The sequence below is a fragment of the Corynebacterium hylobatis genome (assembly GCF_003955685.1).
Classification (GTDB): Bacteria; Actinomycetota; Actinomycetes; order Mycobacteriales; family Mycobacteriaceae; genus Corynebacterium; species Corynebacterium hylobatis.
Map to the genome: position 1 here is coordinate 1 of NZ_RXHJ01000005.1, position 111,461 is coordinate 111,461.

At 67.0% G+C, this 111,461-nt stretch carries 119 protein-coding genes and 1 pseudogene (1 of these 120 running past the window's edge); 32 read left to right on the plus strand and 88 right to left on the minus strand.

Going from position 1 to position 111,461, the window contains the following annotated elements; all coding sequences use genetic code 11:
• Positions 1-277, plus strand: a pseudogene (locus EAH68_RS14705) (hypothetical protein); the annotation flags it as partial.
• Positions 278-353: 76 nt separating this feature from the next.
• Here EAH68_RS14705 and trpS read toward each other — a convergent pair.
• From trpS to EAH68_RS04095, 5 genes are all read right to left on the minus strand, one after another.
• Positions 354-1,385, minus strand: coding sequence for a tryptophan--tRNA ligase (gene trpS / locus EAH68_RS04075; protein ID WP_126120063.1), 1,032 nt, complete (start codon positions 1,383-1,385; stop codon positions 354-356).
• 89 nt (positions 1,386-1,474) lie between these two features.
• Complete coding sequence (locus EAH68_RS04080; RefSeq protein ID WP_126120064.1) at positions 1,475-1,663, minus strand: hypothetical protein; 189 nt, start codon at positions 1,661-1,663, stop codon at positions 1,475-1,477.
• 71 nt (positions 1,664-1,734) lie between these two features.
• Entirely contained in the window at positions 1,735-2,604 is an 870-nt protein-coding gene (locus tag EAH68_RS04085) for a trimeric intracellular cation channel family protein (protein WP_126120065.1), read from the minus strand.
• Positions 2,605-2,607: 3 nt separating this feature from the next.
• On the minus strand, positions 2,608-3,507 hold the full coding sequence (locus EAH68_RS04090; protein ID WP_126120066.1) for an exodeoxyribonuclease III: 900 nt from the start codon (positions 3,505-3,507) through the stop codon (positions 2,608-2,610).
• Positions 3,508-3,512: 5 nt separating this feature from the next.
• Positions 3,513-4,655 (minus strand): MFS transporter, encoded by a 1,143-nt coding sequence (locus tag EAH68_RS04095; RefSeq protein WP_126120348.1) that lies wholly within the window; start codon positions 4,653-4,655, stop codon positions 3,513-3,515.
• 284 nt (positions 4,656-4,939) lie between these two features.
• On the opposite strand from EAH68_RS04095, the gene EAH68_RS04100 reads away from it, so the two are divergent.
• Positions 4,940-7,153: an NADP-dependent isocitrate dehydrogenase gene (locus tag EAH68_RS04100; RefSeq protein WP_126120067.1), complete on the plus strand. Its 2,214-nt coding sequence runs from the start codon at positions 4,940-4,942 to the stop codon at positions 7,151-7,153.
• A gap of 23 nt (positions 7,154-7,176) precedes the next feature.
• On the opposite strand, the gene EAH68_RS04105 is transcribed toward EAH68_RS04100, so the two are convergent.
• On the minus strand, positions 7,177-8,424 hold the full coding sequence (locus EAH68_RS04105; RefSeq protein WP_126120068.1) for a hypothetical protein: 1,248 nt from the start codon (positions 8,422-8,424) through the stop codon (positions 7,177-7,179).
• Positions 8,425-8,588: 164 nt separating this feature from the next.
• On the opposite strand from EAH68_RS04105, the gene EAH68_RS04110 reads away from it, so the two are divergent.
• Positions 8,589-9,920 carry an O-acetylhomoserine/O-acetylserine sulfhydrylase gene (locus EAH68_RS04110; protein WP_126120069.1) on the plus strand — a complete coding sequence of 444 codons (1,332 nt, stop codon included), beginning with the start codon at positions 8,589-8,591 and terminating at the stop codon, positions 9,918-9,920.
• Between the two features lie 22 nt (positions 9,921-9,942).
• A complete protein-coding gene (gene metX / locus EAH68_RS04115; RefSeq protein ID WP_126120070.1) occupies positions 9,943-11,076 on the plus strand; it encodes a homoserine O-acetyltransferase MetX in 1,134 nt (377 codons plus the stop codon).
• Positions 11,077-11,641: 565 nt separating this feature from the next.
• On the opposite strand, the gene EAH68_RS04120 is transcribed toward metX, so the two are convergent.
• Entirely contained in the window at positions 11,642-11,962 is a 321-nt protein-coding gene (locus EAH68_RS04120; protein ID WP_439647607.1) for a DUF3017 domain-containing protein, read from the minus strand.
• Positions 11,955-12,809, minus strand: a complete 855-nt coding sequence (locus EAH68_RS04125; RefSeq protein ID WP_126120071.1) for a bifunctional methylenetetrahydrofolate dehydrogenase/methenyltetrahydrofolate cyclohydrolase — start codon at positions 12,807-12,809, stop codon at positions 11,955-11,957. The genes EAH68_RS04120 and EAH68_RS04125 overlap by 8 nt, the downstream gene beginning before the upstream one ends.
• 24 nt (positions 12,810-12,833) lie before the next feature.
• Here EAH68_RS04125 and EAH68_RS04130 point away from each other — a divergent pair, with 24 nt between their 5' ends.
• The 4 genes from EAH68_RS04130 to EAH68_RS04145 all read left to right on the plus strand — a co-directional run bounded on the left by EAH68_RS04130 (position 12,834) and on the right by EAH68_RS04145 (position 17,316).
• Positions 12,834-13,304, plus strand: coding sequence for a tRNA (cytidine(34)-2'-O)-methyltransferase (locus EAH68_RS04130; protein WP_126120072.1), 471 nt, complete (start codon positions 12,834-12,836; stop codon positions 13,302-13,304).
• Between the two features lie 92 nt (positions 13,305-13,396).
• Positions 13,397-16,075 carry a cation-translocating P-type ATPase gene (locus tag EAH68_RS04135; protein ID WP_126120073.1) on the plus strand — a complete coding sequence of 893 codons (2,679 nt, stop codon included), beginning with the start codon at positions 13,397-13,399 and terminating at the stop codon, positions 16,073-16,075.
• Positions 16,076-16,136: 61 nt separating this feature from the next.
• Entirely contained in the window at positions 16,137-16,418 is a 282-nt protein-coding gene (locus EAH68_RS04140; protein ID WP_126120074.1) for a cupin domain-containing protein, read from the plus strand.
• A gap of 121 nt (positions 16,419-16,539) precedes the next feature.
• The gene (locus EAH68_RS04145) at positions 16,540-17,316 is read left to right on the plus strand and encodes a metal-dependent hydrolase (RefSeq protein ID WP_206436353.1); all 777 of its coding nucleotides are present in this window, start codon (positions 16,540-16,542) and stop codon (positions 17,314-17,316) included.
• 1 nt (position 17,317) lies between these two features.
• Here EAH68_RS04145 and EAH68_RS04150 read toward each other — a convergent pair whose 3' ends face one another.
• Both EAH68_RS04150 and EAH68_RS04155 read right to left on the minus strand, forming a co-directional pair.
• Positions 17,318-18,640 carry a PH domain-containing protein gene (locus tag EAH68_RS04150; protein ID WP_126120076.1) on the minus strand — a complete coding sequence of 441 codons (1,323 nt, stop codon included), beginning with the start codon at positions 18,638-18,640 and terminating at the stop codon, positions 17,318-17,320.
• Positions 18,637-19,086 carry a PH domain-containing protein gene (locus tag EAH68_RS04155; RefSeq protein WP_126120077.1) on the minus strand — a complete coding sequence of 150 codons (450 nt, stop codon included), beginning with the start codon at positions 19,084-19,086 and terminating at the stop codon, positions 18,637-18,639. The genes EAH68_RS04150 and EAH68_RS04155 overlap by 4 nt, the downstream gene beginning before the upstream one ends.
• A gap of 189 nt (positions 19,087-19,275) precedes the next feature.
• Here EAH68_RS04155 and EAH68_RS04160 point away from each other — a divergent pair, with 189 nt between their 5' ends.
• Positions 19,276-19,479, plus strand: a complete 204-nt coding sequence (locus EAH68_RS04160) for a hypothetical protein (RefSeq protein ID WP_126120078.1) — start codon at positions 19,276-19,278, stop codon at positions 19,477-19,479.
• Between the two features lie 12 nt (positions 19,480-19,491).
• Here the strand turns inward: EAH68_RS04160 and EAH68_RS04165 are convergent, their stop codons facing one another.
• Genes EAH68_RS04165 through EAH68_RS04180 form a run of 4 tightly spaced genes read right to left on the minus strand, consistent with a single transcriptional unit; the run spans position 19,492 to position 24,195 of the window.
• Entirely contained in the window at positions 19,492-20,349 is an 858-nt protein-coding gene (locus EAH68_RS04165) for a quinate/shikimate dehydrogenase (NAD+) (protein WP_126120079.1), read from the minus strand.
• An 8-nt stretch (positions 20,350-20,357) separates the two neighbouring features.
• Positions 20,358-20,789 carry a type II 3-dehydroquinate dehydratase gene (aroQ, locus tag EAH68_RS04170; protein ID WP_439647612.1) on the minus strand — a complete coding sequence of 144 codons (432 nt, stop codon included), beginning with the start codon at positions 20,787-20,789 and terminating at the stop codon, positions 20,358-20,360.
• 56 nt (positions 20,790-20,845) lie between these two features.
• Positions 20,846-22,702 carry a bifunctional sugar phosphate isomerase/epimerase/4-hydroxyphenylpyruvate dioxygenase family protein gene (locus EAH68_RS04175; protein ID WP_126120081.1) on the minus strand — a complete coding sequence of 619 codons (1,857 nt, stop codon included), beginning with the start codon at positions 22,700-22,702 and terminating at the stop codon, positions 20,846-20,848.
• Positions 22,702-24,195, minus strand: coding sequence for an MFS transporter (locus EAH68_RS04180; protein ID WP_126120082.1), 1,494 nt, complete (start codon positions 24,193-24,195; stop codon positions 22,702-22,704). Before EAH68_RS04180 ends, EAH68_RS04175 begins: the two co-directional genes overlap by 1 nt.
• 334 nt (positions 24,196-24,529) lie before the next feature.
• Here EAH68_RS04180 and EAH68_RS04185 point away from each other — a divergent pair, with 334 nt between their 5' ends.
• The 4 genes from EAH68_RS04185 (at position 24,530) to EAH68_RS04200 (ending at position 28,445) form a co-directional block, all read left to right on the plus strand.
• Entirely contained in the window at positions 24,530-25,420 is an 891-nt protein-coding gene (locus EAH68_RS04185; RefSeq protein ID WP_126120083.1) for a LysR family transcriptional regulator, read from the plus strand.
• Positions 25,421-25,736: 316 nt separating this feature from the next.
• A complete protein-coding gene (locus EAH68_RS04190) occupies positions 25,737-26,618 on the plus strand; it encodes a MetQ/NlpA family ABC transporter substrate-binding protein (protein ID WP_126120084.1) in 882 nt (293 codons plus the stop codon).
• 91 nt (positions 26,619-26,709) lie between these two features.
• Positions 26,710-27,771, plus strand: coding sequence for a methionine ABC transporter ATP-binding protein (locus EAH68_RS04195; RefSeq protein WP_126120085.1), 1,062 nt, complete (start codon positions 26,710-26,712; stop codon positions 27,769-27,771).
• Entirely contained in the window at positions 27,768-28,445 is a 678-nt protein-coding gene (locus tag EAH68_RS04200; RefSeq protein ID WP_126120086.1) for a methionine ABC transporter permease, read from the plus strand. Before EAH68_RS04195 ends, EAH68_RS04200 begins: the two co-directional genes overlap by 4 nt.
• Here the strand turns inward: EAH68_RS04200 and EAH68_RS04205 are convergent.
• Complete coding sequence (locus EAH68_RS04205) at positions 28,442-29,098, minus strand: response regulator (RefSeq protein WP_126120087.1); 657 nt, start codon at positions 29,096-29,098, stop codon at positions 28,442-28,444. The two genes, EAH68_RS04200 and EAH68_RS04205, sit on opposite strands and share 4 nt — an antisense overlap.
• A gap of 88 nt (positions 29,099-29,186) precedes the next feature.
• Positions 29,187-29,498: an IS200/IS605 family transposase gene (gene tnpA, locus EAH68_RS04210; protein ID WP_126120350.1), complete on the minus strand. Its 312-nt coding sequence runs from the start codon at positions 29,496-29,498 to the stop codon at positions 29,187-29,189.
• A gap of 47 nt (positions 29,499-29,545) precedes the next feature.
• Between tnpA and EAH68_RS04215 the strand changes: the two genes are divergently transcribed.
• Positions 29,546-30,694: an RNA-guided endonuclease InsQ/TnpB family protein gene (locus tag EAH68_RS04215; protein WP_206436354.1), complete on the plus strand. Its 1,149-nt coding sequence runs from the start codon at positions 29,546-29,548 to the stop codon at positions 30,692-30,694.
• A gap of 1 nt (position 30,695) precedes the next feature.
• On the opposite strand, the gene EAH68_RS04220 is transcribed toward EAH68_RS04215, so the two are convergent.
• The gene (locus EAH68_RS04220; protein ID WP_126120089.1) at positions 30,696-32,369 is read right to left on the minus strand and encodes a sensor histidine kinase; all 1,674 of its coding nucleotides are present in this window, start codon (positions 32,367-32,369) and stop codon (positions 30,696-30,698) included.
• Between the two features lie 247 nt (positions 32,370-32,616).
• On the opposite strand from EAH68_RS04220, the gene citH reads away from it, so the two are divergent.
• Positions 32,617-34,158 carry a citrate transporter CitH gene (gene citH / locus EAH68_RS04225; RefSeq protein WP_164546397.1) on the plus strand — a complete coding sequence of 514 codons (1,542 nt, stop codon included), beginning with the start codon at positions 32,617-32,619 and terminating at the stop codon, positions 34,156-34,158.
• Positions 34,159-34,239: 81 nt separating this feature from the next.
• Here the strand turns inward: citH and EAH68_RS04230 are convergent, their stop codons facing one another.
• Positions 34,240-35,739 (minus strand): SulP family inorganic anion transporter, encoded by a 1,500-nt coding sequence (locus tag EAH68_RS04230; RefSeq protein ID WP_241228288.1) that lies wholly within the window; start codon positions 35,737-35,739, stop codon positions 34,240-34,242.
• Between the two features lie 120 nt (positions 35,740-35,859).
• On the opposite strand from EAH68_RS04230, the gene EAH68_RS04235 reads away from it, so the two are divergent.
• A complete protein-coding gene (locus tag EAH68_RS04235) occupies positions 35,860-36,201 on the plus strand; it encodes a MerR family transcriptional regulator (RefSeq protein ID WP_241228289.1) in 342 nt (113 codons plus the stop codon).
• A 4-nt stretch (positions 36,202-36,205) separates the two neighbouring features.
• Here EAH68_RS04235 and EAH68_RS04240 read toward each other — a convergent pair whose 3' ends face one another.
• The gene (locus tag EAH68_RS04240) at positions 36,206-37,114 is read right to left on the minus strand and encodes a ferredoxin family protein (RefSeq protein WP_126120090.1); all 909 of its coding nucleotides are present in this window, start codon (positions 37,112-37,114) and stop codon (positions 36,206-36,208) included.
• A 205-nt stretch (positions 37,115-37,319) separates the two neighbouring features.
• On the opposite strand from EAH68_RS04240, the gene EAH68_RS04245 reads away from it, so the two are divergent.
• Positions 37,320-37,943, plus strand: a complete 624-nt coding sequence (locus EAH68_RS04245; protein ID WP_126120091.1) for an AMIN-like domain-containing (lipo)protein — start codon at positions 37,320-37,322, stop codon at positions 37,941-37,943.
• 48 nt (positions 37,944-37,991) lie between these two features.
• A complete protein-coding gene (locus EAH68_RS04250; RefSeq protein WP_126120092.1) occupies positions 37,992-38,405 on the plus strand; it encodes a hypothetical protein in 414 nt (137 codons plus the stop codon).
• A gap of 101 nt (positions 38,406-38,506) precedes the next feature.
• Here EAH68_RS04250 and EAH68_RS04255 read toward each other — a convergent pair whose 3' ends face one another.
• Genes EAH68_RS04255 through EAH68_RS04265 form a run of 3 tightly spaced genes read right to left on the minus strand, consistent with a single transcriptional unit; the run spans position 38,507 to position 40,578 of the window.
• Positions 38,507-38,725: a hypothetical protein gene (locus tag EAH68_RS04255; RefSeq protein ID WP_126120093.1), complete on the minus strand. Its 219-nt coding sequence runs from the start codon at positions 38,723-38,725 to the stop codon at positions 38,507-38,509.
• Positions 38,726-39,376 (minus strand): LuxR C-terminal-related transcriptional regulator, encoded by a 651-nt coding sequence (locus EAH68_RS04260; protein WP_126120094.1) that lies wholly within the window; start codon positions 39,374-39,376, stop codon positions 38,726-38,728. It abuts the gene before it with no gap.
• Positions 39,377-39,381: 5 nt separating this feature from the next.
• Positions 39,382-40,578: an ATP-binding protein gene (locus tag EAH68_RS04265; protein WP_126120095.1), complete on the minus strand. Its 1,197-nt coding sequence runs from the start codon at positions 40,576-40,578 to the stop codon at positions 39,382-39,384.
• Between the two features lie 113 nt (positions 40,579-40,691).
• Between EAH68_RS04265 and EAH68_RS04270 the strand changes: the two genes are divergently transcribed.
• Positions 40,692-41,771 (plus strand): PspC domain-containing protein, encoded by a 1,080-nt coding sequence (locus EAH68_RS04270; RefSeq protein ID WP_126120096.1) that lies wholly within the window; start codon positions 40,692-40,694, stop codon positions 41,769-41,771.
• Positions 41,772-41,814: 43 nt separating this feature from the next.
• A complete protein-coding gene (locus EAH68_RS04275) occupies positions 41,815-43,122 on the plus strand; it encodes a DUF2252 domain-containing protein (RefSeq protein WP_126120097.1) in 1,308 nt (435 codons plus the stop codon).
• On the opposite strand, the gene EAH68_RS04280 is transcribed toward EAH68_RS04275, so the two are convergent.
• From EAH68_RS04280 to EAH68_RS04300, 5 genes are all read right to left on the minus strand, one after another.
• Positions 43,082-43,564, minus strand: a complete 483-nt coding sequence (locus EAH68_RS04280) for a hypothetical protein (protein WP_241228290.1) — start codon at positions 43,562-43,564, stop codon at positions 43,082-43,084. The genes EAH68_RS04275 and EAH68_RS04280 overlap by 41 nt on opposite strands.
• A 62-nt stretch (positions 43,565-43,626) precedes the next feature.
• Positions 43,627-44,505: a polysaccharide deacetylase family protein gene (locus EAH68_RS04285; RefSeq protein ID WP_126120099.1), complete on the minus strand. Its 879-nt coding sequence runs from the start codon at positions 44,503-44,505 to the stop codon at positions 43,627-43,629.
• A 230-nt stretch (positions 44,506-44,735) separates the two neighbouring features.
• Positions 44,736-46,298 (minus strand): glutamine-hydrolyzing GMP synthase, encoded by a 1,563-nt coding sequence (guaA, locus tag EAH68_RS04290; RefSeq protein ID WP_126120100.1) that lies wholly within the window; start codon positions 46,296-46,298, stop codon positions 44,736-44,738.
• Between the two features lie 74 nt (positions 46,299-46,372).
• On the minus strand, positions 46,373-47,155 hold the full coding sequence (locus EAH68_RS04295) for an ABC transporter permease (RefSeq protein ID WP_126120101.1): 783 nt from the start codon (positions 47,153-47,155) through the stop codon (positions 46,373-46,375).
• The gene (locus EAH68_RS04300) at positions 47,152-48,081 is read right to left on the minus strand and encodes an ATP-binding cassette domain-containing protein (RefSeq protein ID WP_126120102.1); all 930 of its coding nucleotides are present in this window, start codon (positions 48,079-48,081) and stop codon (positions 47,152-47,154) included. Before EAH68_RS04300 ends, EAH68_RS04295 begins: the two co-directional genes overlap by 4 nt.
• Before the next feature lie 74 nt (positions 48,082-48,155).
• Between EAH68_RS04300 and EAH68_RS04305 the strand changes: the two genes are divergently transcribed.
• A complete protein-coding gene (locus tag EAH68_RS04305; protein WP_126120103.1) occupies positions 48,156-48,920 on the plus strand; it encodes a TetR/AcrR family transcriptional regulator in 765 nt (254 codons plus the stop codon).
• Here EAH68_RS04305 and EAH68_RS04310 read toward each other — a convergent pair.
• On the minus strand, positions 48,917-50,056 hold the full coding sequence (locus EAH68_RS04310; protein ID WP_126120104.1) for a GuaB3 family IMP dehydrogenase-related protein: 1,140 nt from the start codon (positions 50,054-50,056) through the stop codon (positions 48,917-48,919). The genes EAH68_RS04305 and EAH68_RS04310 overlap by 4 nt on opposite strands.
• 114 nt (positions 50,057-50,170) lie before the next feature.
• The gene (guaB, locus tag EAH68_RS04315) at positions 50,171-51,691 is read right to left on the minus strand and encodes an IMP dehydrogenase (protein ID WP_126120105.1); all 1,521 of its coding nucleotides are present in this window, start codon (positions 51,689-51,691) and stop codon (positions 50,171-50,173) included.
• A 123-nt stretch (positions 51,692-51,814) separates the two neighbouring features.
• On the opposite strand from guaB, the gene EAH68_RS04320 reads away from it, so the two are divergent.
• Positions 51,815-52,186, plus strand: a complete 372-nt coding sequence (locus tag EAH68_RS04320; RefSeq protein ID WP_164546398.1) for a DUF5319 domain-containing protein — start codon at positions 51,815-51,817, stop codon at positions 52,184-52,186.
• A gap of 81 nt (positions 52,187-52,267) precedes the next feature.
• Here EAH68_RS04320 and EAH68_RS04325 read toward each other — a convergent pair whose 3' ends face one another.
• Complete coding sequence (locus EAH68_RS04325; protein WP_126120107.1) at positions 52,268-53,080, minus strand: hypothetical protein; 813 nt, start codon at positions 53,078-53,080, stop codon at positions 52,268-52,270.
• Positions 53,080-53,673: a sigma-70 family RNA polymerase sigma factor gene (locus tag EAH68_RS04330; protein ID WP_126120108.1), complete on the minus strand. Its 594-nt coding sequence runs from the start codon at positions 53,671-53,673 to the stop codon at positions 53,080-53,082. Before EAH68_RS04330 ends, EAH68_RS04325 begins: the two co-directional genes overlap by 1 nt.
• Before the next feature lie 325 nt (positions 53,674-53,998).
• Between EAH68_RS04330 and EAH68_RS04335 the strand changes: the two genes are divergently transcribed.
• Positions 53,999-54,328 (plus strand): WhiB family transcriptional regulator, encoded by a 330-nt coding sequence (locus EAH68_RS04335; RefSeq protein WP_126120109.1) that lies wholly within the window; start codon positions 53,999-54,001, stop codon positions 54,326-54,328.
• A gap of 74 nt (positions 54,329-54,402) precedes the next feature.
• Here the strand turns inward: EAH68_RS04335 and groL are convergent, their stop codons facing one another.
• The 8 genes from groL to EAH68_RS04375 form a co-directional block, all read right to left on the minus strand.
• Positions 54,403-56,019 carry a chaperonin GroEL gene (groL, locus tag EAH68_RS04340; RefSeq protein ID WP_126120110.1) on the minus strand — a complete coding sequence of 539 codons (1,617 nt, stop codon included), beginning with the start codon at positions 56,017-56,019 and terminating at the stop codon, positions 54,403-54,405.
• Positions 56,020-56,038: 19 nt separating this feature from the next.
• Positions 56,039-56,338, minus strand: a complete 300-nt coding sequence (groES, locus tag EAH68_RS04345) for a co-chaperone GroES (protein WP_126120111.1) — start codon at positions 56,336-56,338, stop codon at positions 56,039-56,041.
• A 152-nt stretch (positions 56,339-56,490) separates the two neighbouring features.
• Positions 56,491-56,922: a hypothetical protein gene (locus EAH68_RS04350; protein WP_126120112.1), complete on the minus strand. Its 432-nt coding sequence runs from the start codon at positions 56,920-56,922 to the stop codon at positions 56,491-56,493.
• Between the two features lie 88 nt (positions 56,923-57,010).
• Positions 57,011-58,048 (minus strand): tRNA (adenosine(37)-N6)-threonylcarbamoyltransferase complex transferase subunit TsaD, encoded by a 1,038-nt coding sequence (gene tsaD / locus EAH68_RS04355; protein WP_126120113.1) that lies wholly within the window; start codon positions 58,046-58,048, stop codon positions 57,011-57,013.
• The gene (rimI, locus tag EAH68_RS04360) at positions 58,045-58,506 is read right to left on the minus strand and encodes a ribosomal protein S18-alanine N-acetyltransferase (protein ID WP_126120114.1); all 462 of its coding nucleotides are present in this window, start codon (positions 58,504-58,506) and stop codon (positions 58,045-58,047) included. Before rimI ends, tsaD begins: the two co-directional genes overlap by 4 nt.
• Complete coding sequence (gene tsaB, locus EAH68_RS04365) at positions 58,507-59,169, minus strand: tRNA (adenosine(37)-N6)-threonylcarbamoyltransferase complex dimerization subunit type 1 TsaB (protein WP_126120115.1); 663 nt, start codon at positions 59,167-59,169, stop codon at positions 58,507-58,509.
• An 18-nt stretch (positions 59,170-59,187) separates the two neighbouring features.
• Positions 59,188-59,673 (minus strand): hypothetical protein, encoded by a 486-nt coding sequence (locus EAH68_RS04370; RefSeq protein WP_126120116.1) that lies wholly within the window; start codon positions 59,671-59,673, stop codon positions 59,188-59,190.
• A gap of 71 nt (positions 59,674-59,744) precedes the next feature.
• Positions 59,745-61,358, minus strand: a complete 1,614-nt coding sequence (locus tag EAH68_RS04375) for an aspartate:alanine exchanger family transporter (protein ID WP_126120354.1) — start codon at positions 61,356-61,358, stop codon at positions 59,745-59,747.
• A 198-nt stretch (positions 61,359-61,556) separates the two neighbouring features.
• Here EAH68_RS04375 and EAH68_RS04380 point away from each other — a divergent pair, with 198 nt between their 5' ends.
• Complete coding sequence (locus EAH68_RS04380) at positions 61,557-62,063, plus strand: hypothetical protein (protein WP_126120117.1); 507 nt, start codon at positions 61,557-61,559, stop codon at positions 62,061-62,063.
• Positions 62,064-62,069: 6 nt separating this feature from the next.
• Here the strand turns inward: EAH68_RS04380 and nadB are convergent, their stop codons facing one another.
• A complete protein-coding gene (nadB, locus tag EAH68_RS04385) occupies positions 62,070-63,743 on the minus strand; it encodes an L-aspartate oxidase (RefSeq protein WP_126120118.1) in 1,674 nt (557 codons plus the stop codon).
• 61 nt (positions 63,744-63,804) lie between these two features.
• On the opposite strand from nadB, the gene EAH68_RS04390 reads away from it, so the two are divergent.
• Complete coding sequence (locus tag EAH68_RS04390; RefSeq protein WP_126120119.1) at positions 63,805-64,530, plus strand: NUDIX hydrolase; 726 nt, start codon at positions 63,805-63,807, stop codon at positions 64,528-64,530.
• A gap of 331 nt (positions 64,531-64,861) precedes the next feature.
• A complete protein-coding gene (locus tag EAH68_RS04395) occupies positions 64,862-65,572 on the plus strand; it encodes a hypothetical protein (RefSeq protein ID WP_126120120.1) in 711 nt (236 codons plus the stop codon).
• A 103-nt stretch (positions 65,573-65,675) separates the two neighbouring features.
• On the opposite strand, the gene tsaE is transcribed toward EAH68_RS04395, so the two are convergent.
• The 4 genes from tsaE to EAH68_RS04415 all read right to left on the minus strand — a co-directional run bounded on the left by tsaE (position 65,676) and on the right by EAH68_RS04415 (position 69,562).
• Positions 65,676-66,167 (minus strand): tRNA (adenosine(37)-N6)-threonylcarbamoyltransferase complex ATPase subunit type 1 TsaE, encoded by a 492-nt coding sequence (gene tsaE, locus EAH68_RS04400; RefSeq protein ID WP_126120121.1) that lies wholly within the window; start codon positions 66,165-66,167, stop codon positions 65,676-65,678.
• Entirely contained in the window at positions 66,164-67,261 is a 1,098-nt protein-coding gene (gene alr, locus EAH68_RS04405; RefSeq protein ID WP_126120122.1) for an alanine racemase, read from the minus strand. The genes tsaE and alr overlap by 4 nt, the downstream gene beginning before the upstream one ends.
• A gap of 58 nt (positions 67,262-67,319) precedes the next feature.
• Positions 67,320-68,525, minus strand: a complete 1,206-nt coding sequence (locus EAH68_RS04410; protein ID WP_126120123.1) for a cytochrome P450 — start codon at positions 68,523-68,525, stop codon at positions 67,320-67,322.
• A gap of 89 nt (positions 68,526-68,614) precedes the next feature.
• Positions 68,615-69,562 (minus strand): LysR family transcriptional regulator, encoded by a 948-nt coding sequence (locus tag EAH68_RS04415; RefSeq protein ID WP_126120124.1) that lies wholly within the window; start codon positions 69,560-69,562, stop codon positions 68,615-68,617.
• 104 nt (positions 69,563-69,666) lie between these two features.
• On the opposite strand from EAH68_RS04415, the gene EAH68_RS04420 reads away from it, so the two are divergent.
• The gene (locus EAH68_RS04420) at positions 69,667-69,867 is read left to right on the plus strand and encodes a ferredoxin (RefSeq protein ID WP_206436355.1); all 201 of its coding nucleotides are present in this window, start codon (positions 69,667-69,669) and stop codon (positions 69,865-69,867) included.
• 2 nt (positions 69,868-69,869) lie between these two features.
• A complete protein-coding gene (locus EAH68_RS04425; protein ID WP_126120125.1) occupies positions 69,870-70,997 on the plus strand; it encodes an NAD(P)/FAD-dependent oxidoreductase in 1,128 nt (375 codons plus the stop codon).
• Positions 70,998-71,009: 12 nt separating this feature from the next.
• Here EAH68_RS04425 and glmS read toward each other — a convergent pair whose 3' ends face one another.
• On the minus strand, positions 71,010-72,872 hold the full coding sequence (gene glmS, locus EAH68_RS04430; RefSeq protein ID WP_126120126.1) for a glutamine--fructose-6-phosphate transaminase (isomerizing): 1,863 nt from the start codon (positions 72,870-72,872) through the stop codon (positions 71,010-71,012).
• Between the two features lie 154 nt (positions 72,873-73,026).
• On the opposite strand from glmS, the gene EAH68_RS04435 reads away from it, so the two are divergent.
• Positions 73,027-73,872, plus strand: a complete 846-nt coding sequence (locus EAH68_RS04435; protein WP_126120127.1) for a poly(ethylene terephthalate) hydrolase family protein — start codon at positions 73,027-73,029, stop codon at positions 73,870-73,872.
• Here EAH68_RS04435 and EAH68_RS04440 read toward each other — a convergent pair.
• From EAH68_RS04440 to eccCa, 10 genes are all read right to left on the minus strand, one after another.
• Positions 73,869-74,075, minus strand: a complete 207-nt coding sequence (locus EAH68_RS04440; RefSeq protein ID WP_241228291.1) for a hypothetical protein — start codon at positions 74,073-74,075, stop codon at positions 73,869-73,871. The genes EAH68_RS04435 and EAH68_RS04440 overlap by 4 nt on opposite strands.
• Entirely contained in the window at positions 74,069-75,331 is a 1,263-nt protein-coding gene (locus EAH68_RS04445; protein WP_126120128.1) for a hypothetical protein, read from the minus strand. The genes EAH68_RS04440 and EAH68_RS04445 overlap by 7 nt, the downstream gene beginning before the upstream one ends.
• The gene (locus EAH68_RS04450) at positions 75,331-75,630 is read right to left on the minus strand and encodes a hypothetical protein (RefSeq protein WP_126120129.1); all 300 of its coding nucleotides are present in this window, start codon (positions 75,628-75,630) and stop codon (positions 75,331-75,333) included. The genes EAH68_RS04445 and EAH68_RS04450 overlap by 1 nt, the downstream gene beginning before the upstream one ends.
• An 83-nt stretch (positions 75,631-75,713) precedes the next feature.
• Complete coding sequence (gene glmM, locus EAH68_RS04455) at positions 75,714-77,057, minus strand: phosphoglucosamine mutase (protein ID WP_126120130.1); 1,344 nt, start codon at positions 77,055-77,057, stop codon at positions 75,714-75,716.
• Positions 77,058-77,171: 114 nt separating this feature from the next.
• On the minus strand, positions 77,172-77,717 hold the full coding sequence (rpsI, locus tag EAH68_RS04460; protein WP_126120131.1) for a 30S ribosomal protein S9: 546 nt from the start codon (positions 77,715-77,717) through the stop codon (positions 77,172-77,174).
• Positions 77,714-78,157, minus strand: a complete 444-nt coding sequence (gene rplM / locus EAH68_RS04465; RefSeq protein ID WP_126120132.1) for a 50S ribosomal protein L13 — start codon at positions 78,155-78,157, stop codon at positions 77,714-77,716. The genes rpsI and rplM overlap by 4 nt, the downstream gene beginning before the upstream one ends.
• 323 nt (positions 78,158-78,480) lie before the next feature.
• Entirely contained in the window at positions 78,481-78,768 is a 288-nt protein-coding gene (locus EAH68_RS04470) for a WXG100 family type VII secretion target (RefSeq protein ID WP_126120133.1), read from the minus strand.
• 38 nt (positions 78,769-78,806) lie between these two features.
• Positions 78,807-79,124: a WXG100 family type VII secretion target gene (locus EAH68_RS04475; RefSeq protein ID WP_126120134.1), complete on the minus strand. Its 318-nt coding sequence runs from the start codon at positions 79,122-79,124 to the stop codon at positions 78,807-78,809.
• Positions 79,125-79,297: 173 nt separating this feature from the next.
• Positions 79,298-80,272, minus strand: coding sequence for a type VII secretion-associated protein (locus EAH68_RS04480; protein WP_126120135.1), 975 nt, complete (start codon positions 80,270-80,272; stop codon positions 79,298-79,300).
• Positions 80,269-83,901, minus strand: coding sequence for a type VII secretion protein EccCa (gene eccCa / locus EAH68_RS04485; protein ID WP_126120136.1), 3,633 nt, complete (start codon positions 83,899-83,901; stop codon positions 80,269-80,271). The genes EAH68_RS04480 and eccCa overlap by 4 nt, the downstream gene beginning before the upstream one ends.
• A 218-nt stretch (positions 83,902-84,119) precedes the next feature.
• On the opposite strand from eccCa, the gene eccD reads away from it, so the two are divergent.
• Positions 84,120-85,448: a type VII secretion integral membrane protein EccD gene (eccD, locus tag EAH68_RS04490; protein ID WP_164546400.1), complete on the plus strand. Its 1,329-nt coding sequence runs from the start codon at positions 84,120-84,122 to the stop codon at positions 85,446-85,448.
• Positions 85,449-85,453: 5 nt separating this feature from the next.
• On the plus strand, positions 85,454-86,575 hold the full coding sequence (locus tag EAH68_RS04495) for a S8 family serine peptidase (protein WP_164546401.1): 1,122 nt from the start codon (positions 85,454-85,456) through the stop codon (positions 86,573-86,575).
• On the opposite strand, the gene EAH68_RS04500 is transcribed toward EAH68_RS04495, so the two are convergent.
• The 20 genes from EAH68_RS04500 to rpsH all read right to left on the minus strand — a co-directional run bounded on the left by EAH68_RS04500 (position 86,538) and on the right by rpsH (position 102,176).
• Positions 86,538-86,966, minus strand: coding sequence for a TIGR02611 family protein (locus EAH68_RS04500; protein WP_126120139.1), 429 nt, complete (start codon positions 86,964-86,966; stop codon positions 86,538-86,540). The two genes, EAH68_RS04495 and EAH68_RS04500, sit on opposite strands and share 38 nt — an antisense overlap.
• 61 nt (positions 86,967-87,027) lie before the next feature.
• Positions 87,028-88,266 carry a type VII secretion protein EccB gene (gene eccB, locus EAH68_RS04505; protein ID WP_126120140.1) on the minus strand — a complete coding sequence of 413 codons (1,239 nt, stop codon included), beginning with the start codon at positions 88,264-88,266 and terminating at the stop codon, positions 87,028-87,030.
• Between the two features lie 58 nt (positions 88,267-88,324).
• Entirely contained in the window at positions 88,325-90,643 is a 2,319-nt protein-coding gene (locus tag EAH68_RS04510) for a DUF6541 family protein (RefSeq protein ID WP_241228308.1), read from the minus strand.
• A 134-nt stretch (positions 90,644-90,777) separates the two neighbouring features.
• A complete protein-coding gene (gene truA / locus EAH68_RS04515) occupies positions 90,778-91,638 on the minus strand; it encodes a tRNA pseudouridine(38-40) synthase TruA (RefSeq protein ID WP_126120142.1) in 861 nt (286 codons plus the stop codon).
• Positions 91,639-91,744: 106 nt separating this feature from the next.
• Positions 91,745-92,332, minus strand: a complete 588-nt coding sequence (gene rplQ, locus EAH68_RS04520) for a 50S ribosomal protein L17 (protein ID WP_126120143.1) — start codon at positions 92,330-92,332, stop codon at positions 91,745-91,747.
• A 74-nt stretch (positions 92,333-92,406) separates the two neighbouring features.
• Entirely contained in the window at positions 92,407-93,432 is a 1,026-nt protein-coding gene (locus tag EAH68_RS04525) for a DNA-directed RNA polymerase subunit alpha (RefSeq protein WP_126120144.1), read from the minus strand.
• A gap of 107 nt (positions 93,433-93,539) precedes the next feature.
• Positions 93,540-94,145 (minus strand): 30S ribosomal protein S4, encoded by a 606-nt coding sequence (rpsD, locus tag EAH68_RS04530; protein WP_126120145.1) that lies wholly within the window; start codon positions 94,143-94,145, stop codon positions 93,540-93,542.
• A 21-nt stretch (positions 94,146-94,166) separates the two neighbouring features.
• Positions 94,167-94,571, minus strand: a complete 405-nt coding sequence (rpsK, locus tag EAH68_RS04535; protein WP_126120146.1) for a 30S ribosomal protein S11 — start codon at positions 94,569-94,571, stop codon at positions 94,167-94,169.
• A 3-nt stretch (positions 94,572-94,574) separates the two neighbouring features.
• Positions 94,575-94,943 (minus strand): 30S ribosomal protein S13, encoded by a 369-nt coding sequence (rpsM, locus tag EAH68_RS04540; RefSeq protein ID WP_126120147.1) that lies wholly within the window; start codon positions 94,941-94,943, stop codon positions 94,575-94,577.
• Positions 94,944-95,145: 202 nt separating this feature from the next.
• Positions 95,146-95,364, minus strand: a complete 219-nt coding sequence (infA, locus tag EAH68_RS04545) for a translation initiation factor IF-1 (RefSeq protein ID WP_003854422.1) — start codon at positions 95,362-95,364, stop codon at positions 95,146-95,148.
• A 266-nt stretch (positions 95,365-95,630) separates the two neighbouring features.
• Positions 95,631-96,335, minus strand: a complete 705-nt coding sequence (locus EAH68_RS04550) for a L,D-transpeptidase (protein ID WP_126120148.1) — start codon at positions 96,333-96,335, stop codon at positions 95,631-95,633.
• A 62-nt stretch (positions 96,336-96,397) separates the two neighbouring features.
• Positions 96,398-97,192, minus strand: coding sequence for a type I methionyl aminopeptidase (map, locus tag EAH68_RS04555; RefSeq protein ID WP_126120149.1), 795 nt, complete (start codon positions 97,190-97,192; stop codon positions 96,398-96,400).
• Positions 97,193-97,279: 87 nt separating this feature from the next.
• Complete coding sequence (locus EAH68_RS04560) at positions 97,280-97,825, minus strand: adenylate kinase (protein ID WP_126120150.1); 546 nt, start codon at positions 97,823-97,825, stop codon at positions 97,280-97,282.
• The gene (secY, locus tag EAH68_RS04565) at positions 97,822-99,144 is read right to left on the minus strand and encodes a preprotein translocase subunit SecY (protein ID WP_126120151.1); all 1,323 of its coding nucleotides are present in this window, start codon (positions 99,142-99,144) and stop codon (positions 97,822-97,824) included. Before secY ends, EAH68_RS04560 begins: the two co-directional genes overlap by 4 nt.
• A gap of 355 nt (positions 99,145-99,499) precedes the next feature.
• Positions 99,500-99,949, minus strand: coding sequence for a 50S ribosomal protein L15 (gene rplO, locus EAH68_RS04570; protein ID WP_126120152.1), 450 nt, complete (start codon positions 99,947-99,949; stop codon positions 99,500-99,502).
• 6 nt (positions 99,950-99,955) lie between these two features.
• Complete coding sequence (rpmD, locus tag EAH68_RS04575) at positions 99,956-100,141, minus strand: 50S ribosomal protein L30 (RefSeq protein ID WP_126120153.1); 186 nt, start codon at positions 100,139-100,141, stop codon at positions 99,956-99,958.
• 3 nt (positions 100,142-100,144) lie between these two features.
• On the minus strand, positions 100,145-100,777 hold the full coding sequence (gene rpsE / locus EAH68_RS04580) for a 30S ribosomal protein S5 (RefSeq protein WP_126120154.1): 633 nt from the start codon (positions 100,775-100,777) through the stop codon (positions 100,145-100,147).
• A 40-nt stretch (positions 100,778-100,817) separates the two neighbouring features.
• Positions 100,818-101,222, minus strand: coding sequence for a 50S ribosomal protein L18 (gene rplR, locus EAH68_RS04585; RefSeq protein ID WP_126120155.1), 405 nt, complete (start codon positions 101,220-101,222; stop codon positions 100,818-100,820).
• Between the two features lie 2 nt (positions 101,223-101,224).
• On the minus strand, positions 101,225-101,761 hold the full coding sequence (gene rplF / locus EAH68_RS04590) for a 50S ribosomal protein L6 (protein WP_126120156.1): 537 nt from the start codon (positions 101,759-101,761) through the stop codon (positions 101,225-101,227).
• Positions 101,762-101,777: 16 nt separating this feature from the next.
• Positions 101,778-102,176 carry a 30S ribosomal protein S8 gene (rpsH, locus tag EAH68_RS04595; protein WP_126120157.1) on the minus strand — a complete coding sequence of 133 codons (399 nt, stop codon included), beginning with the start codon at positions 102,174-102,176 and terminating at the stop codon, positions 101,778-101,780.
• A gap of 527 nt (positions 102,177-102,703) precedes the next feature.
• On the opposite strand from rpsH, the gene betT reads away from it, so the two are divergent.
• On the plus strand, positions 102,704-104,944 hold the full coding sequence (gene betT / locus EAH68_RS04600; RefSeq protein WP_126120158.1) for a choline BCCT transporter BetT: 2,241 nt from the start codon (positions 102,704-102,706) through the stop codon (positions 104,942-104,944).
• Between the two features lie 149 nt (positions 104,945-105,093).
• Here the strand turns inward: betT and EAH68_RS04605 are convergent, their stop codons facing one another.
• The 13 genes from EAH68_RS04605 to rplB form a co-directional block, all read right to left on the minus strand.
• Positions 105,094-105,420: a hypothetical protein gene (locus EAH68_RS04605; protein ID WP_126120159.1), complete on the minus strand. Its 327-nt coding sequence runs from the start codon at positions 105,418-105,420 to the stop codon at positions 105,094-105,096.
• A 68-nt stretch (positions 105,421-105,488) separates the two neighbouring features.
• Positions 105,489-106,043: a 50S ribosomal protein L5 gene (gene rplE, locus EAH68_RS04610; RefSeq protein ID WP_126120160.1), complete on the minus strand. Its 555-nt coding sequence runs from the start codon at positions 106,041-106,043 to the stop codon at positions 105,489-105,491.
• Positions 106,044-106,045: 2 nt separating this feature from the next.
• A complete protein-coding gene (rplX, locus tag EAH68_RS04615; protein WP_126120161.1) occupies positions 106,046-106,360 on the minus strand; it encodes a 50S ribosomal protein L24 in 315 nt (104 codons plus the stop codon).
• On the minus strand, positions 106,361-106,729 hold the full coding sequence (gene rplN, locus EAH68_RS04620) for a 50S ribosomal protein L14 (protein WP_126120162.1): 369 nt from the start codon (positions 106,727-106,729) through the stop codon (positions 106,361-106,363).
• A 229-nt stretch (positions 106,730-106,958) separates the two neighbouring features.
• Positions 106,959-107,882, minus strand: a complete 924-nt coding sequence (locus EAH68_RS04625) for a hypothetical protein (protein ID WP_126120163.1) — start codon at positions 107,880-107,882, stop codon at positions 106,959-106,961.
• A 152-nt stretch (positions 107,883-108,034) separates the two neighbouring features.
• Entirely contained in the window at positions 108,035-109,024 is a 990-nt protein-coding gene (locus EAH68_RS04630) for a hypothetical protein (protein WP_126120164.1), read from the minus strand.
• Positions 109,025-109,118: 94 nt separating this feature from the next.
• On the minus strand, positions 109,119-109,397 hold the full coding sequence (rpsQ, locus tag EAH68_RS04635; protein ID WP_126120165.1) for a 30S ribosomal protein S17: 279 nt from the start codon (positions 109,395-109,397) through the stop codon (positions 109,119-109,121).
• Between the two features lie 2 nt (positions 109,398-109,399).
• Positions 109,400-109,630 (minus strand): 50S ribosomal protein L29, encoded by a 231-nt coding sequence (gene rpmC / locus EAH68_RS04640; protein WP_126120166.1) that lies wholly within the window; start codon positions 109,628-109,630, stop codon positions 109,400-109,402.
• A complete protein-coding gene (rplP, locus tag EAH68_RS04645) occupies positions 109,630-110,046 on the minus strand; it encodes a 50S ribosomal protein L16 (protein WP_126120167.1) in 417 nt (138 codons plus the stop codon). Before rplP ends, rpmC begins: the two co-directional genes overlap by 1 nt.
• Before the next feature lie 2 nt (positions 110,047-110,048).
• Complete coding sequence (rpsC, locus tag EAH68_RS04650) at positions 110,049-110,798, minus strand: 30S ribosomal protein S3 (RefSeq protein ID WP_126120168.1); 750 nt, start codon at positions 110,796-110,798, stop codon at positions 110,049-110,051.
• Positions 110,799-111,161 (minus strand): 50S ribosomal protein L22, encoded by a 363-nt coding sequence (gene rplV, locus EAH68_RS04655; RefSeq protein WP_126120169.1) that lies wholly within the window; start codon positions 111,159-111,161, stop codon positions 110,799-110,801.
• A gap of 2 nt (positions 111,162-111,163) precedes the next feature.
• Positions 111,164-111,442 carry a 30S ribosomal protein S19 gene (gene rpsS / locus EAH68_RS04660; RefSeq protein ID WP_126120170.1) on the minus strand — a complete coding sequence of 93 codons (279 nt, stop codon included), beginning with the start codon at positions 111,440-111,442 and terminating at the stop codon, positions 111,164-111,166.
• 16 nt (positions 111,443-111,458) lie between these two features.
• Positions 111,459-111,461, minus strand: the 3' end of a protein-coding gene (gene rplB, locus EAH68_RS04665) for a 50S ribosomal protein L2 (protein ID WP_126120171.1). It continues 834 nt past the right edge of the window; only the last 3 of its 837 coding nucleotides appear in the window; the start codon falls outside the window, past its right edge; its stop codon occupies positions 111,459-111,461.

Consider the following 111,461-nt stretch of genomic DNA (forward strand, 5'->3'; position numbering starts at 1 on the left):
GCTCGATCCCATCACGGGGGATGTGTTCTGGCTGTTCGCGGACGGTACGTGGGCGGTGGATCATGCGGAGGGTCCGTTGGCGCCGGTGGAGAAACGCTGGGTGCAGACCTACACACAACGCCGCCAACGTCGAAGTGAGCGGGCAGCAGCGAGGGCAGCGGCCCAGGAATTCGAGGACTACCAGCACGGGGCGGAAGCGCGTGCCCGGGCGCAGGAGGAATTCGAGGAGGCCATCGCCGAGGCCGATACCGACCCCGGTCGGGCCCCACCCGACTAACAACCGACCCCGGGCACCTGGATGGTGACCCGGGGCGGGAGGAGCGTCGATAAGCAGAATCAGGTCCGCTGAGGGACTACTTCAGGCGGCGCAGGAAACCAACCTTGTCGTAAACCTCCTGGACGACGGCCTCGGCGTACTCGCCGGCCCGCTCGGCGCCCTTCGCCAGGATGCGCTCAAGCTCGCCGCGGTCAGCCATCAGCTCGTCATAGCGGGCACGCAGCGGGGTGGTGAAGGCCTCCAGCGCATCGGCGGTGTCCACCTTGAGGGCACCGTAACCCTGGCCTTCGTAACCGGCGACCAGGTCGTCGATGCCGGTGCCGGTCAGCGCGGACTGGATGGCCAGCAGGTTGGACACGCCCGGCTTGTTCTCCCGGTCATAGGCGATGACGCCGTCGTTGTCGGTGACCGCGGAGCGGATGCGCTTGGTGGAGGTCTTCGGGTCGTCGAGAAGGTTGATCAGGCCCTTGGGGTTCTCACCGGACTTGGACATCTTGGCGGTGGGTTCCTGCAGGTCCTGGATCTTTGCGGAGCCCTCCGGGATGAAGCCCTCTGGTACGACGAAGGTCTCGCCGTAGCGGGAGTTGAAGCGCTCGGCCAGGGTGCGGGTCAGCTCCAGGTGCTGGCGCTGGTCCTCGCCGACGGGGACAAGCTGCGGGCGGTAGAGGAGAATATCCGCGGCCATGAGGACGGGGTAGGTGAACAGTCCGACGGTGGCCCGGTCGGCACCCTGCCTCTGGGATTTGTCCTTGAACTGGGTCATGCGCGAGGCCTCACCGAAACCGGTCAGGCAGCCCAGGACCCAGGTCAGCTCTGCATGCTGCGGCAGATGCGACTGCACGAAGAGGGTGGACTTGTCCGGGTCGATGCCCAGGGCGATGAGCTGGGCGGTGCCGGCGATGGTGCGCTTGCGTAGCTCCGCCGGGTCCTGCTCGACGGTGATGGCGTGCAGGTCAGGGATGAAGTAGAAGGCGTCGTAGTTGTCCTGCAGCTCGATCCACTGCTTCAGGGCGCCGAGGTAATTGCCCAGGTGGTAGGAGTCCGCGGTGGGCTGGATACCGGAGAGGACTCGCTGGAGGGCTGCGGGCGACGGATTCTGCTCATTCATAACGGTCGAGTCTAGCCCGCATGTCTCCGGGAACGACGAAGGCGACGCCGATGCCTGCTTCTCGACGCCGCCTCGCTCCCCACGGAAGCTCAGAGCTTGCGGGAGGTGGGGCTGTGCTTGTCCAGACCGATCGCGATCGCGGAGACGATCAGGGCGCCACCGACGGCCATGGTCAGGGCGCAGACGATGGCCATCACGGAGAAGCCGACGGCACCGTACCAGAAGAAGCCGCCCACCAGCAGGGCGACACCGAGGATCAGGAGAATGAATGCGCGCATGTGTGATTCCACTTCTGTAGTTGGTCAGGACAAAGAGGATGTCAGTCGTTGAAACATTCTAGCAGCGGGGGCTACGAGCGGGGGCTGGGGCTGGCCGCCCCGTCCCCCGGATCCGGCATCTCGTCGGGGTCCTCCCCGGTGGCGTCCTCCGGCAGGGCCCAACGCTGTTTCCTCCCCTTACCCTTCTTGTTGTGGCTCCTGCCCAGCAGGGTGTAGCGGGAGGTGTCGAAGGTGACGCGGCGACGTGACAGACGCAGGTGGCGGCGCATCGACTGGTAGGACAGGGAGGCCCGCGGGTCGATGGGCTGGTCCGCCCCGCGGTAATCGAAGACGGGGAGGCTGAGCCCGAAGTACATGGCGATGACGCGGATGGTGAAGGTCGCGACCAGCGTGATCACGATGGTCCAGTTCTCGCTGAGTCCGACGGCCAGGAGTCCCATGTATATGGCGGTGGCCATCATGGCGACGGAGGCGTAGAGCTCCTTGGAGAACACCAGGGGCACGCGGTCGCTCATCAGGTCACGCAGCACACCGCCGGAGACGCCGTTGACCACCGCCGCCACGGCGGCGATGACGAAGCCGTAGCCCAGGTCCAGGGCGATCTGGGTGCCAATGACTGAGAAGGTGGCCAGGCCGACGGCGTCGGCAAGCAGGAACACCTTCCGGAAATAGTGCATGAGGAAAGACAGGGACACCGTCACCAGGGCGGCAACCACCACGATGACCAGATAGATGGGGTTCTCCACCCAGGTCAGGGGGTAGGTGTCCAGGATCATGTCACGGATGGTGCCGCCGCCGAGGCCGGTGAGGGCGGCCAGGGCGACGACGCCGAACAGGTCCATCTTCTGTTTGCCCGCCGCCAGCGCAGCGGTGATGGCCTCGGCTGTGATGCCGATGACGAAGGTGATGACCAGCAGCTGGCCGGTATCGATGGCGTCCATGATCTATGCGTATGTCACATTCAGTGGGGAGTGATCGGACCAGCGGGTCTCCACGGTGGGTGCGCGGTCAACCCAGCTGTGCTCGGCACGGTCGAGCATGCTTCTGGTGGCGGCCTGGTAGTCGATCCGCCAGCCGGCATTGTTGTTGAACGCCTGGCCGCGGTAGGTCCACCAGGTGTACGGCCCTTCCCCCTCCGGCTGGAGGCGGCGGGCCACGTCGAACCACTTCGGTTCAGTGGCTGCACCCCGGATCGTACGCCCGTCGTAGTCGACCACTCCGTGATACTCCCCCAGTCCAGGCTTCTCCTGCGGCATTTCCTCGGGGAAGTGCCCGAACACGGAGTCCATGAAGGCCCGTTCGTCGGCGAGGAAACCGGAGTTCTTCAGGTTCCCCTTCCAGTTCTTCAGGTCCTCCCGCCGGTGACAGATGTTCCAGTCCCCACCGATGATCATGTCGGGGAACTCCCCGGCACGCTGCTCCAGGAAGGGTTCAAACTCGTCGAGGAAACGGTACTTCTCGTCCTGCTTCCCGGAGCCGACGGAACCGGAGGGCAGGTACAGCGAGGCCACACGCACCCCGTCGAAGGTGCCCTCGATCCAGCGGCCGGAGTCGACGAAGGAACCGAGGCCGACGCGGACGTCGTCAAGCGGGGCGCGGGAGAGGATGCCCACCCCCGCGCGGCCCCGGGCAACGGCGGGTGCGCCGACGTAGTGCCAGCCTGCGTCGAGGGCGGGCTGCAGGGCCTTGACCGTCTCGTCGATGGTGGCCCGCACCTCCTGCAGGAGCACGACGTCGGAGGCGGATTCCGCCAGCCAGGCCAGCATCCCCGGGTTGTCTTCGTTGCGCTGCTTCACAGCGGCCCGGATGCCGTTGACATTGATGGAGGTGATGGTCAGAGTCATGGCCGTCACCTTATCGTCGCCCGGCGTCGCAGCCACACTGTGGGGAACCAGATGAGGATCGCCGCCACCGCCAGGCCCGCGCCGGCGAGCGCGGGGGCCGAGTATCCCAGGCCGGCGGCGATGACCACGCCACCCAACGCCGCGCCACCTGCGTTCGCCAGGTTGAGGGCCGAGTGGTTGAGTGCTGCGGCCAGCGTCTGGGCGTCCCCGGCGACATCCATGAGCCGGATCTGCAGGGAGGGCACGAGGGAGGAGCCGAAGAAACCGATGAGGGCGAAGTTGAAGGTTCCGGGCACCGGGCTGACAGAACTGAAGTAGAAACCGGTGAGCACCACCGCGATCATGACCAGCGCGAACAGGATGCCGTACTCGAGATTGCGGTCCGCGACACGTCCGCCGAACCAGTTGCCCAGGACGGAGCCCACGCCATAGGCCATGAGAACCAGCCACATCCACTCCAGATCCAGCCCGGCGTGTTCGGTCATGGTCCAGGAGATGTAGGTGTAGACGGCGAACATGCCGCCGAAACCGACGGTGCCGATGGCCAGGGTCAGCCAGACCTGGGAGCGGGCGAGGGCACCGAGTTCCGTGAGCGCGGAGGTGGGCGCCATCTGCGTCATGTGCGGCATGAGGAACCACAGGGCAGTGAAGGTGGCCAGGCCGAGGATGGCGACCAGGGCATAGGCCGCCGCCCAGCCGTAGGCCTGGCCGAGGGCCTGGGCGGCCGGGACGCCGGCGACGGTGGCCACGGACAGGCCCATGCCCACGAAGGCGACGGCCCGGCCGCGCTGCCCGGGTGGGGCCATCGAGGCGGCGGAGAGTCCCGCCACCGAGAAATACGCGCCGTGTGGCAGGCCCGCGAGGAAGCGGGCGGCCAGCAGCAGCGGATAGTTGTCCGCGAGCGCGGCGACGAGGTGGCCGAGGGTGAAGGCGAGCATGAGCAGCAGGAGCAGACGGCGCCGGGGCACCAGCCCGGTCAGGGCCGTGATCACCGGGGCACCGACGACCACGCCGAGGGCGTAGGCGGAGATGATGTGGCCGGCCTGGTCCTCGGTGACGGTGAAGTCCTCGGCGATGAGTGGCAGCAGGCCCATGGAGACGAATTCGGTGGTGCCGATGGCGAAACCACCCAGGGCGAGGGCCAGCATGACGATCAGCCGACGTCGTTCGGTGATCTCGGTCTGGCGGGGCCGGGGGCGCCGGGCCGGGACAACGGTGCGGACTGAACGGAGGCGGTCTTTCACGGATGGGCATACTACGCCACTACGCTGCCCACCACCGGTTCCGTATATTCTCCCTGGTTGAGGGGGAGGGAAAAGATGCCACCGCAAGCGGTTCCCGGTGGCTCCCGGCCCCCTACCACCGACCGTATCCCAGGGGAAAGGGTAGGCTGGATAACCGACTATTGACCCGTATACCACGAGGGAGTTACATGGCTAAGATCATCTGGACCCGCACCGACGAGGCACCGCTTCTCGCGACCTACTCGTTCAAGCCGGTCGTCGAGGCGTTCGTCGGCACTGCAGGCATCGATGTGGAGACCCGCGATATTTCCCTCGCCGGCCGCATCCTCGCCCAGTTCCCGGACCGTCTCACCGATGAGCAGCGCGTCGATGACGCCCTCACCGAGCTGGGCGAGCTTGCGAAGACCCCGGAAGCCAACATCATCAAGCTTCCGAACATCTCCGCCTCCGTGCCGCAGCTGAAGGCCGCCATCACGGAGCTCCAGGCCCAGGGCTACGACATCCCCGACTTCGTCGACTCCCCGCAGACCGAGGATGAGAAGGAGGCCCGCAAGCGTTACAGCGTAGTAATGGGTTCCGCCGTGAACCCCGTACTCCGTGAGGGCAACTCCGACCGTCGTGCGCCGGAGGCCGTGAAGAACTTCGTCAAGAAAAACCCGCACCGCATGGGCGAGTGGTCCGCAGACTCCAGGACCAACGTCGCCACCATGGCTGCCGATGACTTCCGCCACAACGAGCAGTCCGTCATCCTGCCGGAGGCCGACACCCTCTCCTTCGTCCACGTGGCCGCCGACGGCACCGAGACCAAGCTGCGCGAGGACCTGCCGGTGCTCAAGGGCGAGGTCGTCGACGGCACCGTCCTGCGCGCCGCCGCCCTGAAAAAGTTCCTCGCCGAGCAGGTCAAGCGCGCCAAGGAGGAGGGCATCCTCTTCTCCGTGCACATGAAGGCCACCATGATGAAGGTCTCCGACCCGATCATCTTCGGCTACGTCGTCCGCGCCTTCTTCGCCGACGTCTTCGACAAGTACGGCGAGCAGCTCGAGGCCGCCGGCCTCAACGGTGAGAACGGCCTCGGTGCCATCCTCGACGGCCTGGGCAAGCTGGACAACGGCGCCGAGATCCGTGCGGCCTTCGACGAGGCCCTGGCCAACGGCCCGGACCTGGCCATGGTCAACTCCGCGAAGGGCATCACCAACCTGCACGTGCCCTCCGACGTCATCGTCGACGCCTCCATGCCGGCCATGATCCGCACCTCCGGCCAGATGTGGAACAAGGATGACCAGACCCAGGACACCCTGGCTGTCATCCCGGATTCCTCCTACGCCGGCGTATTCCAGACGGTCATCGAGGACTGCAAGGCCAACGGCGCCTTCGACCCGACCACCATGGGCACCGTCCCCAACGTCGGCCTGATGGCTCAGAAGGCCGAGGAGTACGGCTCCCACGACAAGACCTTCCGCATCGAGTCCGACGGCAAGGTCGAGGTCCGCAACTCCGCCGGCGAGGCCCTCCTCGCCCACGACGTCTCCGAGGGCGATATCTGGCGTGCCTGCCAGACCAAGGACGCCCCGATCCAGGACTGGGTCAAGCTCGCCGTCGACCGCGCACGTATCTCCGGCATGCCGGCCGTGTTCTGGCTCGACCCGGAGCGCGCCCACGACCGCAACCTGACCGCACTGGTGGAGAAGTACCTGGCCGACCACGACACCGAGGGCCTGGACATCAGGATCCTCTCCCCGGTCGAGGCGACCCAGCTGTCCGTGGACCGCATCCGCCGCGGTGAGGACACCATCTCCGTGACCGGCAACGTCCTGCGTGACTACAACACCGACCTCTTCCCGATCCTCGAGCTGGGCACTTCCGCCAAGATGCTCTCCGTCGTGCCGCTGATGGCCGGCGGCGGCCTCTTCGAGACCGGTGCCGGTGGCTCCGCCCCGAAGCACGTCGAGCAGGTCACCTCGGAGAACCACCTGCGCTGGGATTCCCTCGGCGAGTTCCTCGCCCTGGCCGAGTCCCTGCGCCACGTCTCCCGTACCCAGGACAACGCCCAGGCCGCCGTCCTGGCCGATGCCCTGGACCAGTCCACCGAGAAGCTGCTGGCCGAGGGCAAGTCCCCGTCCCGCAAGGTCGGCGAGATCGACAACCGCGGCTCCCACTTCTACCTCGCCGCCTACTGGGCCGAGGCACTGGCCGCTCAGTCCGATGACGCTGCACTGGCCGAGAAGTTCGCCCCGGTCGCCGCAGCCCTGGCGGAGAACGCCGCGGCCATCGACAAGGAGCTCATCGACAACCAGGGTGTCTCCGTCGAGCTGGGCGGATACTACGCCCCGTCCGAGGAGAAGACCTCCGAGGTCATGCGCCCGTCCGCGAAGTTCAACGAGATCATTGACGGTCTGAAGTAGAACCTCGCTTCTCGACGCCCCGTTCACCCTCCGGTGAGCGGGGCGTTCTCGTCCTCCAGGATCTCCGCCGAGCGGCGGATGGCCTCGTAGCGGTGGACGATGAAGTACTTCGGCGGGTTAAGGAAGAACTCCCAGGTGGTGGGGTCTTTCTGGTCGAGTACGTCACTGCCACGCCAGTAGAGGAAGACCCAGAGCGCAAGATAAGCGGACATGGCCACCCCCAGACCGATCACCCAGCTGGCTCCCTCCGCCGAGACGACGTAGAACACGGCGAGGAAAACGAGCACCAGCATGGTCACCGAGAGCACACTGCTGCGCCCGTGGAGGTGGAAGATCCGCAGCATGACCGCCCCCACCCCGCTGGAGAGCATCATGGCGATGAACCCGAAGAGGAAGAACAAGGGGAACTGGCCGGCGGTGAAGATGCCGTTGAATCCGACCTCCCCGGCAAACAGCGCCAGCGACAGGTTCAGTGCCAGGGCGAAGCCCGTCAGGTACAGGAGGTAACCGGCCAGGGCAGCGGTCCTCGCCCCGGCGGTGGGCCGGATGGCGTCGACATTGCTCAGGTCGTGCTCGGCGGCGATCAGGGCCAACCGCGCACGGGCTTCCCAGGCGTTGTCCTCCACCTGACGCCGGAACAGGCCGGTGTTCTTCCACTCGGGCAGGGAGGCGTAGGTGGTCAGGAAGAGCAGGAAGCTGACCACGTACATGAAGAAGATCCGCGGATGGACCAGGCCCGGTGCGACCTCGACGAAACCGACCCAACCGACGCCGTGGCGGTCAACATCGCCTGCGGCGGCGCTGCCGGCGATCTCGGCGAAGCCGAACAGGAGGGTCATGAGCAGCACCGCGAAGGCAGCACCGAAGCTGACAAGCATGGACATCTCAGCCTGATTGGCGTAGGTCTGCAGGTCCCGCTGCTGGGCGCGGGCCTCCGCAGCGCTGGCGGGGCGATTGTCGGCGATGCTGTCCGCCGCGGAGACAGTGGAGTTCAGCTGAACCGTGGCGGCCAGCAGGATGGCCACGAAAAGTGCGGCATAAGCGACAATATCGGAGATCGCCAGGTTGAGCCGCAGGAAAGGTTCCAGCCCCAGGGGCAGCCGCACCCAGCCGATCAGTCCGGCGCCCCCGCCGTAGGCGTAGGCGATGGCGATGAGCGCCGCGCAGATGGTCATCAGGGTGAAGAGCCCGAGGACCCCGGCCATCACCCCGATGATTCCCTGGGGAGCGTGTTTCTCGGGGGTCGGAACGTTGGCCGTATTCGATTCCATGCACGCCTCACTTGGTTCACAGGGCTCAGACAGGCTCAAGCAGAATCATAGGTGGTGTCCGGGCTGAATTCATTCTCCCGCCTGATTGCCCTAGACCGAGCTGTCCATTATGGTGTTGACAATAACATCGCTCCAACCCCCGAAGAATCGGAAGAGGATCCACCATGGCCAAATACGACAACAGCAACGCCGGCGACTGGGCATTCGAGACCCGCTCCATCCACGCAGGCGGTGGCCTGGACGGCGACACCGGATCCCGTAACCAGCCGATCCACATGACCACCTCCTACGTCTTCGACTCGGCCGAGAACGCGGCCAACCGCTTCAGCCTCGCCGAGGGCGGTTTCATCTACACCCGCCTGAACAACCCGACGGTGAACACCCTCGAGGAGCGCATCGCCTCCCTGGAAGGCGGCGTTGCCGCCCTGGCCTTCGCCTCCGGTCAGGCCGCCCAGACCGCCGCGATCCTCAACCTCGCCGGTTCCGGCGACCACATCGTCACCTCCCCGCGCCTCTACGGTGGCACGGAGACCCTCTTCCAGGTCACCCTCAAGCGTCTGGGCATCGAGTTCACCTTCGTGGAGAACCCGGATGATCCCGAGTCCTGGCAGGCAGCCGTACGCCCGAACACCCGCGCCTTCTACGCGGAAACCTTCGGCAATCCTGTCGCCGACATCCTCGACATCCCCGTCATCGCCGAGGTCGCCCACCACAACAGCGTCCCGCTGATCGTGGACAACACCGTGGCCACCGCCGCCCTGGTCCGCCCGCTGGAACTCGGTGCGGACATCGTCGTCGCCTCGCTGACCAAGTTCTACACGGGCAACGGCTCCTCCATCGGTGGGACCCTCGTCGACGGTGGCAAGTTCGACTGGACCGTCGAGCGTGACGGCCAGCCCGTCTTCGGGCAGTTCGTCACCCCGGACCCGGCCTACCACGGTCTGAAGTACGCCGACCTGGGTGCACCGGCATACGCCCTCAAGGCCCGCGTCGGCCACCTGCGCGATACCGGTGCCGCCATCTCCCCCTTCAATGCCTGGGTGGTCCTGCAGGGCCTGGACACTCTCGCCCTGCGCATCGAGCGCCACAACGAGAACGCCATCAGGGTGGCCGAGTTCCTCGCCGCCCACCCGCAGGTCGAGTCCGTCAACTTCGCCGGCCTGGAGTCCTCCCCGTGGTACCAGGTCAAGGAGAAGCTGGGTCTGAGGTACACCGGCTCGGTCCTCGCCTTCACCCTCAAGGGCGAGCAGGACGACCGCGCCGGGGCCTGGAAGTTCATCGACTCCCTCAGGCTGCACTCCAACGTGGCCAACCTCGGCGATGTGCGCTCGCTGGTCGTTCACCCGGCCTCCACCACCCACTCCCAGTCGGATGCAGAGGGGCTGCGCCGTGCAGGCATCTCCCAGGCGACGATCCGCCTCTCCGTCGGCATCGAGAACATCGAGGACATCATCGCAGATCTCGAGCTCGGCTTCGCCGCCGTTTCCGACGCCTAACTGACACAGAAGCAGGTAACCCATGGTTCAACTCGCCCCTGAAGGGACACTCACCCCACTGCGCATCGGTGACTTCACCACCGAAGCCGGCGTGATGATCCCCGACGTCACCATCGCCTACCAGCGTTGGGGTGAATTCAGAGGCGAGCCTGACGGGCACAATAACATCCTGCTCGTCCAGCACGCCCTGACCGGTGACACCGACGTGGCCGACTGGTGGTGCGACCTCCTCGGCCCCGGCAAGGCACTCGACACCGACCGCTGGTGCGTCATCTGCACCAACGTCATCGGCGGGTGCAAAGGCTCCACCGGGCCGTCCTCGGAACATCCCGACGGCGAGGTATGGGGTTCCCGCTTCCCGGCGATCTCCATCCGTGACCAGGTCTCCGTGGAACGCCAGTTCCTGCACGCCCTGGGCATCACCCACCTCCACGCCGTCCTCGGCGGGTCAATGGGCGGGGCGAGGGCACTCGAGTGGACGCTGATGCACCCGGGGGAGGTCGCCTCCGCGTGTGTCATCGCGGTCTCGGCCCGCGCCAGCGCGTGGCAGATCGGCATCCAGGCCGCACAGATCAGCGCCATCGAGCGCGATCCCGACTGGCAGGGCGGGGACTTCCACGGGACGGGCCGCTCCCCGGACGCCGGCCTGGCGGCCGCCCGCCGCATCGCACATCTGACCTACCGTGGCGAGCAGGAGATGGACGAGCGTTTCGGCACTACGCCGCAGACCGGCGAGAATCCCCTGGGCCCCCACCGGTCCCCCAGCCAGCGCTTCGCGGTCGAGAGCTACCTCGACCATCAGGGGGTCAAGCTCGTCGAGCGTTTCGACGCCGGCAGCTACGTCACCCTCACCGATTCGCTCAACCGCCACGACATCGGCCGCGGCCGGGGCGGCCTGAACAAGGCGCTTGCCTCCACGCAGGTACCCACGATGATCGTCGGGGTGGACACCGATATCCTCTACCCCTACCACCAGCAGGAACACCTGTCGCGCAACGTAGGCAACCTGCTGGGGATGGCGAAGATCGTCTCTCCCGTGGGCCACGACGCCTTCCTGACCGAGTTCCGGCAGATGGACCGTATCCTGCGCCGCTTCCTCGACCTGTCCACCGCCGAGGTGGCCGCGGGTGAGGGTCGCGGGGGTTATTCGATCTAGGGCACTGCCCCGGGCAGAAGAGAGGCGCGGTACAGGATCTGTGATCCTGTACCGCGCCTGACCTGTTTCCCGTTGTTTCCCTGCCGCACATCCGGAGTTCGGCCCTGGAGCGAGGGCCATGTCCCCGTGACAGCGACGTCCATCCCATTGGACGCGGCCGTCAAGATGACCGGTTCTCATGTGCAGCGGGAACGCTGCCCGGACCTGACCTGGTCGCTGGGCGGCATGCAGAGCATCTTCACGGAGTGGAGAATTCCACCCCCTCCCCTACCCAGAACTGGGGGGCCAGTTCAGCCCCGCCGAGCTCCGGACCAGAGTGGACGCGGGTCCGCGGCGAACCGGCCCCAGAGGCGCCTTCTGAGGGGTCAGACACTGTCATCTGCGTTCTCCTCGTTCCTGCGTGGGGTTGTCGGTTCAAGCGGACTGCGTCTCAACCTACCCAACACTTTCCCATAAGGCTAGGCTTGCCTTGGTTGAATTTTGGTCGCCACCCCCGTCGACCCCCCGACAGTTATGCACCATGGAGATTTCACATCGGACACCCCAGTAAAACCACGTTCGGACCTCATGATCCGAGGGCGTCGACGGAGGCGGCCAGTAAGGCCATGAGACCGCCGATGATGACGCAGAAGATGGCGTCGAAACGCTTCGAGCGGACCGCGAACACCCCCACGATGCGCGAATCACAGGTCAGCCGGACCACCGCCAGCCACAGCAGGGACGCCCCCAGCATGAAGGTCGCCCGCCGCCAGTGCTCGGTGACGGCGAAACCACTGGCCACCACCCCACCGAGCAGGAAAACCGCCATGCCCGTCCACTGCGCCCAGCGGGGCAGACGGGAAGGCGGTTCCTCCAGGTCGTGGGGGTTGTCCAGCGGTTTACTCACCTGCGAGCAGTTCCGCCCTCTCGACGACGTTGCGCACCAGGAAGGCGCGGGTCAGCGGACCGACACCACCCGGGTTCGGGGAGACATGGCCCGCAACCTCCCAGACATCGGGGTGGACGTCGCCGGCCAGCTTGCCGTCGAGACGCGAGACACCGACGTCGAGCACCGCGGCGCCGGGCTTGATCATGTCGGCGGTGAGCATGTGGGGAACACCCGCGGCAGCGACGATGACGTCAGCGGCGCGCGTCTCGGCGGCCAGGTCCTTCGTGCCCGTGTGGCAGAGGGTGACGGTGGAGTTCTCGGAACGACGGGTGAGCATGAGGCCGATCGGGCGGCCGACGGTCACGCCGCGACCGATGACGACGACCTTCGCGCCGTTGAGTTCCACGCCGAAACGGCGGAGCAGGTGGATCGCGCCGTTCGGGGTGCACGGCAGCGGGGCGGGCTCGTTGAGCACGAGCTTGCCCAGGTTGACCGGGTGCAGGCCGTCGGCGTCCTTCTCCGGGTCGATCGCGGCCAGCACGGCGTTCTCGTCGAGGTGCTTCGGCAGCGGGAGCTGCACGATGTAGCCGGTGCAGGCCGGGTCGTTGTTGAGCTCCTCGATGACGGCCAGCAGCTCCTCCTGGGAGATGTCGGCCGGCAGGTCCTTCCGGATGGAGTTGACGCCGATCTGCTCGCAGTCGCGGTGCTTCATCTTCACGTAGGAGTGGGAGGCCGGGTCATCACCCACAAGCACGGTGGCCAGGCCGGGCACGATGCCCTTCTCACGGAGGGCGGCGGTCCGTACCGCCAGGTCCTCGAAGATCTCGTCTCGGTAGAGCTGTCCGTCAAGTTTGATCGCAGTCACGCCCCTCATCCTAGACTCTTGGGAATGGCCAGACTGCACGTCATCTTCGATAATCCGGTTATTCCGCCGAACACGGGTAACGCCATCCGCATGTGCGCCGGTACGGGCGCACATCTGCACCTGGTGGAGCCACTGGGTTTCGACCTCACGGAGAAGCATCTGCGGCGCGCCGGCCTGGACTACCACGACCTGGCCGACGTCACCGTGCACCCGGATCTCGACGAATGCTTCTCGACGCTCCCCTCCTCCCGCATCTTCGCCTTCACCACCCGCGCCCCCGTGTGGCACACCCAGGTCCAGTGGCGCGAGGGCGACGCCCTGCTCTTCGGCACCGAACCGACCGGCATCCCGGAGGAGCACCTGGCGCATCCGCGCATCGAGCACGAGGTGCGCATCCCCATGATCCCCGGGCGCCGTTCCATGAACCTCTCCAACTCAGCCGCGGTGGCCACCTACGAGGCCTGGCGTCAACTGGGATTTCCGGGAGCGCTGTAGACAGATCTCCCCCTCGTCGTATGCCGTCGGTGGAAGTCAGCCCGCCAGGTTCCTACTGTGGAAAGTAAAACGCTGTCTCTGATCCGAGGTGCATGGTGCTCCAGCCCACTACGAGTCCGCAACAATGGCACGCACTGGGACAGTCCGAGGTCCGTGCTCTTCTGCGCACCACTGACCAAGGGCTCAGCGTTGAGGAGGCCCGTACCCGGCTGCTGGATCTGGGGCCCAACGAGATCCAGGAACGACCGCCGGACCGCTGGTACCAGGTACTGCTGCGCCAGTTCCGGTCCCCCATGATCCTCTTTCTCCTCGCCGCCGCAGTGATCACGCTGTTCCTGCACGAGTGGTTCGACTCCTTCGTGATCCTGCTGACCCTGCTGCTCAACGCCTCCCTCGGGTTCTGGCAGGAGCGCAAGGCCGAACACGATGTGAAGGCCCTCAGACAGCTGACGGTCGCCGAGGCCACGGTGGTGCGCTCCGGTACCGCCGAGCGCATCGCTGCGCGTGAACTGGTGGCCGGCGATCTCGTCCGGCTCGAATCCGGTGACAAGGTGCCGGCTGACCTCCGCCTGACGGACGTACATGACCTGCAGATCAATGAGTCAATGCTCACGGGCGAAGTGCTGCCTGTGCTGAAGTCGACCGGTCCGCATCCCGAGGACACCGACCTCAGTGACAGGCTCAACATGGCATACTCCGGCACGCTCGTGGCCTCAGGGCGCGCGAGCGGCACCGTCGTCGCCACCGCTCTGGATACCGAACTGGGCGCCATCGCCCAATCTGTCCAGGTCAAAGCCCAGAAGACACCGCTGCAGAAGCTCACCGACCGCCTTGAGAAATACATCGCCGTAGTCGTCATCGCGGTCGCCGCGTTGATTTCCGTGGTCTCTGTCCCGCTGGGCACCACTGCCTCCGAGGCCTTCCGCAACGCAGTCGCACTCATCGTGTCCGCGCTGCCGGAGGCCCTCCCGATCGTCTTCACCGTCACGCTCGGCGTGGGCGTGTCCCGGATGGCGAAACACAGAGCCGTCATCCGCAACCTCCCTTCCGTCGAGACGCTCGGCTCCACCGACATCATCGGTTCAGACAAGACCGGAACTCTCACCATCAACCGGATGACCGTGGAGAAGCTCTGGACCCCCGACGGTCAGGAACTCGATGTCACCCGACTCCCCGGGGACGGCAGCGCACTCAGCGCCACCCAACGCCGATCACTGCGCACCGGTGCGCTCAGCAACGAAGCCGAGCCCCGCGCGGGCACCGACCAGGAGTTCGGCCTGGTCGGCGACGCCGTCGACGTCGCCATGGCTGCCGCCGGTCTACGCACCGGTGCAGTCTCCGCCGGGGAACGCGAAACCGGGCCGGTGGCGGCCAACGCTTACGAACCCGAGAAGAAGTACTCCCAGGCGATGTTCCGCACGGCCGACGGGCACGTCCTGCATGTGAAAGGGGCCCCGGAAACCATCCTTGATTTCTGTTCGTCCATGGACACCCCGGAGGGCCCCGTGCCGCTGGACGGGGAGATGATACAGCAGGCGAGCCAGGAACTGGGCGGACGTGGACTGCGGGTCATCGCCACCGCCTCAGTGGAGGTACCCGCGGCAGAGTACGGGGAGTCGCTCGATGAACCACGCGGGCTGACCTTCACCGGGCTCCAGGGGATGATGGACCCTCCCCGGGAGGGAGTGAAACAGGCGATCGCCGACTGCCAAAGCGCCGGAATCCGGGTCATGATGATCACCGGCGACCATCCCGGCACGGCCGAGGCAATTGGGCGACGGCTGGGACTGAGGAGCAGGCTCGGCCCGCTGACCGGCGCCGAGATGGCCAGGCTCGACGACTCCGAGCTCCGCGGGCGACTCCGGGACACCTCAATAGCGGCGCGGATGAGCCCCCAGGACAAGCTGCGCATCGTCCAGGTGCTGCAGGAAGCTGAGAACATCGTCGCCATCACCGGGGACGGTGTGAACGATGCCCCCGCCCTCAGAGCGGCCGCTGTCGGGATCGCCATGGGAAAATCCGGCACTGATGTCGCCCGGGAGTCCGCGGACCTCGTGCTCGCTGACGACAACTTCGTCACCATCGTGGAAGCGGTCCGCCAGGGCCGGGTGACCTTCGCCTCCATCCGGAAGGCCACCCACTTCCTGCTCGCCAACGGTCTGGCCGCGATGCTCGCGGTTGCCCTGAACACATTCAGCGATCTGCCGCTGATCTTCCTGCCCGCGATGCTGATCTTCATGAACGTGATCACCAACGGTATCCAGGACATCGCGCTCGGCTTCGAACGCGGCGAAGGAGATGAGCTCAGACAACCGCCCAGGTCCCAGTCCGAGGGCATTCTCGGGCGCACCATGCTCATCCGCACATTGGTGACGGGCACCTGGATGGGGCTGGGTACCCTCCTCGTGTACAACCTGGCACAGGACGCCGGGTTCGCCCTCGACCATGCCCGAACCCTGGCCCTGATCACGATGGTGATGTTCAACTTCTTCAACGTGTTCAACTCCCGTGCGGAGCGGGTGTCACTTTTCCGGCTCAACCCCTTCGGCAACCCGCTGCTGTTGATCTCCTCTTTCGCCGCACTGCTCCTGCAGTGGGGTGCGATGAGTTGGGAGGTATCCGCTGAGCTCATCGGACTGGCCCCGTTGAGTGCAGCGGAGTGGTTGTTCTGCACCGCGGTCGGCGCAACCGTGATGGTGCTGGTGGAGGTCGAGAAACTGATCCGGCAGATCGTCGCCCGCCGTTCACCGACCGACTCGGAAAAAGGTTGAACCGCCCGTAACCCCAGGTACAGTCAGGGCGACCGGACAGCGGCCAGCAGAGGAGCAGTTGATGAGGAAGACCACTTCACTCAAGGACGGTACCGTCCTCAGCACCAAACGGATGGAGGGCGTCGACGGCGCTGGATTCCCACCGCACACAGCCTCCCACGAATCTGCACTGGTCATCCTCGAGGGCACCTGCACCATCACCTTCGGGGAGGTGTCCCATGAGCTGCACGCCGGGGACACCTTCATCATCCCCGCCGATGAGGTACATCAGGTTGTCGGTCTCCCGGATTTCACCGCAATCCACGTCATGCCCAGGGACATCCGCTTCAACTTCAAGGTGTAGGACCGCACCCTCGCCGTCCCGGCACCACCACCCCTAAACCCACCCCGCGAACAATCGTTCGAACTTGTGTCGTATTGTCGATGTCGACATACGGACACCGAGGGAGTGATGGACAGTGGTGATGGGACCGACCCACGCGATGAGTGGGGCTGCCGTGGGGCTGGCCGTCGCGCAGATGCTGCCCGCCGAGTGGGGTGGGGTCACCACCGCGCAGGAGGCCTTCGTCTACGCCGGCCTGGCCGCCGGGGCTGCCCTGTTGCCGGACCTGGATTCCCCGCAGGCCACGGTCGCGCGTTCCTTCGGCCCCCTGTCCCAGGTGGTTTCGCGCGGGGTGGAGAATTTCTCGCAGGGTGTGGTCAACCTGACCCGTGGCCGCAGGGACCCCCGCTGCAACAACGGCCACCGCACCCTGACGCACACCGTGTGGTTCGCCCTGGCGGCCGGCGCCGGGGCGACGGCACTGATCGGGGCCTACGAGAAGCCGGCGGTGATCGGACTGCTGTTCTTCCTGCTCAGTCTGGCCATCCGCGGCCTGCTGCCCGAATGGTCGAAGAAACATGACTGGATTGTCGTCACCGGTGCCGCAGCGGCGTTGGCCTACGGGGCGTGGACCTTCGTCCCTGCCGCTTCCCTGGGACTGGTAATGGGTTCGGCGGTGACGGTCGGTGTGGTCACCCACCTGCTCGGGGACATGGCCACCAAGGCGGGTATCCCCGCCTTCGCCCCGGTGCTGCCCCTGCGTGGACGACGCTGGTGGAAGCTGCGGCTGCCCGGTTTCCTCAGCATCAAGGCCTCAGGCCCGGGCGACAAAGCCCTGCTCAGCATCTTCTCGGTGCTCGTTGTTATCCAGATCGGCTTCGTGGCCTCCCCACCGCTGATCGCCGCACTGGGTCTGTGAGCTAGAGCCGGAGTTCCCGGCTACGCAGGGCGTCGAGAAGCGCCCGACCATCCTCCGGGCTGAGGTCCTCCCCGGCCATGGTCACCGGGCCGGGCACGAGATCGAAACGCACGGTGCACAGACCGAAGAGCTGTTGCAGGGGGCCACGCGTGAGCGACAACTCCTGGATATGCGAGGGGTGGATGATCTTGACACGGCGGGCGAGTCGGCCACGGTGGACCACGACGGCGTCATCAAGCAGGGTCACCGCCTGCTGGTGCAGATCCACCGGGGAGACCCATTTCGCCACCGGTGGCGACGTGAAGGTCGGGGTGGTCGCCCCCTCCGGGCGTGCGACGGCGTCGATGGTGGCCGCATCAAGCGGTCCGACCAGCTCCAGCAGCTGCAGAGCCTGCTCGCGGGAACCGACAGGCAGCACGCGGGTGGTGCCGGTGCCCTTGGTGTCCACCGCGCCATAGCCGGCAACGGAGACCTGGACGTACCACCAGCCGGGGATGCGCCACAGTATCGGTTGGTGGACCTTCACCCCGTGGATGCGGTGCAGCGGGATCGACTGCCTGCGCCGGTCCGCCAGCCCGTAGGAGAGGTGGAGGGTGTCATCGGCCAGGTGGGCGGTGAACTGCCAGCTGCTGTCGATCTGATTCCAGATCACCGGCACGATTCCGATGGCGATGGGCACCGCCGCTGCCCACGTCAGGGGCGTGAGAATGAGCCCGAGGATGATGAGCAGCGCGCTGATGGACAGCCCCTGCAGGGCTGCCCCGGCCAGGGAACGGGTGATGGGGATCTGCGGCACCACGACCCGGCCGGCGGGTTCCGGGGCAGTCTCCGGCGCTGGTGTGGTCCCGCGGGAACGCCCGAGGACCTCCGCCCGCAGCTGCTCGGCCACATCCCGGGGCAGGTAGGCGATCTCGATGACGGAGTCACCGCCGCCGGCGGTCTCCACCCGCACTGCGGCGAGCCGGAAGATGCGCGCGATGACCGATTCCACAACGTCGACGGCCTGGATCCGGTCGTAGCGGGCGGTGCGCAGCTGAGTGTTCAGCACGCCGCGTTTCAGGGAGACCTCCTCGGCGGTGAGCCGGTAACCGGTCGCCCGCCACCAGATGCGGGAGATCAGCCAGACCAGCCCGCAGGCCGCGAGGAATACGACGATCCCGAGGAGGACCGGCAGGATGCTGCCGCTCCCCAACCAGGCGAGAGCTGCCCCGATGGCGGCCAGGTCGAGGTTGACGATGAGCACCGCGATGAGCGCCAGGATGAGCGTCCAGAAACGCAGGAGCGGGGTCAGCGGGTGGACGCGGCGGTAGTCTTCGCCGTTCACAGTCCGCTCATCCTCTCCCGGGCCCGGACCGCCAGGCGGTCCCGCAGGGCGTCGGCGGTCTCCGCAGGCAGCCCCTGGACAGCCGCGTCCGAGGTCGCGGAGGCGGTGTGCAGCTGCAGGGTCTTCATCCCCAGCCCGCGTTCGATGGGACCGGCGGTGACATCAACGTACTGGATGCGGCCGTAGGGGATGACCGTGAAGGTGTGCCACAGTCGCCCCTTGGTGATCAACAGCTCATCCTCCGTCTCCTGCCAACCCAGCAACTTCACCTGCGCCGGTATCAGCCACACCTGCCACAGCAGCAGGACCAGGGCGGCGGCGGTGCCGATATGGAACCACGCGCTGAACACCACCCCCAGGACAGCGAAGACGACGAGGACGACCACGATCCAGGGCAGCCGTCCCAGATAGCGGGCAGTGGTGAGCTTCGGGGAGACGGGATTCACGCCATCCAGCCTAGCCAGAGTCTGGTCGCACCCGGATTGCCCCCAGGGAACTCTCCGCGAGCTGGCCTACCAGCTCGACGCCGCCACCTCCGCCGCGAGGTTCGTCCTCCACGGCCTACTCTTCGCCGTGGTCCTGCTGGGTGTCCGGTGGCGGCAGCACACACAGGCGGAAGGGATAGGCTGAAGAGCATGTCCGGCCTCGAATACCTCATCGCCAAGCTGCCCACCGGTGCCACCATCGCGGTGATCATCGCGTTCATCTCTACCCTGGTCACCCGCGAATGGCCGCTGGGTCTGCCGGACGTCCTCTTCTTCCTCGGGGTGTGGCTGGCCACCACGGTCATCGCCGCCGTCATCCTCATGGCCATCGAGATGTTCCGGGACCGGATGTGACCTGGGGATGACTCAGCTCAGGGAGAGAAAGGTCGTGCGCATTCTCTCCGCATCCGGCTCCAAACCCGTGAAGAGGCGGAAGGCGTCAACGGCCTGGTGGATGGCCATCCCTGTGCCGTCGAGCGTGCGGCAGCCGACCGCACGGGCCTCTGCCAGGAGCCGGGTCTCCAGCGGCATGTAGACCACATCCCCCACCCAGTGCCGGGGCATCAGGCAACTGGTGTCGAAGGCTGTGCCGGGGTGGGCGGGCATGCCCATCGGGGTCGCGTTGACCACGCCGTCGGCCCGGGAGATGATCTCCTCGATCCCCACGGCATCCACCCCTCTCACGGCTTCCCTGCCGACGGCCGCATTGATCTCCTCTGCCAGGGAGTGTGCACGCCCCGGATCAAGATCAGCCACATACAGGCGTTCCACCCCGTGCGTCACCAGTGAGTATGCGACAGCGTTACCCACTCCCCCGGCACCGACCTGGACGACCTCGGTCATGGTGGCGTCCGCGAGTCCCTCCTCCAGTCCACGTGCGAAACCGGTGACATCGGTGTTGTACCCCGTCGTCCTGCCCTCGGCGGAGATGACCACAGTGTTGACCGATCCGAGCTGGGCCGCCTGTTCCGAGACATGGTCGAGGAGCGGGAGGACAGTCTGCTTGTACGGGTGGGTGATGTTTAGTCCGTTGTAACCGGTGGCCCGCGCCGCTTCAAGGAGTTCAGCCAGGGTTTTTTCCCTGAGACGTTCAGTGCGGGTGTCCAGACGGCGGTACACCGTGGCGGCCCCGTGGGCCAGTCCCTCGGCTTCATGCATGGCCGGGGTGCGTGACAGGGAGATGTCCTCGCCGATCAGGCCGAGAAGAATGCTCTCGCGGTTCATGGTCTGCTTCAGTGTCCTTCGTTGTGGTGGGCCGCGAGGATATCCACGGCGAATCCGTATCCGGCGATGCCCGCGCCGGCGATGACGGCCTTCGCCGCCCCGGAGATGTAGGAGTGGTGGCGGAATGCCTCCCGGGCATGGGGATTGCTGATGTGCACCTCCACGGTGGGTAACTCCGAGGCTCTGACGGCGTCGAGCAGCGCCACGGAGGTATGGGTCAGCCCGCCGGGATTGATCACACAACCAACGTGAGTTCCCCGCGCTCGGTGCAGTGCATCGATCAGGCCGCCCTCGTGGTTGCTCTGCAGGGCATCGACCTCGAGGCCATGGCCGGCGGCACGGTCCCGGACCAGTGCGACCACATCCTCGAGTGTCGAGTGACCGTAGATGTCAGGTTCCCGCTGCCCCAGCATGTTCAGGTTGGGGCCGTTCAACAGCATGATCCGTGTGTTCACGGTTGAGTCCTTTCTCAGATTGATGGCGGCAGGGACAGGGGTTACTGCGGGACCCCACGTTCGAGGTCCCGTATCCTGCGGTACTGGGCCGCCAGCCGGACCGGGGCATTGTTCTCGCCCCATCCCCGGAAACCACCCCTGCGCTCGATCACCTCAAAAAACATGGTCCCCAGGGTGCCTGTGTAGAAATGGAGGAACTCGCCATGGGCGTCCCGGTCATAGAGCAGATCATTCTCCCGCAACTCGGCGAGGAAAACGGGGTCCAGTTCAAATCTCGCCTGCAGGTCGTCGTAGTAGTTCTCCGGGACCGGCAGGAATGCCAGCCCCCGCTGCCGCGCCCGACGCGCCACCGCAAGGATGTCCTCCGTGGTGAAGGCGATGTGCTCCGGGTAAGCGGCCGCCAGGAAGTCCCCCTGTTCCCCGTCCTCAGGGGCGACGCTGAGCAGCAGCCGTACCCTGTCGTTGGCCGAACGCATGATCTGGTTGCGGATCAACCCGATGGGGCTGGGGAACTCCTCCTGCCCCTGGGCCTCCAGAGCCATGAGGGAGGTGTAGAACAGCACAGTTTCGTCGTAGTACTGCCAGGGCTGGGCCAGATTGACATGGTCGACACCAGTGATCAGGGACCGGTCCCCCAGGTCATCTTCCGCCATCCCGAACTCCGCCAGCCACTCCGGAACGGAGCCGGCAGCGGGGCCGGTGAACAACACCTCGGTGCCGTCCGGGGCGCAGACCCCGGCCGCCCTCTCCCCGGGGACGGGTTTCGCCTGCAACCCGTGGGCACGGGCTTCTGCGGCGGCAGGGTCGGGCGTCGAGAAGCAGAGGGAGGTGATTGCCGTGGGGGCGCCGGTGGGACCACGGTCCCCGATGACGATCCGGACCGTTCCCTGGATCCACACCTGGTACTCGGGCCGGCTCCGGTGATGGCCCCCCAGCCGGAAACCGAGCTGGTGCAGTACCCTCATGGTCTCCCCGAGGCGACCGGTGGCGATCCCGACAAAATCCAACCCCTCCGTCTCTGCCACATCGGGCAGGGGGACAAGGTCGAGCGCCTGCCCCGCCTCCGCCTCGCCGGCATCCGACAACGCATGCCAGGTCCGGTCCTCCAGCCAACGGAGGGAACGGCGTCCATCGACAGCGGTACGGGCGACATCCGCCTTCCGGAAGGAGTCGTTGAAGATCTCCAACGACACCGGCCCGTCATAGCCGCTCCGGGCCAGATGCCGCATGAACTTAACCAGGTCGAAATCCCCCTCACCAGGGAAGACACGGTGATGCCGGGACCAGGAGAGGACGTCCATGCTCAGCCTGGGAGCGTCCGCCAACTGAACGAAGAAGATCCTGTCAGCGGGGATGGACTCCACTGCGTCGGTGCTCCACCCCCGGGAGAGGATGTGGAAGGTGTCGAGGCAGGTGCCCACCCGCGGGTGGTCCGCCAACTCAACCACCCGGTGGGCATGCTCAAAATCATTGACGAAACGTCCCCAGGCCAGGGCCTCATAGGCGATGCGGACATCGTGGCGTTCCGCCAGCTCACCGGCCCGACGGAGCTGGGTGGCGAATAATTCGTCATCGTCGATGATCGCAGTACCAACATTCGAGCACAGCAGAATGGTGTCGATCCCCAGCCGGTTCATCAATGCGAACTTGGCCTCGAGGCGGCGCAGATTCGCCTGGAACTGCTCCTCCTCCACTCCCTCCAAATCCCGGAAAGGCTGGAAAAGATCAAGACTGAGTCCGAGGTCGGCAGCGCGCTGCCGGATCTGTTCCGGGGAGTGCGGGGAAACGGTGAGGTCCTGCTCGAAGATCTCGACGCCGTCGAAACCCGCGTCGGCAGCGGCACGAAGCTTCTCGGCGAGTGTGCCGGACAGGCAGACCGTGGCAATAGAGGTGCGCATCAGAGTCGGCTCTCCTGCTGCTGATGATTGTTCTTCTCCGGGTCCCGGGAGTGGGACCCGTCCGGAGCAACCACGACGGTGGTGCTGCGCACCCCGGACAGTGCCAGATCAGCTGCCTCTCCGCGGGCGGTGTGCAGAGCATCGATCTCGTCGAGGTTAAGCTCCCTGGTCTCCTTCGCCGTGAGGGCGGCAACTGCGGCGATGACGGCGGCGGCGCCCACGAAGGTGCCGACGCGCAGCCAGTTGTCACCCTCAGCGCCGGCCAGGGCCGAGGCCACCACGGGTGCGAAGCCACCGGAGACGGCGAACCCGATCTGGGTGCCCAACGCCAGGCCGGTGACGCGGACGGAGGTGGGGAACATCTCTGCGTAGAAGGCCGGCCAGACGGCGTTCGACATGGAGTAGAGGAGGCCGGACATCACCACACCCATGAAGAAGATGGCGATCCAGTTGGCGGAGTAGACGGCATTGAGATAACCGCTCATCGCCACCGCCGATCCGAGGGCACCCAGGGCAAAGACGGGCCGGCGTCCGAATCTGTCGGCCAGCGCACCCGCGAACGGGATGGCGAGCAGGGCAACCACATTGGCGACCACCGGCACCAGCAGCATGGTGGAGCGGTCCAGCCCGACCACGTTGGTGGCGAAGGACAACGACCAGACGGTGAAGACCACGTTGACGGTGTTGATCATCGCGGCCGCTGCGACACGGAGGACGGCGGCCTTGTGGTGACGCATGACCAGGGCCAGCGGGGAAGGGCCGCGGGGGGCCGCGTTGTCGGCCTGCGCCTCCCGGGCCTCCCTGAAGGCCGGCGGCTCCTCCAGGCCACGGCGGATGAGGAAGGCGACGAGCACGACGACGGCGGAAAGCCAGAACGGCACACGCCAACCCCAGGACATCAGCGCATCCTCGCTGAGGAAGAGGGTGAAGGGGATGAACACGGCGGTGGCCAACAGGGTGCCGAACTGGGTGCCGTGCAGCGTCCAGCTCGTGGTGAGGGCGCGCCTGTGTTCCGTGGCGTGTTCCAGGGAGACGGAGATCGCGCTGGACTGTTCCCCGGAGGCGGACAGACCCTGGATGATACGGCAGATGACGAGCAGGGCCGGGGCCAGGTAACCGGCCTGATCGAAGGTGGGCAGGCAGCCCACGATGAAGGTACTCGCGCCGATCATGAACAGGCACAGCATGAGCACGAATTTGCGTCCGTAGCGGTCCCCGAGGGGGCCCATGATCAGGGCACCCAACGGGCGGACCACGTAGGCGACGCCGACCGTGGCCATGGAGGCGAGGATGGCGACACCCGGGGCGGTGTCCGCCGGGAAAAACAGATGGTTGAGCACCAGCGCGGCGGCGGTGCCGTAGACGGCGAAATCGTAGTATTCGAGGGCCGAGCCGATCCAGCCGGACAGAGCGGCCTTCCGCGGTGTCTTCCGGTACCCGGTTTCGATGGTAGGTCCTCCCGGGCTGGGGGAAGCCTGTGGGTGATTTTTCATCTCGGTACTTTCTTCAGGTTGGCTGCATGTTGTCCGCTGCGATCAGAGATATTTACCTCTCGCGCCCCTGGATCTGCGTGGATGATGCCGACCAGCGGGGTATTCCCGGCCGGGTGCTGGTGCTCTGGTTGAGCGCCCCGGCCGATTCGTACCTGACGGGCGCAAAGAGGCTGGCCCGGGTACCGCATTCACTTGTTGTTCTGAGTGTCAATCACTCAACAGGATTCTGTGTGTCCTTGTCGTCAGATCGTATGACGGTGTGACGTATAGTACAAATGCATATATCAAAACTCTGAGATGCACATATTGCATATCGGAAAGGGGAGAAACTGTTGTGAATCTGCATCAGCTGAAGTCTTTTCTGGCAGTGGCCAGGCTCGGACAGATCCACCGGGCGGCACAGGAGCTGCACATCTCCCAACCCGCGCTCAGCCGCCAGATGGCCGCGCTGGAGACGGAGATCGGCGCTCCGCTACTGGAGCGTCATGCCCGGGGCGTGTCCCTGACCAGGGCCGGAGAAACCCTGCACAAGGAAGCGGACGAGCTACTGGCCCGCATGCAGTCCGTGGTCGACGAGATCCGCTCCGGAGAGCACCTCATCACCAGCGTCCGGATCGGCATCCCCCCGGGTTTGTCGAGTTCCTGGCTGCGGGAGCGGTTGAATGGCATCACCGCCGGCATCCGGGTGTCCCTCATCGAGGCACCCACCGATGAGCAGCTGACACTCCTGAAACGACGGGAGCTGGACGTCGCCCTGGCCCGCAGCCGGAGCGAGGCATTTCCCACCCACCTGGCCCTCGAACAACGCCTGGGCGTCGTCGTCCGGACGGATTCCGCACTTCACCACATGCTCCGCAACCGGCCCGTGGCCACCCTCTACGACCTGGCGGGCCTCCGGGTCCTGGCCCACGCCCGAGGAGAGATCCGCGTCCAGGAGGAGATCCTGAAGAACGCCATGCTCTCGGTTGACGTGGACGCCACCTGGATCTTCCGTAAATTCGGCCAGTACAGCGCGCTGATCGCCGATCTGGTCGAGGCAGATGTCGCCGTCACCACCGAAGCCTCCGCGCTCACGAACTTCTCCGACTGGCGGTGGATTCCCCTGGAGGGATACGACGCCTCCGGCAACGACCTCGTGGTCCGCACCTGGGCGACCTGGAACCCGCAGCCGACACCCGAGGTCAAGGCTGTCGTCAGCCTCTTCACACACACCCATCCGCAGTGATCCCCTGCCGGACAGGCATCCGTCGCCGATCCCACGGCCCGACCTAGACCATGCCGTCTGGTCTGCCCCGACCCCTTCGGCGATCCACATCCCCCGCGATCACGCTCACGGCACATCCCGGCACCGCATCCCCACCCTGACAACACCGACCAAATGATCGGCCTATCCTGTCCGCACCCGGCCCCCAGTCCGCCTTATTCGAACGCAGGTACCCACCCCTTCCGCAGCCGCCCCCACCACCCACTAGACAGAGCGGTACATAAAGTGCTAGCTTCACAGTCAACTGACCAATGAACTGGAAGGAACCTGACCAGCCATGAGCTTCCGTCGCATCTTCGCCGGCGCGGCCGTCTCGGCCCTCGCCGCCGTGGGCCTCGTCGCCTGCGCCTCCGACTCCGAGACCACCGACGGCGCCGCCGCTGAGACCATCCGCATCGGCACCACCGACGCAAACCTCAACGAGTGGAATGTCTTCGCCGATCTCGCCGAGGAGGAGGGCATCGACATCGAGATCGTGCCGTTCTCGGACTTCAACACCCCGAACGATGCGCTCGTGCAGGGCCAGATCGACGTGAACAAGTTCCAGCATCTGCTGTTCCTGAGCAACTACAACACCGGCGCCGACGCCGACCTGGTGCCGATCGCCTCCACCGAGATCTACCCCCTCGCCCTGTTCTGGCAGGGCCATGACTCCCTCGACGGCATCGGGGGCGAGGAGATCGCCATCCCGAACGACGCGACCAACCAGGGCCGCGCCATCAACGTCCTCGTCCAGACCGGCCTGGTCACTCTCCGCGAGGAGGGGCTGCTGAACCCGACCCCGGCCGACATCGACACCGACGCCTCCGAGGTCGACGTCATCCCGGTCGACGCCGCCCAGACCACCGCCGTCTTCCACGAGGGTCGCCCGGCCGTGATCAACAACTCCTTCCTCGAGCGCGCCGGCATCGACCCGCTCGACGCGATCTTCCAGGACGACCCGGCCAACGAGGAGGCCGAGCCGTACATCAACGTGTGGGTGACCACCCCGGAGCGTGCCGAGGATGAGAACATCATCCGCCTGACCGAGCTGTGGAAGGACCAGGCCGTCACCGACGCCGTCCTGCAGTCCTCCGGCAACACCGCCGTCAAGGTCGATCGCCCGCGTGCGGACCTCGAGGCGATCATGGACCGCCTGCGCGAGTCCGGCGAGCAGTAACGCCGTATCCATGCCCCACCCCGCCGCCCTCCCGCGGCGGGGTTTAGCATTCAGCCGTACACACCCCCTCCCAGAACGGTCCTGATCACCCGTGTCCGAACCAGTCTCCGCACCACCTACCCGGCCGCGCACCGGCACCCGCATCGAATTCCGCGATGTGACAAAGGTCTTCACCAACCAGAAGAAGACCGAGACCCGCGCCGTCGACGGCGTCACCCTGACCGTCGAACCCGGGGAGATCCTCGGCGTCATCGGCTATTCCGGCGCCGGCAAGTCCACCCTCGTCCGCCTCATCAACGGCCTGGACACCACCACCTCCGGCCAGCTGCTTCTCGACGGCACCGACGTCGTCGGCCTGCCTGAGTCAAAGCTGCGCGGCCTCCGCCGTGGCATCGGCATGATCTTCCAGCAGTTCAACCTCTTCCACTCCCGTACCGCCGCCGGCAACATCGAGTACCCGCTGCAGCTGGCCGGGATGCCCAAGGCAGAGCGGAAGAAACGCGTGGCGGAGCTTCTCGACTTCGTCGGCCTGGGTGACAAAGGCCGGAACTACCCCGAGCAGCTCTCCGGCGGCCAGAAACAACGCGTGGGCATCGCCCGGGCACTGGCCACCAACCCCCGTCTCCTGCTCGCCGATGAGGCCACCTCGGCACTGGACCCGGAGACCACCCAGGACGTGCTTGACCTCCTCCGGGAGATCAACCGCGAACTGGGTATCACCATCGTGGTGATCACCCACGAGATGGACGTGGTCCGCAGCATCGCCGACAAAGTCGCCGTCATGGAGGCCGGTCAGGTCGTCGAGTACGGCAGCGTCTACGAGGTCTTCTCCACCCCCCGCACGAACGTGGCGAAGCGCTTCGTCTCCTCCTCCCTGCGCAACACCCCCGATCTCGTCGAGGCCGAGGATCTCCTCGCCTACGACGGTCGTCTGTTCACCATCAACCTGACCGAGGACTCCGGCTTCTTCCCCGCCGCGGCCGCCGCCCGGGAGGACGGCCTGCGTATCAGCATCGTCCACGGCGGCGTGACCACCCTGCAGCGCCAGTCCTTCGGCAAGATGACCGTCCGCCTCAACGGCCCGGACGAGGCCATCGAACGCTTCCGCACTGCGCTGGAACGCACCACCGACATCCAGGAGATCACGCGATGACGCACACCATTCTCGCCGCCGACTGGAACCGTCTCGGCCCGACCTTTCTGGACGCCATCGTCGACACCCTGGTCATGGTGTCCCTAACGATGGTGCTCGGCGGGCTCGCCGGCCTGGTGGTCGGCATCCTGCTCTACACCACCCGGACGGGCAGCGTCCTGCAGTCCAAACCCGTCTACTGGGTGCTCAACCTGCTGGTCAACTTCATCCGGCCCATCCCCTTCATCATCATGATCGCGATGTTCGCGCCCCTGACCCTCAACGTCGTGGGCACCACCATCGGACGGTCAGCGGCGATCTTCATCATGTGCATCGCCGCCACCTTCGCGGTGGCCCGCATCGTGGAACAGAACCTCGTGGCCATCGACCCCGGCGTCATCGAGGCGGCCCGGGCCATGGGTGCCGGGCCGTGGCGGATCATCACCACCGTCATCGTTCCGGAGGCCCTGGGCCCGCTGGTGCTGGGTTATACGTTCATCTTCATCGCCGTGGTGGACATGTCCGCCATGGCCGGTTACATCGGCGGTGGCGGCATCGGTGACTTCGCCATCGTCTACGGCTACCGCGCCTATGACCTGGAGGTCACCTACGCGGCCGTCATCGTCATCGTCGTCATCGTGCAGATCGCCCAGCTGCTGGGAAACTGGGTCTCGCGGAAGATCCTGCGCCGCTAGGCCAATTTGGAATACAAATGCTCGGGCCGGCCCGAGGAGCCGTAACGCAGACGTACCTGCACCACCCCCTGGGTGGCCATCGCCGCCAGACGGCGCTGCGCGGTGGCCCGGGAGACCCCGGTGATCTCAGCTGCCTCCGCCGCGGAGAGTTCCCCCTCTCCCAGGGCGTCGAGAAGCAGCTGTTCTGTCGCGGAACGAGCGACCACGGCACCGGCGGGCTGCCCGTGCAGGATGGACAACGCCTGGTCAATCCTCTCCTGCCGCAGGCCACGTCTGCCCGACAGGACATGCCGGAAGCGGGCGTACCGGTCCAGCCGGTCGCTGAGGGTCTGCTGCGGGAAGGGCTTGACCAGATAACCCAGCGCCCCGGCGTGCAGGGCACGGCGGACGGTGTCACCCTCATCAGCGGCGCTGATGACAAAGGCATCCACCCCGACGCTGCGGACCAGTTCGATACCGTCGCCGTCCGGCAGATAGACATCGACCAGCATCAGATCCGGCAGGTTCGTGGCCAGTGCCGCACGAGCCTCGGCGACGGTGCGCACCGATCCCTGCACCCGGAAACCCGGAGCGGCATCCACGATCTCGGCGTGAATGCCCGCGACCCGGAAATCATCGTCCACCACCAGCACTGACCAGGCCCGTGCCATCATTGAATAGCACCCCTGGAAACCCCTGCTTTGAGGCAGGGGGAGGAAAGGGGCACGTGATACGTTGCGTTGAAATTCTTAGACATACTGATTAACAACTTCCCAGGGGTGAGCCGCCGACTGTGGCGACGACATACGAATTGGCCCACAGCATAGGGAATCTGGATGTGGGGGACGGGAACTCTTGCCTGGGCACACGGGACGACCTTTCCTTGATCTGCCTGACCAGTTGGTGGATTTTGTATTTAGGGTCACACTCGCCCCGGAGATGTCCGTGGTCAGGCATGGTTTCGAGTTTGACGATAGTGCATTCACGCTCAGCAGTAACGACGGAGCGACGATATGTCGGGCACCACACGACGCGGTAGGCACAGCGGTCCACGACGTTGTTGTCCGATCTGATGTGCTACCTCTGGACAATCCATGGTGTGGTGAGGTATAGCTGGCGGTGTGGACGAGATCGTGCGTTACACCTACCGCCTCAGACCCGGTGTGCAGGCGCAGCGAGCACTGTCCCAGGAATGGGGCCGGTGCCGATTCCTGTGGAACGAAGCCGTCCACCAGCAGAAAACAGGAAATACACCGACGCTTAAGAAGCTGGGGAAGCTGCTCACCGAACTGCGGGGCAGAAACACGTGGATGCGGAAAGGCTCCCAAGTCGCCCAACAGTCCATGCTCCGCGCTTACGCGCAGGCACTCCAGCAGTCCTACACCGTCAAAGGCAGAGGCCGACCCAGGCACAAAGCGAAAAAGCGCACTCTGCCTTCGTTGGAGTACAGCACCCGCGGGTTCTCCCTCCGGGAGGGACGACTGCGACTGCCGAAGGGGATGTCGATTCCGGTGGTGTGGTCGCGGGAACTGCCCTCTGACCCGACCAGTGTGCGGGTGTACCAGGACAGTCTGGGGCACTGGTACGCCTCGTTCGTGGTCCGCCGCGAGGCGAAGCCAGCCCCGGAGGCTACCGGTGGAATCGGTATCGACTGGGGTGTGTCCACCACGGCGATAACCACTGACCCGCAGCATGATCTTCCCCATCTAGGTCACCGGAGACGCTGTGCCGCGGAACTGGCCAAGGCGCAACGGACGATGGCGCGGCGTCACCGTACGGGACGTAAGCAGTCGAAGGGATATCAGCGTGCCCGTCGGGAGGCCGCGAAGCTGCACAAGAAGGCAGCCCGGCAGACTGAGCATGATTCCCGGGTGTGGGCGAAGAAGATCACCGACAACCATCATCTGATCGCGGTGGAGGCCTTCAAACCGACGTTTCTTGCCAAAACCACGATGGCGAGGAAAGCCGCGGACGCGGCCATTGGTGCCGCGAAGCGGGAACTTGTTACCAGGGCCGAGCGGGCTGGCCGGAAGGTGGTGTTGGTCACGCCCGCTTATACGACGATGACGTGCCACGGGTGTTTCGCGAGAGCCAAGCAACGCCTGCTGCTGGAGGAACGCGTCTTTGTCTGTACTTCCTGCGGACTGGTTGAGGACCGGGACCGCAACGCCGCCAGGGTGATCCTGGCTGTGGCAGAACGGGGCCACACCAGTGTTGAGGACATGAAACATCTGCAACCTCCCTTCGGGGAGGTTATGCGTGCAGTCTGAGCTAGAAATCCCCCGCCTTGAGGCGTGGGGAACCGTTAACCTCTCGAAGATCATCACCGGGAAGCATGACACCCGGAAGCCGGGCCCCGAAGACCGCCCCCCGACCGCTTTCCCCGCCGCCGGGATCAATAACCCACAGGTCCCCTCCCCTCCGACGCAGCAGATCCCGGGACAATGCCAGCCCGATGCCGTGACCGTGAACCCGGTCAGGGACTGCCTCCCCGGCGGTGGACACCGTGCCGAGGGAACCGGGGGTGATACCGGGGCCGGAATCGGCGACCACCAGCACCAGCTCCGGCCCATCATCCAGGAGGGTGACCTCCACCAGCCGGGGCTCGGGCCCCTCCAGGGCCGCCGTGACCGCGTTGTCCACCAGGTTGCCCAGCACGGTGGCGATGTCCTCGGTCCCCTCCACCCCTCTGACATCCCCCAGGACCAGGGATTCATCACGGATCTGCAGCTGCACCCCACGCTCGGCGGCCTCCATGGACTTCGCCCCCAGGAAGGACTGCAGGAAGGGTTCGGCGAGCAGATCCACGCCGGCAAGCGGGTAATCGACCGGTCCGCGGTCACGCATGGTGCGCAGGAATTCAGCGGCCTCCGTCCCTCGCCCGGCCTCGACCAGGCCCGCGGCCACATGCATCCGGTTCGCGAACTCATGGCGTTGCACCCGCAACGCGGAGGTCATGGCGCGCACCGAGTCCAGCCTTTCGCTCAGCCCCATCATGTCGGTGCGGTCGCGGACGATGATCACCGAACCGAGACGCTGGCCGGCGCGGTCCACCTGGCGGGAGTCCAGGTAGAGCACCCGGTCCCCGACCACGATCCCGTCGCGCTCCTCCCCCTTCGACAACGAGGCGATGACGTCCTCCGGCAGATCCAGCTCCGGCAGGGACATACCCTCCAGATGTGCCAGGCCGAACATCTCCTCTGCGGCGGTGTTGGAGACCCGGATGATACCTGCCCTGTCGAGGGCGATGACCCCGTCACCCACCCCGTCGAGCACGGCCGCCTGGTTCTGCACCAGGGTGACCAGCTCCTCCGGTTGGACACCGAGGGTCAGCTGTTCCCAGCGGTGGCGCAGAACCAGGGTTGCGCCGGTGCCGATCAGCAACGCCAGAGCGGCGGCGGCCCCGACACCGAGCAACAACCGTGGCAGTTCGTCGAAGACCCCGGCCCGGGCGAAGCCGACACTGACCTCACCGACCGACTGCCGACTGTCCGGTGCAAAGACCGGTACCTTGGCCCGCACCGAATCCCCCAGTGTGCCGCGCTCCCAGGCGATGACCTCCTCACCGCGGAGGGCCTCCTCGAAGCTGGTGCTCACCTCGCGGTCGAGTTGACCGGGATCAGGATGGGCCATGCGGATCCCCTCCCCATCGGTGATGACGACGAACAGTGCGTCCGTCCGCGCGGTGGTGTCAAGCGCATATGCCTGGAGGGGGCCGGCGGCGAGTTCCCCGGCGGAAGGGTTGATCTGCCGGCTGGTCTCCAGCGAGACCTCGGAGCGGACGACGGGCGCTGCGGCCACGGTGCGCGCGATCGAGAGGGCGGAGGTCTCGGTCTCGCTCTTGAGCTGCCCTACCGCCAGCAGGATGAATACCCCGGTGCTCACACCGACCACGGCCACGACGGTGATCAACTGCAGCAACAGCACCCTGGTGGTGAATCTCATGTTTCGGCTCTGCTTTCCTTCCGCGGCGCATCAGGCGGTGGGGTCGCCGTGTGTGGGGAGCATCCCGGAAACCCCATTCCACCACGGGTTTTCCATTCCGACAAGTATCTGCGCTAAATGCGCAGAAGGGAGTTAATGCACAGTAGGTGAAGCAATGCACTCAAGACTTCACCCGTGATGGGCATCACTCTAGGCTGACATCCGCATTCCAGAACACTCACCGCACCAAGGAAACTCAGGAGTCCGGATGTACCCGCCCACAGATGTGCTGCTCGCCGCGGAATACACGCTGAGCCACACCCCCTCCGACGGTATTCTCGTCGCCCTGGGGTTCGCCATGATCCTCACCTTCATGGCCCTGATCATGATTGGCCGCTCCACTCCCATGGTCGCCCTGATCCTGGTCCCCACCGTCTTCGGCCTCCTGGCCGGCGCCGGTCTCGGCATCGGCGACATGGTTCTCGACGCCATCGGTGGAATGGCCTCCACTGCCGCCCTGCTCATGTTCGCCATCATGTACTTCGGCATCATGATCAACGTCGGGCTCTTCGACCCGCTGATCCGGACCATCACCCGCACGTTGGGCAACGACCCGGCGAAGGTGGTGCTCGGCACCGCCGTACTGGCCGGCGTGGTCTCGCTCGACGGTGACGGTTCCACCACCTTCATCATCACCACCTCCGCCATGCTGCCCATTTACCTGCGCCTGGGCATGAGCCCGGTCGTACTGACGGTGGTCGCCGGGCTGATCAACGGCACCATGAACATCCTCCCCTGGGGTGGGCCGACGGTGCGAGCCGCCACCGCCCTGGGAGTTGACCCCTCCGCCGTCTTCGTACCGATGATCCCCTCCCTGATTGTCGGTGTGGCGGTCATCTTCGTCTTCGCCTGGTTCCTGGGACTGGCCGAACGCCGTCGTCTCGGTGGTTCCCTGGACACCTCCCGCTACGGTGGTGAGGGCGGTGCCGGTGCAGGATCCGGCGGCACCGGCCCGCGCGGTGGCCGGGGTCGGCAGAGCAACTCCGACGAGCCCACGCCCACCGGTGGCGGCGTGCTTCTCGACGACCACGGGGTCGAGGCCGCGGAACTGGAACACGTCTCCCTCAACTCCGACACCGGGTCCGGCATGACCGACACCATGCTGGATCCGCACCGCGCCAGCCTGCGCCCCCGACTGATATGGTTCAACCTCGCCCTGACGGCTGCGGTCATGGCGCTGCTGGTCGCCGACATCTTCCCGCTGGCCTACATCTTCATGGTCGGTACAGGGCTGGCCCTGGCCGTGAACTTCCCTGACGTCAAGGACCAGGCCAACGAGCTCCTGGCCCACTCCTCCTCAATCGTCGGCGTGGTCTCCATGGTGCTGGCTGCCGGTGTGCTGGTCGGAGTCTTCGACGGCACCGGCATGGTCGAGGCGATGGCTGCCTGGATCATCCAGGTCATCCCGAATTCCATGGGCCCCTACCTGGCTGTGATCACCGGGGTGCTCTCCATCCCGATGACCTTCTTCATGTCCAACGACGCCTTCTACTTCGGCATCCTGCCGGTGCTGGCGGAGAGCGCCACCCACTTCGGCATCGAGCCGGTGGAGATGGCCCGGGCCTCCATCACGGGGCAGCCGGTCCACATGCAGTCCCCGCTGGTCCCGGCGATCCTGCTGCTGGTCTCCCTGGCCAAGGTCAACCTGGGCGACCACCACAAGAAGGTTCTCTGGCGAGCCACCATCGTTTCCCTGGTCATGCTGGTCGTCGGCGTCCTCATCGGCGTCATCCCCTTCGCCGCTCTCTAGGAATCCCTCCAGCTTGTCCGCCTGACACCGCCGGGGTGCCGCCGATGCGGCACCCCGGCGGTGTCATTGTGCCCGGTATTGTCAGTCGCCGAGTTTGCCGGAGAGTTTGTCCACCCGGTATTTACTCTGTCCGTCGAGGCCGATGATGTCGACGATCTTGCCGCGGGCCTGGAATTTCTGCTGCACAGCATCGAGGGTGGCCACGGTGGAGGCGTCCCAGACCTCCGCACCGGACAGGTCGATGACAATGTGGCTGGCGGTGTCGTTGTAGTCGAATTGGTACACCAGATCATTGGAGGAGGCCCAGAACAGCTGACCGGTGACCCGGTAGGTCCGGATGTCGATCTGCCCGTCATCGTCGACGTCGAGTTCGGAGACCTTCTCGATGCTGACCATGTGCGCCACCCGGCGGGCGAACATGATCATCGCGGTGAGCACACCGAGGATGACACCGACCGCGAGGTTGTTGGTGGCCAGGGTGCCGACCACGGTGACCAGCATGACCGCGGTCTCACTGAGCGGCATCAGGCGCAGGGTGCGCGGCTTGAGGGAGTGCCAGTCGATGGTGCCCAGGGAGACGAGCACCATGATCGCCACCAGGGCGGCCATGGGGATCAGCCCCACGAGGTCACCGAGGGCGACGACGAAGATGAGCAGGAACACGCCAGCCAGCAGGGTGGACAGGCGGGTGCGGGCACCGGACTGGCGGACATTGACCAGGGTCTGGCCGATCATGGCGCAACCGCCCATGCCGCCGAAGAATCCGGTGACGATGTTGGCCACCCCCTGGCCCCAGCTCTCGCGGGTCTTGTCGGAGTGGACGTCGGTGATGTCGTCGACGAGCTTGGCGGTCATCAGCGACTCCATCAGGCCGACCAGAGCCATGGCGAAGGCGTAGGGGCCGATGATCTGGAGGGTCTCAAAGTTCAGCGGCACCGCCGGGAGGAAGAATTCCGGCAGGGAGCTGGGCAGCTCGCCCATGTCGGAGACATTCGGCACAACCCATCCGGCAGCCACGACCAGCGCCGTGAGGACGACGATGGTCACCAACGGCGCGGGGATGACGGAGGTGATCCGCGGGAAGAACAGCATGATCGCGATGCCGGCGGCGAACAGCGGGTAGACCAGCCAGGGCACGTCCCACAGATAAGGCAGCTGGGCGGCGAAGATGAGGATGCCCAGGGCGTTGACGAAGCCGGTCATCACCGAGCGCGGGATGAAGCGCATGAGTTTGGCCACACCGAGGGCGGCCATGGCGATCTGGATAATTCCGGCGAGGATGACGGTGGCGATGAAGTACTCGAAGCCGTGGTCACGCATGACCGGGGCGATGACCAGGGCGACCGCACCTGTCGCGGCACTGATCATGGCGGGACGGCCGCCGGTGAAGGCGATGGTCACCGCCATGGTCACCGAGGCGAAGAGCCCGACGCGCGGGTCAACGCCTGCGAGGACGGAGAAGGAGATCGCCTCGGGGATGAGCGCCAGAGCGACGACGAGGCCGCCGAGGACCTCCATACGCAGGCGCGCAGGGGATGAGAAGGCGTGTCGGAAGGAGGCGACGATACCGGTGTTGGACAAGGCGGAATTGCTCTTTCAGGGACCAGGTAATATTGGCGTAAACGAAAACCTACCGTAACGGGAGGTTTGCCGCCCGCCCAAATCGACCGACAGGGGAATGCACAGGTGGAGGACTCCGGGATGAGGATCGGCGAGGTCGCTGAACGCACGGGACTGTCGGTCCGGACGCTGCGCCACTACGACGAGGTCGGCGTCGTCAGTCCCTCCGGGTACACACCAGGGGGCTTCCGCCTCTACAGCGGCGACGACATCGAGCGCATCATGCTCATCCGCCGGATGAAGCCCCTGGAGTTCACCCTGGAGGAGATGCGGGGTTTCCTCGATGCGGTGGACCACCCCGATACCCCCGGGGCGCGGAAGACCATCGCCCTGATCCGGGCTGAGGCGGCCACCCGCCTGGAGAAACTGCGCCGCCGGGTCGGTTACGCGGAGGAGTTCCTCCGACTGGTGGAGGACCTGTGAGGAGCTAGTCGCGCTCCCCCAGGTCCGCGTTGGCCTGGCTGGGGACGATGTTGGTGGCCACCCACACCCGACCCTTCTTCGGCGCGTCCCCACAGGAGGAGATCACATTCTCCACCTCACGCTGCTCCACAGTCACATGCCAGGAACGGCTGTCGGCGTGGACCACGAGAACATCATTGTCCGTCTCGTCGAGCACCATCAAGTTGCCGTAGAACAACGGATCGGCACCCGTGTGCAGTTCACGGGCCACCGCCAGCTCGGCGACCTGGCCACGCGGGCTGTGTGTCCCCCGGCCGCGGTTGCCCGGGTAGAAGTACTCCCCGCGGCAGGCGGACCGGACGAGCTGATCACCGGCCTCCTCGTTGAGGCGGCCGTAGCTGTAGCCCCAGGGCATGAGCAGCAGGGAGGGCGCGAAACGGTGGCCCTTGGTGTGGGAGGTCTCCCACACGATGTTGCCCGGATGACGTTCATACAGCGCGGCTGCCAGGGGGCGCCCCTTGAGAGCGCAGCACACGTCCCGTTTACCGTGGGTACACACCAGTACAAGCGGCTCCTCGACCGGCTGGGCGCCGTTGCGGCCTGGTCCGTCCAGGTCGAGATCAAGGATGGCCTCGGGGCCGTCGACCATGAGCAGTTCAGTTGTCGCCTGCTCCGCGAACACGAGGTAGAGGTGGTGCCGGTCGATGCGGCGACCGTCGGGGCCGGGTCGGCGGATGAGCTGCAGCCCGGCCCCGTCCCCGAGCTTCGCCTTCAGCTGCGCCGTGAGATCCTCACCGAATACACCTCCGTCGAGAATGTCGCGGCTCCAGCCGTTGACCCATTCCAGGATGATGTAGATGCGCTGCCGTTTCGCAGAGCCGGGCAGAGGCTCGCCGGCCACATCGGAGCAGCGGACAGGTTCAGCAGGGTTCATGGGTCCAGCCTAGCGATCTCCCGCCCGCACCCATCCCACAGGACGGGATCCTGAGATCACAACCCAATGGATAAGTGACACTCACCACACTCAAAGATGGTCCTCATGTACTTCTTGGCTGTTGTTTACAACGATTTGTTCACGATCCGCCCGAAATCGATTGATGGCTTCGCCCCCTGCGGGCCGGGTGGTTACGGTGTTCTGCATGACTGATTCCCTGGGGCTGTTCCACCGGCCCTCGCCGCGTCGCACCACCCTGGCCGCCATCCTGGCGACCGGGGCCCTCGGTCTCGCCGCCTGCAGCAGCGGCATCAGTACGGAATCATCGGGAAATCCCACGGCGACGGCCGGTGCCCTGCAGGCCGCCACCCTCGGCGAGACCGGTGTGCTCTCCCTGAAGGAGGCCGATGTCGCCCGCAAGACCGCCCGTCCGGACGCCCCCGCCCAGCTGATGGTCGAGTCGGTGCGGGTAGCCAGCCACGAGGGTTTCGACCGCGTGGTCTTCGACCTGGTCGGCGACGGTGAGCCGGGTTGGTTCATCGACTACACCACCACCCCCGCCCAGCAGGGCTCCGGAACCGCCATCCCCTTCGAAGGCAATGCCGCCCTCAACGTCAACATCGACGGCACCGCCTACCCCTTCGAGCTCAACCGGGAGGACCCGCACATCGGCACAGTCCCGGGCGCCGGCAACATCACCCAGGTCATCTCAGCGGGCACCTTCGAGGGCCACTCGCAGTTCGTGGTCTGCATGGAGGAGAAGCAGCCCTACACGGTAGAGGTACTCCACGAACCGCACCGTCTGGTCCTGGACGTCCTGCACCCCTGACGGCCAGCGGCAACTGGCCCCCATCCGCCACTGGTACCGTTAGCCCGCATGAACGCCTACTCCGACATGCGCTCGCGGCAGACCCCCATCCCCACCCCGCCCCTGGTGCGGGCGGGCACCTCACTGCTCATTGGTCTCGGCGTGGCGGTACTGTCCACCGGCCTGGCGCGGGGCGTGCAGGTCGGGATAATGGTCGTCGCGATCGCCGCCGGACTGCTGCTGATGTTCAGCCACCCCTACCGGCGGGAGATCAGGGCCTTTCTTGAACGGGAGAATGTCGCCATCCGCCCCCGCCCAGGGCAGGTGCTGCCCCTGTTCTTCGTGTGGTTGGCGCTCATGATCGTGCCGGTTCTCGCTCCATTGCCTGTCTGGGGTACGGGCCTGGTGTGGCTGGCGGTCTTTGGCTGGATGCTCTGGGTGTTCCCACACATCGACGGCACCCGGGCACTGGCCTACGCCTGACCCTCAACTGCAGCTCCCCGGCACCACGGGCGCCACCGTCACCGGTCAGTCGCTGGCCGCCGAGGGGTCGGCTGCACCCGTCAGCCAGCGGGTGCAGCACCCTACAGTTTGTCCTCTGCCTCGCGGACGCGTCTGCCCATCTCGTTGAGCCGGGTGTTCGCCCAGTTGTAGAAGGCGTGCATGCCGGCGAAGACCACCGCGATGAGGATGAAGGCCGGCACCCACCAGGCCCAACCGAGATCGGCCTGCCAGATGACGATGGCCGTGAAGATCAGGGCGGCGATGACCACCCGACCGGGTTGGAAGGTGTAGTCGCGCATCTAGTCCAGGTCCCGGGAATGTGCCCAGCGGGTCAGCGCGTGGCGGTTGGACTGCTGGGTCTTGCGCAGGATGTTGGAGGCGTGGGTCTCCACCGTCTTGACGGAGATGAACAGCTCCTTGCCGATCTCCCGGTAGGTGTAGCCCCGGGCCAGCAGCCGTAATACCTCCAGCTCGCGGCGGGTGAGGGCGTCGACCACGGGGTCGTCGATCTTGCGGGGCTCCTCCGCCGGATCCTCGACCACTTCCCCGCCGGCGAAGGCGTCGAGGACGAAGCCCGCCAGCCGCGGGGAGAAGTAGGCGTCCCCGGAGTGGACGCGCTCGATGGCCTCGGCCAGTTCAGGGCCGGAGATGTTCTTGGTCACGTAGCCGCGGGCCCCGGCGCGGATGACGGAGATGACGTCCTCCGCCGCATCGGAGACGCTCAGCGCCAGGAAGGTGGTGTCCACACCCACCCCCTTGAGCACGGCGACGCCACCACCGTCGGGCATGTGGACGTCGAGGAGGACGACGTCGGGACGCGCGGCGTCGATACCCGCGATGGCCTCGGCGACGGTGCCGGCGTCACCGACGATGTCGACGTGGCCGGCCAGTTCGGCGCGGACACCGGAGCGGAAGACGGAATGATCGTCGACGAGGAACACCTTCACCATGCCGCTCAGGATACCGGCAGTCGGTAGGTCACGGAGACCTCGGTGCCCTCCCCCGCAGTGGAACGGATGCGCGCCTGCCCGCCGATACGCTCCATGCGCCCCTCGATGGACTCGCGGATGCCGTGGCGGTCGACGGGGATCTCCGTCAGATCGAAGCCGCTGCCCCGGTCGCGGACGAAGATGCCCAGCTCCCCGGCGAGGATCTCCGCGTAGACGTCGAGCTTCTCGACGCCCGCGTGCTTCGCCGCATTGACCATCGCCTCCCGCGCCGCGAGCACCACGGCCTTGGTCTCCTCCGTCAGCTCCCGGTCCTCGCCGACGGTGACGGGGGCGATGCGGATGCCGAAGAGGTCCTCAACTTCCCCGCAGGCGGTCTCCACCGCGGCGAAGACGGTCTGGCTGGTCTTCTCATCGGCGTCGAAGAGCCATTGCCGCAGCTCCCGTTCCTGGCCCCGGGCCAGCCGGACCACCTCGGCCGGGTCATCGGAACGCTTCTGGATCAGCGCCAGGGTCTGCAGCACCGAATCATGCAGGCGGGAGGCGATCTCCGCACGTTCCTCACTGGCCGCCTTCGCGGCGCGTTCCTCCGCCAGGGAATCCCACAGGCGCATCACCAGCGGCACACCCAGCGCCGCGGCCCCCGCCAGGGTGAGTACTACCGCCAGGATCGCCGCGGCGAAGCCACCTGAACGCTCCGAGTAGAAGACAGTCACCACGATGCCCGCCAGCATGAGCACCGCACCGCCGAGGATGCTCAGGTGGCTGCGCCCTGTGCCCAGACCCCGGTCGTAGGCCTGCCAGGCCAGCACCGCACCCACACCTGCCACCAGCAGCGGGACCAGCGCCGCGCTGGGCAGGCCGGAGACGAGGCTCGCGGAGACGACGAAACCCACCCCGCCGATCAGGGCCAGGAGCAGGTACACCGACCTCGACAGCTCGCGTTCCCGGACGGGCAGCTCCACCGTGTCGGAGGTCTTGGAGAACATCCACAGCCCGGCGTAGACCGCCACGCCCAGCCCGGAGAGGAAGGAACCCACGATGAAGGCCAGTCGTACATAGAACACGTCCACGCCCAGGTGCACCGCCAGGCCGCCGGCGACACCGGCGACCACCCGCCGGGAGGCAGGCCGCAGGTACGTCGGATACGGACCCGGGGTGGAACGCTCCGGCCCGTACGGGACCGGGGAGGGGGTGGTGTTCATGCCCCTGATCCTCCCAGAGAACCCACCCTGACCACATCGGGGCAGACCCTGATTCCCGGAATTCAGGGTGGATCCCGATACCGGATTCCCCTCCTGCCACCGACAATGAAGCCATGACCACCCAGAGCTCCTTCAGCGACACAGTCCGGCAGATGTGGGACACCCGCCCGCCCCGCATCCCCTCCGAACAGGGCGGCAACGCGAAGATCGCCGGCGTCTGCGAGGGCATCGGTGTGCGTTACCAGATCGATCCGACCATCGTCCGCGTTCTGTTCGTCGTCTCCCTGTTCACCCTCGGCGGTGGGCTCCCGGCCTACCTGCTCGCCTGGATGGCCATGCCCCGCTACGGCATGGCGGTCTCCCCGGCACAGGCTGTCTCCCGGCGCAAGGAGCAGCTCAGCGCACCTGAGTTGAAGGAACGCTCCACCGGCTGGTGGCTGATCATCTTCTTCATCCTCACCTCCGGCATCTTCACCTCCGGTGGCACGCTGGCCTCCACCGGCGTCCTGGCGATCCTCGTGCTGCTGGCCGCGTGGTGGGCCCTGCACCAGCGCGTCCCGCAGCCCCCGGCGGGTCTGCTTGCCGACGCACCCGCCCGCACCATGCCCGAGCCCGTCGACCTCTCCACCTACCTGCCCGCCGAGGGCACCGACATGCCCCCGGGCAGGGTGAGCCCACCCGCCTGGGACCCGCTGGGTACCGCCCCCTTTGCCTGGGATCTGCCCGAACCCGGCCCCGCCCCGCAGCCTGCCGCCCGGAAGCCGCGGATCTGGCCCTGGGTTGCTCTCGGCCTGATCGGCACCATGGGGGCGGCCACCATCGCGGCCGGCATCATCGGCGTCACCTTCCGTGATGACTTCGAGGACATCGCCCAGCCCCGCCAGTTCGTCCCCACAGCCGAGACGGAGCTCCAGGCCATCTACTCCGGCGGCATCGGGGATCTCGTCGTCGACCTGCGCGGCCTGCCCGCCCTGGATGAAGCCCGCACCACCACCGTCGACGGTGGTATCGGCCCGGTCAACGTGTTCCTCCCCGACGCGGTGCCAGTGGAGCTGACCTGCAGCGAAGGCATCGGCGAATCCACCTGCACCCCGGGTACCTACAACGGGGACGCGGATGGTGCCACCCTGAACCTGCACATCGAGGGCGGCATCGGCCCGGTGCGGGTGAACGAGGCTGCAACCCGAGACTGAGTTGTGATCCCGGAGGCGTCGGGAAGCAATAGACTCAGCGTGTATGACGGTCACACGCGGGGAGCTGGCGATGCTCACCACCACCGGACGCGACCCGCTGGGCCTCCTGCGGGAGCAGAACGCCACCCGGGAACAGTGGCTCATCCCCCTGCGGATGGCCCGGATGGCGCAGAGCCCCTTCACCTTCTACCGCGGCACCGCAGCACTCATGGCCGCGGACCACTCCCGGGATCCCCACAGCGGGATCCCGGTCGTCTCCAGCGGGGACGCACACCTGAGCAACTTCGGTTTCTACGCCACCCCGCAGCGGACCCAGGCCTTCGACCTCAACGACTTCGATGAATCCGCCTGGGCGCCCTGGGAATGGGACCTCAAGCGGCTGGTCACCAGCGTCATCATCGGCGGGCGTGACACCGACCGGTCCGAGAAGGTGGTCCAGGCCGCCGCCGCGGACGCGGTGAGGGCCTACGTCTCCTCGCTGAACACCTCCGACGGGTACAGCCCGCTGGAACGCTACTACTCCCACTTCAACCAGGAGATGGCCCGCCGGCACCTGGGCAAGGAATCCCGCCGGGTGCTGGAGGAGGCAGCGGAGGACTCCCGCAAACGCACCAGCGACCGGGCCGCCCGACGTCTGACCGAGGAAACCGCGGACGGTAAACGCCGCTTCTTCGAGGCCCCGCCCGTGATGAGTCACGTGGCCGATGAAGTCGAGCTGAACGTGGCCGACAACTACCGGCAGTACCTGCTCTCGGCGAAGGCGGACATCCGTATGCTGCTCACCCACTACACGCTGGAGGACATCGTGCGCCGGGTCGTCGGTGTGGGCAGCGTGGGCACCCGCTGTTACCTGGTGCTGCTGCGTGACGCGGACGGGGGCGTCCTCATCCTCCAGGTCAAGCAGGCGCTGCGCAGCGCCCTCGAGGAATATGGTGGCTTCCCGCAGCCTGAGGTCCTGACGGAGACCACCGGGGTCTCCGGGGAAGGAGCCCGTGTGGTGGGCCAGCAACGCATCCTGCAGGCCTATTCTGATCCTTTCCTGGGCTTCCTGCAGTCCGCATCATCAGGACGCTCCTTTTATGTCCGGCAGTACCACGATATGAAGGGCAGCGTGGAGATCGGGGAACTGGGTGACACGGCCTTCAACGGTTACGCCATCGTCTGCGGGGCCGTGCTCGCCCGGGCGCACGCACAGTCCGTGAACGCACGGAAGGTGGTCACTTTCATCGGCGGGGGCAAGCGCATCCGGCGAGCCATCCTCGACTGGTCCAACGACTACGCCGACCTGTCGTTGGGTGACTACCAGGCGTTCATCTCCTCCGAGATGGTGGACGAGAAGACAGGCCGGTAGGCCTGGTTGTCGCCAGTCGACCACCCCGGGCCGACAGCTGACTCCCGCCGAGGTCTGTGACCACCGGTTCCGGAGAGGGAATCGAGTGTACGCCGAGGGCGAAGGCCGCCAGCTTCATGTGCGCCGGCAGGTGCGTGACCGCCGCGAGCACCGGCATTGATCCGGCTGACGGCTCCGGGAGGAGCAACTGTCCGTTCACCGGGGTATTGCTCCGAGGCGGAGCGGCAAGCTCCAGCAGGAGCTGCTCCAGGTCCGGCCAGGTGCGGGCACGGGCATGAGCCGCCGCGGCGGAGATCAGTTCATCGAAGGTCTGCACCGGGGTGGACCTCCCCGTTACCTCGGCCACCACCCAACCGCGCGGCATGTCCCGGACGATGATGTGGCGGCACAGACGGGTCAGGCAGCTGGCGATATCGCGGCGGTGCAGCGGACCCGCAACCACCGGCCCCGCCCAGTCAGGTCGGACACCACACGCTCCACACATTGGACCGGCCTGTTAACCGGTCAGGACCGGGGGTTGGCCGCGATGAATTCGTCGGCGATGGTATCGAAGGTGGCGAACTCCACACCTTCGTGGGAACGGAAATACTCGATGAGTCGCTCGAGCATGAGCAGGACCTGCGGTCGGCCGGAGACGTCCGGATGCACCGTGATCGGAAAAATCGCGTTGTCGTGTTCGCGGTAGACCCAGTCGAACTGGTCCCGCCACAGCTCCTCGATATCCCGGGGGTTGACGAAGCCGTGACTGTTGGGGCTGGACTTGATGAACATCATCGGCGGGAGGTCGTCGAGGTACCAGCTGGCGGGGATCTCCACCAGGTCGGTTTCCTCACCCCGCACCAGCGGTTCCATCCATTCGGAGGCCGGCTTGTCGTAGTCGATTTTCGTCCAGGAATCCCCGACGCGGACATAATAGGGCTCATGGTCCCGGTGCATCAGGGAGTGATCGTATTTGATGCCGCGCTCGATCAACAGTTCATTGGTCACGCGCGAGAACTCCCACCAGGGGGCGACGTAACCGGTGGGACGTGTGCCGGTGCGGGTGGTGACAAGGTCGATGCAGTAGTCGAGGATGTCAGCCTCCTGTTCGCGCGTCATGGCCAGTGGATTCTCATGTGAGTAACCGTGCAGGCCGATCTCGAAACCCGCTTCGACCGTCAGGTCAAACTGCTCGGGGAAGGTCTCGATGGAGTGGCCGGGCCAGAAGAAGGTGGCCGGCAGGTCGTATTTCTGGAAAAGGTTGACCAGGCGCGGAACACCGATTTCACCGGCGAAGAGCCCGCGGGAGATGTCCCCGGGTGAGTCCTCACCCCCGTAGGAGCCGAGCCAACCGCCGACGGCATCGACGTCGACTCCGAAGGCAACCGTGATCTTCTTGGACATGGTGGCGAACCTTTCTCGCTGGGAACCGTCGCAGAGGAGACGAGTACCACCGCCACCCCGCATAAAATGTGGGACAGTTCACAGTGTACTGCTTTCGGGTCACCTCCCGACCGTCCGGAGGGGTCGGCTGGCCAGGGACAAAAAGACTGCTCCCCGGTGAATCAGCGGCTGATTTCTCAGTCTGATTCGCCGGGGAGCAGTCCTGGTGCGGGACAGGGTGGTTCAGACCCCTACTCCCACTCGATGGTTCCCGGCGGTTTGGAGGTCACATCGAGAACGACACGGTTGACGTCCTTGACCTCGTTGGTGATCCGGGTGGAGATGCGCTCCAGCACCTCATAGGGGATGCGGACCCAGTCAGCGGTCATCGCATCCTCGGAGGTGACCGGACGCAGCACGATCGGATGGCCGTAGGTCCGGCCGTCACCCTGGACACCGACGGAGCGGACGTCGGCGAGCAGGACGACCGGGCACTGCCAGATCTGGTCGTCAAGGCCGGCGGCGGTCAGCTCGGTGCGGGCGATGAGGTCGGCGGCGCGCAGGATCTCCAGGCGCTCCTCGGTCACCTCACCGATGATGCGGATGCCCAGACCCGGGCCCGGGAAGGGCTGACGGTTGACGATGACCTCGGGCAGGCCGAGCTCGCGGCCGACGGCCCGGACCTCGTCCTTGAACAGCAGGCGCAGCGGCTCGACGAGCTCGAACTCGACGTCATCCGGCAGGCCGCCGACGTTGTGGTGGCTCTTGATGTTGGCGGTACCGCTGCCGCCACCGGACTCGACGACATCCGGGTACAGGGTGCCCTGGACGAGGTAGTCGACCTGCTCCCCCTCCAGTACACCGGCCACGGCGCGCTCGAAGGAGCGGATGAACTCGGCGCCGATGGCCTTGCGCTTGGTCTCCGGCTCACTGATGCCGGCCAGTTTGTCCAGGAATGCCTGGCGCTCGTCGACGGTGACCAGGCGGGCGCCGGTGGCGGCGACGAAGTCGGTCTCCACCTGCTCGCGCTCACCGGAGCGCAGCAGGCCGTGGTCGACGAAGACACAGGTCAGACGGTCACCGATGGCACGCTGCACCAGAGCGGCGGCCACCGCGGAATCCACGCCGCCGGACAGGCCGCAGATGGCGTGGCCCTCGGGGCCGATCTGCTCCCGGACAGCCTCGATGAGTTGCTGGGCGATGTTCGCCGCAGTCCAGGTCGGCTCGAGACCGGCGATCTGGGTGAGGAAGCGGGTGAGAACCTGCTGGCCGTGCGGGGAGTGCAGGACCTCCGGGTGGTACTGCACACCGGCGAAGCGCTTCTCCACGTTCTCGAAGGCGGCGACGGGCGCACCCTCGGAGGAGGCGGTGACGGTGAAGCCCTCGGGGGCCTCGGTCACGGCGTCGCCGTGGCTCATCCACACCTTGTGGGAGGCGGCCAGCGCGTCATGGAGCACGCCGCCGTCACCGACGACCTCGAGGTCGGTGCGGCCGTATTCGCGGGCACCGGTCTCGGCGACGGTGCCGCCGAGTGCGCGGGTCATCGCCTGGAAGCCGTAGCAGATGCCGAAGACCGGCAGGCCCAGCTCCAGGACCTCCGGGTCCAGCTTGGGCGCTTCATCGGCGTAAACAGAAGAAGGACCGCCCGAGAGGATCAGAGCGGCCGGGTTCTTGGCCCGGATCTCCTCGATCGTGGCGGTGTGCGGAATAACCTCGGAGTAGATTCGTGCCTCACGTACGCGCCGTGCGATGAGCTGGGCGTACTGTGCACCGAAGTCCACGACGAGGACGGGGCGGGGGGTTGCGGAAGTCACGGCTCCAATCCTACTACGCCGCTCCCCCAGTCCTAACTGACGTGGATGGTGGGTCGGACGTGCCCTGCCGCACCCTATTTCCGCAGCCGGCGCCAGGCCCGGGCCGACAACGGAAGGAAGACCGCCACGAGGATCGCGGGCCAGATCACGGCCCCGGTGACCGCATGTTCGGCCAACCACCCGGACGTCACGCCGGTGGGGTTGCCGAAGAGTTCACGTACGGCCGTTGCGGTGGCCGAGATCGGGTTCCACGCCGCCACCGCCCCCAGCCAGGAGGGCATGAACTCCGGGGAGACGAAGACGTTCGACAGGAAGCCGACGGGCCACACGAGCACCTGCACCATCATGGTGGCCCCCTCGTTGCGGCCGATGGTCAGGGCCAGGAAGATCCCGATCCACAGCACGGCGAAGCGCAGCCAGAGCAGTAGCGCAACCGCCAGCACCGCGGCCGGCAGGGAGCCGGTGATCCGCCAGCCGAGCAGCAGGCCGCCGACCACGAGGATGAGCAGTTCCACTGCCGAGCTGATCAGGTCGGCACCGACCCGGCCGAGAGAGACGGCTGCGTCTCCAATGGGCAGGGAGCGGAAGCGGTCGGTGATGCCCTTGCGGGCATCGGTGGCCATGGCCAGGGTGGTGGATTCCACGCCGAACATCATCGCCAGGGCCATCATGCCGGGCAGAAGGAACTGGATGTAGTCCCCGCCGCCGGGCAGCTGGATGGAGCCACCGAAGATGAAGGCGAACATCAGCAGCAGCATGATGGTGAACAGCAGGTTGAAGACCGGGGTCCAGGGCTGGCGGGCCCAATGGGCCAGTTCACGCAGCGTCAGGACCCATCCGTTTCTGATGGTGGTCATGATTCCTCCTTCTCGGTCAGGGCGAGGAATACCTCGTCGAGTGTGGGGCGGCGCAGGGAGATGTCCTCGGGGGTGATGCCGGCGGCGTCGAGAAGCCGGACCACTTCGATGAGGTCGCGCGCGCCGTCCGGTGCCGGGTACGTGATCACGCCCGCCGCCTCGTCCGTGATCACGAAAGAGCCGGGGAGCCGGTCCAGGTCGCGGGGGACGGTGATCTCCACCCGGTCGCCGCCGTGCTGCCGCTTGAGCGCATCCGGGGCGCCCTCGGCGATGATCCTCCCGGCCTTCATGATGGAGATGCGGTCGGCCAGCTGATCCGCCTCCTCAAGGTGCTGGGTGGTCAGCAGGACCGTGGTGCCCCGGGCGGCGATGCCGGTGATGAGGGCCCACACGTCGATGCGGCCCCGGGGGTCGAGGCCGGTGGTGGGTTCGTCGAGGAAGAGCACGTCGGGTTCGAGAATGAGTCCGGCGGCGATGTCGAGGCGCCGGCGCATACCACCGGAATACGTGGCCACGGGCCTTTCTGCGGCCTCAACCAGGCCGAAGGTATGGAGAAGCTCCTCGGCGCGGCGTTGTGCGGCGGCCTTGCGCAGGCCGGAGAGCCGACCGAACATGACGAGGTTCTGGCGGCCGCCGAGGATCTCATCGACGGCCGAGTGCTGGCCGACCAGTCCGATGTGGTGGCGCACCTCCTGTCCGCGGCGCACGTCGACGCCCGCCACCTCAGCGGTACCGGCATCGGGCGTCAACAGGGTGGCCAGCACGCCCACGGCAGTGGATTTTCCGGCGCCGTTGGGTCCGAGAAGACCATGGATGGATCCAGCGCTGACCTCAAGGTCGAGGCCGTCGAGGGCACGTGTGTCCCCGAAATTCTTCACCACTCCCCTGGCGCAGATGGCCGAGGGTCGGGTTGTCGGTGATGTCATCACGCCACCTAACTATTAACAGTGTACGGAGTTTGGAGGATTCAACGTACGCCGTTCGGACTAAGCTGTCAACCATGTCGTCCGAGAAAGAGAAGACCGGAGATCCCACCCGCATGCTGCGCCTGCTGTGGCGCCACCGGCTGGGCGAGGAGGAGGGGGCCCGCGGACCCCGGAAGAAACTGGCCCTGGACCAGGTCATCGACGCCGCGATCGCGCTGGCGGACCGGGAGGGGCTGGAGACGTTCTCCATGCGTCGACTCGCAGAGGAGCTGGGCACCTCCGCAACATCGCTCTACACCTACGTCCCCGGCCGCGGCGAACTGATCGGCCTGATGATCGACCAGGTCATCGGGCGCACACCGTTGCCGGAACACGCGGGGGAACTGCGGGAGCGGCTGCACACCCTCGCGCAGCTGCTCTGGGAGGAATACCACCGGCACCCGTGGCTGCTGGAGAGCCGGAGCCACAGACCCTGGATCGGGCCGGGCATCTCGGCGCGCTACGAATGGGAGCTGGCGGCAGTCGAGGGCTGCGGTCTCGACGACATCGCCATGGACCACGCGATCTCGCTGATCGAATCACATGCGGCGGCCAACGCCGCCAACGCCATCACGGCCCGGCAGTTGGCGGAAGGTTCCGGCATCACCGACCTGGAGTGGTGGAACCTCCACGGACCCATCCTCGCGGAGGTCATGCCGGCCGATGAGTTCCTGATCTCCGGTCGGGTGGGACAGGCGGTGGGTACCGCCTACTCTTCCATCACCAGCCACCGGGCCATCTTCGAGTTCGGTCTCGAGGTCATCCTCGACGGCATCGAGGCCCGGCTGCGGCAGAACTAGAGATTGACCGCCAGACCGACCTTCTGGAAGCTCTTCAGGTCGGTGTAGCCGCACTTGGCCATCGCGCGGCGCAGACCACCGACGATGTTCTGGTAGCCGAAGGGGTCGGTCGAGGGGCCGTTGAGGACGGTCTCCAGGGTGGCGGTGTCATCCAGCAGGGAACGCAGGTCCTGGACAATGCCGCGGGGAAAACGCGGGTGCGCGGCAACGGCCGGCCAGAAGGTGCCGCGGCCGGCGGCCTCCGTGGCGGTGGCCAGCGGAGTGCCCAGCATCACGGCGTCGGCGCCGCAGGCGATGGCCTTGGCCACATCACCGGAGTTCTCGATCTCCCCGTCGGCGATGATGTGGACGTAGCGTCCACCGGTTTCGTCGAGGTACTCGCGGCGGGCCGCGGCGACGTCGGCGATGGCGGTCGCCATGGGGACCTCGATGCCCAGCGCAAGCTGGTTGGTGTTGGGGCCGCCGCCGACGATGACACCCGCAGCGCCGGTGCGCATCAGGTGCAGCGCAGTGGTGTAGTCGGCGACGCCGCCGGCGATGACCGGCACCTCGAGGGAACCGATGAACTCCTTGAGGTTCAGCGGCTCACCACCCTCGGCGACGTGTTCCGCGGAGATCATCGTGCCCTGGATGACCAGCAGTTCAGCGCCGGCCTGGATCACCTTCGGGGCGAGCTCGCGGGCCCGCTGCGGGCTGACGCGCACCGCGACGGTGGCTCCCGAGGCCCGGACCTCACCGATGCGCTCGGCCAGCAGGTCATCGTCGATCGGGGCGGAGTGCAGCTCCTGCAGCGCGGCGATCGCGGCGGCACCGCCGTCGAAGGCGTCCCCCTCGGTGACGGCACTGATGACCCGGTCCACGGCGGCGTCGAGATCCGCATGGCGGCCCCACAGTCCCTCGGCGTTGATGACACCCAGACCGCCCTGGCGGTACATCTCGATGACGAACTCCGGGCTGGCCAGAGCATCCGTGGGATGCGACATGACGGGGATGTCGAAGGTGTAGGCGTCGATGTTCCAGGTGGTGTCGACGTCCTTGGAGGAACGGGTGCGCCGGGAGGGGACGATGGAGATGTCCTCCAGGCTGTAGGTACGGCGGGCCTCCCGGCCCACACCGATCTCGACGTAGTCGCGCATGTACTGCTCCGATCCTCGCGGGTGATTTCGGAGGTCAACTCTACCGCACCCCTGACACCCCGGCCGACAGCCTGGGGGTCGGCGGGGGCGGTCTGCTGTCTCAGGCGGGAGGAACTAGTGGTAGTTCGGTGCCTCGACGGTCTGCTGGATGTGGTGCGGGTGCGATTCCTTCAGGCCGGCGGAGGTGATCTGCACGAACTGCTTCGTCTGCAGCTCCGGGATGGTGGCGGAACCGGTGTAGCCCATGGAGGCGCGCAGTCCACCGACCAGCTGGTGGGTGATGGCCTCGATGGAGCCGCGGAACGGCACGCGGCCCTCGATACCCTCCGGCACGAGCTTGTCCTCGCTCTTGACGTCGGCCTGGAAGTAGCGGTCCTTGGAGTAGGAACGCTTCTCACCGCTCAGGCCACGGCCCTGCATGGCACCCATGGAACCCATGCCGCGGTAACGCTTGTACTGCTTGCCGTTGACCACGACGATGTCACCGGGAGCCTCGGTGGTGCCGGCCAGCATGGAGCCGAGCATGACGGTGGAGGCGCCGGCGGCCAGGGCCTTGGCGATGTCACCGGAGAACTGCATGCCACCGTCGGCGATGATCGGGACACCCGCCTGGCGGGCCGGGACGGCGGCCTCCATGATGGCGGTGATCTGCGGGGCACCGACGCCGGCGACGACGCGGGTGGTGCAGATGGAGCCCGGGCCGATGCCCACCTTGATGGCATCCGCGCCGGCGTCGATCATGGCCTTCGCGGCGCTGCGGGTGGCCAGGTTGCCGCCGATGACGTCAATGCGGTCGCCGAAGTCCCGCTTCACCCGGGAGACCATCTCGAGTACACGGTTGTTGTGGGCGTGGGCGGAGTCGACGACGAGGACGTCGACGCCGGCCTCAACGAGCTTGCCGGCACGGTCCCAGGAGTCCTCACCGGTACCGATGCCTGCGGCAACCAGCAGGCGGCCGGAGGAGTCCTTGGAGGAGTTCGGGTGCTGCTCGGTCTTGACGAAGTCCTTGACCGTGATCAGACCGACCAGCCTGCCCTCCTTGTCGACGATCGGCAGCTTCTCCACCTTGTGCTGGGAGAGCAGCTTGAGGGCCTCATCCTTGGTGACACCCTCCGGGGCGACGACCAGCGGCATGGGGGTCATGACCTCGGAGACACGGCGGTGGATGTTCCGCTCGAAGCGCATGTCGCGGTTGGTGCAGATACCGACGAGGATGCCGTCCTCGTCGACAACCGGGAGACCGGAGATACGGAAGCGTGCGCACAGGGCGTCCACCTCACCGATGGTCATGTCCGGGGTGCAGGTGACCGGGTCGGTGACCATGCCGGACTCGGAACGCTTGACGATCTCCACCTGCTCCGCCTGCTCCTCCGCGGAGAGATTGCGGTGCAGCACACCCATGCCACCCTGACGGGCCATGGCGACGGCCATGCGCGCCTCGGTGACGGTGTCCATCGCCGCCGAGATGATGGGGGCACCCAGGCGCAGGTTGCGGGTGAGCTGGGTGGAGGTGTCCACCTCGCTGGGGACGATATTGGATTCGGCCGGCAGGAGGAGGACATCATCGAAGGTCAGGCCCAGCAGGGCCACCTTGTTCGGATCGTCTCCCCCAGTGGACACGCGCTGATCGGTCATGAATTGCTGCTCCTTCTTAGCACTGTGCGGCTTCCGCGATGACTACACTGTAGTGCCTTTCTCTCTGAGGTTGTTAGCGGCGGGGAATTGCCCATGAGGCCGGTCCACAATAGTGTGGCCGGTGTGAACTACAACTCCCAGATGCCGCTCGACCCGTTCGCCGACGATCCGAACGATCCGGCGTCCTTCCTGGACCCCGACGAGCCCGCTCCGCCGCTGTCCGACGAGGAGCGCGCAGGCATCACCCAGGACCTGGCCCTGGTGGCCAGATTCCGGAAGGAACTCGCACCGCGGGGGATCCTCGGTATCTTCTTCCTCTGCGAGGACTGCGATGACTTCCATTACTACGACTGGGACATCATGGCCGCCAACATGGCCGCCACCCTCGCCGGGGAGCTCGCGCCCGTGCACGAGCCCTCCGTGGAGCCCGATGTCACCGCTTACGTCCCATGGGACTACGCCGCCGGTTTCCTCGACGGGCTGAACGCCCGCTGATCCCGCGGCACCCGTAGACGACAGACATCCCCGCTCCCGGTTCTCCACCGGGGCGGGGATGTCTGTTTTTCGCCGGCCGCGCTAAGGGTTCTGGATCTGCGGCGGGGCCAGGGTCGGGGTCGGGTCCTGATCACCCGGATCCGGGACCGGGGTGGCCGGGTTCGTCGGCGAGGGCGACGGGACCGGTTCAACCGGGACGGGCAGCGGGTTCGGACGGACCGGCGGCGGGGTCTGTGTCACCGTGACGGTGGCGGTCTCGGTTTCCACGCTGGTCTCGGTCACGGTCTCAGTGACCGGCTCCTGCGTGACCGGGGGTTCCGGGGCGACCGGCGGGGCCACGGTCGTGGTGGTCACGCGCGGCGCCTGCTGGGGTGCCTGTCGCTCGACCGTGGCATCGGCCAGCAGGCGGCGGGCCTCCTCCAGCAGCGCGCGGGTGCCGTCCATGTCCCCTTCGGCCGCCCGGGAGTCGATCTCCTCGAGCGCGCCGGCCAGTTCCACGACAGTGGCCCGGTCGCTGAACAGTGTGCTGGACAGACCCCACAGAGGGGAGTCCGGGGTGGCGTTGTAGAGCAGCGAACCCGAACCGGCGATGACGAGGGTGGCCGCGGCGGCGCCGATGATGCCGGAGAGGAAGGGGCGACCCTGCGTCCCGCGGCGTCGTGAGGCCAGGGAGACGACCTCCGGCTCCTTGTCCGCCCCCTCGATGAGTGGGGCGGGCGGCATCTGCTTCTCCACGTCATCGCGCAACTCAAGGAAGAGCGCGGCGAGTTCATCGGTGCCACCCGAGGGGTCCACACCGCGGGAGAGCTCGGTGAGGAAGGCGTCATCATCCACCAGCGGCTGCAGCTGGCTCGTGACATCACCGACGCTGGCGTCCTTCTGACGACGCTTCATCACTTCACTCCTCGATTCTCCGGTGCCTGAATCTCCTGCTGAGCGTTCAGGTTCTTGCGCAACGAGTTCAACGCCCGGTGCTGCGCCACACGCACTGCGCCGGGGGTGCTGCCCACGATCTCCGCGGTTTCCTCGGCCGAGAGACCGACGAAAACGCGCAGGATGACGATGTTGCGGGCTTTCTCACTTAATGAATCGAGAAGCGCCCTCACTCTGTTACTTCCGTCTGCGGTGAGGGCGTGATCCTCTGGGGAGTCCTTGTCGGTTCCGGTGTCGGGGACCTCGTCGGTGGGGTGCGACTGGTCGCGCCCCATGGAGCGGTGGGCGTCGGCCACCTTGTTGAAGGCGATGCCGTAGACGAAGGCCATGAAGGGCCGGCCCTTGTCCACGTAATTGCCTATCGACGTCGCCACGGCCAGGCAGATCTCCTGGGCGATGTCCTCAGGGGTGGGGGTACGTCCGCCTCCGACGCGGGCGCGGGCGTAGCGCAGGACCCGGGGGTGGACGATGGCCATGATGCGCTGGAGGGCGCGGCGGTCGCCGTCCACGGCCAGTGGCACAAGGTCTGCCAGCTCAGCGTCGGTATCACTCACGTCTGCATCCTCCGGATCGCCCGGAAATCGGCAACCGGGCGGGACCAGAATACCTCGTCCGCCGCAGAAGGGAATCTCTGTTTCCGCCGCTCAGCACCTCTTCACGGGGCCCCAAGAATTCACAATCACTTAACCTTCACGGTTTACGCAGGTCAAAGCGGTGCTTTCCCTGACGGTCAATCCAGGATCACCGGACGGCCACATTCAGGACACCAACTGTTCACAGTTGGCAGCCAGACTCCTCCATGCATCGGAACGGCCCACATGATCCACGGGGCGCCCCGTCACCAGAGTCTAACCCTTCTTTATCTGAGGAGAAGAGAACATGTCACAGCCGCACCTGCTTCCGGGCCCCAACACCGATTTCTGGGATTGGCAGCTCCACGGCACCTGTCGGGGCGAGGAATCAGATGTGTTCTACCACCCGGACGGCGAGCGCGGCCGGGCCCGCTCCCAGCGTGAGAACCGCGCCAAGGCCATCTGTCACGCCTGCCCCGTCATCGCCACCTGCCGGGAGCACGCCCTCAAGGTCGCTGAGCCCTACGGCATCTGGGGTGGACTGTCCGAGTCCGAGCGCATGAGCGTGCTGCGCAACCGCGGCGACCGGAAGACCCGGGTGGCAGCCAAGGCAGCCCCCGCCCCCGTCAACGCCTGACCGGCGGGACGGGAGAAAAACTGAGGCCCGGTCCGGAACCTGCAGGTTCCGGACCGGGCCTCATGTCGTCTCACCTAGTGGTGGTGATGGCCGTGGGCTGCAGCAGCCTCCGGCACCTCCGGCTTGGTGACCACGGATGCCTCGGTGGTGAGGATCATGCGGGCCACAGACGCAGCGTTGACCACTGCGCTGTGGGTGACCTTCACCGGGTCGATGATGCCCTGCTCGAGCAGGTTGCCGTACTCCATGGTGGCGGCGTTGAAGCCCTCACCGTTGGCACGCTCGGCGGTACGCGCCACGACCACAGCACCGTCCACTCCGGCGTTCTCGGCGATCCAGTGGCAGGGCTTCACCAGTGCGCGGGCGACGGCCAGCACGCCGGTCTTCTGCTCACCATCGAACTCCTCAGCGTATGCCTTGAGCTCCTCGGCGATCTGGACGAGCGCGGAACCGCCACCGGCGATGACACCCTCCTGCACGGCCGCACGGGCCGCGTTGATGGCGTCCTCGACGCGCAGCTTGCGCTCGTTGACCTCGGTCTCGGTGGGGGCGCCGACGCGGATGACGGCGACACCGCCGGACAGCTTGGCCAGACGCTCCTCCGCCTTCTCCCGGTCCCAGGAGGAATCGGTGTTGGCGATCTCGCGGCGGATCTGCTCGCGGCGCGCCTCGACCTCCTCCGGGGTGCCGGCACCGTCGACGATGACGGTGTCGTCCTTGGTCACGGTGATGCGGCGCGCCGAACCGAAGACCTCCGGGCCGGCCTCGTTGAGGTTGACACCGACCTCGGGGTCGACCACGGTGGCGGCGGTGACCACGGCCAGGTCATCCATGAAGGCCTTGCGGCGCTCGCCGAAGTACGGGGACTTCACGGCGACAACGCGCAGGGTCTTGCGGATGGAGTTGACCACGAGGGTCTGCAGCGGCTCGCCCTCGATGTCCTCGGCGATGATGAGCACCGGCCTGCCGGATTCGACGACCTTCTCCAGGACCGGCAGGAAGTCCGGCAGGGAGGTGATCTTGTTGCGGATCAGCAGCACCTGGGCATCTTCCAGCACGGCCTGCTGGGCGTCGACGTCGGTGATGAAATAAGGCGAGAGGAATCCCTTGTCAAAGGAGATGCCCTCGGTCACGTCCAGAGAGGATTCGATGGACTGGGACTCCTCGACGGTGAGGACACCGTCCTTGCCGACCTTGTCCATGGCGCCGGCGACCATCTCGCCGACGACCTCGTCGCGGGAGGAGACGGTGGCGACGTTGGCGATCTCCGCGGAGGAGGACACCTCGGTCGCGCGTGCCTTGAGCAGCTCGCCGGTCTTCTCTGCCGCGGCGGCGATGCCGCGGTTGAGCTCGACGGGGTTGGCACCGGCCGCGACGTTGCGCAGGCCCTCGGCGATGAGCGCCTGGGCGAGGAGGGTCGCGGTGGTGGTGCCGTCACCGGCTGCGTCGTTGGTCTGGATGGCCACGGACTTGACCAGCTGGGCACCCAGGTTCTCGAAGGGGTCCTCGACGTCGATGTCGCGGGCGATGGTGACACCGTCGTTGGTGACCAGGGGGCCGCCGAAGGCCTTGTCCAGGACGACGTTGCGGCCCTTGGGGCCGAGGGTGACCTTCACGGCGTCGGCGAGGGTGTCCACGCCACGCTGGATGCCCTCACGGGCTTCCTGGTCGAATGCGATGAGCTTAGCCATAGGGCTGTGTTACCCCCGACTACTTCTCGACGATGGCGAGCAGGTCACGTGCGGAGAGCAGCAGGTACTCCTCGCCGTTGTACTTCAGCTCGGTGCCGCCGTACTTGGAGAAGATGACGGTGTCACCCTCCTTGACATCCACCGGAATACGGTCCCCGTCCTCGTCCATACGGCCCGGGCCCACGGCGATGACGGTGGCCTCCTGCGGCTTCTCCTTGGCGGAGTCCGGGATGACCAGGCCGGAAGCGGTGGTGGTCTCGGCCTCGACGATCTGGACCAGGACCTTGTCCTCGAGCGGCTTGATGTTGACGTTTGCCACGATATTCCTCCGTGAAAATTGAGTGATTTGATTGTGCCGGTTGTGGTCCAGCACAGTCGTCGTCGCGGGTGAACAACTGTGGGTGAAACAACCTACTGGCACTCTACCCTCGCGAGTGCCAGCGCTCAACATTCACTTCCGCCGGATCTGATCTAGTCGATGCGGAGCTGCCCCAGGTTGAGGACGGCCGCCCGCCACAGGCGGTAGTCCACCTCATTGTCCTCCCGGTAGTTGCGCACCGCGCGCATGCCGTCCTTGATCCGGCGGATCTCGTCCAGACCGATGTCCCCACCCTCGGCACCGACGAAGATGACCGGTCCGGAGATCGCCGTGGTCGGATCGGCGAGGAAGGCCGGGTCGCCGGTCGCCGCTGCGGAACGGGCCAGGGAGGCCACGGGGTTCGGCTCGGCGGCATGCGTTTTGGCGGTGGGGTTGAACAGGGCGGCGTAGTCGGAACCGTCCTCCTGGAAGGAGACCGCCACGCGGTCCTGGTCGACACCGCCGAGGAACTGGGCGGCCTGGTCGAGCTCGAATTCGATGACGCGGTGGGACAGGTCGGGGTTGACGAGGAAACCGGTGATCATGAAGCGTCCTTCTCCAGCTGGAAGTGAAAGGTCCACGTCACCGTAACCGCCCCCGGGGCACTTCGCTCGGCGAGCGCGCGGAATCCGCTCAGGCCCCGACGAGCGGGACCTCCACGTCCAGGGAGGGGTCGGTGCCCACGGTCAGCTCGCTGGGCCGGGCCCCCTCATGGATGAGCTGGGCGGCCAGCGCCGCGATCATGACGCCGTTGTCGGTGCACAGGGAGAACCGTGGCACGCGCAGCTCGATGCCGACGGCCGAGCAGCGCTCCTGCGCCAGTTCCCGGAGCCGGGAATTCGCCGCCACTCCCCCGCCCAGCAGCAGCACCTTTGCGCCGACGTCCTGGCAGGCACGCACGGCCTTGACGGTGAGGACGTCGCAGACGGCCTCCTGGAAGGAGGCGCACACGTCCTCCACGGAGATGACCCGCTCCTCGCGTTCGGCAGCCTCCACATAGCGGGCGACAGCGGTTTTGAGTCCGGAGAAGGAGAAGTCGTGGCGGGAATCGGATTTCTTCATCAGTCCTCGGGGGAAGGCGATCGCATCACGGTCACCGCGTCCGGCAAGGCGGTCGATGACCGGCCCGCCCGGATACCCCAGGCCCAGCAGGCGGGCGACCTTGTCGTAGGCCTCGCCGGCGGCGTCGTCGAGCGTGGAACCGAGCTCGCGCATGGGCCGGCCCACGGCCTCGACCTCCAGCAGCTGTGTGTGTCCGCCGGAGACGAGCAGCGCCACCGAGTGCGGCAGGGCCTCCCCCTCCAGGTTCGCCACCGCGACATGTCCGCCGAGGTGATTGACACCGTAGAAGGGCACGCCCCAGGCAGCTGCGTAGGCCTTGGCGGCGGATGCCCCGACCAGGAGGGCACCTGCCAGGCCGGGGCCGACGGTGGCGGCCACGGCGTCGGGCTTCTTGATTCCCGCCTCCGCCAGTGCCGCCCGCATCACCGGGCCCATCTGCTCGAGGTGGGCGCGCGAGGCGATCTCCGGGACCACGCCCCCGAAGCGGGCGTGCTCCTGCATCGAGGAGGCCACCTTATCGGCCAGGATCTTCACGGTGCCGTCGTCGGCGAGTTCGACGAGCCCGACACCGGTCTCATCGCAGCTGCTCTCCACACCCAGGACAATCATTTTTCGCTCCTCGCGGGTCGCTTCATGGTGTACGCATCAGCCCCCGAGGGCTGGTAGTAGTTCTTCCGCTCCCCGATCCGGTCGAAATCAAGCCCCTCGTAGAGGGCGATGGCCGCCTCGTTGTCGGTGCGCACCTCGAGGAAAACTTCCCCGCCTGTGCTGTCGACCACCGCGAGCAGCTGCTGCATGAGCAGGCGACCGAGTCCGCGGCGCCGGTGGTCAGGGTCGACGCCGATGGTGTGGATCTCGAACTCCGGGTCGTGCCGCGGGCCCAGCTGAGAGATCCCGCCGTAGGCCAGCAGGTCATCCCCGTCGAATACCCCCAGATAGAGGTTGTTCGGCTGGGCGAACTCCACCACGAAGATGTCCCGGGACCACGGGTTGTCCTCCGGGAACAGCTGCTGCTCCAGTTCGGCGCAGCGGGCGGCGTTCGAAAAATCGAGTCGGCGGATCTCCATCTACAGCTCCACTTCCGGGATGGCGGGTGATTTCGGCACCGGCTTCGGCTCCTTCGCGTCCGGCCGGCGCAGGTACAGCGGCATCAGCGGGTCCGGCACAGCCGTCAGGTCGGCGACCGCCACGAGGGAGGCGGCGTCCGGTGCCAGGTCCTGCTGCTCGACACCCCGCAGGCCCTCCGGCAGCTGCTCCGCCAGGTGCTCAGGAACGGAGACCATCTCCACCTCGTGCGGGAGGACCAGCTTCCCGGGTCGGACGACATCAGGTCCGGCGGTACGGTCTGAGCCGTCGTAGGTGGCCCAGTAGATCTCCCGGCGGCGGGCGTCGGTGGCCACCAGCCTGCGCCCCTGCGGCAGGCGGTGGGCGATGGCGTCGAGCGAGCACACCCCGTGGACCGGGATGCCCAGGGCGTCACCGAAGGCGGCGGCGGTGGCCATCCCGACCCGCAGGCCGGTGAAGGGGCCCGGGCCACAACCGACGACGACCGCGTCGAGGTCGGTGAAGTCCACTGCGGTGTCGGTGAGCAGGGCCCGCACGGTAGGCGTGAGCTGCTCATTATGGGCCCGGGTCCCCGGGAGTACCCGGTCACGGACCTGCCCCGTGGAGGTGTCGACGAGGCCCGTGACCAGGTCGGGGGTGGAGGTGTCAATCGCCAGTACAAGCACGCCCCCAGGATAGGCCAGCTAGTTCAGCAGGACCCAGCCACCCTCGGTGGTCTTGCCCAGCGGCAGCATGACACGCGAGTCGAAGTAGCCGCCCAGCGGAACGCTGCACAGGTCAATGTCGGCACGCGCGATGCGGTCGAAGGCCTGTCCACCGTCCGCGGAACGCAGCAGCAGGTAGTTGGTGTCCTCCGGGACACCGCCGGAACCAAGTTCCAGTTCGGTGGCGTCGGCCTCGAAGTTCTCGGCGATGCCCTGCGTGGTGGCGTAGGGGCAGATGACGGCGGCCGCGACCCACTCATCGCCGTAGAGGTCCTGTGGGGACAGGCCCACGATGTTCAGACCCTGGGCGTCCACGGTGCCGACCGCCTGCTCGAAGGCCCCCGCGGTATCGAAACGGGTCTCCGCCGCCGTGGTGGTGCGCATCCCGATGAGCAGTGCCAGCACGCCGATCCAGGCGACGAGGACAATGGCGATGAGGTATCGGCCGGTGTTGGACAGACGCACGGGGAGCTCCTTCAGGGATGGGTGAGACAAGCCCACCCAGACTACTCCCGTTTCCTGGGAACCCGCTGGGTCTAGAGCAGCAGGAGCAGGAGGATCTGGCTGGCGATGATCTTGCCGATCATCGCCGTCGGGTAGACCATGGCATAACCCCGCATCGCCAGCTCCGTGCCCGTCTGGCCGTTGAGGTAGGAGATCACCGCGGGGTTGGTGGTCGCGCCGGCTGCGACACCCATCGACTCATCCCAGGTCAGGCGCAGCACCAGCATGCCGACGACCGCGCACACCACCGCGGAGACCAGGGTGAGCAGCAGGCCCGCCCCGATGACCGTCAGCGAGGAGGGGTCGGTCAACGCCTCCCGGAAACCGGCGCCCGCGGTGGTGCCAACCCCGGCCAGGAAGAGGGAGAGACCGAGGGTGTTGAGGGTGTGGACCGCGTGGTACGGCATCGTCCACGTCAGCGGGCCCGTGCGGTGCAGCGCCCCGAGGATGAGACCGACGACGATGGGGCCACCGCCGAAACCGAGGGAGAGCACCGAATCCCCCGGCAGCGGGATGGGGATGGCCCCCAGCAGCAGGCCGGCGAGCAGACCGAGTGCGAAGGGCAGGAGATCAGGTGCTGCCAGGGACTTCTCCGAATCCCCCAGGAATGCCCGGATCTCCGCCATACGGTTGGGGGCGGCGACGACCCGCACCCGGTCGGAGTAGTTGAGCACGTCCTCCGGATGCGGCACCTCCTCCGCGTCCCCGCGGCGGATGCGCGCGATCCGGAAACCCGAGGAGACGGTGTCCAGCTCCGCGAGGGTACGGCCGACCACCTTCGGATTCGACACCGTCATCCGGCTGTAGACGAGGTCCGTGTCCTCGATCTTCACCGTCACCTGGCCGCCGAGGTTGCGCTGGGCAGTGTCGAGGGCCTCCCGCGTGCCGTTGATGAGCAGTACCATCCCCTCATGCAGGCGGTCCCCGGGCGCGGCCAGGGAATGGTCGAGCTCGCCGTGGACGATGCGGGTGGGGATGATCTCCGCGCCGGCCAGCCGCGGCAGCTGCGCCACCGTCCCCTCGATGTGCGGCCCGATGCGCACCCCATCCCACTCCAGCGGGGCGATGATCAACCCCTCCTTCTCCGCATCCGCCCGGTGGTCGACCTTCAGCAGCTTCGCACCGAGCGCGGCGACCAGAATGGAGCCGACCACCGCACCGGGGTAGGCCAGCGAATAACCGATGACCGGCTCCCCGGCGCGCCCCGGATCCACCAGCGCGCCGTCCTTGACCATGTCGACGACTGCGGCCATGCCCGGGGTGGAGCTCAGCGCGCCGGCGAACATGCCGGCACCGGTCAGCTCACCCAGACCGAAGGCGCGGATGATGGCGTAGCCGGCCCCAACCAGGCCCGTGAGCAGCAGGATCATGAACAGCGTGAGGCGCCAGCCGCGGGCCCGGAACTCCGCGAAGAACTGCTCGCCGGCCGTCAGCCCGATCGCGTAGACGAACATCGCCAGGCCCAGCTGGTAGATGAGCGTGGGGATCTGGATGTCGGGGTTCGCCGTGGACAGGCCGAGTGCCACGAAGAGCACCGCCGCTGCGCCCAGCGAGATGCCGAGGATACGGATCTTGCCCAGCGCGAGACCCACGGCAAGGATCGCCACGAGGGCGATCAGTGGGTTGGTGGCGAGGAAATCCAGCACAACCTCCATTGAACCCGGGGCCGGGGACGTCGGCAAGCGCAGGCGAGAAGGTTGTGTCCGGGGCACATGTGGCAGTGACCGACGGTCTTTGCGGCAGGATTCCGACGAGCGCCGCTGCGCCCGGCCCTCCTGGTGGCGCGGGCGGCGCGGGGCGCTTAAGGTGACTTCCACCACCTCATGCCTGCAGGAGAACCCCCGTTGACCGTGCCCCACACCATCGAGTCCTTCCGCACGCTGCTCACGTCTGCGCTCGTCGAGACGATCCACCGGAACTCCGAGCACCTGCGCGGCGAGAAGATCTACGGCGCCACCCTGGTGCCCGACCCCGGCAACCTGTCGCCGTGGTTCGGGGTGCTGGATGACACCGACACCGTCGGCATGGCCCCCTGCCAGCGGTGGACACCGGATGATTTCTGCCAGCCACTGCACACCCCGCGCCTCGCGGAGGTCTGCGCCCTGACCCGGGGGCTGCACGAGGAATGGGCCGGAACCGACGAAGAATGGCACCGGGCCTCCCTGGCCGCATTCTCCGGGGCCCTCGGTGCCGGCCCCGTCCGCCGCGCACTGGGCATGCTGGGGGCTGATCCCATCCTGTACATCTTCCACGACACCGGATGCGGCATCGAACCCACCACCTTCGCGGCCCTCAACGCCGGCCGGGAATCAGAGCCCTTCTACCGGCAGGCCGTGCAGTTCCTGCTCTAGCGCAGGTCAGATCAGCGCCGCGACGGTGCTGTCCCTGCCCACCGGTTCGCGGCTGATCCGCATTCCGGTGGGACCGGCCTGCAGGCACAGGTGCACCTCCCAGGCCGGGGCGGTCTCCGGGTGGTCGGCGCGGCGGTGGGCGCCCCGGGACTCCGTCCGTTCCCGGGCGGCGTGCGCGACCAGCAGCGCGGTGGTGTGGATGGCGGTGGTGTCGAGGGCGGCGTCGTCAAGCACCCCGGTGCCGGGCAGCGCATCCAGTTCCGCGATGGCGGTGTCCAGGCGTGCGGCCTCCCGTAGGACCCCGACGTGGGTGTCCATGAGCTCATTGATCCGGGCCCGGCTGCCCGGTTCGGTCAGCGGCACCGATGGGCGTACCACCGGTTGTCCGGGGGTCTCCCGCGGCAGGCCACGCAGCCAGCGACCCAACCGGTCGCCCATGACCAGCGCCTCAGGCACAGAATTGGAGGCCAGCCGGTTCGCGCCCTGCGCCCCGGTCGCGGCCACCTCCCCGATCGCGAACAGGCCTGGGACGGTGGTGCGCCCCATCATGTCGGCGGCCACCCCGCCGCACAGGTAATGCGCACCGGGGCGCACCGGGACGGGTTCAGTCACCGGATCGACGCCGCGCTCACGCAGCATCCGCAGGATGCCGGGGAATTTTTCCGCCCAGGCTGCGGGGCCGAAGTTGCGGGCGTCGAGAAGCAGGCACTCCTCCCCTGTCACCGCCATGTGGGCGTGCATCGCCGCGGAGACCACGTCACGCGGGGCGAGATCGGCCAGCGGATGCACACCCGCCATGACGCGGTGACCACCATGGTCGAGCAGCACGGCGCCCTCACCGCGGACCGCCTCGGAGATGAGCACGTCACGTCCACCGGAACGGGGCTGCCCGGCGCGGCGGTGGAGGATCGTGGGGTGGAACTGGGTGAACTCGATGTCCCGCACCGCTGCCCCGGCACGCCAGGCCATGGCCAGCCCGTCACCGGTGGCCACAGCCGGATTCGAGGTCAGGGTCCACGCCTGGCCGGCACCGCCGGTGGCCAGGACGACGGTGCCGGCCAGCAGGTCGCCGATCGCGCCCGCCCCGTCGCGCACGCGTACCCCGCAGACCGCGCCGTGGCGGTCGGTGAGGATGTCGACGGCGCGCAGGCCGGTGCGCAGCCGCACACTGCAGCCCGGCTGGTCGAGACGCCGGCGCAGGGCGTGCAGGAGCGTGCGCTCCACCTCCCGGCCGGAGCCGTCGCCACGCGAGTGGAGGATGCGGCGGGCGCTGTGCCCGCCCTCCAGGTGGAGGTCGTAGTCATCCTGGTTCTCCCCTGCCCGGTCGAAATCGGCACCGAGGTCGACCAGTCGGCGGATGACCTCCGGCGCGGACTCGACGAGGGTGCGTACCGCCGCGGGGTCGCACAGTCCTGCCCCGGCGGTCAGGGTGTCGGCGATGTGGGAGTCGGTCGAGTCGGTGGAGTCCCAGACGGCTGCCAGCCCGCCCTGGGCCCAGTCGGTGGCGGATTCCGCCGGGTCGGTCGCGCGGGTGAGCAGCACCGCGGGTATGTCGGCGTCGGCGAGGTGGACGGCGGCGGTCAGCCCGGCGGCCCCGGAGCCGATGATGACGACTCCAGTTTCACGCCGCCAGGTGGGTGCGGGCGTGTCGAGTTGGCCGGTGGTGTGGGTGGGTGTCATGGTTCCTCCTCGGGTTTTCGACCGGGAGTCGGAAACTACGCAGCATGCTAGCATCCTGCCCGTGCACAACCCCGGAAAACCCGGCCCTCTCCGTGATCTGCAGGGCGTGGCCAAATACCGCCACGAGGCCGTCGCGGTGCTGCTGCGGGTGGGACTCGCTGATGCGGCGCCTCAGCGCCTGGAGGTGCTCGCCTACAGGCGGCACCGTCCGCCCTTCGAAGGCCGGTGGGCGCTGCCCAGTGGCCCCGTCGAGGTCGACGAGACCCTGGGGGAATCGGTGCTGCGCCATCTTGGCGAGCGGACCGGGACGCGTACCCCGGCGCATGTGGAGCAGCTGGAGACCCGGGGCACGCCCGGGCGGGACCCGTGGGACCGGACCATCGCCACCGCCTTTCTCGCCCTGGTGCCGTGGACGGAAGGCCCGGAAGCCGACGGGGAACTGGGCTGGCTGCCGGTGGCGGAACTGCCGGAGATGGCCTTCGACCACGGGGAGCTGGTGCAGGTGGGGGCCGAACGGCTGCGCGCCAAGCTCTCCTACACCAACATCGCCTTCGCCCTCGCCCCGGAGACCTTCACCATTGCCCAACTGCGCGGAGCCTACTCGGCCGTTCTCCGCCATGAGGTCTCGGCGACGAATCTGCAGCGTACCCTCAGTCGGCGAGACCAGTTGGTGGCAACCGGGGAGCGCACGGTCTCCGGTGCCGGTGGCGGGCGGCCCGCCCAGCTCTTCCGTTTCACGGCACACAGCCTCACAGTCACGGACCCTTTCGCGGTCCTGCGGCCGTGACCGGCACGGGGCAGGGCGGGGCGGGGCGGCACGAGACCACAAAAATCACACAAATCCCCCGAGTCACATTTTGAAGACAATTCGACCCGGGAACGCAATCAAGCAAACGGTTTCACCAGGGAATTACCCCCAGAATGGGGCAGATGGTGGAGAGTTTTGCAGAGTTTCCGCAGGACACCTCCAGAGAGTCTCAACCTGAGGTTGAGATTGACATACGGTTCTAGGCACAGGCTGTTCATCACCACCTCAGATACTTCCCTGTGACCGCTACCGAAGGGGCCCGGCCCCGGCGAACAAACCACAATCACCTATCCCCCAATAAAGGAAACTCATGTTGAACAAGCGCATCGCAGCGGCGCTCGCCGGCGCCTCCATCGCTTCTGCCACCTTCCTCGCTCCGGCGGCCACCGCCGACGAGATCCTCGAGATCGGTGGCGAGTGCTTCATCGAGAACGTCGTCGTCCAGGAAGAGGTCGTGGGCACCGAAACCGTCGCTGAGCCCGTCGACCGTGAGGGCGACTGGCCCGTCGGCGACGTCGAGGGACCGGAGGGCTGGACCTTCGACCCGGAGACCGGGGACGGCACCATCACCGCGGACATTCCGGAGAACACCCCCGCCGGTGAGTACGACGCAACCGTCTACCACTTCGGCTACTCCAAGAACCAGGTCTCGGAGAACACCACCTTCAAGGTCGTCGAGCGCGACATCACCGAGAGCCGCACCTGGACCGAGCGTGTGCCCGTGCCCTGCGCCGGCGACGAGGAGAAGGACGACTCCCAGGGCCCGGAGGAGTGGACCGAGGCCTCCCAGCAGATGGACGTGAAGGTCCTGGCCCAGCAGCAGGCCCTGAACGCCGCGGCCGCTCCGGCTGCCCCGGCGCCGGCCGCCGCTGAGCAGCCTGCCGAGGTCACCCCGGCCCCGGCCGCCCAGCAGACCCAGCTGGCCGACAACGGCATCGGCGGTGCCCTCACCGCCCTGGCAGTGGGCCTGGTCGCCGTCGGCGCCGGCGCTGCTCTCCTGCTGCGCCGCCGCACCAACTAACCGCCGGACGCTTCCTGGCAGAGGGAAGGCGCGGTACGGGACGATGGATCCCGTACCGCGCCTTCCGTCATCCCGGCGCCCCTCGCGCCCATCCCCCGGACGGTCAGGCCTCGACCAGTTCCCAGCTGAAGATGCGGGCCTCGGACTCCGGATCGCGTAGCACCGCGGTTTCCCGGTCCACCTTGACCAGCAGGTAGTCCTCGGCGATCTGCTCGACCAGCCCGCCGCCCCACTCCGCGACGACCACCGCCGCAGACAACTCGGTGTCCAGATCGAGGGCGTCGAGTTCACCCAGGGGGTCACCGGAGGAGCCCTCCCCCAGCAGCCGGTAGGCATCGACGTGGATGAGGGCGGGGCCCCCGACTGTCGAGCGGTGCTCCCGGGCGATGACGAACGTCGGGGAGGTGACCCGCCCCTTGACCTGCAGGCCCCGGGCGATGCCCTGCGTGAAGGTGGTCTTCCCGGCCCCCAGGGGACCGTCGAGGATGACCACGTCCCCCGGCTCCAGGGCGCGGCCGAGCTCCTCGCCGAAGGTCTGCGTCTGTTCTGCGGTGGCCAGTTCGCGGCTGCCCGAAGAGGGGAAGGAGGCCCTCACAGTTGGACCCCTCCCTCGTAGATGCGGGTGGTGCGCCCGGTGGGGGTGCAGATGATCTCGTAGTTGATGGTGTCGGTGGCCGCGGCGAGCGCATCGGCGCTCATGCCGCCTTCGCCGAAGATGACGGCCTCATCATCCGGGGAAACGCCGAATTCATTGGCGCCCAGGTCCACCACGATCTGGTCCATACACACGCGGCCGACCTGCGGGTAGAGCTTGCCCCCGATACCCACCTGCAGCCTTCCCTGCCACGAGCGCGGGATGCCGTCGGCGTAACCGGCCGGGACCACGGCGAGCCAGCCCTCCTCGGTGGCCGTCCAGGTCTGACCGTAGCTGGTGGATTCGCCCGGCCGGATCGGCTTGACCGCGATGATCCGCCCGGACCAGCTCATCGCGGGTTTCAGGCCGTGGTCAAGGCCGGGGATCGGCTCCAGGCCGTAGAGGGACAGACCCACGCGGACGAGTTCATGGTGCAGGTCGGGGCGGGTGAGGGTGCCGGGCGAGTTGCACAGGTGGTTGACCGGCACCTCCAGGCCCAACTCCCGGGCGAGGTCGATGGCACGCCGGAAGTTCTCGGCCTGCCGATCATTGGACGGGTTCTCCGGCGCATCGGCGCAGGCCAGGTGGGAGAACAGGCCGGTGACGGTGATGTGCTCCGCATCTCGGAGCAGGGTGAATACCTCCACCCAGTCAACCTCGTCGACGCCGGAACGGTGGAGTCCGGTGTCGACCTTTATGGTGACGCGGGTGGGCACGCCGGCGTCGACAAGCGCACGGGCGTGGCGCACGGAGGGCACGCCGAGCTGGATGCGCACGGCCAGGGCCTCCACCAGGTCCTGCTCCGGGGACCAGATCCAGGCGAGGATGGGCTTCTCGACGCCCGCCTTCCGCAGCGCCAGCCCCTCCTGCAGGGTGGCCACGCCGAAGGAGTCGGCTCCGTTCTCGGCCATGACCCCGGCTACCCGGCCCGCGCCGTGGCCGTAGCCGTCAGCCTTGACCACCGCCATCAGCTGCGTCGGGCCCACCAGCTCCTTGAGCAGGCGGGTGTTGTGCGCGATGGCGTCGAGATCGATACGGGCGGAGAGAAGATCCATGGCTGACATTGTGCCACCCGGAACGCGAAGTTCCGGAACGGCACCGTCAGGGCTGGTCTCAGGCGCGCCTGATGTCGGTGATCTCGATGGATTCGTAGGGGCGGGTGAAGTTGTTCAGGCGTGGCACCACCGCACCGATGCGGTAGTCCTCGACCTGCTGCGCCCAGGCGGTGAGCAGGCCGTTGATCTCCAGCTTGGCCAGGCCCTGGCCGGCGCAGGAGTGGATGCCGTAGCCGAAGCCGATGTGGTCGACGGCATTGCGGGTGATGTCGAAGACATCGGGGTTCTCGAACTTCTGCGGGTCCATGTTGGCGGCGCCGTAGCACATGGCCACCTGGGAACCGGCCGGGATGAGGGTGCCGCCGACCACGACGTCGGTGGTGGCGCGGCGCCCGAAGACCGGGGCGGGGGTGCGCAGACGCAGGACCTCAGCCAGCGCGGAGGGCACGAGGGAGACGTCCTCGCGCAGCTTCTGGAACTGCTCCGGGTGCTGGCCGAGCAGCACCAGGGCATTGCCGATGGTGGTGATGGTGGTGTCCATTCCGGCGGCCAGGATCTGGTGGACGATGTAGCCGAAGGACTCGGGTGAGATGTCGCCGCGCTCGGAGGCCTCGAAGATCGCCCGGCCGATGGATCCTTCGGCAAGGTCCGCCCCCTGCATCTCCTCGTGGGTCCACTTGAACAGCTCGCCGGCGACCGGGAAGGAGGCCTGGGCGCGTTCATTGAGGGGACCGAGCAGGTTGAAGGCCGCTTCGCCCCAGGGCAGGATCCGCTCCCGCAGGTCTCCCTGGACGCCGATCAGGTCGAGAACGACGGAGACCGGGAAGGCGACGGCCATGTCGGCCATACCGTCGAAGGAGTCCTGCTGGATGAGCTCGGAGACAAGCTGCCGGGCCGAGGCGTTGATGTCGTCCTTCATGCCGCGCATGGCCCGCGGGGAGAGGTTGTCAGTGAGAATGGCGCGCAGCTTGCCGTGCTCCGGCGGGTCGGCGGCCAGGGAGGTGCCCGAGAGGATCTCGTTCATCTGCGGGTTGAAGGCCACTGCCTTGGAGGAGAAGGTCACCGGGTCGCTCAACGCGGCGCGGACCTCCCCGTAGTGGGTGATGGCGTAGGCGTCGTTGGCCGGGAGATAGACCACCGGGCCGAGCTCACGCAGCTGGGCGAAGACGGCGTCGTCATTGACAGAGAGAACCTCGTCGGAGAACAGGTCGATGTCGGACTGCGGGGCGGTGATACCGGTGGTGGTGGATGAAGGGGCGGACATGAGAGGTCCTCTCGTCGGGGCCGTGCCGGCCGGAATTTGATCTGGCTCACATTGAACCCGCAGAGTGATCATCCGTCCAATGAATATTGTCAATCATCAACATTCAGCCCCTGCATAATGCTGGCCCGGCGCAGCAGCTCCCGCAGCCAGCGACGGTAGGCCTCGTCGCCCAGCCAGGGGTTCCACACCAGGTCCACCCCGAGCCCCAGCATCGGGAAAGGGAAATCCGCCACATACAGCGGGTAGAACTGCGCCATCCGCTCCACCACCGCCCGGCGATGCAGGCCCACCTTGCGGGCACCCGCCACGAACTGGGGCAGCAGCAGATAGTCGTTGATCCGCGTCTGGACGGAGACCTCCACCCCGCGGTGGCGCAGCATCTCGTAGGGCCGGGTGGTCTGCTCCGAGATGAGGGCGACGTGCGGCCAGTCCTGGAGGACACCGATCACGTCCCGCTCATGCAGCTCCGGCACTCCGCCGATGACGACCCACTCGTCATCGAAGAGCCGTTCCCGGGCATGGTCGGTCTCGTAGCCCTCGGCCAGCAGCAGGACATCGACGCTCTCCTCCGTGAAAACGCCACCGTCAGCCCCCTGAACGGTGATGATCCGCAGCTCCATCCACGGCGCCTCCTCCTCGAGCAGCGTCGACAGGGCACTGCCCAGGATGTACGCCATGCTCGAGGACATCGCGATGGTCACCGTGCGCCGGCTCGTCTCCGGATCGAAGGCGCGTCCGCCCAGCAGGTCCGCCACCCCGTGCAGCACCATCCGCAGGGGCCCGAGCAGTTCCTGGGCGCGCGGGGTGAGGATGCTGCGGGAGCCGTCACGGATGAGGATCTCGTCACCGAAGAGGCGGCGTATGCGCCGCAGGGCGTGGCTCATGGCCGGCTGCGAGAGGCCGACCCGCTCGGCGGCCCCGGTGACGGAACGCTCCTCGAGGACGGCGTGCAGGGACACGAGCAGGTTGAGATCCACCGAGGCCAGCTTCACCCCGAAGGTGCCGGTGGACAACTGGACCAGATCCGGATTATTCATATATCGAATATAGATCATGCCGGTTATTCATTCGACAGATCTTGGCCGTTCTGCCACGCTGTCGATCAGGAAAACATGACCTGCATCACCGGAAGGAACCACTCATGAGTGCCATCACCCGCATCGAACTCGACCGCCCCCGCTGCGAGGGCCACGGCCTGTGCGAGGAAGCCGCCCCGCACCTCATGCATCTGGACGACGACGGCGAACTCATCCTCGACCGGACCGAGGTCGGCCCGGAGGACCTCGAGGCCGCCCGCGACGCCGTCCGCGTCTGCCCCGTCGCGGCACTGAAGCTGGTGTGAGCATGGACCACATCGTCATCGCCGGCAACGGTATCGCCGGCCTCACCGCCGGGGACACCCTCCGCCGCCTCGGTCACACCGGGACCATGACCGTCGTCGGCGCCGAACCCCACGCCACCTACTCCCGGCCCGCCCTGTCGAAGGTTGCACTCGCCCCCGGCGAGGACCTCGACGTGGGCACACTGCCGGAGGCCACCCACGGCGCCACCGAACTCCGGGGCCGCTCGCTCACCGGGCTGGACCCCGCCCGGCAGGTGGCCACCCTGGACGACGGCAGCGAACTCCCCTACGACGGACTGGTCATCGCCACCGGTTCCCAGGCCCGCCGCTTCACCGGCTCCGACCGGGAGTACACCATCCGTTCGCTCGACGACGCGGCCCGGCTCAAGGGCAGCCTGGTCCACCGCCCGACGGTGACCGTCATCGGCGGCGGTCCCCTGGGCATGGAGGTCGCCTCCGGGGCCGTGGGCCTGGGCTGCGACGTCACCCTTGTCCACCCCGGCACCCCGATGGAACTGCACCTCGGGCCGCTGCTCGGCGGCATCCTCACGCAGGTCGCCCTCGAACAAGGACTGGCTGTCGTGGATTCAATGGTCTCCGCCGTCCGGGAGGAGAACGGGGGCATGGTGGTCACCCTCACCGACGGCACCGAACTGGTCTCCGACATCGTGGTCACCGCCGCCGGCGACCTGCCCGCCACCGCCTGGCTCGAGGACTCCGGCCTGCTTGTCGACGGCCGCCTCATCGCCGACCCCCGCTGCCGCGTCACCGACTCCATCGTCGCCGCCGGCGACGTCACCTTCATCGACCACGGTGCGGGGCCGCGGCGCACCCCGATCTGGACCGCCGCCATCGAACAGGCGAAGGTCGCCGCCGCCGCCCTGCTGCAGGGCGATGAGGCCGCATCCCTGGACTTCCAGTCCTATTTCTGGACCGACCAGTGGGGCCTCAACCTCAAGATGTCCGGCCCCATCCCCCACGGCACCGAACCGCTGGTGGTCAAGGGTTCGCTCGAGGAGCGCTCGGCGGTCCTGCACTGGCCGGAATCAGGCACCGCGGCGGCGCTGAACATGCGCATGCCCATCCCCCGCCTGCACAAGCTGGCCCGGGAGACGGTCACCTCGGTCTGAGGGGGTTCCCCGCTACTCCACCGTCACGGACTTGGCCAGGTTGCGCGGCTTGTCGATGTCCTCGTTGCCGCACTCGCGCGCGATGTCGGCCGCGAGGAACTGCAACGGCACGGTGGCCAGCAGCGGCTGCATGATCGAGGGCGTCGCCGGGACCCGGATCAGCCAGTTGGCGTAGGGCACGACCGCCTCATCGCCCTCCTCGGCGATGACGATGGTCTTCGCGCCACGCGCCCGGATCTCCTGGATGTTGGACACGATCTTGGAGTGCAGCAGCTTCACCCCCCGCGGGGAGGGCACGACCACCACCACAGGCAGATCATCCTCGATCAGGGCGATGGGCCCGTGCTTGAGCTCACCGGCCGGGAACCCCTCGGCGTGGATGTAGGCCAGCTCCTTGAGCTTGAGCGCGCCCTCCAGGGCGACGGGGAAGCCGACGCCGCGGCCGAGGAAGAGCATGGTGCGCACCGCACCGAGGTCCGCGGCGATGGCCTGGACCTGTTCCCTGACCGAGAGCAGCTGGTCAATCTTGGCGGGGATCTCCTCGAGGGCGTCCCAGATCTCCCGGATCTCATCCGGATACTTGGTGCCCTTGGCCTGCGCCAGGGCCAGGCCGACGATGTAGTTGGCGGCGACCTGCGCCAGGAAAGCCTTCGTGGAGGCCACACCGATCTCGGGGCCGGCGTGGGTGTAGAGCACGGCGTCGGATTCCCGCGGGATCTGCGAGCCGTTGGTGTTGCACACCGTCAGCACCTTCGCCCCCTGTGCCTTCGCATGGCGCACGGCCTCCAGGGTGTCGGCGGTTTCGCCGGACTGGGAGATCGCCAACACGAGGGTGCGTTCGTCGAGGACCGGGTCGCGGTAGCGGAATTCGGAGGCGACCTCGATCTGCACAGGGATGCGCACCCAGTGTTCGATGGCGTATTTGGCCAGCAGGCCGGAGTGGTAGGCCGAACCGCAGGCGACGACGAAGACCTGGTTGATGCTCTTCAGGTCAGTCTCGGAGATATCCGATTCGTCGAGGAACACACGGCCGTCGTGGAAATGGCCACCGAGTGTGTCACGGACCGCCGCCGGCTGCTCGTGGATCTCCTTCATCATGAAGGAGTCGTAGCCGCCCTTCTCGGCGGCGGCGAGGTCCCAGTCGATGGTGAAGGGGCGGCCCTGCGCGCGCGAGCCGTCGAAGTTGAGGACCTCGTAACCCCCGGCGGTGATCACCACGACATTGTCCTGCTCGAGCTCAACGGCATTGCGGGTGTGCTCGATGAATGCTGCGACGTCCGAACCGAGGAACATCTCCCCCTCCCCGACGCCGACGATCAACGGGGTGGAGCGGCGGGCCGCGATGATCTGCCCCGGATGGTCGGCATGGGTGAACAGGAGGGTGAAGGCGCCTTCAAGACGGGCGAGGACGGCCAGCGCGGAGGCACGGAAATCACCCGCGGTCTCCCCCTCGTTGTAGGCGCGCGCCAGCAGATGGGCGGTCACCTCGGAATCCGTCTCGGAGACGAGGGTGACACCGGACTCCTCCAGCTCCGCGCGCAGTTGCGCGAAATTCTCGATGATGCCGTTGTGGACGATGGCCGCGCGGCCGTCGAAGGAGAGGTGCGGGTGGGCGTTGCCGTCGGTGGGCCGGCCGTGGGTCGCCCACCGGGTGTGCCCGATTGCCGTAGTGCCCCGCAGGCTGTCCTCGCCGATCTCAGCGATCCGCCCCGCCAGGTTGGCGAGCTTCCCCGCGCGTTTGACCAGGTTGATCCCGGTGCCGTCGGGGACCGCGATGCCGGAGGAGTCGTACCCGCGGTACTCCATCCGACGCAGCGCCTCCAGCGCGATGCCCAGTCCCTGTCGTTCACCGACGTATCCAACGATTCCACACATGGGGGAAATCGTAGACGAATCGACCGGTCCTGCGACAGGTATCCGAGGCCTCATGCCACCCGCTCCGCCCCCGCCACCGCCCCGTAAGCTCGCCGTTTTCCGGGGGTGTGACATTCGCAACCCCGTCTCCATCTCTTCCACTATCCTGGGATCCGTGTCTGAGAATCTGAAGAAGCACCTGGCTCAACTGTCCAAGCGCGGCCCCCACCGCGTCCTCGTCGGCGATCTCAGCTACGCCGGGATCCCGGGCAAGGTCTATGCCCCCGCCGAGGGCAACAGCGTGCCTGCCGTCGCCTTCGGACACGACTGGCTGAAGTCGGTGAAGACCTACCACGCGACGCTGCGCCACCTGGCCAGCTGGGGAATCGTCGTCACCGCCCCCGACACCGAGACCGGTTTCATGCCGGACCACCGCGGTTTCGCCGCCGATCTGGAATCCGCCCTGCAGATCGCCTCAGGCGTCAAGCTCGGCCACGGGAAGGTGACGGTCTCCCCCAGCAAGCTCGGCGTCGTCGGCCATGGCATGGGCGGTGGAGCCGCAGTACTCACCGCCGCGAACAACCCCCGTATCAAGGCGGTGGCCGCCCTCTACCCCGCCGACACCGCCCCCTCCTCCGTCGAGGCGGCCCGTGCGGTGAAAGCACCCGGGCTGATCATCGCCCCGGGGCGCCCTGACCTTTTCGGTGCCGGTGACCCCGCCAAGGTGGCCTTCCACTGGGGCGGCGAGGTCGTCTACCGGGAGATCAAGGGTGGTAACCAGGCCGGCTTCACCGAGGACACCTTCCTGAAGCTCGTTGTTGGTCAGGGCATCCCGCAGTTCTCCGCCCAGGAGACCGCCCGCGGCCTGCTCACCGGCTTCCTGCTCCACCAGCTGGACAACGAGCGCAAGTACTCCGGTTTCTCCGAGGCACTCGCCCACGCGAAGAACGTCACGTCCTACGCCGGCACCGAACTGGCGGACAAGGCCGACGTCAAGCTGAGCACCAGCACCCGGCTCTAACCCCTGCGGAGCAACCCCTGGACCCGGCCCCGCGCCGGGCCCGGCCGTGACCGGGGCTGCAGCGGCGGGGGCGCGGCAGGCTGCGGGGTGACGGCCTTCTCCACTCGCTGCTGCGCCTGGGCCAGGGCCTTCTCGAACTCGACCATCCGTTGCGTGGTCCGCTGGCGGAACTGCCGCGAGAACTCCTCGAACTCCATCACCATGCACCCGCCTTCCGTGCGCCACCCGGTGCCGGGGCAGGTGCAGGTGGCGGTTCAGGGGCAGTCGCCATCGGCACGGCTGCCGGGGCAGCAACCGGTGGGGGCGCTGCCTGCTTCGGTGGTGGCGGTGGTTCCGGAACATCGGTCAGATCCTGCTTGGGCGGTGCCGGTGGTTCCGCAACGGGCTCAGGCACGGGCTCGGGTTCCGGTTCCGGGGCAGGTGGAATCTCCGGAATGCAGTCCTCTAGAGCGGTGATCAGCAGGCCGACACCCAGGATCGCCACCCCCACCCCGACCAGGCCGAGGACACCGCAGCAGTCACTGCTGCCCGACTCCCCCGGTGCGGGCGGGTCCACGCACTCCGGCTCCGGGGTCTCCACCGGTTCCGGGCAGTCCTCCACCGGTTCCACTGACTGCGGCACGGTCGGCTCACAGTCCGGTGTCGCGACGGGTTTCCCGGGTGGGGCCGGGGGATCACAGTCGGGTTCTTCAACGGCGACCGGTTTCTCGGGTACCGGTTCCCCGGTCGACTGCGGGACGGTCGGTGTCTCCGTGACGGTGGTGACCTTCCCGGGCACGTGCTTCGTGGGCGCGGTCGGCGGGTTCTCCTCACAGACGACGGTGGCGCAGGCGCCGGTGGCGGGTTTCTCACAGACTGCCGTGCCACGGTCGAGGAATTCGTCGAGGCAGGCTGTGACGGCGCTGTCGCGGTCCCGGCAGCAGTCCATGATGGTGCCACCCGCCGAATCAATCAGATCGGCGCCCGCTGCGACACATTCGGCGAACTCCCTCGGATGTTGGGCGGGGTCCACCTGGTTGAGGAAGGCACACAGCTGTCCGATCACCGCCCGCAGCGCGAGGAGGATCTCCTCGACACCCGTCTCGTTGACCTCCTCGATGTCACACAGGGTCTTGTCCACGGCCTCCGCGTCGCGGACGATGTCCTCGCTGTCATCCCGGTTGCTGAACCAGTCGCCGACGTTGTCGACCACGCGGCCGAGAATCTCACCGAAGGCGGCCTGGGCGAGGAAGGTGAACAGGGACTCGACGATCCCACCCTTCAGCATCCCCGTGTCCGAGGAGCCGACGGCGGCCCGGGTGTGCTCGACCAGCTGGGCGGTGTCGAGTCCTTCGGTGGAACCCAGCACCCGGCTGAGCATGTCCACGGAGATGCTCGGTCCGCGGTAGCTGCCGCGGGAGGCGGAGCTGAGCATCTGCACGATTCCCCGGTAGCCCAGGGCGGCGGCAGCGGCGGCCATCAGAGCCCACCGCGCAGTTCAGTGGCCAGCTGCGTGTCGACATCGCGGAGCACCCGCACCTGCGCGGCTGCGGCCTGGGCGGTGGTGCGGACGGCGTCGATACGCTCGGTGCCGGTGTCGTGGACGCGCTGCAGCATCGCGGCGATCGCGGCACCGCGGTCGGCGAAGTCCCGGCCTGCCGCGCTGGCGGGCAGGGCCGGGCGGGTGCTCAAGTGACGGGTGTGCTGTTCCTCACCGTCAGCAACCAGGCGCTGCAGTGCATCGAGCGCCCCCGCATGGTCGAGGAAGAAACCGGACATGAAAAATCCCCTTTGCGAAAGTCCGTGGCTGATGTCTCACCATCATTGGACTGCCCACAGGGGAGAAAGGTTCCCGGGTGTGGCTAAACCGCTGCGACGACCGCCGCGATACGCCCCGCGACGCGGCGGGCCTGCTCGCTCTCGGCGGCCTCCACCATGACGCGGAACAGCTGCTCCGTGCCTGAAGGGCGCAGCAGGACACGGCCCGTGCCGCCCAGCTCGGACTCTGCCTCGGCGGTGGCGTCCTGCACGGCGGCAGACTGGAGGATGGCGGCCTTATTCGCCACCGGGACGTTGATGAGCACCTGGGGCAGGACATTCATCACACCGGCCAGCTCCTTCAGGGAGCAGCCGGTCTCGGCCATGCGGGCCATGAGGCGCAGGCCGGACTGGGTGCCGTCACCGGTCGGGCACAGACCCGGCAGAACGATATGGCCGGACTGCTCCCCGCCGAGGCTGTAACCTCCGGCGGTGAGCTCCTCGAGGACATAGCGGTCGCCGACCTTCGTCTCGAGCATGGTGATCCCCTGCTCCTCCATCGCCAGACGCAGACCCAGGTTGCTCATCACGGTGGCCACGAGGGTGTTCTTGCGCAGCTCGGACTTCTCCTTCATCCCCACCGCGAGGATCGCCATGATCTGGTCACCGTCGATGATGTTGCCCTCCCCGTCTACGGCGAGACAGCGGTCGGCGTCACCGTCGTGAGCCAGACCGAGGTCCGCGCCGTGCTCGATGACGGCCCTCTGCAGCTGCTCCATGTGGGTGGAGCCGCAGTTGTCGTTGATGTTGTAGGCGTTGGGGCTGTTGTGGATCGCGATGACCTCCGCCCCGGCCGACTCATAGGCTTTCGGCGCCACCGTCGAGGCCGCGCCGTTGGCGGCGTCGACGACGACCTTGATGCCCGTCAGGTCCGCCGGGGTGCTCTCGGACAGGTGCCTGAGGTAGCGGTCCTGGGCGTCGGGGGCCTCCTCGATGACACGTCCGACGCCGGTGCCGGTCGGGCCGTGCGGCGAGAGCTCCGCCATGGCCGCCTCGATCTCGTCCTCCACCGAGTCCGGCAGCTTGCGGCCACCGGCGGAGAAGAACTTGATGCCGTTGTCGGGCATCGGGTTGTGCGAGGCGGAGATCATCACGCCCATGTCCGCACCGTAGTCATCGGTGAGGAAGGCGACACCGGGGGTGGGGATGACACCGACGCGCAGGACATCGATACCGCGGGAGGCCATCCCGGCGGACAGTGCCGCGGCGAGCATCTCACCGGAGACACGCGGATCACGGCCGACGATCGCCGTGGGACGGCGGTCACTCGACCGGCGGTCGCGGGTGAGCACGTGCGCGGCGGCCGCCCCCAGCTCCAGAGCCAGGGAGACAGTGAGATCCTTGTTCGCGAGCCCGCGAACACCATCGGTACCGAAGAGTCGAGTCATGGGGATTATTATGCACCACGGACCACGCCGCGCTGGTTTCGCCGACCCCGGGAACGGCGAACGCCGCCCCACCGGGAGAGGTGGGACGGCGTCGACAGGAAGCGAAGGCGGAGCTTAACGCTTGGAGTACTGCGGGGCGCGACGTGCGCCGTGCAGACCGGCCTTCTTACGCTCGACTGCGCGGGCGTCACGGGTGAGCAGGCCGGCCTTCTTGAGGGCGGCGCGGTCAGCCGGGTTGTACAGGTTCAGTGCACGGGCGATGGCCAGGCGCAGGGCGCCGGACTGGCCGGTCGGGCCGCCACCGGCGATGTTTGCCTTGATGTCGAACTGGCCGACGCGCTCGAGCAGCTCGAGCGGGGTCAGGATGTCCTGCTGGTGCAGCTTGTTCGGGAAGTAGTCCTCGAGCGCACGGCCGTTGCAGGTGATGTTGCCGGAGCCGGCGACCAGGTGGACGCGGGCGATGGCGCGCTTACGACGGCCGACGGTCTGGATCGGGCCGTCAAGCTCGATCGGAGCCGCGAACTCGGCCTCTTCCTCGGTGGCCTCCGGAGCGACAGCGTCGCCGATGGTGTAGGCGAACTCCTCGGTGGCGGCAGCGGCGGCCTCGATGTCGCCGGCCTCAGCCACGTTCAGGTCCTCGTTCTGGTTCTGCTCGGTCACTGTGCCACCTGCTTGATCTCGTAGGTCTCGGGCTGCTGGCCGGCGTACGGGTGCTCAGAGCCGGCGTAAACGTGGAGCTTCTTCACGGAAGCACGGGAGAGCTTGTTGTGCGGCAGCATGCCGGTCACAGCTTCCTCGATCACGCGCTCCGGACGGGTGTCCAGAGCCTTGCCCAGGGTCATGGAGCGCAGGCCACCCGGGTAACCGGTGTGGCGGTAGCGCATCTCGCGGTCACGCTTGTTGGAGGAGACGTGAACCTTGTCGGCGTTGATGACGATGACGTGGTCACCGCAGTCAACGTTGGGTGCGTACTGGGGCTTGCCCTTGCCGCGCAGCAGGCCTGCTGCGTGGGTGGCGAGCCGGCCCAGCACCACGTCGGTGGCGTCGATGACGTACCACTTACGGGTGATGTCACCGCTCTTCGGGTGGTAAGTAGACACTAAATGACTCCTTGAAAGTCTGTCCGGGGGCTGCCGGCCTGAAAAGATCTGAGGTGCACGTATCCGGAACGCGGCGGCCGGTGGGGACCCGCGCACAGCGCACACAACCGCTTTAGTGTAGGGGACTGCCCCGGAAAACCCAAACCGCCTCCGTGGCACCTTCTGCTGGAGAAGTGGCCGGTCGGAGGCGGTCGGTGGAGTCAGGTGGCGGCCTGCCCGGGCCACCACGTAGCGGATCCCGGTCCGGTGGTGACAGATTCCGCGTCTGCCCCGTGGTTGACGGGTGGACCGGACCGGGTCTGAGCAGTCAGCGCGTGGCCGACTCAGCCCCAGCTCGCGGCGGCCTGCCGGTTGACGTCACTCATGCGCTCATTGCCCTGCGAAACGGTGCGGGAGATGGTCGCGAGGATGGTGTTGAGTTCCGCGGCCGAGCGGTCCCATTTCGCCTGGGCCTCCTGGTAGGCCAGCGCGGAATCACCCTCCCAGGTCGCCACCATCGGCTGGAGCTGGGACTTGAGGTCATCCAGCAGTGCGTTGATCCGCCCTGAGCTGGCGTTGATGTCTGCGGCGGCGGCCTCGATGGCGCCGAACTGGTACTTGATCGCGTTCATTATTCTTCTGGACCCTTTCCTGGTGTGGTGGCTGCGCCCTAGAGCGCGAGGCCCTGGCCGCCGACGTTGGAGAAGGCCTGCGTGTTCTGGGCCTCCATGGAATCGAAGCCCCGTGCGTTGTGCCGGATGTTCTCCGAGATGCTGGTCAGCGCCTCCCGCAGCTCGCGAGCGGAGGTGTTCCACCGCTGCATGAGCCCGTCGAAGGAAACCTGGGCGTTGCCGGCCCAGCTGCCGCGGACGCCGTCAACGACGCCCTGCAGGCGGGTCAGCTCGCCCTGTACCTCATTGTTGGTGGTGTCGACGTGGCCGGCGGTCGCCAGCATCACATCGGCTTCGGTCCTGAACATTTGGCTCATGGTGGCCATCCCTCCCGAATTGGTGTGGTGATTGACTCAGGTGCCGGGGTCCCTCCCCGATCGCTCCCCCGAAAAGGCCGCCCGGTGGGCCCTCTCATCATTGTTGGACTGTGAAAACACGCCTGCGGTTCCCGGGTCCGCGGGAATTCTTTCCGCATCTGTGTCTGTACAGCTCAGACACGTCCGGTCAGTTCGACGGAATCCACCGCCATGCGGCAGGCCGCCTCCTGCGGGATGGTCGGGGTCTGCCGGGTGTGGCAACCGACGGAGAACTGATGGCCGTCCTCGACCCAGGTGCTCCAGGTGACCTCCGAATCGTCGCCGGGCAGTTCGCGGTAGCGGATGACCTCCAGCCCGCGGGCCGCGCGTTCCGGTTCCAGGGGGTGGAGGGTGTGATCCTCCTCGACCATGGTGTGGATCTGCGCCGCCACCGTCTCAGCGGGCACGGAGTACACCGGGTCAGCGGCCAGGTGGATGCGCAGGCCCGGGTCATCCCCGGTGGCCAGCAGCCCGTCGCCACGGTCCTCCAGCTGGAAACCGGCCGGGACGACGACCCGCAGGTGCTCATGTTCGAGCACTGCCTTCGGGGGTTCCGGTTCCCGGATTGCCGACGTCTCCTTCCCCGCACTGTTCTTCTCCGGGTCGGGGCCGGGGGCGGAGCTGCTCGGCACCGGCGGCAGAGCCGGCTGCTCCTCCGCCCCGGAGGGGCCACCCACGACCCACAGGCTCAGACCCACGATCACCAGGACGACGGCGGCGGTGACCAGATGGAAGGGGGAGATCCCGCCGCGCAGCCGGTGCTGACCCGCCCGTCGGGTGGGACGGGTGACGGTCACCTCCCGGGACTCCGGCTCCGGCAGGGGTGTCTCATGGAGCACCTCGCTGGGGTAGGCCGCCACCCCCTTGTTCAGCAGGGTGCGGGTGAGGAGCTCCGTGGTGGGCTCATCGGCGTCGACGATGATCTCCACATCCGGCCAGTCGAGGCTGCACAGTTCCCTGGCCTGGTCGATCACGGCAGCCAGTGCCCAGCCATCGATGATGCCGGTACCCGGCAGGTCATAGCGGTAGATGGTGTCGGGGCCCTCGAAGATCGTCGCGCTCTCCAGGACCGTGATGGTCAGGACATCCGGAACGGCCGGGGCGCTCATGACTCCTCCCCCGGCTTGTCCCCCGCCGTCGCCACCTGGCAGATGCCCACCGTCTCCCCGCGCACCTGCCAGGTGCCGCGGCCGGGTGGCTGGGGTGCGGGGCGGATGCCGAATACGGCACCCTCCTCGCGGTCGGCGTCGAGAAGCAGGACCGCCGGGGTCTGGTCCCGCACCGCGGAGAGGAAGGGGCCGAACAATGCCCTGCCGATGCCGCCCGATTTACGTGCCAGGACCAGGTGCAGGCCGATGTCCCGGGAGTGAGGGAGCAGCTCGGTCAACCGCATCAGCTCATGGTCGGCGACCAGGTCGAGGTCGTCGATGACCAGGAAGATCTCCGGCCCCTCCCACCAGTCGCGGGACGCCAGCTGCGCCGGGGTGATGTCCGGGCCGGGCAGGCGGGCACTCAGGGTGGCCACGGTGTCCGTCAGCACCGTGGCGGTGGCCGTGGTGGTGGCGGAGTAGGCGGCGAGCATCCCCTCGTCCACCGCCCCCAGGTGGGCGCGCCGGTGGTCGATGACGACCATGCGTGCAGCAGCCCGGCCCAGCGCACTGATCCCGGCCATGACCGTGGTCAGCAGCGTCGATTTGCCCGCACCCTGCCCACCGACACACACCAGGTGCGGGGTGGTGGCGGGCTCCCAGGCGATGGTGGCCAGCCGCGGTCCGCCCACCGCCAGCATGATGCCGGCGGCAGGTTCCAGTTCGGCCAGTCGGACAGCGGTGGGCAGCACCCGCAGCGCCGGCACCGGTTCCTGTCCTGCCGCGGCGGCGGTGGTGGCGATGTGCGCCAGGTCCTGGTTGGAGCTGAGCGCGATGAGCATCTGCCGGCCGTGTTCATCCAGGCCCCGGCCGGGCAGGGCGGGCAGCTTCTGCTGTGCCTTCCGGTCGACGAGAGAATCCATCGACTCACCCAGGCGCAGTTCCAGACGGTGGGTGATCAGGTCCCGGACCGCCGGGCGCAGCACCGTCCACCGTGGGGTGGACACCAGCAGGTGCACGCGTCTCGACGGCCCGTCCGCCGCCAGGGACGTGAGCGGCTCCAGCAGGTCCTCATGGTCCGCCGCCACCGCATGCCAACCATCGACGACGAGGAAGGTGTGGCGTTCCTCCGGCTCCTCCACCAGGGCGGTGACCTCATCGAGGATGCGCCGGATCCGTTCCGGTTGCCCACGCCCGGCCACCCCCGCCACATGCGGCAGCCGGTCGAGGGTGGCCAGCTGGCCCCCGCCGAGGTCGATGACGTAGAAGCGGATCTGCGCCGTTGTGTGGGTCGCCGCGAGCGAGGCGACGATGGTGCGCAACGCCGTGGACTTGCCGGTCTGCGGACCACCGCACACCGCCGCATGTCCACCGCCGGTGGACAGATCCAGGATCAGCGGGTCCTGGCGCTGATGGTAGGGCACGTCGATGATGCCGATCGTGGCCGCCAGCTCCCCCACCTCCTCGGCCACCCCGGCCAGCTCCACCACCGGTGGCAGCGGCGGCAGCCACACCTGGTGCGCGGACTGCCCGCGGGCCCGGGCGGTGGCGCAGGCGCGGTCGACGACGGTGTCAAGAAGCGTCGTGGACTCGTCGACGACCAGCGGTGCCTCGGTCTGCTCGAACTGCTCCCAACCGGTGAACAGCGCGACCCTGCCCGGCGCTCCCGGAAGGGCGGTGACGTCACGACGTTCCAGCGGGCCGGAGACGTACGCCGCCTGGAACCGGGTGATGTCCTCGGCGTGGTGCTTGAGGAAGCCTGCGCCCGGCTGGGCGGGGAGGTGGTGGGCGTCGGTGACGCCGAGGACCTGGCGGGATTCGGCCGCGGAGAAGGTCTTCAGGCCGATGCGGTAGGACAGGTGCGAATCGAGGCCGCGCAGGCGGCCCTCCTCGAGGCGTTGGCTGGCCAGCAGCAGGTGGACGTGCAGGAAGCGACCGAGTCGGCCGACCGCGACGAACAGTTCGGCGAAGTCGGGGTGCGTGGCGAGCAGCTCGGAGAACTCGTCGACCACAATGACCAGGGCCGGCAGCGGCGGAAGATCCCCGCGGCCGGACAGGCGGGCGGTGGTGTAGTCGGTGACGTTGGCGAAGTTGCCCGCCTCCCGCAGCACCTCCTGGCGGCGGTTGAGCTCACCGGAGATGGCATCGAACATCCGCTCCACGAGCACCGCCTCATCGGAGAGGTTGGTGATCACCGCCGAGGTGTGCGGCAGGCGTTCGCAGCCGAGGAAGGTCGCCCCACCCTTGAAGTCCACGAGGACGAGGTTGAGCTCATCGGGGCTGTGGGTCGCGGCGAGGGAGACCACCAGGGTGCGCAGCAGTTCCGATTTGCCCGAGCCGGTCGCCCCGATGCACAGGCCGTGCGGACCCATACCGCCGTGAGCGGACTCCTTGAGGTCCAGGCGCACGGGTGCACCCTGCGGAGTGGTGCCGATGGGCACGACGAGGCGCTGGCGGCTCAGCTCCCGACCCGGCCACATCGTCTCCGGGGTGAGCTGCTCGATGTCGGCCAGGCCGATGAGCGAGGTCAGGTCCCGGCCGCCGGCGCCGGGGGCCGCGGTGTCGGGGCGGCGGTAACGGGTCAGCGCCCGGGCCAGGATGACCGCCTCGGCGGTATCCAGCCCGTCGGCGACGCCGAGGGTCTCCACGCCGACCGCGGTGTGGGCCGACAGCTCCCCGTCGGCGCTCAGCGCCAGCCCCTCCTGCTCGGCGCGCATCCCCAGCGCGGTGGTCGCCCGGGAACCGACGTCGATGATGGTGGTCCAGGTGGGGTCGTCAAGGTAGGGCTCGGTCCCGGTCGTGGTGGTGTGGTCGACCACGAGGATGCGGTGGCGGGCCTGCTCCGGATGGCGGGTGTGCGGCAACCATTTCAGCCAGTCCCAGCCCTGCCCGACCACCTCCACGGCGACGGTCTCCGGGCCGTGGGCCACCACCAGCTGTGCCACCACCGCCCGGGCCAGGTCGCCTGCCCCGGGCCCGGCGACGCCGAGGAAGCGGAAGGCCTGCAGCTGCACCGCCACCGGCATCCGCGGGCACCTGCCCACCGCCTGGACGGTGCGCCGCAGGCTCACCGCGCACACCGGGTCGAGATCCTCCGCCGCCCCGGCGTCGGGCACCTCCACCGGCGTGCACAGGGCGGTGTCGCCGAGCCCGATGCGTATCTCAAGTGTGTCGGCGTCATCGGGACCGCGTTCCCACAGGCGGCGGCTGTCCACCCGGCTCCACAGCTCATCGGGGCCCGGGTGGCGGTGGAACTCGTGCGCCCGCTGCCGGGCGGCGTTGACCAGGGCCTTCTCCCGCAGCGCGCCGAGATGGCGCAGGTAGGTCCGGCGGGTCTCGTCGACATCCTCGCCCTGCGGCGGGGAGAACATCATGAGCATCGACATACCCAGCATGAGCGGGAGGATGAGCATCATGGGATTCGCCCCGGCCCCGCCGAGCATCATGAGGGCGACCATCGCCACCATCGCCGCAACCATCACCACCGGCATGAGGATCCGCAGGACGGGCACCGGGGCGGGACGGTGCGCCGCCGGCACCTGCTCCGCCGCAATAGTCCCCTGCGGCAACGGTGGTGCGGGTTCCCGTTCGGCAGGCGTGAGCGGCTCCACGACCCTGCTGACGATGTCACTGACCCCGAGTACTGACATACCTGTCCCCCTGATCGACCGCCCCCTGATGTGCGTCCGGCCTGCCGGTCACCCCAACCGGAAACAATGAGAGGGCACGGACGCACGGGGCGTGTGCCCGACATGTTAGGTCAGGGGGCGGCCACGCGCCGGGTGGACAGTGGGGCGGGGCCGGGTGACAATGCCCGGTGGAGCGGTCGCACAGGGGGTGTGTCCGCACAAGACCAGGGGGAAGAACCGTGTCCGTCGACCATGTCCTGCGCCTGACCGTCCGTTTCCAGGTGGGCACCTACCACCGGGAGGCGGACCTGGCCCTGCCGGCGGGTTCGACGCTGGCGGAGGTGATCCCGGAGATCGTCACCCTGGTGGGCGCACCCCGGATCTCCCGGCCCTGGCAGGCGACGACCGCCGCCGGTACCACCCTGGACCCGGCGGTGCCGCTGCACCAGACCCCGCTGGACCATGGTGCCGTGGTCGTCCTCACCCCGCGCCACGAGGCGGTCGCGCCGGTGGTGCGGGATGCTGCGGAGGCGCTGTCGGAATCCGCCGGGGAGGCCCGCACCGGTGGCCTGGCCGCCGCCGGTGCGGTGGCCGGGGTGGCGGCAGTGCTGGCGGTGGGGGTGGGCCTGCTCCCGACCGCCCAGGCCCTGGCGCTGGCCACGATCGCCGCGGTCACAGTGCTCGTGGTGCGGCGCACGGTCCGGGTGCTGGCGCCGGTGGCCGTGCTACTGGCCGGCTCAGCGGCGGGTGCCGGCGTGCTCGAGGCCGCCCGGCCGGAGGAGGCTGCGGAACCTGCGACGCTGGGTCTGGCGGCCTTGACGGCTGTGGCCGCTGCCGCGGTGATGCTGCTGTTCACGGTGGTGGTCGCCGGAATCGGGGCGCGCACCGCCGCGGCCTCGGCGACGGTGCTCGGTATGGCCTCGGTTGCTGCCGCAGGCGCCTTCCTGCCCGGTCATGCCGCGCAACCGGGTGTGGCCTCCGCCGCCCTGGTGCTGGCCGCCGGCGTGGTGCTCATGGGGCAGCTCCCGGGCCTGGCGACGCGTACTGCCGGCCTGCGGGTCCCCCGGCTGCCCACGGCGGGGCAGGACCTGGGGGTGGCGGATGAGGTGCAGCCGGATGTGGACGCCCGTGCCCGGCGCGCCCGGCACCTGCACGAGGGTGCCGCGCTCGGTGCGGCGGGGGCGATGATCCCGACGCTGGCGGTCATCGGCCTCCACGGCGGCGGTTTCGCGCAGGCCCTGTGTGTGGCGGTGGCCGGGACGGTTCTCCTGCACGCTGCCCGGCACCGACAGGCGGTGGCCGCGTGGTCCTGGATGCTGGTCGGCCTGGTGGCGTGCGTGGCCGGGGCGGTGGCGGCCGCCGAACCGGGGAATCCTCTGCAGTGGGCCGTGGCCCTGGTTCTGGCAGGTGTGGGGTTGGGCGCACCGGTGTGGGCGCCGCGGGTGCCGGACCTGGAGCCGACGGCGCTGGTGTGGTGGGAACGCGCCGAATCCCTCGCCCTGGCTGCCTCCCTGCCGTTGGCGGCGCACCTGGCCGGTCTCTTCGTGCTCATCCGGGGGCTGGGATGAGGCGGGTGGTGTTCAGCCTGGGTCTGCTGCTGGCCCTGACCGCCGCTGTTCCGGCGGCGGCGCAGGTGCCGGATGTGCCGTGCACGCGACCGGTCGAGGCCCCCGCCCCGGCGCAGCCTGACACGGATCTGCACCGTCTGGCCCGCGGGGAGGGGGTGCGGGTGGCGGTCATCGACACGGGTGTGGCCGCCCACCCCCGGTTGCGGGTCGAGCCTGTCGCGGATCTGGTCAGCCCCGGTGCCCCGGATCCCCACCTGGACTGCGACGGCCACGGCACCGTCGTGGCCGGGGTGGTCACTGACATCGCCCCCGGCGCGGTGATCCTGAGCATCCGCCAGTCCAGCGCCCACCACCGGCAGGTCGACGGCGGTGCCGCCGGCACCCTGGCGGGTCTGGCCGCGGCGGTCCATGAGGCGCTCGACGCCGGGGCGCAGGTGATCAACGTCTCTGTCGTCTCCTGCCTGGATGCGGGAGTGCTTCTCGACGCCCGCCCCCTCCATGACGCCCTGGACCGCGCTGAGTCCGAGGGGGCGGTGGTGGTCGCCGCGGCCGGCAACGCCGGTTCGGTCTGCCAGCCGGGCATGGTCGTCCATCCGGCCCAGGAGGAGACCGTGCTCGCGGTGGCGGCGGTGCATCCGCAGGACCCGCATGCGGTGGCCGACTATGTCATGCCGGGGGTGGGGCAGGTCGCCGCGCCAGGCCGGGTCGCGGTGGGACCGTCTCCTACGGGTGTGGGCTGGGCCTCCGGGGTGGTGGACGACCGGGGTCAGGAGAGCGGTTTCGAGGGGACCAGCTTCGCGGCGCCGGTGGTCTCGGGGGTGGCGGCGCTGCTGCGGGAGCGGTATCCGCACGAATCGGCCGCACAGATCCGGGAACGCATCCGCCAGGCGGCACAGCCGGGGCACGGGGTGGTGGATCCGCAGGCCACACTCACCCATCTGGCCGGGGACTATGCGGTGGCGGGCAGAGAAGTGGGCATCGGGAAGCAGGAGAGCCCTGTCCCGCAGGCGCCGGGCAGGGCCGCGGCAATCGTGGGCGGGCTCGGGGTGATGGTGCTGGCGGGGGTGCTGTTGCGCGGGCTCAGCGGGTTCAGCGCACCAGGCCGATCCGGTGCGCGTAGGGGGTGAGGAAGTCGAGGTTGCCCATCCGCCAGGCGCCCCAGGTGACACCGAAGAAGACCACCCAGATGAGGACGATCAGGGCTGTGGTGGCGAGGATCCGGAAGAGCTGCGGCTGGCGGTTGAACCAGAAGTGGAACCGGTCGTAGAGACGCACCCCGTAACCCAGGAGGCTTCGGGCCCATTCCTGTTCCAGGGAGAGGATGCCCACCCCGATGAAGGTGGTCAGCCAGCCCTGGCCGGGCAGGGGGATGGTGATCAGACCGATGATCAGCACGGACCAGCCGAGGATGAGAGTGAGCGGCCGCACGAGGTAGCCGTAGCGGCCGTCCTTGGCGTTCGTGTGGGTGTGCGCGAGTCTGTCCACCCGGTAGGAGACCATCTGTCGCATAGAAGCCATGAATACCTAACGAACGGGGACCGCGACCTGTTCCCGCCCTATGGTCATACCTGTATGGATTTCAGTAGGCTGCCCCCACGGCGGTCGCCGCGTTCAAGGGCGCGCCCTCCGGAAGCAACCGGATCACCGGCCAGGGTGCGGCTGCCGGCTCACCGAGACCCAGCGACTGCAGGTCAGCAGCGTGGGACACGGGGTGACGCAGCCCGGTGGTGTCAATGACGTGGAGACTGTGCCCGGTGTCCACCGCCACGGCCCCGGGTAGGCTGCTGAGGAACTCGGTTGCCGTCCCCTCTCCCGACAGCGTCACGGGACGGTGCTCCCCGGGCCGCAGGGTGGTCACCTTCCCCACGTCGGTGGCGCACACCGCAAGTTCCGCCGGGTCGAGCCACAGCGGAGCCACCTCAGGAAGGGACAGGTGGAGCTCCGCGTCCGGGTGGGCGGAAATTTCTGCACGGGGCACGCTGCGCACCGGCACCCCGGCGTCCGCCAGGATCTCCGCCTGGGTGCCGCTCACAGGGGCGATCCCGTCCGGCATCCGGGCCCACCGGCCGGCACCGGTGTCGAGGATCTCTCCGGGCAGCGGGTCCGGCAGGCGCGGCGGCTCCAGTTCTGCCGCGGCGTTGAGCACCTCCACGGGAGGTTCCCAGCGCGGGGTGTCCGCAGTGATCCCCAGGGCCCGGCGGATGATGCGCCCCTCCTCTGTCGCCGGGTCCGGCAGCTGCCTGCGCCCGGCGGTGGTGAGCAGCCACTCCACCCCCTCAGTGGTGGCCAGCACGCCCCGGTGGCCGCCGAGCGGAGTGACGTGGTCCCCCACCGCGACGGTGACGGTGCCGGAATCCTGACGGTGGCAGGCGGACCAGACCAGATCACCGGCCGGTTCCCCGCCCAGGACCAACGGGGCCGGGTGGATGCCCAGGGGCACACCCCGATCAGTGGCGGCCAGCAGCTCTGCGCCGATGCGGGCGGGTTCAGCCGGTTCCCCGGCGATGAGCCGGGCGGAGGCGAGGTTGGCCACGGGGTGGACGCGATCATCGACACGCACAAACAACGCGCCCTCGGAGGTCTGCAGGATGGGTGCGTCACCCGGATCCGCCGCCGGTCGCAGCCAGGCGAGCAGACCCGCACCCACGGCGATGAGGACGGTGGCCACCAGACCGAAGAGCATCGCCCGGTGGCGGGTGGCCAACGGGTCGTGGATCATCCGGATGTCACCGAAGACCAGACCGTGTTCGACCCGGCGGCGCAGGAACCGGTGTCCGGTCACCTGCGCCCGGGTAGTGGGCAGCACTGTGGAACTCATGTCATCTCCCCCTTGATGACTCAACGCCCCGTGACGGGCGGGTTATACCGCCGTCAGACTAAGGCCGGGTCGCGGGGATCTCAACCGGAGCGGGATCCGTCGCGGGGTTGCCGGGGGTTGCCAGGGCATCCTCTCCACCCTGATCCAGCTTGCTGGGCCGGTGGAAGACGGGGTCACCCCCGGCGTCGAGAAGCAGCGGCGGCAGCTCCTCCGGGGAGTTGCCCGGCTCCCGCATCTGTTCCAGCTCCGCGTCGGTGAAGGCCTGGTTGACGGCGAAAACAGCGACGTTCTGGTCCCGGTACACGGGGGTGACGCCAGGGGTCTCCCAGAGCCCGTCGATCATCTCGAAGCGCGGCTCCTGGAAACCCCAGAAGCTCCACGGGGAGACGAAGTAGAAGTTCACGCCCAACTCCCGGGCGGCCTTGTCCACGTTGTTGATCTGCTCCGGGTCACCGTGGTTGCCCACCCCGATGAGGTTGGGATGCCAGTAGAGCAGATCCGTGGCCGAGGCCCGGTCGACGTTGGGCCACAGATAGTGGCGCATGACCGAGGGCAGACCGTTGTAGGCGTACATCCAGCCGTGGCCGTCGGCGGGTTCACCGAAGATGGTGCCCTCATAGGCGTGCGGCTGCTGCGCAAGCCACTCGAAGGCCCGGATGTCTGCGGCGTTGACCATACGGTCATCGTGGCGCGGAGCGTTGATCGACCACTCCGCCCCCTCCATGACAGAGTCGCGGGTCGCCCACACCGCGGTACCGTAACCGGCCCCGATGCCCAGGATGACGGACACCGCGACGGAGACCCGGGTCCACGTGCCGTTCATCCGCAACGGCGCCAGGCTGATGAGACGGATGAGTACCGCCAGGCCGACTCCCGCGGCGGCGAAGGCGAACATGGCCACCGGCATGACCAGACGGTGCGCCGTGGCGTAGTGCAGATTGCCGATGATGTTGAGCCAGTCACCCCACGGCTCCTCGAAGAGCCTGAGGGAGTTGGCCGTCATCGCCGCGGAGACGAACCAGAACAGCGGGGCCCACAGGTTACGGCGCCACAGGATCAGCGCCACACCGCCGATGCCCGCCAGCCACAGCAGCGGCGTCTGGTTGAGGTCCGGGAACATGTCCGTGTGGCGGGTCTGCATCTCGAAGGCCTTCGCCCACGACTCCGCGCGGGTGACGTCCTCGAAGGCGGTGAAGGACGAGACCTCCTCCCCCTCGCTGGTGCCGCTGAGCAGCTGCGGCACCAGAATCGCGGTGCCCACGCCACCGGCCAGCGCCAACCAACCGACGTCCTGCAGGCGCACCAGCACCTTCCCGCCGAGGGTCGCCGCCTTCCGGGAGGGCGCCCACAGCAGATACAGCAGCCACCACAGCGCAAGCGCCAGCACGACGATGGTCACCGCCGAGGGGTGGAGCTGCACCATGCCCGCCAGCGAGAGCATCGCCGCGAAGGCCGCCACCGGCCGGTAGGGCACATGCATGAACAGCGCCATGACCACACCCGAGGCCGCCACCGCCGCGAGGTAGGGCCAGGCGCCGACGTAATAACCGATCCACATGAGCACCGGGGAGGCGAAGACGGCGATGCCGCCGATACCTGCCGCCAGCTGGGCCGTCAGGCCACCGCGGCCCACCATCTTCCACGCGATCATCGCCACCGACAACGGCAGCAGCATGCCCGGCAGGACGATGCTGGTGAGGTTCAACGCGGCAATCGGACTGATGCCTGCGGCCTCGCCGACCAGCCCCGCGCCGACGTGCCACGCCGAGGGGTAGTACATGTCGTTGCCGCTCTCGATGTTGCGCAGCTCGCCCTGCCGGGTGGGATCCGCGATGCCTTCATCCATGAACCAGCGCACCATCGAGGCGTGCCAGTGCACGTCCCAACCCTGGACGATATTCTCCAGCTCACCCGGCACATCCCGGAAGAACTCCAGACCGCGGTCGATGAACAGCCACATCCCGGTCAGGGCGCCGGCAGCCGGCAGCAGCCACCCCGGGTCGAGCAGGCCACCCTGGCGGGAACGCCGCGGAGCTTCCTCCGTGTGCTCCTGGTCCCCTGGAGTCTCCGGAGGTTCACCTTCACCGCTGTCTCCCACCCGGGCGGTGACGCGGCGCGCGCGGCGCCGGCCCAGCAGCAGGAAAGCCCCCCGCCACAGGGCGGCCAGCACGAGGACCACCAGCCAGAACGCCAGGAACGTCCCCCACGTGTAACGGATCTCCATCTGCCCCAGGGCCCACGCCCCCAGCCCGAAGATACCGAAGCTCACCGGTACCGAGGAGGCGACCGCCCACGGCAACCTCAGTCCCGACGCCCAGCCCAGGATCGCACCCGGCACGCTGAACACCAGGGCTGCGACGAGCACCAGCGGGAACATCTCCACCCCAGACACCAGCCTTTCCGGCCTCATATTAGGACCAACTCACGGCACAGACCGTTCAAACAAAGCCTGAGTCTACAACTCACGCCTTCACAGGCCCCTCACGGACTCACCCAAGTGGCATCAAAGTCCTAGAGCTTACGCCTGTCACGGGTGATGTATGCTCGCCCGGCCAGCTCATCATCGGCCGGGTAGTCCACGCCGACGAGGCTCAGCCCCTTCGCCGGGGCCAGGGGGATGATCGGCGAGCGCTCATTCTCCTGCAGCAGCTGCCCGGGCAGCTCCGCTTCCCGACGCCCCTCCCCCACCGTCAGGCACGTGCCCACCAGGGAGCGCACCATGTTCCAGCAGAACGCGTCCGCGCTCACGTGGGCCTCGTAGAGCTGCGGCTCCAGAGAAGTGGAGACGTCGTGCCAGGTGAAGGCCTGCAGCTCCCGGATGGTGGTGGCGTGCGGCCTGGCCTTGCAGAAGGCAGCGAAATCGTGCAGGCCCACCAGCACGTCAGCGGCCGCCTGCATGACCCCGATGTCCACCGGCTTCGGCCAGTGCGCCGTGTCCCGGGCCCGGGTGGGCAGCGGACCCCGGGGGTGGGTGGTCAGCCGGTAGACGTAATGACGGCGCAGCGCCGCGAACCGGGCGTCGAAACCATCGGGGGCGAAGGTGATGGCGTGGACCCGGACATCGTCGGGCAACAGACGCGCCAGCCGACGGACCAGCCGCATGGGGTCCCCGTCGATGGTGCGCTGCTGCAGGCGGTCCGCCGGCACATCGAGGTGGGCCACCTGCCAGGCGGCGTGCACACCGGCGTCGGTGCGACCGGCGACGGTGAGGACGGCGTCGATACGCAGGATCAGCGACAACGCCTCCTCCAGCACCCCCTGCACGGTGCGCAGCGGCGGGGCACCGTCCTGTGCCTTCTGGCGAGCCCAGCCGTGGAAGTCGGTGCCGTCGTAGGCCAGGTCGAGCCGGAGGCGGATGAGATCAGTGTCCATGATGGGAACCAAGGTTACCGGCTGCGGGAGGGGGAAAGGCGCAGCGCCCCTCCTCCCGCTGATGCGGGGGAAGGGGCGCTGTGGTGGTGCCGGGTGGGACCGCGAACTACTTGTTCTCGGTCTCCTCGGACTTGACCTCGGCCTCGGCCTCGGCAACGGAGCCCTCCTGGGCCGGAGCCTCAGCAGAGACGTCGCCCTCGGCGGGCTCGGTCGGATCTGCGGCGGTGTCCTCGGCATTGACCTCGACGTTCTCAGCCGGGATCTCCTCGGCCGCTTCCTCAGCGGCCTTCTTGGAGGCGGCCGCGCGGGTGGCGCGGGAAGCCTCGGAGCTCACGGTCTCCTCGAGAACGAGGGAGATCTGGGACATCGGGGCGTTGTCACCGGCGCGGTTCTCGAGCTTGATGATGCGGGTGTAGCCACCATCACGGTTCTCGAACTTCGGGGCCAGCTCGTTGAAGAGGTAGGCCACGACGTCCTTCTGCGGAACATCGGCGAGCACCTGACGGCGGGCGTTGACGGAACCGTCCTTGGCCTTGGTGATCAGCTTCTCCACGTAGGGACGCAGGGTCTTGGCCTTCGCGTCGGTGGTCTTGATAGCACCGTGCTCGAACAGCGCGGCAGCCAGGTTAGAGAGGATCTTCTTCTGGTTGCTTGCGCCGCCGCCGAGACGGGTGCCCTTCTTGGGGGTAGGCATGTTGGTACTCCTCGGGTACGTGTGTGTTGAGCGCGTGGGCGCCCGGCGTCAGTGCCGGGGCCCGGCTGGGCGTGCTACTCGGAATCCTCGGCTGCGTCTCCGTCGTTGTCGACGAAGTCGCCGGTCTCGGCGTCGTAGCCTTCCAGGGTGGAGGGATCGAAATCCTCAGGGGCATCCTTCAGGGTCAGACCCAGGCCGGCGAGCTTGATCTTCACTTCGTTTATGGACTTCTGACCGAAGTTGCGGATGTCCAGCAGATCTGATTCGGTGCACTCTGCGAGCTCACCGACGGTGTGGATCTCCTGACGCTTCAGGCAGTTGTACGAACGGACAGAGAAGTTCAGGTCCTCGATCGGCATACCGTAGGCGGCGATGTACTCGGTCTCCTGCGGGGAGGGTCCGATCTCGATGCCTTCGGCGGCGGTGTTGAGCTCACGGGCGAGGCCGAAGAGCTCGACGAGGGTCTTGCCTGCGGAGGCGACTGCATCGCGGGCGGTGATGGAGTTCTTGGTCTCGACGTCGATGATCAGCTTGTCGAAGTCCGTGCGCTGCTCGACACGGGTGGCCTCGACCTTGTAGGTGACCTTCAGCACCGGGGAGTAGATCTGGTCGACCGGGATCCGGCCGATGTCTCCGCCGCCGCCGGTGATGGACGCCGGAACGTAGCCACGGCCACGCTCCACGATCAGCTCGATGTCCAGACGTGCCTGCTCATTGAGGGTCGCGATGTGCATCTCCGGGTTATGGATCTCCACACCGGCCGGCGGCTGAATGTCGCCGGCGGTGACCTCTCCCGGGCCTTCCTTGCTCAGGTACATGACCACCGGCTCGTCGGAGTCGGAGGACAGGACCAGACCCTTGATGTTGAGGATGATCTCGGAGACATCCTCCTTCACACCGTTGATCGTGGTGAACTCGTGGAGCACACCATCGATCTTGACGGAGGTGACGGCTGCGCCCGGGATGGACGACAGCAGGGTACGGCGCAGCGAGTTGCCGAGGGTGTAGCCGAAACCGGGCTCGAGCGGCTCAATGACGAACCGGGAACGAGCAGAGTCGATGTACTCCTCGGTGAGCACAGGACGCTGGGAAATGAGCATGAGACTCTCCTTTGTCGACGCCCGCTATTTGACGTCGTTGAAGAAAATGAGGATTGCAGTTGAGAGGATTCCAACCCGGACCGGCGTGCGCCGGTCCGGGTGAAGAATTACTTCGAGTAGAACTCGACGATGAGCTGCTCCTGCAGCGGAACGTCGATCTGGGCGCGCTCGGGCAGCTGGTGCACGAGGGTGCGCAGGGTGGACGGAACGACCTGCAGCCAGGCCGGGACAACGGCGTCGATGAGGGAGTCCTGTGCCTCCTCGAACCAGATCATCTGGCGGGACTTGTCACGCACGTCGATGATGTCGTACTGCGACACCTGGTAGGACGGGACGTTGACCTTCTTGCCGTTGACCAGGAAGTGGCCGTGGGACACCAGCTGGCGGGCCTGACGACGGGTCTTGGCCAGTCCGGCACGGTAGACGACGTTGTCGAGGCGGGACTCCAGCAGGATGACCAGGTTGTCGCCGGTCTTACCCGGACGACGGTTGGCCTCGGCGTAGTAGCGACGGAACTGCTTCTCCATCACGCCGTAGGTGAAACGAGCCTTCTGCTTCTCCTGCAGCTGCAGGAGGTACTCGGACTCCTTGATGCGGGCGCGGCCAGCCTGACCCGGGGGGTAGGGGCGACGCTCAAACGCCATGTCTCCGCCGACAAGGTCGACGCGGAGGCGGCGGGACTTACGGGTTACAGGACCGGTATAACGAGCCATATCTGCTTACCTCTTCCTTTCTTAGACGCGACGACGCTTGGCCGGACGGCAGCCGTTGTGCGGCTGGGGGGTCACGTCCGAGATGGAGGACACCTCAAGGCCGGCGGCCTGGAGGGAACGGATTGCGGTCTCGCGGCCCGAACCCGGGCCCTTGACGAACACGTCGACCTTCTTCATGCCGTGGTCCATTGCCTTGCGGGCAGCGTTCTCGGCGGCCATCTGTGCGGCGAACGGGGTGGACTTACGGGAGCCCTTGAACCCGACGTGGCCGGAGGATGCCCAGGAGATCACAGCACCGGAGGCGTCCGTGATGGACACGATGGTGTTGTTGAAGGTGGACTTGATGTAGGCGTGGCCCTGGGCCACGTTCTTCTTTACGACGCGACGGCCGGTACGGCGTGCGCCAGAGCGAGTCTTCGGAGGCATATTCTACTTCTTCTTTCCGGCGATCGTCTTCTTCGGACCCTTACGCGTACGTGCGTTGGTCTTGGTGCGCTGGCCCCGGACGGGCAGGCCACGACGGTGGCGCAGGCCCTGGTAGGAGCCGATCTCAATCTTGCGACGAATATCAGCCTGAACCTCGCGGCGGAGGTCACCCTCGACCTTCCAGGAGGTTTCGATGACGTCACGGAGAGCGGCAACCTGATCATCGGTCAGGTTGTCGGTGCGCAGGTCGGGAGAGACGCCGGTCTCCTCGAGAAGCTTGGCGGCACGGGCGGGCCCGATGCCGTAGATGTAAGTGAGTGCAACCTCCATGCGCTTGTTGCGCGGGAGGTCAACACCAGCAAGACGTGCCATGTGGTACGTACCTTTCGGGTTGTTACGGTGGTTTTCTCCCTACTCATCCCCACCAGACGGTGCTTTTCCCGGACCGATGACCGGGCGATGGACCGTGATTCGTGGGGCTCCAGCCACCGTGGCCGAAGGTGAGTGTGACACTCGCAGGGGCGGCGTTGAGCAACCCCGCGGCGAATGCCGTGGAGTAGGGAGGCGGTTTGCTTTACTTGTAGCGGTAGACGATGCGTCCGCGGGTCAGGTCGTACGGAGACAGCTCCACAACGACGCGATCCTCGGGCAGGATACGGATGTAGTGCTGGCGCATCTTGCCACTGATGTGAGCGAGAACCTTGTGCCCGTTGTCGAGCTCGACACGGAACATTGCATTCGGCAGGGGCTCGACAATGCGACCCTCAACCTCGATGGCGCCTTCCTTAGCCATATCCTCCACATTCCCGGAGTCGGCTCAGGGCCGGCCCCTTAGTTTTCCACTGCAAAAGGGTGGCATAACGCGAACTGCGTATACACCATTGTCAAAGGTTACACGCGCGGGTCCTAAATACCAAACAACCGGTGAACCGACAACATTGACCCGTCCTTCTTTTTCCCGCAGGTCACCCCTGCCAGGCAGGGCCGGGAACAGCAGAGAGGGACTCGGCTGACGCCGGGCCCCTCTCCTGTTCTCTGTGTTCTGCTGTTCGGCCGGTACTAGTAGATGAAGACCTTGTCGCCGATCTGCAGGTCGTTGAAGTACGTCACGGCGTCGTTGGGGTTGAGGCGGATGCAGCCCGCAGACTCGTAGGCCAGGTTGCCCTGGTGGAAGGCATGGCCGTTGTAGGTGAAGTACACGGCGTAGGGCATCGGGGCGTTGTTGAAGATGTAGGACACCTCGTCCTTGACCTTACGGTTGACCCAGAAGGTGCCGCGCGGGGTCTCCTGGCCCGGCTTACCCGGAGCATGGGCGACGGGGCCGTAGTAGACCTGACCATTGTTCTGCAGCCAGGTACGGCGGCCATCAATGTCGACGCAGACCTTGGCGTCCGCCGGGCAGGGGCCGGTGTTCATCGCCGGGGTGCCCACGGGCGCGGGTGCCGGCTGCGGCTTCGGACGGGCGGCCTCGGTGCGCTGGTTGATCAGGCCCGGGAACGCGCTCTCAATGGCTGCGTCATAGGCCCCGCGTACGGCATTGGCCGCCTGCGGGTGCAGTGCGGAGGTCTGCTGGTGGATCTGGGTGCGGGTGCTCCATGCCGAATCACGCAGATCCTGCTGTGAAGAACCCACCGCGTCGGCGACGTTCGAAGAGGCATCCGGCAGGGCGGGCTGCGCCTGCGCGGCCACAGGGGCAACGAGCAGCGTTGCGGCGGCTGCGACAGAGGCGAGGAGGCCGGTGAGGCGACGGGAGATGGAACTCATGCCCTGAAGTATAAGCCCCCACAACCGATTCCACCGGCTGAAACCCCATTGTGGGGTTGGTCTCACCTGCGGGGAGTGAGGATCCGTGGGCCGTTCTCAGTCGCGGCGACGGTGTGCTCCCAGTGGGCGGAGAAGGAACCGTCGAGGGTGACCACGGTCCAGTCATCGTCGAGCACCGCGGAATCAGTCGTGCCCAGGGTGAGCATCGGCTCGATGGCGAGCACTGAACCTGCCTGGATGAGCGGTCCCCGGCCGGCACGTCCCTCATTGGCCAGATAAGGCTCCTCGTGCATCTCACGGCCGATGCCGTGGCCGCCGTAGCCGTCGACGATCCCGAGCTTCACGCCGAATTTCTCCTCGGCGCGCCGGGTGGCGGTCTCCAGGGCGTGGGAGACGTCCGTGAGGCGGTTGCCGGGCACCATCGCCTTCAGCCCCTCGGCCAGTACCCATTCGGTGGCCTGATTGAGCTTCTCCACGTCCTCGTCCACCTCCCCGATACCGAAGGACCACGCCGAGTCCCCCACCCAGCCGTCGAGCGTGGCACCACAGTCGATGGAGATCAGGTCGCCCGACTCGAGGATGTCCTCATCGGTGGGGATGCCGTGGACGATGACGTCGTTGACCGAGGAGCAGATCGATCCCGGGAAACCCTGGTAACCGAGGAAACTGGGGACTGCCCCGGCATCGCGGATGACGGCCTCGGCGACCCGGTCGAGTTCGAGGGTGTTCACCCCCGGCCCCGCTGCGGCCTTCACGGCCTGCAGTGCGCGGCCGACGACCTCGCCGGCGGCCTGCATGGCGTCGAGTTCGCCCGGTGTCTTCGCCGGGATGGCGCGGCGCTTGGAACGGAATCCCATGGTGTGTGCTCCTGACAGCAGAAAAGGGGGAAGGGCCGCGGCCCGGGTCTTCTTCCGGAACGCGGCCCCCTGGGGAACGGGCAGAGGTTACTTGCCCAGAGCCTTCATGGCGCGGTCGTTGATCTCCTCGACCTCACCCTCGGCCTCGATGGTGATGATCTTGTCACCGTAGTGCTCGATCAGCGGGGCGGTCTCATCGCGGTAGACGCCGAGACGGGTGCGGATGGTCTCCTCGTTGTCATCGGCACGGCCGCGGGCGAGCATGCGCTCCACGACGACGTCTTCGGCGATCTGGAAGTTCAGCACACCGTCGAGCTCGTGGCCGTTCTCGGCCAGCAGGTCCTTGAGGATGCCGGCCTGCTCCACCGTGCGGGGGAAGCCGTCGAGCAGGAAACCACCGGTGGCGTCAGCCTCCTCGAGACGGGACTTGACCATGCGGGCGGTGACATCGGTCGGCACGAGCTTGCCGGCGTCGATGTACTGCTTGGCTTCGACACCCAGCGGGGTGCCCTCACCGATGTTGGCGCGGAAGAGGTCACCGGTGGAGATGTGGGGCACGCCCAGCTTCTCGGAGAGGATGACGGCCTGGGTGCCCTTGCCGGCACCGGGGGGTCCGAGGAGTACAAGTCTCATTTGAGCAGTCCTTCGTAGTTGCTTTGGAGAAGCTGGGATTCAATCTGCTTCACAGTGGTCAGGGCGACCGACACCATGATGAGGATGGCCGTGCCGCCGAAGGCGGTCATACCGGCGCTGCTGTTGCCCACGCCCAGGTCGAGCGCGATGTTCGGCAGCACGGCGATGATGCCGAGGTAGGCGGCACCGACGAAGAGCAGACGGTTCATGACGAAACCGAGATACTCCGCGGTCGGCCGTCCCGGACGGATGCCCGGGATGAAGCCACCGTACTTCTTCATGTTATCCGCCTGCTCAGCCGGATCGTACTGGACCGACACATAGAAGTAGGAGAAGAAGATGATCAGGACGAAGTACAGGACGATGTACTGCCAGGATGCCGGGGTGAGCAGGTACTGGATGACGTTGCGCTGCCACCAGTTGTCAGCGGTCGCGGTCGAGCCGGAGTTGACGATCTCAGTGATGAGCACCGGCATGTAGATCAGTGAGGAAGCGAAGATCACCGGGATGACGCCGGCCTGGTTGACCTTGAGCGGCAGGTAGGTGGAGGTGCCACCGTACTGACGACGTCCGACCATACGCTTGGCGTACTGCACCGGAATGCGGCGCTGCCCCTGCTCCACGAAGACGACACCGACCACGAGGATGACGACGGCGACGAGCACGACGGCGAACATCACGCCACCGGAGGTCTGGAGGATGTTCATGCCGTCGGTCGGCAGGCTGGTGGCGATACCTGCGAAGATGAGCAGCGACATGCCGTTGCCGATGCCCTTCTCGGTGATCAGCTCACCGAGCCACATCACCAGTATGGCTCCCGAGGTCATGGTCACGACCAGGATGATGAGGTCCCACAGGGTGCGGTCCGCGGCGAGGACGGAGATGCCCTGGCCCAGCAGCTGCTCGCGGTCCGCCAGGGCGACGATGCCGGAGGACTGCAGCAGGGCCAGAGCCAGGGTGAGGTAGCGGGTGTACTGCATCATCTTCGCCTGTCCCGACTGCCCCTCCTTCTTGAGCTCCTCGAAGTGCGGGATGACGACAGTGAGCAGCTGGACGATGATCGACGCCGTGATGTACGGCATGATGCCGATGGCGAAGAGAGACAACTGCAGTAGCGCGCCACCCGAGAACAGGTTGATCAGCGAATAGACGCTGCCCTGCTCCTGGGTGAGATCACGCAGGCGACCACTGATTGACGCATAGTCGACGCCCGGCGACGGGATCTGCGCACCTATGCGATAGATGATCACCATCAGCACTGTGAAGATGATCTTCTTGCGCAGGTCGACGTCCTTGAATGCCTGGATAATGGCGGACACGAAGCCTCCTGGCCCCACAGAACTGACATGCGTATGCCAGGGGTGAGGGAATTGACACGATTGACTCGATCAGCCTACCAGCGCCCCGCGCATAGTCTGATTTGCGGCCTATTTAACACTTTTGTTTCCCCCGTAAGCACCGATCGCGGGGCATGCCCCTGCTTCTCGACGCCGTCTCCGTCCGGCGTGCGAACGCGTTCGCCTGGCTCGGCGTGGCAGCAGCCGTCTCGATCTTCTCCCCGGTCATCGCGCTTACCATCGGGTGGGTCGTGTTGATCCCGCAGCAAAAAGACCGCACCCCCGCACTGAGTGAACAGTGCGGGGGTGCGGTACGACGCGGGCGTCGGGAAGCTGTCTAAGCCTCGGTGACGGAACCGCCTGCTGCCTCGATCTTCTCGACGGCAGACTTGGAGAACTTGGTTGCGGTGACGTTCAGCTTGACGCCGAGATCGCCGTTACCCAGAACCTTCACCGGCTGCTTCGGGCGCACGAGGCCCGCTGCGACGATGTCGGCCACGGTGACGTCGCCACCGTTCGGGAAGGCCTTCTCGAGGTCGGAAACGTTGACGACCTGGAAGACGACCTTGTTCGGGTTCTTGAAGCCCTTGAGCTTCGGCAGACGCATCTGGAGCGGCATCTGGCCACCCTCAAATGCTGCCGACACCTTGTTGCGGGCGTGGGTGCCCTTGGTGCCGCGGCCGGCGGTCTTGCCGCCCTTGCCGCCTTCACCGCGACCGACGCGGTGCTTCGGCTTGTTTGCGCCCTTGGCCGGGCGCAGATCGTGGAGCTTGATGATATCGCTCATGTTTTACTACTCCCCTGCCACTTCTTCAACGGTGACCAGGTGGCGCACGACATGCAGCATGCCACGGGTGGCATCGTTGTCCTGCTTGATCACGGACTGGCGGATCTTCCGCAGGCCCAGGGCCTGCAGGTTTGCACGGGTCTTCGGCTTCTCGCCGATGAGACCCTTGTCGAGGGTGATCTTCAGTGCCATGGTCTACGCCTCCTGACCTGCGCGTGCACGCAGCATACGAGCCGGTGCGACCTCCTCGAGGGTCTTACCGCGACGTGCGGCAACCTCCTCGGGGCGGACGAGCTGCTTCAGGCCGGCCACGGTGGCGTGGACGACGTTGATGGCGTTGTCGGAGCCCAGGGACTTCGAGAGGATGTCCTGGATACCGGCGCACTCAAGCACCGGGCGGGCTGCGCCACCGGCGATGACACCGGTACCCGGGGCAGCCGGGCGGAGCATGACGATGCCCGCTGCGGCCTCACCCTGGACCGGATGGGTGATGGTGCCACCGACCATCGGAACGCGGAAGAAGTTCTTGCGAGCCTCTTCGGCGCCCTTCTGGATAGCGGCCGGAACTTCCTTGGCCTTGCCGTAGCCGACGCCGACCATGCCCTGGCCGTCGCCCACGATCACGAGAGCGGTGAAGCTGAAGCGACGACCACCCTTGACGACCTTGGAGACTCGGTTGATGGTGACGACGCGCTCGATGTACTGGTTGCGCTCGTCCTGCTGCTGGTTGCGGCGATCGTCGCGGCGGTTGCCGCCACGACGGTCGTTGCGCTCGTTGGTGTTGCTGTCGGCGGTGCGTCCGCCGTCACGCCGTTCACGTCCCGGCATTACGCGATCCTTCCGTAGATGTTCATGATGGTGGTGGTCATTAGAACTTCAGACCACCTTCACGGGCGGCGTCAGCCAGAGCGGCGATGCGGCCGTGGTACTTGTAGCCCGCACGGTCGAAGACGACCTGCTCGATGCCGGCTGCCTTGGCACGCTCGGCGATCAGCTCGCCGACCTTGGCGCCCTTGGCCTTCTTGTCGCCTTCGAGAGCGCGGACGTCCGGCTCCATGGTGGAGGCGGCAGCCAGGGTGTGGCCGGCCAGGTCGTCGATGACCTGGACGTGCAGGTGGCGGGAGGTGCGGTGCACGACCAGACGCGGCGCCTCGGGGGTGCCACGCAGGGTCTTGCGGATACGGAAGTGACGGCGTGCGCGGGCTTCGCGTCGGCGGGTGGAGATGTCCTTGCCGACCGGCGTGCGCTTGGTGTTCTGTGCAGTGTTGCTCATGCTTACTTACCCGTCTTTCCGACCTTGCGGCGGACCTGCTCGCCCTCGTAGCGGATGCCCTTGCCCTTGTAGGGGTCGTCCTTCCGCAGACGACGGATGTTGGCGGCGATCTGTCCGACCTGCTGCTTGTCAATACCCGTGATGGAGAACTTGGTGTTCCCGTCAACCGCGAAGGAGATGCCCTCCGGGGCCTCGATGAGGATCGGGTGGGAGTAGCCGAGGGCGAACTCGAGGTTCTTGCCCTTGGCCTGGACGCGGTAGCCCACGCCGAAGATCTCCATCTTGATGGTGTAGCCCTCGGTCACACCGACAACAAGGTTGTTGACGAGCGAGCGGGACAGACCGTGCAGTGCACGGTTCTGGCGGTTGTCATCCGGACGGGTGACAACGATCTCGTTCTCCTCGACGGCGACGGCGATCGGGGCCGGAACCTCGAAGGACAGGGTGCCCTTAGGACCCTTGACCTCGACGTTCTGGCCGTTCACCGTGGTGGTGACGCCGGAGGGGATGGTGATCGGGTTTTTGCCGATACGCGACATGTTGCTTGATCCTCCCTTACCAGACGTAGGCGAGGACTTCTCCGCCTACACCCTTCTCGGTTGCCTGGCGGTCGGTCAGGAGACCCTGGGACGTGGAGATGATCGCCACGCCCAGGCCACCGAGGACCTGCGGCAGGTTGGTGGACTTGGCGTACACGCGCAGACCCGGCTTGGAGACGCGGCGGACACCAGCGATGGAACGCTCGCGGGACGGGCCGTACTTCAGCTCCAGGGACAGGGTCTTGCCGACCTTGGCGTCCTCGAGGTTGTAGTCGGCGATGTAGCCCTCCTGCTTGAGGATCTCCGCGATGTTGATCTTCAGCTTGGAGGAAGGCATCGACACGGTCTCGTGGTGCGCATGGTTTGCGTTGCGCACGCGCGACAGCATGTCGGCAATGGGGTCAGTCATGGTCATATGTGGTGACCGTTTACCTTTCTTGCTGCGGTTCCCTTCCCACCGGGGCGTTCACCGGGTGTTCCGTCGGGCCACTTGACGCTCCCGCGGACTCAGTAGTCCGGGGCGCTCGCTGCCACTTTCCACCCGGTCGCCAGTGTTGGCGGGGGGCCTGCAACAAAGTTGGATGTTCAGTTCTTGGATGGTCCTGGGCGCCCCACAGGGGCAGACACAAGTCCAGCGGCCAAGGCTACCCCCTCGCGGGGGCAGAACAAAATCGCCCCTCAGACACGGTTCCATCGCCGGAACCCGGTGCAGAGGAGGAAGCTCCCCGCATCCTTGACGACAATGATCATTTCATTATCATTGAACCGTCTCCCCTCGTATTAATTCTGAGGGAGAGCAAGGTTGTGTGCAGCGAAATCCCGTGGAGAGCCGATCGTCGGCGGTACGATCGACGCAAGGGGGACGATGCGTCGACCACGGGCTCCGCTGCTTTACGTCTGCCGGGAATCTCCCCGGCGTGAGCGAAAGAGAGTGAACGCCCTATGGCTGACCCCGAGGACATCAGCGCGCCCGAACAGAAACTGAAGAAACTTTCTGAACCCCTCGACAAGCTCCGGACCCGCCAACGCACCCCGCGCGATACCGAGCGGGAGGAGAACCGTCCGCCCACCTCCTCCAAGGAGCTGCTGAAGGGCGCGTCGGAAATCCCCAAGGACACCCGGATCCGCGTCAACTGGCGGGTGCTGAGCATCTCCTCGGCCGTCATCCTGGCCTTCTCCCTCTGGGCGGTCTTCGCCCCCGCGCACGCCGCCGCCACCATGCAGTCGCTGGTGCTGTGGGTCGGCGACAACCTCGGCTGGGTCTACGTGGTCACCGTGACCATCGTGATCGGCTTCGTCATCTGGGTCGCGTTCTCCCGGGAGGGCAGCGTCCGGTTGGGGCCCGACCACTCCCGTCCCCAGTACCGCCTGGTGACCTGGGTGGCCATGCTCTTCGCCGCCGGCGTGGGCATCGACATGCTCTTCTACTCCGTGACCGGCCCCATCAGCCACTACATCAACCCGCCGAACGCGGACCCGCAGAGCCCTGCGGCCCTGCAGGACTCCGTCATCTGGACCATGTTCCACTACGGCATGGCCGGCTGGGCGATGTATTCGCTGCTTGGCATGGCCATGGGCTACTTCGCCTACCGCTGGGGCATGCCCCTGTCAATCCGTGCCGCCCTCTACCCGCTGCTGGGCCGACGGGTGCGCGGCGCCACCGGTGACATCCTCGACATCATCGTCCTGGTGGGCACCGTGATGGGTGTCGCCACCTCCATGGGCATCGGTGTCGTGCTGCTCAACGTCGGTTTCTCCCTGCTCTTCGGCCTGCCGCAGGGACTGGGAATGCAGGTGGCCCTCGTCGCCGTGGCTGTCGTGATGACCATCGCGGCCTGTACCTCGGGCGTGGACAAGGGCATCCGCATCATCTCCGAGCTCAACCTCTGGGTGGCCGCCGCGATGATGCTCTACATCCTCGTCACCGGCAAGACCGCCTTCCTCCTCAACTCCCTGGTGGAGAACATCGGGCGCTTCCTGTGGACCATGCCCCAGCGCATCACCCAGACCATGGGCTATGAGGTCGACGGTGGCGAGTGGATGTCCGGCAACACCCTGTTCTTCTGGGCGTTCTGGCTGGCGTGGGGTCCGTTCGTCGGCCTGTTCCTGGCGCGTATCTCGCGTGGCCGCACCCTGCGGGAGTTCGTCATCGCCGCCATCACCATCCCCGTGCTCTGTGACCTGGTGATCGTCTCCCTCTTCGGCAACAGCGCCATCAATGAGGTCGTCTTCCAGGGCAACACCGCCTTCGGGCAGCTGGCCATCGAGAGCCCGGAGCGCGGCTGGTACGCCCTGCTCGAGATGTTCCCCGGAGCAATGTTCCTCATCGGCCTGGCCACCCTGTCCGGCCTGCTGTTCTACCTGACCTCCGCCAACTCCGGCGCCATGGTCATGTCCAACTTCTCCTCCTCCATCCCCAACCCCTCGGAGGACGGCCCCAAATGGCTGCGCATCTACTGGGCAGTGATCACCGCGGTGCTCACCATCGCGATGCTGCTCGCCGGTGGCGTGGTCACAATGGAGTACGCGACACTGATCTTCGCGCTGCCGGTGACGATCGTGGCCTACCTGGTCATGTTCTCCTTCACCAAGGCGCTGCGCATGGAGAAGGCCGACCGTGAGGGCCAGACCCTGCGCCGACGCACCGAGGCCGCGACAGGTGGCCGGGCCCCCGAGCGCAACTGGCGTCAGCGCCTGGCGGGTGTCCGCAACTACCCCTCGGAGAAGGCCTCCCACCGCTACCTCGAGGAGACCGTCGCCCCGGCGCTGGAGCAGGTCGCCGCAGAGTTCGGGGAGCAGGGATACAACGTGTCCTACACCTCCGAGGGTGACGAGCTGACCTCGCTGCCGACCCACTCGCTGCATGTGTACATCCCGGAGGAGCGCACGTTCCTCTACCGGGTGGGGGCGGTGCCGACCGCTGTGCCGACCTTCGGCGCCCGCCCCTCCCCGAGGATCCAGGAGTACCTCCGTCTGGAGGTCTTCACCGAGACAGGTTCCGAGGGTTACGACATCTACGGTCTCACGCAGGGCCAGCTCATCGACGATGTCATCGACCGTTTCGAGGGCCACATCAGCTTCCTGAACTACTCGGCGACCGTCCTGACCGCCTCCGTCCTCACTCCCCCGGTCGTGCCCACCCCGCAGGTGGAGGAGGGTCCGGAGGTCACCGACCCCCGGTAGTCCGCTTATCGACGCCCCGTGTGTCGTTCTTTCGACGGTGGGGCAGGGTCCCGACCCTGGATGGGACACCCTCACCGTCCTGGTCTCCATCATCCTGCTCATCCCCCGACAACGCAGGCCGGGAGGAGAAGGTCTGAGACATCCTCCACTCAGGCCGGCGGGGCCGGACACTCGAGCACGTCGATCGAGTTGCCCGTCAGGAGACCGAGATGCGGGTGCGCGGCGAACATCTGCAGGACCTGCTCCTGGGATGGGGCCTCGACGATCGCGTACGCGACCTTGGTGTCCTCGAAGCGGTCTGCGCCGGTCGAGGTGAGGCGTATCTTCTGGTGCAACGGCGCGCCCGGATCAACCAGTGAGTCCCCGACGGAATCCACCCAGGCTGCCCATCTCCGGAGGAACTCGGCGTTCGCCTCCGGGGTGAGGCTGCCACGTTCCTCTTCGGTGGCCGAACCGAGGGATCCGGGAGACAACATGAATCAGCGACGCCCCCTGGTACCGGGGGTACCAGGGGGCGTCGCTGATTCAACTGCGGGGCAGGTGACTACTTCTTGAACGGGAAGCCGAGCTCGCGGAGCAGAGCACGACCCTCGTCGTTGTCGGTCGCGGTGGTGACGACGGTGATGTCCATACCACGCGGGCGATCGATCTTGTCGACGTCGATCTCGTAGAACATGGTCTGCTCGGTGAGGCCGAAGGTGTAGTTGCCGTGGCCGTCGAACTGCTGGTCGGAGAGACCGCGGAAGTCACGGATACGCGGCAGGGCCACGGTCAGCAGACGGTCCAGGAACTCCCACATGCGGTCGCCACGCAGGGTGACCTTCGCGCCGATCGGCATGCCCTCGCGGAGCTTGAAGTTCGCGATGGACTGCTTGGCGCGACGCAGCTGCGGCTTCTGGCCGGTGATCAGGGTGAGGTCCTCGAGGGCACCGTTGATCAGCTTGGAGTCACGGGCGGCGTCACCGACGCCCATGTTGACGATGACCTTCTCGACGCCGGGGATCTGCATGACGTTGTCGAAGGAGAATTCCTCACCGAGCTTGGTGCGGATCTCCTCGCGGTAGCGGGTCTTGAGACGGGGGGTGTAGTTCTCGCTCATGCCTAGATGTCCTTCCCGTTACGACGCGAGATACGGACCTTCTTGCCGTTCTCGTCGAAGCGGTAGCCGACGCGGGTCGGGTCGCCGTCCGAGTCGATGACCATCACGTTGGAGACGTGGATCGGTGCCTCCTGGGTGACGATGCCGCCGGACTGTGCGCCACGCTCCTGAGAGGAGTCGGCGACGTGCTTCTTGATGCGGTTGACGCCCTCGACGAGGACCTTGTCGGTCTTCGGGAACGCCTGGATGACCTTGCCCTTGGCGCCCTTATCGGGGCCAGAGATGACGAGGACCATATCGCCCTTGTGAATCTTCAACTAGATCACCTCCGGAGCCAGCGACACGATCTTCATGAACTTCTTGTCGCGCAGTTCGCGTGCGACAGGGCCGAAGATGCGGGTACCGCGGGGCTCGTTGTCAGGCTTGATGATAACGGCAGCGTTCTCATCGAAACGGATGTAGGAGCCGTCGGTACGACGGGTCTCCTTCTTGGCGCGGACAATGACGGCCTTGACGATTTCGCCGGCCTTCACGTTGCCGCCCGGGGCGGCCTCCTTGACAGTGGCGACGATGGTGTCGCCAATGCCAGCAAAGCGTCGACCGGAACCGCCGAGCACGCGGATGCACAGAATCTCCCGTGCACCGGTGTTGTCGGCGACCTTGAGACGCGATTCCTGCTGGATCACGATGGGTCTCCTTGACCTGGATTGATGTGCGCCAGATTTCCGGCCTGGACGCACCTGGTCTATGTCTTGCTTGCTTCCCGAACCTGTCAACGAACCTGCCTGCGGAACAGCGGGCGGTCGAGGGGTCTCGCTGAGGGGCCCGGAAAATAAGCACACCTCAACGACCAGTACGGTCAACCTGGACAGTGAACCATATCTGCAGGCCGGAATCCAAATCCCGGCCCCGGCCTCAGACCGGTTTCTCGACGACCTCCCGCAGCCCCTCCTCCGCCGTATTCCGCGGAGGTTCCGGGGAAGTTCCCCCGATGACGGCGTGCAGGGCTGAACCGGTCTGCGCGTGCACGATCAGGGCCGTGCCGGCGGGGGCGGTCTCGGCGAGGGTGGTGAACAGGGCAGGGTCGAAGAGCCCGTGGTGGATCGTGAGGTCCATGCCCTGCCCCGCACGGACCAGGATGCGGTCCAGCCGCATGGGTTCCGCCGCCATCTGGAGTTCCGCGGCCAGATCCAGGTGCCTGCGGAAATGCTCCGGGGTGAGGGGGTGCTGCCCCGTGGCCTGGAGGACCAGGTTGGCCGACCACCCTGGTGTGCGCACCTCAAGGTGGGATGCAGTCGACAGGCCGGCCTTCTCGCGCGAGGAGACGATCGACTCCCCCACCCGCTCCGCCATGGCGACCATGTGTCCGTGGGCGGTTTCCTCGGCGGCGACGTCCAGGTGGCCGGGGGTGGCGGCGGAGACCCGCGCGACACCCGGTGCAATCAGGTCGATGAGCACCCCGGCCAGTTCATCTGAGGGGGCGTGACGCAGCTCCAGGCGGGTCTGGTCGACATAGAGGTTGACATGGAAGCGGAAGTTCCGGAATCCCGCCTCCCGGGTGGCCTCCGTGTTCTCCTGCAGCAGGGCGACCATCGCCCGCACGTCCTCCCGGGTGGCATCCTCCCAGGCGGAGACGGCGGTGGGATAGGCACCCAATACCCCGCTGGCCTGCGTCCGGTAGTCAATGCGCTGCTCCAGTCCGTGCGCGCGTGCCTGGTCCTGCAGCGTTTCCACGACGGGGGTGGCGTCGGGGAGCCCGCAGGCGATGAGGGATCCCACGCCGAGGGCGAGTGACATCAGCCCGCCGCCGATTCGTTTCAGCCTGCCCAGGGGTGCCATGAGCCCAGTAAAGCATGTGGCCCCCTCACCTGGGGGTTGTCTGCAGGAATGGGGATGTTATCGAGACGGCACCGGAATCAGTGAGCCGTCTGCGGGATGCGGTATCAGCGGCCGGTTGACGGCCGCCTCCACTGGTGTGCCGGCGGTGCTGCTCAGTCCGGGATCGCCTTCGTGACCACCGCCCGGATCCGGGCCTCGAAATCGCTGCCCGCCGGTTCCTGGGCGGTCATCCAGCCGGCCCACAACTCCGCCTGCGCGGAGGCCAGGTTCGCGTCCGTTACCCACAGCTCAGGCAATGGTTCCATTACGGGCCCGCCCCCCGACTCCTCCCGCGCGCGGTGGTGGATCTCCCGCCAGGCGGGCAGCTGCCGGGCCCTCTCCGCCGCCCGGCCGGCCGCGGCCACGAGAGCACCCGTGTCCACCCCTGTCCCCACCGCGGAGAGACTCACCACCCGGCTGTCCACGGAAGTCAGCTGCACGGGGGAGACCAGTTCCATGATGTCCAGGAACATCTCCACCATGTCCGCCAGCAACTGCGCCGACAGCACCGACTCCGGAGTCGAGTCGAGGAAGAACTGTGCGGCGCTGCGACCGCCGGCCACGGGCACGGTGAGGTTGAGTTCGCGTCGGGCCTGCTCTTCATCGAGGGGTGCGGTGGCCAGCAGCTCCCCGAGGCGGTCCGCAGCAGTGATAACCGGTTCCAGACGGGCCTGCAGAAGCACCGCGCTGCCGTCGGTGGGGTCGGTCTCGACATCAATCCGACCCGTCGCATGGACACCCACGCTGTGAAAGCCTGGTCCCGTAATCAGGGGGATCGCGGTCACCAGTTCCCGCGGGACACCACCGTGCAGCTGTATCTCCGTGCCCTGCACTGAGGCGGTGACCGTCCCCGGGGAGAACACCACTCCCTCCACGGCGGCGCGACGGCACTGGGATCCCAGCAGACTGACCACGTTCAGGATGGTCTCTACCCCGCATTCCCCCAGGCTGGTCTCACCGACACGGGACACCTGCGCAAGATCCCCGGCGGCGGGCAGATCATAGAAGCCCGGAAAGGCGGGCACCGGTCGCCAGGTCACGGGCAGGCCCTGTTCGGCCGCCTCCCGGGCGAAGCGGGCGGCGAGGAGATCAGAAGAAACCATGAACAACCTTGATAGCAGAAAAAACCCGGCCCCGCGCACAACCGGATGGGTTGTGGCGGGGCCGGGGGACGATCAGGCGTCGATAAGCGGGGGCTTACTTGGCCTTCTCGACGACCTCAACGAGGCGGAAGTGCTTGTCCTTGGACAGCGGACGGCATTCCTCGATGCGGACGCGGTCGCCGATGCCGGCGACGCTTTCCTCGTCGTGCGCCTTCACCCTGGAGCTGGTGCGCAGGATCTTGCCGTAGAGGGCGTGCTGCTTACGGTCCTCGAGCTCGACGACGATCGTCTTCTGCATCTTGTCAGACACGACGATGCCCTCGCGGACCTTGCGGGCGCCCTTCTGGTTCTCGTTCACGTTTGCCTCACTCATGATTAAGCCTCAGCTCCCGGAACGACAGACAGGCCCAGCTCGCGCTCGCGGATGACGGTGTAGATGCGGGCGATGTCGCGCTTGACCGTGCGAAGGCGGCGGTTGTTGGTCAGCTGACCGGTGGCCAGCTGGAAGCGCAGGTTGAACAGCTCTTCCTTGGCCTCGGTCAGGCGGTTCTCGAGCTCAGTGGCGTCGAGCTCGCGGAACTCGAAGGCGGGGGTACCGGTTGCCATTAGAACTGGTCCTCCTTCTTGATGATGCGGACCTTGCAGGGCAGTTTCTGGCCGGCGCGGCGCAGAGCCTCGAGGGCGGTTGCCTCATCCGGGTAGGACATCTCGAAGAGAATGCGGCCCGGCTTGACGTTGGCGATCCACTTCTCGACGGGGCCCTTACCGGAACCCATACGCACACCGAGTGCCTTCTGGGTCAGCGGACGGTCCGGGAAGATGTTGATCCACACCTTGCCACCACGCTTGACGTGGCGGTTGATGGCGATACGTGCGGACTCGATCTGACGGTTGGTGACGTAGGCCGGCTCGAGAGCCTGGATGCCGTAGTCACCGAAGCTGATCTTGTTGCCACCCTTGGAGATGCCCGAACGGGTCGGACGGTGCTGGCGGCGGTACTTGACGCGCTTAGGGATAAGCATTCTTAGCCCTCCTGCTTCTGCTCGGCGCGCTGACGACGCTGGCCACCGCGGCGCGGACGACGGTCACGGTCACCGCCGCGACCCCGGCGCTCGGCCGGTGCGTTGATCTCGGACTCGCGACGGCCACCGACGACGTCACCCTTGTAGATCCACACCTTGACGCCGATGCGTCCGAAGGTGGTGTGGGCCTCTGCGGTGCCGTAGTCGATCTCGGCGCGGAGGGTGTGCAGCGGCACGCGGCCCTCGTGGTAGCGCTCGACGCGGCCCATCTCGGCACCGCCGAGACGACCTGCGGTGACGACCTTGATGCCCTTGACCTGCGGCTGACGCATGGCCGACTGGATGGCCTTGCGCATTGCGCGGCGGAAGGCAACGCGGTTGACCAGCTGCTCAGCGATGGACTGTGCAACCAGGTTGGCGTTGGCGTCGATGTTCTTGACCTCGAGGATGTTGAGGGCGACCATCTTGCCGGTGAGCTTCTCCAGCTCACGGCGGATGCGGTCGGCCTCAGCACCGCGACGACCGATCACGATGCCCGGACGGGCGGTGTGAATGTCGACGCGGACGCGGTCACGGGTGCGCTCGATGACGACATCAGCGATGCCCGCGCGATCCATGCCCTTGGACAGGAAATCGCGGATCTTGATGTCCTCGGCGACGTAGTCAGCGTAGTTCTGCTCGGCGAACCAGTGGGACTTCCACTCGGAAGTGATGCCCAACCGGAGGCCGTGAGGATGAATCTTCTGGCCCACTTACTTGGCCCCTTCCTTCTGGCTCTCGACCACAACGGTGATGTGGGTCGAACGCTTACGGATCTGGAAAGCACGGCCCTGAGCACGCGGCTGGAAACGCTTCATGGTCGGACCCTCGTTGGCGTAGGCCTCGGAGATGACCAGGGTGCGCGGATCCAGGCCGAAGTTGTTCTCGGCGTTGGCTGCTGCGGAAGCGACGACCTTGGCGATGGCCTTGGCCGCATCCTGCGGAGCGTACTTCAGGATTGCGAGTGCCTCGGAGACGGACTTGCCGCGGACCAGGTCCAGAAGACGGCTCGCCTTCAGCGAGGAGGTGCGGACGTACTTGGCCGTCGCGCGCGCGGAGGTGATGGTGTCACTCATCGCTATCGACGTCCCTTCTTGTCGTCCTTGATGTGACCCTTGAAGGTCTTGGTGGGTGCGAATTCGCCCAGCTTATGTCCGACCATGGAGTCATCGATGAACACCGGCACGTGCTTGCGACCGTCGTGGACGGCGAAGGTGTGGCCGATGAAATCGGGGAGAATGGTGGAACGGCGGGACCAGGTCTTGATGACCTGCTTGGTGCCGGCCTCGTTCTGAGCATCCACCTTGTTGAGGAGGTGCTCATCGACGAACGGGCCCTTCTTCAGGCTGCGTGGCATATCGTTTTACCTCCTCTTA

Coding starts and splice junctions, on each gene's coding strand:
- trpS (WP_126120063.1), bottom strand. CDS start 1,385: ATGAATGAGCAGAATCCGTCGCCCGCAGCCCTCCAGCGAGTCCTCTCC.
- EAH68_RS04080 (WP_126120064.1), bottom strand. CDS start 1,663: ATGCGCGCATTCATTCTCCTGATCCTCGGTGTCGCCCTGCTGGTGGGC.
- EAH68_RS04085 (WP_126120065.1), bottom strand. CDS start 2,604: ATGGACGCCATCGATACCGGCCAGCTGCTGGTCATCACCTTCGTCATC.
- EAH68_RS04090 (WP_126120066.1), bottom strand. CDS start 3,507: ATGACTCTGACCATCACCTCCATCAATGTCAACGGCATCCGGGCCGCT.
- EAH68_RS04095 (WP_126120348.1), bottom strand. CDS start 4,655: ATGCTGGCCCTCGCCCTGGGTGGTTTCGCCATCGGCACCACCGAATTC.
- EAH68_RS04100 (WP_126120067.1), top strand. CDS start 4,940: ATGGCTAAGATCATCTGGACCCGCACCGACGAGGCACCGCTTCTCGCG.
- EAH68_RS04105 (WP_126120068.1), bottom strand. CDS start 8,424: ATGGAATCGAATACGGCCAACGTTCCGACCCCCGAGAAACACGCTCCC.
- EAH68_RS04110 (WP_126120069.1), top strand. CDS start 8,589: ATGGCCAAATACGACAACAGCAACGCCGGCGACTGGGCATTCGAGACC.
- metX (WP_126120070.1), top strand. CDS start 9,943: ATGGTTCAACTCGCCCCTGAAGGGACACTCACCCCACTGCGCATCGGT.
- EAH68_RS04130 (WP_126120072.1), top strand. CDS start 12,834: ATGGCCAGACTGCACGTCATCTTCGATAATCCGGTTATTCCGCCGAAC.
- EAH68_RS04135 (WP_126120073.1), top strand. CDS start 13,397: ATGGTGCTCCAGCCCACTACGAGTCCGCAACAATGGCACGCACTGGGA.
- EAH68_RS04140 (WP_126120074.1), top strand. CDS start 16,137: ATGAGGAAGACCACTTCACTCAAGGACGGTACCGTCCTCAGCACCAAA.
- EAH68_RS04145 (WP_206436353.1), top strand. CDS start 16,540: ATGGGACCGACCCACGCGATGAGTGGGGCTGCCGTGGGGCTGGCCGTC.
- EAH68_RS04160 (WP_126120078.1), top strand. CDS start 19,276: ATGTCCGGCCTCGAATACCTCATCGCCAAGCTGCCCACCGGTGCCACC.
- EAH68_RS04165 (WP_126120079.1), bottom strand. CDS start 20,349: ATGAACCGCGAGAGCATTCTTCTCGGCCTGATCGGCGAGGACATCTCC.
- aroQ (WP_439647612.1), bottom strand. CDS start 20,789: ATGCTGTTGAACGGCCCCAACCTGAACATGCTGGGGCAGCGGGAACCT.
- EAH68_RS04175 (WP_126120081.1), bottom strand. CDS start 22,702: ATGCGCACCTCTATTGCCACGGTCTGCCTGTCCGGCACACTCGCCGAG.
- EAH68_RS04180 (WP_126120082.1), bottom strand. CDS start 24,195: ATGAAAAATCACCCACAGGCTTCCCCCAGCCCGGGAGGACCTACCATC.
- EAH68_RS04190 (WP_126120084.1), top strand. CDS start 25,737: ATGAGCTTCCGTCGCATCTTCGCCGGCGCGGCCGTCTCGGCCCTCGCC.
- EAH68_RS04200 (WP_126120086.1), top strand. CDS start 27,768: ATGACGCACACCATTCTCGCCGCCGACTGGAACCGTCTCGGCCCGACC.
- EAH68_RS04205 (WP_126120087.1), bottom strand. CDS start 29,098: ATGATGGCACGGGCCTGGTCAGTGCTGGTGGTGGACGATGATTTCCGG.
- EAH68_RS04220 (WP_126120089.1), bottom strand. CDS start 32,369: ATGAGATTCACCACCAGGGTGCTGTTGCTGCAGTTGATCACCGTCGTG.
- citH (WP_164546397.1), top strand. CDS start 32,617: ATGTACCCGCCCACAGATGTGCTGCTCGCCGCGGAATACACGCTGAGC.
- EAH68_RS04235 (WP_241228289.1), top strand. CDS start 35,860: ATGAGGATCGGCGAGGTCGCTGAACGCACGGGACTGTCGGTCCGGACG.
- EAH68_RS04240 (WP_126120090.1), bottom strand. CDS start 37,114: ATGAACCCTGCTGAACCTGTCCGCTGCTCCGATGTGGCCGGCGAGCCT.
- EAH68_RS04245 (WP_126120091.1), top strand. CDS start 37,320: ATGACTGATTCCCTGGGGCTGTTCCACCGGCCCTCGCCGCGTCGCACC.
- EAH68_RS04250 (WP_126120092.1), top strand. CDS start 37,992: ATGAACGCCTACTCCGACATGCGCTCGCGGCAGACCCCCATCCCCACC.
- EAH68_RS04255 (WP_126120093.1), bottom strand. CDS start 38,725: ATGCGCGACTACACCTTCCAACCCGGTCGGGTGGTCATCGCCGCCCTG.
- EAH68_RS04260 (WP_126120094.1), bottom strand. CDS start 39,376: ATGGTGAAGGTGTTCCTCGTCGACGATCATTCCGTCTTCCGCTCCGGT.
- EAH68_RS04265 (WP_126120095.1), bottom strand. CDS start 40,578: ATGAACACCACCCCCTCCCCGGTCCCGTACGGGCCGGAGCGTTCCACC.
- EAH68_RS04270 (WP_126120096.1), top strand. CDS start 40,692: ATGACCACCCAGAGCTCCTTCAGCGACACAGTCCGGCAGATGTGGGAC.
- EAH68_RS04275 (WP_126120097.1), top strand. CDS start 41,815: ATGACGGTCACACGCGGGGAGCTGGCGATGCTCACCACCACCGGACGC.
- EAH68_RS04285 (WP_126120099.1), bottom strand. CDS start 44,505: ATGTCCAAGAAGATCACGGTTGCCTTCGGAGTCGACGTCGATGCCGTC.
- EAH68_RS04295 (WP_126120101.1), bottom strand. CDS start 47,155: ATGACCACCATCAGAAACGGATGGGTCCTGACGCTGCGTGAACTGGCC.
- EAH68_RS04300 (WP_126120102.1), bottom strand. CDS start 48,081: ATGACATCACCGACAACCCGACCCTCGGCCATCTGCGCCAGGGGAGTG.
- EAH68_RS04305 (WP_126120103.1), top strand. CDS start 48,156: ATGTCGTCCGAGAAAGAGAAGACCGGAGATCCCACCCGCATGCTGCGC.
- EAH68_RS04310 (WP_126120104.1), bottom strand. CDS start 50,056: ATGCGCGACTACGTCGAGATCGGTGTGGGCCGGGAGGCCCGCCGTACC.
- guaB (WP_126120105.1), bottom strand. CDS start 51,691: ATGACCGATCAGCGCGTGTCCACTGGGGGAGACGATCCGAACAAGGTG.
- EAH68_RS04325 (WP_126120107.1), bottom strand. CDS start 53,080: ATGAAGCGTCGTCAGAAGGACGCCAGCGTCGGTGATGTCACGAGCCAG.
- EAH68_RS04335 (WP_126120109.1), top strand. CDS start 53,999: ATGTCACAGCCGCACCTGCTTCCGGGCCCCAACACCGATTTCTGGGAT.
- groL (WP_126120110.1), bottom strand. CDS start 56,019: ATGGCTAAGCTCATCGCATTCGACCAGGAAGCCCGTGAGGGCATCCAG.
- EAH68_RS04350 (WP_126120112.1), bottom strand. CDS start 56,922: ATGATCACCGGTTTCCTCGTCAACCCCGACCTGTCCCACCGCGTCATC.
- tsaD (WP_126120113.1), bottom strand. CDS start 58,048: ATGATTGTCCTGGGTGTGGAGAGCAGCTGCGATGAGACCGGTGTCGGG.
- rimI (WP_126120114.1), bottom strand. CDS start 58,506: ATGGAGATCCGCCGACTCGATTTTTCGAACGCCGCCCGCTGCGCCGAA.
- nadB (WP_126120118.1), bottom strand. CDS start 63,743: ATGACACCCACCCACACCACCGGCCAACTCGACACGCCCGCACCCACC.
- EAH68_RS04395 (WP_126120120.1), top strand. CDS start 64,862: ATGTTGAACAAGCGCATCGCAGCGGCGCTCGCCGGCGCCTCCATCGCT.
- alr (WP_126120122.1), bottom strand. CDS start 67,261: ATGGATCTTCTCTCCGCCCGTATCGATCTCGACGCCATCGCGCACAAC.
- EAH68_RS04410 (WP_126120123.1), bottom strand. CDS start 68,525: ATGTCCGCCCCTTCATCCACCACCACCGGTATCACCGCCCCGCAGTCC.
- EAH68_RS04415 (WP_126120124.1), bottom strand. CDS start 69,562: ATGAATAATCCGGATCTGGTCCAGTTGTCCACCGGCACCTTCGGGGTG.
- EAH68_RS04420 (WP_206436355.1), top strand. CDS start 69,667: ATGAGTGCCATCACCCGCATCGAACTCGACCGCCCCCGCTGCGAGGGC.
- EAH68_RS04425 (WP_126120125.1), top strand. CDS start 69,870: ATGGACCACATCGTCATCGCCGGCAACGGTATCGCCGGCCTCACCGCC.
- glmS (WP_126120126.1), bottom strand. CDS start 72,872: ATGTGTGGAATCGTTGGATACGTCGGTGAACGACAGGGACTGGGCATC.
- EAH68_RS04440 (WP_241228291.1), bottom strand. CDS start 74,075: ATGGTGATGGAGTTCGAGGAGTTCTCGCGGCAGTTCCGCCAGCGGACC.
- EAH68_RS04445 (WP_126120128.1), bottom strand. CDS start 75,331: ATGGCCGCCGCTGCCGCCGCCCTGGGCTACCGGGGAATCGTGCAGATG.
- EAH68_RS04450 (WP_126120129.1), bottom strand. CDS start 75,630: ATGTCCGGTTTCTTCCTCGACCATGCGGGGGCGCTCGATGCACTGCAG.
- glmM (WP_126120130.1), bottom strand. CDS start 77,057: ATGACTCGACTCTTCGGTACCGATGGTGTTCGCGGGCTCGCGAACAAG.
- EAH68_RS04470 (WP_126120133.1), bottom strand. CDS start 78,768: ATGAACGCGATCAAGTACCAGTTCGGCGCCATCGAGGCCGCCGCCGCA.
- EAH68_RS04475 (WP_126120134.1), bottom strand. CDS start 79,124: ATGAGCCAAATGTTCAGGACCGAAGCCGATGTGATGCTGGCGACCGCC.
- EAH68_RS04480 (WP_126120135.1), bottom strand. CDS start 80,272: ATGAGCGCCCCGGCCGTTCCGGATGTCCTGACCATCACGGTCCTGGAG.
- eccCa (WP_126120136.1), bottom strand. CDS start 83,901: ATGTCAGTACTCGGGGTCAGTGACATCGTCAGCAGGGTCGTGGAGCCG.
- EAH68_RS04500 (WP_126120139.1), bottom strand. CDS start 86,966: ATGGCTTCTATGCGACAGATGGTCTCCTACCGGGTGGACAGACTCGCG.
- eccB (WP_126120140.1), bottom strand. CDS start 88,266: ATGAGTTCCACAGTGCTGCCCACTACCCGGGCGCAGGTGACCGGACAC.
- EAH68_RS04510 (WP_241228308.1), bottom strand. CDS start 90,643: ATGTTCCCGCTGGTGCTCGTCGCAGCCCTGGTGTTCAGCGTGCCGGGT.
- truA (WP_126120142.1), bottom strand. CDS start 91,638: ATGGACACTGATCTCATCCGCCTCCGGCTCGACCTGGCCTACGACGGC.
- rplQ (WP_126120143.1), bottom strand. CDS start 92,332: ATGCCTACCCCCAAGAAGGGCACCCGTCTCGGCGGCGGCGCAAGCAAC.
- EAH68_RS04525 (WP_126120144.1), bottom strand. CDS start 93,432: ATGCTCATTTCCCAGCGTCCTGTGCTCACCGAGGAGTACATCGACTCT.
- rpsD (WP_126120145.1), bottom strand. CDS start 94,145: ATGGCTCGTTATACCGGTCCTGTAACCCGTAAGTCCCGCCGCCTCCGC.
- rpsK (WP_126120146.1), bottom strand. CDS start 94,571: ATGCCTCCGAAGACTCGCTCTGGCGCACGCCGTACCGGCCGTCGCGTC.
- rpsM (WP_126120147.1), bottom strand. CDS start 94,943: ATGGCACGTCTTGCTGGTGTTGACCTCCCGCGCAACAAGCGCATGGAG.
- infA (WP_003854422.1), bottom strand. CDS start 95,364: ATGGCTAAGGAAGGCGCCATCGAGGTTGAGGGTCGCATTGTCGAGCCC.
- EAH68_RS04550 (WP_126120148.1), bottom strand. CDS start 96,335: ATGAGTTCCATCTCCCGTCGCCTCACCGGCCTCCTCGCCTCTGTCGCA.
- map (WP_126120149.1), bottom strand. CDS start 97,192: ATGGGATTCCGTTCCAAGCGCCGCGCCATCCCGGCGAAGACACCGGGC.
- EAH68_RS04560 (WP_126120150.1), bottom strand. CDS start 97,825: ATGAGACTTGTACTCCTCGGACCCCCCGGTGCCGGCAAGGGCACCCAG.
- rplO (WP_126120152.1), bottom strand. CDS start 99,949: ATGAGCGATATCATCAAGCTCCACGATCTGCGCCCGGCCAAGGGCGCA.
- rpmD (WP_126120153.1), bottom strand. CDS start 100,141: ATGGCACTGAAGATCACCCTCGACAAGGGTCTCATCGGCGAGAAGCCG.
- rpsE (WP_126120154.1), bottom strand. CDS start 100,777: ATGCCGGGACGTGAACGGCGTGACGGCGGACGCACCGCCGACAGCAAC.
- rplR (WP_126120155.1), bottom strand. CDS start 101,222: ATGAGCAACACTGCACAGAACACCAAGCGCACGCCGGTCGGCAAGGAC.
- rplF (WP_126120156.1), bottom strand. CDS start 101,761: ATGTCGCGTATCGGCAAAAACCCGATCACCATCCCCTCCGGCGTCACC.
- rpsH (WP_126120157.1), bottom strand. CDS start 102,176: ATGACCATGACTGACCCCATTGCCGACATGCTGTCGCGCGTGCGCAAC.
- betT (WP_126120158.1), top strand. CDS start 102,704: ATGGCTGACCCCGAGGACATCAGCGCGCCCGAACAGAAACTGAAGAAA.
- EAH68_RS04605 (WP_126120159.1), bottom strand. CDS start 105,420: ATGTTGTCTCCCGGATCCCTCGGTTCGGCCACCGAAGAGGAACGTGGC.
- rplE (WP_126120160.1), bottom strand. CDS start 106,043: ATGAGCGAGAACTACACCCCCCGTCTCAAGACCCGCTACCGCGAGGAG.
- EAH68_RS04625 (WP_126120163.1), bottom strand. CDS start 107,882: ATGGCACCCCTGGGCAGGCTGAAACGAATCGGCGGCGGGCTGATGTCA.
- EAH68_RS04630 (WP_126120164.1), bottom strand. CDS start 109,024: ATGGTTTCTTCTGATCTCCTCGCCGCCCGCTTCGCCCGGGAGGCGGCC.
- rpsQ (WP_126120165.1), bottom strand. CDS start 109,397: ATGAGTGAGGCAAACGTGAACGAGAACCAGAAGGGCGCCCGCAAGGTC.
- rpmC (WP_126120166.1), bottom strand. CDS start 109,630: ATGGCAACCGGTACCCCCGCCTTCGAGTTCCGCGAGCTCGACGCCACT.
- rplP (WP_126120167.1), bottom strand. CDS start 110,046: ATGCTTATCCCTAAGCGCGTCAAGTACCGCCGCCAGCACCGTCCGACC.
- rplV (WP_126120169.1), bottom strand. CDS start 111,161: ATGAGTGACACCATCACCTCCGCGCGCGCGACGGCCAAGTACGTCCGC.
- rpsS (WP_126120170.1), bottom strand. CDS start 111,442: ATGCCACGCAGCCTGAAGAAGGGCCCGTTCGTCGATGAGCACCTCCTC.